Annotated in this window: 80 protein-coding genes and 2 riboswitches (1 of these 82 only partly in view); of the genes, 23 read left to right on the forward strand and 57 right to left on the reverse strand. The window is 27.0% G+C overall.

Annotation, left to right across the window (positions count from 1 at the left end):
- A protein-coding gene (locus tag J2Z53_RS02990; protein WP_209795735.1) for a YhgE/Pip domain-containing protein crosses the window boundary here: on the reverse strand, positions 1–603 show its 5' portion. Its footprint begins 1,557 nt before the window's first position; 603 of the gene's 2,160 nt are visible here — the first part of the coding sequence; the start codon lies at positions 601–603; the stop codon falls past the left edge of the window.
- Positions 604–834: 231 nt separating this feature from the next.
- On the opposite strand from J2Z53_RS02990, the gene yjeM reads away from it, so the two are divergent.
- The gene (gene yjeM, locus J2Z53_RS02995) at positions 835–2,331 is read left to right on the forward strand and encodes a glutamate/gamma-aminobutyrate family transporter YjeM (RefSeq protein ID WP_209795736.1); all 1,497 of its coding nucleotides are present in this window, start codon (positions 835–837) and stop codon (positions 2,329–2,331) included.
- Positions 2,332–2,460: 129 nt separating this feature from the next.
- Here yjeM and J2Z53_RS03000 read toward each other — a convergent pair whose 3' ends face one another.
- The 13 genes from J2Z53_RS03000 to rpsD form a co-directional block, all read right to left on the reverse strand.
- On the reverse strand, positions 2,461–2,889 hold the full coding sequence (locus J2Z53_RS03000) for an MOSC domain-containing protein (RefSeq protein ID WP_209795737.1): 429 nt from the start codon (positions 2,887–2,889) through the stop codon (positions 2,461–2,463).
- A gap of 2 nt (positions 2,890–2,891) precedes the next feature.
- The gene (gene moaA / locus J2Z53_RS03005; RefSeq protein WP_209795830.1) at positions 2,892–3,863 is read right to left on the reverse strand and encodes a GTP 3',8-cyclase MoaA; all 972 of its coding nucleotides are present in this window, start codon (positions 3,861–3,863) and stop codon (positions 2,892–2,894) included.
- A gap of 62 nt (positions 3,864–3,925) precedes the next feature.
- Positions 3,926–4,402: a cyclic pyranopterin monophosphate synthase MoaC gene (gene moaC / locus J2Z53_RS03010; protein ID WP_209795738.1), complete on the reverse strand. Its 477-nt coding sequence runs from the start codon at positions 4,400–4,402 to the stop codon at positions 3,926–3,928.
- 5 nt (positions 4,403–4,407) lie between these two features.
- Positions 4,408–5,427 carry a molybdopterin-binding protein gene (locus J2Z53_RS03015; RefSeq protein WP_209795739.1) on the reverse strand — a complete coding sequence of 340 codons (1,020 nt, stop codon included), beginning with the start codon at positions 5,425–5,427 and terminating at the stop codon, positions 4,408–4,410.
- Positions 5,428–5,439: 12 nt separating this feature from the next.
- A complete protein-coding gene (gene modB, locus J2Z53_RS03020) occupies positions 5,440–6,096 on the reverse strand; it encodes a molybdate ABC transporter permease subunit (RefSeq protein WP_209795740.1) in 657 nt (218 codons plus the stop codon).
- 4 nt (positions 6,097–6,100) lie between these two features.
- Complete coding sequence (gene modA / locus J2Z53_RS03025) at positions 6,101–6,880, reverse strand: molybdate ABC transporter substrate-binding protein (RefSeq protein ID WP_209795741.1); 780 nt, start codon at positions 6,878–6,880, stop codon at positions 6,101–6,103.
- Positions 6,865–7,356 carry a MogA/MoaB family molybdenum cofactor biosynthesis protein gene (locus tag J2Z53_RS03030; RefSeq protein WP_209795742.1) on the reverse strand — a complete coding sequence of 164 codons (492 nt, stop codon included), beginning with the start codon at positions 7,354–7,356 and terminating at the stop codon, positions 6,865–6,867. Before J2Z53_RS03030 ends, modA begins: the two co-directional genes overlap by 16 nt.
- A gap of 22 nt (positions 7,357–7,378) precedes the next feature.
- Complete coding sequence (gene mobB / locus J2Z53_RS03035; RefSeq protein ID WP_209795743.1) at positions 7,379–7,870, reverse strand: molybdopterin-guanine dinucleotide biosynthesis protein B; 492 nt, start codon at positions 7,868–7,870, stop codon at positions 7,379–7,381.
- A 1-nt stretch (position 7,871) separates the two neighbouring features.
- Complete coding sequence (locus tag J2Z53_RS03040; RefSeq protein WP_209795744.1) at positions 7,872–8,447, reverse strand: molybdenum cofactor guanylyltransferase; 576 nt, start codon at positions 8,445–8,447, stop codon at positions 7,872–7,874.
- Positions 8,444–9,637 carry a molybdopterin molybdotransferase MoeA gene (locus tag J2Z53_RS03045; protein WP_209795745.1) on the reverse strand — a complete coding sequence of 398 codons (1,194 nt, stop codon included), beginning with the start codon at positions 9,635–9,637 and terminating at the stop codon, positions 8,444–8,446. Before J2Z53_RS03045 ends, J2Z53_RS03040 begins: the two co-directional genes overlap by 4 nt.
- Before the next feature lie 148 nt (positions 9,638–9,785).
- On the reverse strand, positions 9,786–11,858 hold the full coding sequence (locus tag J2Z53_RS03050; RefSeq protein WP_209795746.1) for a molybdopterin oxidoreductase family protein: 2,073 nt from the start codon (positions 11,856–11,858) through the stop codon (positions 9,786–9,788).
- Between the two features lie 185 nt (positions 11,859–12,043).
- Positions 12,044–12,763: a Bax inhibitor-1/YccA family protein gene (locus J2Z53_RS03055; RefSeq protein WP_209795747.1), complete on the reverse strand. Its 720-nt coding sequence runs from the start codon at positions 12,761–12,763 to the stop codon at positions 12,044–12,046.
- 178 nt (positions 12,764–12,941) lie between these two features.
- Positions 12,942–13,535 (reverse strand): 30S ribosomal protein S4, encoded by a 594-nt coding sequence (gene rpsD / locus J2Z53_RS03060; protein WP_209795748.1) that lies wholly within the window; start codon positions 13,533–13,535, stop codon positions 12,942–12,944.
- Between the two features lie 484 nt (positions 13,536–14,019).
- Here rpsD and rd point away from each other — a divergent pair, with 484 nt between their 5' ends.
- On the forward strand, positions 14,020–14,181 hold the full coding sequence (gene rd, locus J2Z53_RS03065) for a rubredoxin (RefSeq protein WP_209795749.1): 162 nt from the start codon (positions 14,020–14,022) through the stop codon (positions 14,179–14,181).
- A 75-nt stretch (positions 14,182–14,256) separates the two neighbouring features.
- On the opposite strand, the gene J2Z53_RS03070 is transcribed toward rd, so the two are convergent.
- From J2Z53_RS03070 to J2Z53_RS03115, 10 genes are all read right to left on the reverse strand, one after another.
- Positions 14,257–15,450, reverse strand: coding sequence for a cation:proton antiporter (locus tag J2Z53_RS03070; RefSeq protein ID WP_209795750.1), 1,194 nt, complete (start codon positions 15,448–15,450; stop codon positions 14,257–14,259).
- Positions 15,451–15,804: 354 nt separating this feature from the next.
- Positions 15,805–16,206, reverse strand: coding sequence for a hypothetical protein (locus J2Z53_RS03075; protein WP_209795751.1), 402 nt, complete (start codon positions 16,204–16,206; stop codon positions 15,805–15,807).
- 120 nt (positions 16,207–16,326) lie between these two features.
- Positions 16,327–18,930, reverse strand: a complete 2,604-nt coding sequence (gene clpB, locus J2Z53_RS03080) for an ATP-dependent chaperone ClpB (RefSeq protein ID WP_209795752.1) — start codon at positions 18,928–18,930, stop codon at positions 16,327–16,329.
- A 306-nt stretch (positions 18,931–19,236) separates the two neighbouring features.
- Positions 19,237–20,493: a helix-turn-helix transcriptional regulator gene (locus J2Z53_RS03085; RefSeq protein ID WP_209795753.1), complete on the reverse strand. Its 1,257-nt coding sequence runs from the start codon at positions 20,491–20,493 to the stop codon at positions 19,237–19,239.
- 17 nt (positions 20,494–20,510) lie between these two features.
- Positions 20,511–21,812: a helix-turn-helix domain-containing protein gene (locus J2Z53_RS03090; RefSeq protein WP_209795754.1), complete on the reverse strand. Its 1,302-nt coding sequence runs from the start codon at positions 21,810–21,812 to the stop codon at positions 20,511–20,513.
- 216 nt (positions 21,813–22,028) lie between these two features.
- Entirely contained in the window at positions 22,029–22,202 is a 174-nt protein-coding gene (locus J2Z53_RS03095) for a YtxH domain-containing protein (RefSeq protein ID WP_209795755.1), read from the reverse strand.
- Between the two features lie 93 nt (positions 22,203–22,295).
- Complete coding sequence (locus tag J2Z53_RS03100; RefSeq protein ID WP_209795756.1) at positions 22,296–22,955, reverse strand: ribonuclease H1 domain-containing protein; 660 nt, start codon at positions 22,953–22,955, stop codon at positions 22,296–22,298.
- 17 nt (positions 22,956–22,972) lie between these two features.
- Positions 22,973–24,085: a YkvA family protein gene (locus tag J2Z53_RS03105; protein WP_209795757.1), complete on the reverse strand. Its 1,113-nt coding sequence runs from the start codon at positions 24,083–24,085 to the stop codon at positions 22,973–22,975.
- Between the two features lie 481 nt (positions 24,086–24,566).
- A complete protein-coding gene (locus J2Z53_RS03110; RefSeq protein WP_209795758.1) occupies positions 24,567–24,854 on the reverse strand; it encodes a DUF503 domain-containing protein in 288 nt (95 codons plus the stop codon).
- 230 nt (positions 24,855–25,084) lie between these two features.
- Positions 25,085–25,462 carry a RidA family protein gene (locus J2Z53_RS03115; protein ID WP_209795759.1) on the reverse strand — a complete coding sequence of 126 codons (378 nt, stop codon included), beginning with the start codon at positions 25,460–25,462 and terminating at the stop codon, positions 25,085–25,087.
- A 150-nt stretch (positions 25,463–25,612) separates the two neighbouring features.
- On the opposite strand from J2Z53_RS03115, the gene ilvA reads away from it, so the two are divergent.
- Positions 25,613–26,812: a threonine ammonia-lyase gene (ilvA, locus tag J2Z53_RS03120; RefSeq protein ID WP_209795760.1), complete on the forward strand. Its 1,200-nt coding sequence runs from the start codon at positions 25,613–25,615 to the stop codon at positions 26,810–26,812.
- Positions 26,813–26,872: 60 nt separating this feature from the next.
- On the opposite strand, the gene J2Z53_RS03125 is transcribed toward ilvA, so the two are convergent.
- Positions 26,873–27,664 carry a hypothetical protein gene (locus tag J2Z53_RS03125; protein WP_209795761.1) on the reverse strand — a complete coding sequence of 264 codons (792 nt, stop codon included), beginning with the start codon at positions 27,662–27,664 and terminating at the stop codon, positions 26,873–26,875.
- A 192-nt stretch (positions 27,665–27,856) separates the two neighbouring features.
- Here J2Z53_RS03125 and J2Z53_RS03130 point away from each other — a divergent pair, with 192 nt between their 5' ends.
- The 3 genes from J2Z53_RS03130 (at position 27,857) to J2Z53_RS03140 (ending at position 29,641) form a co-directional block, all read left to right on the forward strand.
- Positions 27,857–28,474, forward strand: a complete 618-nt coding sequence (locus J2Z53_RS03130; RefSeq protein ID WP_209795762.1) for a hypothetical protein — start codon at positions 27,857–27,859, stop codon at positions 28,472–28,474.
- Between the two features lie 243 nt (positions 28,475–28,717).
- Positions 28,718–28,993, forward strand: a complete 276-nt coding sequence (locus J2Z53_RS03135) for a hypothetical protein (protein ID WP_209795763.1) — start codon at positions 28,718–28,720, stop codon at positions 28,991–28,993.
- 171 nt (positions 28,994–29,164) lie between these two features.
- Positions 29,165–29,641: a hypothetical protein gene (locus J2Z53_RS03140; RefSeq protein WP_209795764.1), complete on the forward strand. Its 477-nt coding sequence runs from the start codon at positions 29,165–29,167 to the stop codon at positions 29,639–29,641.
- Between the two features lie 12 nt (positions 29,642–29,653).
- Here J2Z53_RS03140 and J2Z53_RS03145 read toward each other — a convergent pair whose 3' ends face one another.
- Both J2Z53_RS03145 and J2Z53_RS03150 read right to left on the reverse strand, forming a co-directional pair.
- Positions 29,654–30,127, reverse strand: a complete 474-nt coding sequence (locus tag J2Z53_RS03145; RefSeq protein ID WP_209795831.1) for a methylated-DNA--[protein]-cysteine S-methyltransferase — start codon at positions 30,125–30,127, stop codon at positions 29,654–29,656.
- 12 nt (positions 30,128–30,139) lie between these two features.
- Positions 30,140–31,036, reverse strand: a complete 897-nt coding sequence (locus J2Z53_RS03150) for a patatin-like phospholipase family protein (protein ID WP_209795765.1) — start codon at positions 31,034–31,036, stop codon at positions 30,140–30,142.
- Positions 31,037–31,395: 359 nt separating this feature from the next.
- On the opposite strand from J2Z53_RS03150, the gene J2Z53_RS03155 reads away from it, so the two are divergent.
- The gene (locus tag J2Z53_RS03155) at positions 31,396–32,697 is read left to right on the forward strand and encodes an MFS transporter (protein WP_209795766.1); all 1,302 of its coding nucleotides are present in this window, start codon (positions 31,396–31,398) and stop codon (positions 32,695–32,697) included.
- 58 nt (positions 32,698–32,755) lie between these two features.
- Here the strand turns inward: J2Z53_RS03155 and ygjK are convergent, their stop codons facing one another.
- Entirely contained in the window at positions 32,756–35,458 is a 2,703-nt protein-coding gene (gene ygjK, locus J2Z53_RS03160; RefSeq protein ID WP_209795767.1) for an alpha-glucosidase, read from the reverse strand.
- Positions 35,459–36,134: 676 nt separating this feature from the next.
- On the opposite strand from ygjK, the gene J2Z53_RS03165 reads away from it, so the two are divergent.
- Positions 36,135–36,899: a sugar-binding transcriptional regulator gene (locus J2Z53_RS03165; RefSeq protein ID WP_234925754.1), complete on the forward strand. Its 765-nt coding sequence runs from the start codon at positions 36,135–36,137 to the stop codon at positions 36,897–36,899.
- Positions 36,900–36,957: 58 nt separating this feature from the next.
- On the opposite strand, the gene citG is transcribed toward J2Z53_RS03165, so the two are convergent.
- From citG to J2Z53_RS03240, 15 genes are all read right to left on the reverse strand, one after another.
- Complete coding sequence (gene citG / locus J2Z53_RS03170; protein ID WP_209795768.1) at positions 36,958–37,839, reverse strand: triphosphoribosyl-dephospho-CoA synthase CitG; 882 nt, start codon at positions 37,837–37,839, stop codon at positions 36,958–36,960.
- 23 nt (positions 37,840–37,862) lie between these two features.
- Positions 37,863–38,387: a citrate lyase holo-[acyl-carrier protein] synthase gene (gene citX / locus J2Z53_RS03175; RefSeq protein WP_209795769.1), complete on the reverse strand. Its 525-nt coding sequence runs from the start codon at positions 38,385–38,387 to the stop codon at positions 37,863–37,865.
- A gap of 15 nt (positions 38,388–38,402) precedes the next feature.
- Positions 38,403–39,941, reverse strand: coding sequence for a citrate lyase subunit alpha (citF, locus tag J2Z53_RS03180; protein ID WP_209795770.1), 1,539 nt, complete (start codon positions 39,939–39,941; stop codon positions 38,403–38,405).
- A complete protein-coding gene (gene citE / locus J2Z53_RS03185) occupies positions 39,934–40,839 on the reverse strand; it encodes a citrate (pro-3S)-lyase subunit beta (RefSeq protein ID WP_209795771.1) in 906 nt (301 codons plus the stop codon). Before citE ends, citF begins: the two co-directional genes overlap by 8 nt.
- Positions 40,839–41,132: a citrate lyase acyl carrier protein gene (citD, locus tag J2Z53_RS03190; RefSeq protein ID WP_209795772.1), complete on the reverse strand. Its 294-nt coding sequence runs from the start codon at positions 41,130–41,132 to the stop codon at positions 40,839–40,841. Before citD ends, citE begins: the two co-directional genes overlap by 1 nt.
- A 44-nt stretch (positions 41,133–41,176) precedes the next feature.
- On the reverse strand, positions 41,177–42,211 hold the full coding sequence (citC, locus tag J2Z53_RS03195; protein ID WP_209795773.1) for a [citrate (pro-3S)-lyase] ligase: 1,035 nt from the start codon (positions 42,209–42,211) through the stop codon (positions 41,177–41,179).
- A gap of 18 nt (positions 42,212–42,229) precedes the next feature.
- The gene (locus J2Z53_RS03200; RefSeq protein WP_209795774.1) at positions 42,230–43,390 is read right to left on the reverse strand and encodes an NAD(P)-dependent malic enzyme; all 1,161 of its coding nucleotides are present in this window, start codon (positions 43,388–43,390) and stop codon (positions 42,230–42,232) included.
- A 288-nt stretch (positions 43,391–43,678) separates the two neighbouring features.
- Positions 43,679–44,311 carry a pentapeptide repeat-containing protein gene (locus tag J2Z53_RS03205; RefSeq protein ID WP_209795775.1) on the reverse strand — a complete coding sequence of 211 codons (633 nt, stop codon included), beginning with the start codon at positions 44,309–44,311 and terminating at the stop codon, positions 43,679–43,681.
- Positions 44,312–44,458: 147 nt separating this feature from the next.
- On the reverse strand, positions 44,459–45,316 hold the full coding sequence (locus J2Z53_RS03210; RefSeq protein WP_209795776.1) for an ATP-binding cassette domain-containing protein: 858 nt from the start codon (positions 45,314–45,316) through the stop codon (positions 44,459–44,461).
- A 19-nt stretch (positions 45,317–45,335) separates the two neighbouring features.
- Positions 45,336–46,109, reverse strand: a complete 774-nt coding sequence (gene cbiQ / locus J2Z53_RS03215; RefSeq protein ID WP_209795777.1) for a cobalt ECF transporter T component CbiQ — start codon at positions 46,107–46,109, stop codon at positions 45,336–45,338.
- Positions 46,109–46,426 (reverse strand): energy-coupling factor ABC transporter substrate-binding protein, encoded by a 318-nt coding sequence (locus J2Z53_RS03220; RefSeq protein ID WP_209795778.1) that lies wholly within the window; start codon positions 46,424–46,426, stop codon positions 46,109–46,111. Before J2Z53_RS03220 ends, cbiQ begins: the two co-directional genes overlap by 1 nt.
- Positions 46,426–47,169 (reverse strand): energy-coupling factor ABC transporter permease, encoded by a 744-nt coding sequence (locus J2Z53_RS03225; protein WP_209795779.1) that lies wholly within the window; start codon positions 47,167–47,169, stop codon positions 46,426–46,428. Before J2Z53_RS03225 ends, J2Z53_RS03220 begins: the two co-directional genes overlap by 1 nt.
- A gap of 192 nt (positions 47,170–47,361) precedes the next feature.
- Positions 47,362–47,550, reverse strand: a riboswitch (cobalamin riboswitch).
- Positions 47,551–47,655: 105 nt separating this feature from the next.
- Positions 47,656–49,215 carry a ClC family H(+)/Cl(-) exchange transporter gene (locus J2Z53_RS03230; protein ID WP_209795780.1) on the reverse strand — a complete coding sequence of 520 codons (1,560 nt, stop codon included), beginning with the start codon at positions 49,213–49,215 and terminating at the stop codon, positions 47,656–47,658.
- A gap of 223 nt (positions 49,216–49,438) precedes the next feature.
- Positions 49,439–50,743 (reverse strand): hypothetical protein, encoded by a 1,305-nt coding sequence (locus J2Z53_RS03235; protein WP_209795781.1) that lies wholly within the window; start codon positions 50,741–50,743, stop codon positions 49,439–49,441.
- 168 nt (positions 50,744–50,911) lie between these two features.
- A complete protein-coding gene (locus J2Z53_RS03240; protein WP_209795782.1) occupies positions 50,912–52,270 on the reverse strand; it encodes an FAD-dependent oxidoreductase in 1,359 nt (452 codons plus the stop codon).
- 300 nt (positions 52,271–52,570) lie between these two features.
- Here J2Z53_RS03240 and mscL point away from each other — a divergent pair, with 300 nt between their 5' ends.
- Positions 52,571–53,029 (forward strand): large conductance mechanosensitive channel protein MscL, encoded by a 459-nt coding sequence (mscL, locus tag J2Z53_RS03245; RefSeq protein ID WP_209795783.1) that lies wholly within the window; start codon positions 52,571–52,573, stop codon positions 53,027–53,029.
- Between the two features lie 427 nt (positions 53,030–53,456).
- Positions 53,457–54,902 carry an anion permease gene (locus tag J2Z53_RS03250; RefSeq protein ID WP_209795784.1) on the forward strand — a complete coding sequence of 482 codons (1,446 nt, stop codon included), beginning with the start codon at positions 53,457–53,459 and terminating at the stop codon, positions 54,900–54,902.
- 230 nt (positions 54,903–55,132) lie between these two features.
- Here J2Z53_RS03250 and apgM read toward each other — a convergent pair whose 3' ends face one another.
- The 3 genes from apgM to J2Z53_RS03265 are packed head-to-tail and all read right to left on the reverse strand — an operon-like array spanning position 55,133 to position 58,653.
- On the reverse strand, positions 55,133–56,386 hold the full coding sequence (gene apgM, locus J2Z53_RS03255) for a 2,3-bisphosphoglycerate-independent phosphoglycerate mutase (RefSeq protein WP_209795785.1): 1,254 nt from the start codon (positions 56,384–56,386) through the stop codon (positions 55,133–55,135).
- A gap of 23 nt (positions 56,387–56,409) precedes the next feature.
- A complete protein-coding gene (locus J2Z53_RS03260; RefSeq protein WP_209795786.1) occupies positions 56,410–57,165 on the reverse strand; it encodes a hypothetical protein in 756 nt (251 codons plus the stop codon).
- A gap of 12 nt (positions 57,166–57,177) precedes the next feature.
- On the reverse strand, positions 57,178–58,653 hold the full coding sequence (locus J2Z53_RS03265; RefSeq protein WP_234925755.1) for an SLC13 family permease: 1,476 nt from the start codon (positions 58,651–58,653) through the stop codon (positions 57,178–57,180).
- A 219-nt stretch (positions 58,654–58,872) separates the two neighbouring features.
- Here J2Z53_RS03265 and J2Z53_RS03270 point away from each other — a divergent pair, with 219 nt between their 5' ends.
- Positions 58,873–59,769, forward strand: a complete 897-nt coding sequence (locus J2Z53_RS03270) for a LysR family transcriptional regulator (RefSeq protein WP_209795787.1) — start codon at positions 58,873–58,875, stop codon at positions 59,767–59,769.
- 429 nt (positions 59,770–60,198) lie between these two features.
- The gene (locus tag J2Z53_RS03275) at positions 60,199–60,447 is read left to right on the forward strand and encodes a hypothetical protein (RefSeq protein ID WP_209795788.1); all 249 of its coding nucleotides are present in this window, start codon (positions 60,199–60,201) and stop codon (positions 60,445–60,447) included.
- A 145-nt stretch (positions 60,448–60,592) separates the two neighbouring features.
- Here J2Z53_RS03275 and J2Z53_RS03280 read toward each other — a convergent pair whose 3' ends face one another.
- Positions 60,593–61,144: an LPXTG cell wall anchor domain-containing protein gene (locus J2Z53_RS03280; protein ID WP_209795789.1), complete on the reverse strand. Its 552-nt coding sequence runs from the start codon at positions 61,142–61,144 to the stop codon at positions 60,593–60,595.
- A 60-nt stretch (positions 61,145–61,204) separates the two neighbouring features.
- Positions 61,205–61,384 (reverse strand): hypothetical protein, encoded by a 180-nt coding sequence (locus J2Z53_RS03285; RefSeq protein WP_209795790.1) that lies wholly within the window; start codon positions 61,382–61,384, stop codon positions 61,205–61,207.
- Between the two features lie 719 nt (positions 61,385–62,103).
- A riboswitch (glycine riboswitch) is annotated at positions 62,104–62,214 on the forward strand.
- Positions 62,215–62,326: 112 nt separating this feature from the next.
- Here J2Z53_RS03285 and J2Z53_RS03290 point away from each other — a divergent pair.
- The 8 genes from J2Z53_RS03290 (at position 62,327) to grdD (ending at position 70,122) form a co-directional block, all read left to right on the forward strand.
- Positions 62,327–62,707 (forward strand): GrdX family protein, encoded by a 381-nt coding sequence (locus tag J2Z53_RS03290; protein ID WP_209795791.1) that lies wholly within the window; start codon positions 62,327–62,329, stop codon positions 62,705–62,707.
- 26 nt (positions 62,708–62,733) lie between these two features.
- On the forward strand, positions 62,734–63,651 hold the full coding sequence (trxB, locus tag J2Z53_RS03295) for a thioredoxin-disulfide reductase (protein ID WP_209795792.1): 918 nt from the start codon (positions 62,734–62,736) through the stop codon (positions 63,649–63,651).
- Between the two features lie 36 nt (positions 63,652–63,687).
- Positions 63,688–64,017, forward strand: a complete 330-nt coding sequence (gene trxA / locus J2Z53_RS03300) for a thioredoxin TrxA (protein WP_209795793.1) — start codon at positions 63,688–63,690, stop codon at positions 64,015–64,017.
- A 73-nt stretch (positions 64,018–64,090) separates the two neighbouring features.
- Positions 64,091–65,377, forward strand: coding sequence for a glycine/sarcosine/betaine reductase component B subunit (locus J2Z53_RS03305; RefSeq protein WP_209795794.1), 1,287 nt, complete (start codon positions 64,091–64,093; stop codon positions 65,375–65,377).
- Between the two features lie 36 nt (positions 65,378–65,413).
- Positions 65,414–65,887: a glycine/sarcosine/betaine reductase complex selenoprotein A gene (gene grdA / locus J2Z53_RS03310; protein ID WP_209795795.1), complete on the forward strand. Its 474-nt coding sequence runs from the start codon at positions 65,414–65,416 to the stop codon at positions 65,885–65,887.
- A 106-nt stretch (positions 65,888–65,993) separates the two neighbouring features.
- Positions 65,994–67,295, forward strand: a complete 1,302-nt coding sequence (gene grdB, locus J2Z53_RS03315; RefSeq protein WP_209795796.1) for a glycine reductase complex selenoprotein B — start codon at positions 65,994–65,996, stop codon at positions 67,293–67,295.
- Between the two features lie 120 nt (positions 67,296–67,415).
- A complete protein-coding gene (gene grdC / locus J2Z53_RS03320) occupies positions 67,416–68,954 on the forward strand; it encodes a glycine/sarcosine/betaine reductase complex component C subunit beta (protein ID WP_209795797.1) in 1,539 nt (512 codons plus the stop codon).
- Positions 68,955–68,967: 13 nt separating this feature from the next.
- Positions 68,968–70,122 (forward strand): glycine/sarcosine/betaine reductase complex component C subunit alpha, encoded by a 1,155-nt coding sequence (gene grdD / locus J2Z53_RS03325; RefSeq protein WP_209795798.1) that lies wholly within the window; start codon positions 68,968–68,970, stop codon positions 70,120–70,122.
- A gap of 134 nt (positions 70,123–70,256) precedes the next feature.
- Here the strand turns inward: grdD and codA are convergent, their stop codons facing one another.
- A complete protein-coding gene (codA, locus tag J2Z53_RS03330; protein WP_209795799.1) occupies positions 70,257–71,519 on the reverse strand; it encodes a cytosine deaminase in 1,263 nt (420 codons plus the stop codon).
- A gap of 430 nt (positions 71,520–71,949) precedes the next feature.
- Between codA and J2Z53_RS03335 the strand changes: the two genes are divergently transcribed.
- On the forward strand, positions 71,950–72,705 hold the full coding sequence (locus J2Z53_RS03335; protein ID WP_209795800.1) for a creatininase: 756 nt from the start codon (positions 71,950–71,952) through the stop codon (positions 72,703–72,705).
- A 54-nt stretch (positions 72,706–72,759) separates the two neighbouring features.
- A complete protein-coding gene (locus tag J2Z53_RS03340; RefSeq protein ID WP_209795801.1) occupies positions 72,760–73,689 on the forward strand; it encodes a DMT family transporter in 930 nt (309 codons plus the stop codon).
- A 50-nt stretch (positions 73,690–73,739) separates the two neighbouring features.
- Here J2Z53_RS03340 and J2Z53_RS03345 read toward each other — a convergent pair whose 3' ends face one another.
- The 3 genes from J2Z53_RS03345 to mutT all read right to left on the reverse strand — a co-directional run bounded on the left by J2Z53_RS03345 (position 73,740) and on the right by mutT (position 76,649).
- On the reverse strand, positions 73,740–74,948 hold the full coding sequence (locus tag J2Z53_RS03345; RefSeq protein WP_209795802.1) for a PucR family transcriptional regulator: 1,209 nt from the start codon (positions 74,946–74,948) through the stop codon (positions 73,740–73,742).
- 293 nt (positions 74,949–75,241) lie between these two features.
- Complete coding sequence (locus tag J2Z53_RS03350) at positions 75,242–76,003, reverse strand: SDR family NAD(P)-dependent oxidoreductase (protein WP_209795803.1); 762 nt, start codon at positions 76,001–76,003, stop codon at positions 75,242–75,244.
- Between the two features lie 259 nt (positions 76,004–76,262).
- Entirely contained in the window at positions 76,263–76,649 is a 387-nt protein-coding gene (mutT, locus tag J2Z53_RS03355) for an 8-oxo-dGTP diphosphatase MutT (protein WP_209795804.1), read from the reverse strand.
- A 126-nt stretch (positions 76,650–76,775) separates the two neighbouring features.
- Here mutT and J2Z53_RS03360 point away from each other — a divergent pair, with 126 nt between their 5' ends.
- The gene (locus tag J2Z53_RS03360) at positions 76,776–77,177 is read left to right on the forward strand and encodes a hypothetical protein (RefSeq protein WP_209795805.1); all 402 of its coding nucleotides are present in this window, start codon (positions 76,776–76,778) and stop codon (positions 77,175–77,177) included.
- 57 nt (positions 77,178–77,234) lie between these two features.
- Here the strand turns inward: J2Z53_RS03360 and J2Z53_RS03365 are convergent, their stop codons facing one another.
- The 5 genes from J2Z53_RS03365 to J2Z53_RS03385 form a co-directional block, all read right to left on the reverse strand.
- Positions 77,235–78,650 (reverse strand): restriction endonuclease FokI C-terminal domain-containing protein, encoded by a 1,416-nt coding sequence (locus J2Z53_RS03365; RefSeq protein ID WP_234925756.1) that lies wholly within the window; start codon positions 78,648–78,650, stop codon positions 77,235–77,237.
- A gap of 149 nt (positions 78,651–78,799) precedes the next feature.
- Positions 78,800–79,852 (reverse strand): DNA cytosine methyltransferase, encoded by a 1,053-nt coding sequence (locus tag J2Z53_RS03370; RefSeq protein WP_209795807.1) that lies wholly within the window; start codon positions 79,850–79,852, stop codon positions 78,800–78,802.
- A 205-nt stretch (positions 79,853–80,057) separates the two neighbouring features.
- Complete coding sequence (gene rlmD, locus J2Z53_RS03375) at positions 80,058–81,425, reverse strand: 23S rRNA (uracil(1939)-C(5))-methyltransferase RlmD (RefSeq protein WP_209795808.1); 1,368 nt, start codon at positions 81,423–81,425, stop codon at positions 80,058–80,060.
- 22 nt (positions 81,426–81,447) lie between these two features.
- Positions 81,448–81,882, reverse strand: coding sequence for an RDD family protein (locus J2Z53_RS03380; protein WP_209795809.1), 435 nt, complete (start codon positions 81,880–81,882; stop codon positions 81,448–81,450).
- Positions 81,883–81,896: 14 nt separating this feature from the next.
- Positions 81,897–82,598 (reverse strand): hypothetical protein, encoded by a 702-nt coding sequence (locus J2Z53_RS03385; protein ID WP_209795810.1) that lies wholly within the window; start codon positions 82,596–82,598, stop codon positions 81,897–81,899.
- Between the last annotated feature and the right edge of the window lie 314 nt (positions 82,599–82,912).

Genomic DNA, 82,912 nt, shown 5'->3' on the forward strand with positions numbered 1-82,912 from the left:
ATCAATCCTAATTATTGCATTTTTTAATTGTATTATATCCCCTTTATTTTTTTGAAGTTTTTCTCCAACTTTATTTAAAGAAGAGAATATTATTCTATTAACTGTTGACACAAAATTAGATTTAATTTGATCAACAAGTTGCTCCTTTGCAATACCAGTTATTTTACCTGATACTGGATTCGCTTTAGTATCTACCTTATAAATAATTTCTGGCTTAACTGGATTATCTGTTGCTAAACTAGTTAAATCTTTTGAAAAATTTTCTGGAATTTCTATCATGGCATAGTATTTTCCATCTATTATTCCTAAATTTGCTTCATTTACATCAACAAATCTCCATCCTATAGCCTTGTTATTTTTAAGTTCTGAAACTACATCATTTCCCATATTAATCTCTTTATTATCAATAATAGTTCCCTTATCATTATTAACCACAGCTATTGGAACTGTACTTGTATTTTCATAAGGATTCCAACAAGCCTTTATATTTACCCAAGCATAAAGTGAAGGAATTACACATACTCCAACTATTATTAACATCGCAACTGGATTTTTAATAATAGCTTTCATATCCCTTTTAAATACTGAAATAACTTTATTCATATTTCACCTCCAAAAGTTTTAAATAATGACAATATCATAATTTTATCAATTTTAAATGTATTGTTAATAAATTTTTTATGAACATTCTATGTCTAACATAAAATTAATTTAATATTATGATCATTTTTTAATGTATATTTAGTAATATTAATGAAATATTTATAATTGCTTAATCATTTTATAACTTTACTGTGATAAAGTTATAAATATTATACTTAAAGGAGGCACTTTATGAGTACAGACACTAAAAAACTTACATTAATATCACTAATTTTGATGATATTTACCTCTGTTTTTGGATTTACAAACATTGCTAGAGCTTTTTACCTTATGGGATATTCAGCAATACCTTGGTATATAATCTCAGCAATCACTTTTTTTATACCTTATGCATTTATGATGGCTGAATATGGAGCTACTTTTAAAAATGAAAAAGGTGGTATATATTCTTGGATGAATTTATCTGTTGGACCTAAGTATGCATTTATAGTTACATTTATGTGGTATGCTTCAAATGTTATATGGATGGTTTCTGTATCATCATCTATATGGATACCATTATCAAATGTTTTTTCTGGTAAAGACACTACATCTACTTGGTCTTTATTTGGTTTAAGCACTCCACATACAATGGCTATTCTTGGATCAATATTAGTTATAGTTATAACAATTTTTGCTACTAAAGGACTAAATAGTATAAAAAAGATTACTTCAATTGGTGGAACATTTGTTGCCCTTTCAAATATTATATTATTTGTTCTTGCAATTTTAGTTTTAGTTTTAAATCATTTTAAATTAGCAGAACCAATTACAGCTTCTGCTCTTATAACTTCTCCAAATCCATCTTATCAATCTCCTATAGGACTTTTAGGTTTTATGGTTTTTGCTATATTTGCTTATGGAGGATTAGAAGTTATAGGTGGACTAGTTGACCAAACTGAAAATCCTGAGAAAACATTCCCTAAAGGAATAAAAATTGCAGCAATAGTTATAGCTGTTGCATATGCAATTGAAATACTTTGTGTAGGATTTTTCACTAATTGGAGTGGTGCATTAAATAGTAGTGATATAAATATGGCAAATGTAGCTTATGTTGTAATGGGTAACTTAGGATATTCTTTAGGAATGGCTTTACATCTTGGAGTACATACTTCTCAAATTTTATATAGTATATTTGCAAGATTTATAGGTCTTTCAATGTTTCTAGCTTTACTTGGAGCTTTCTTTACAATGGTATATGCTCCTATAAAACAATTAATAGAAGGAACTCCAAAAGAAGTATGGCCTAAATCATGGGTTAAACTTGATAAAAATAACATGCCAAAAAATGCAATGATAATACAATGTATAGTTGTTGTTGCCATTATTTTAATTTCATCATTCGGTGGAGATACAGCTTCTAAATTTTTCAATTACTTAATATTAATGAGTAATGTTGCAATGACTATACCATATATATTTATTGCGTTAGCATTTATTTCTTTCAAAAAGAAAGAAAATATAGTAAAACCTTTCGTTGTATTTAAAACTCATTTATCAACTAAAGTTTGGACTATAATTGTTATTATAACTGTTACATTTGCAAATATATTTACAATTATACAACCAGTTTTAACTACTGGTGATTATACAGCTATGATCTTCCAAATTGCAGGTCCAATAGTATTTACTATTATAGCCTTAATTCTTTATGATAGATACGAAAAAAAATCTAAAACTTTAAATTAATATATTTAAACTTAAGAATTTAAATAATAAAATTTAAATTCTTAAGTAAACTACCTTATTTATAAAAAAGTAAAAATAAAAGCTATACTTAAAGTAATATTTTAATTGCTTTAAGTATAGCTATTTTTATTAAATTAATTCTATTTCATCATTTAATTTAATATTTCCACCCTTTAAAACTTTACTAAATACTCCATGAATAGGCATTATACACTTTCCTACTCTATGAAATATTTCACATTCACTATGACACTTCTTACCTATTTGAGTTATTTCTAAAATAGCATCTCCTATTTTAAGCTTTTGTCCAATATCTAATTTATCAACTTCTATTCCATCTACTACAATGTTTTCTCCAAAATCTCCAAATTTAACATTTCCACCTTCAGAATTAAAATCTTCTATTTTTTTTAATTCTAATAAACTTACTTGTCTGTGCCACTTTCCTGCATGAGCATCATCTTTTATTCCAAAATCTTCAATTAAAAGTGCCTCTTTAACTTCATATTTTGCAGTTCCTTTTTTAGGACTTGTGCAAATTGCTGCTACCTTGCCCATAATTAGCCTCCTATTTCATTCATAAACTTTTCTTCTTTATTTTTATCTTCTATCTTAAAGAGATATTTTTCTGGCTTATTGTATATCTCTTCTTTAAGTACTTCTTTAAGATCGTCATCACTAATACCTTTATCTAATAGCTCCTTTAAATTTACTTTTCCTCTCCAATTTAAACATTGCTTAAGGAGCCCATCATTTGTAATTCTAATTCTATTACATTCTTTGCAAAAGCAATTACTCATGGCACTAATAAATCCAATCTTACCTATTCCATCTTCTAATTTTATATATTCTGCTGGTCCATCATGGGAATTTCTTTTTATATAAGAAAATTTAATCTTTTTATTTTTTAAAAACTCAATTAACTTTTCATTTGAAATTCCGCTATAATTTTTCCCTTCTCCAATAGGCATTAATTCTATAAATCTAACATCCAAAGGTTTCTTTGTTGTTAATTTCATTAAATCAATTATTTCATCATCATTAATTCCTTTAACGATAACTACATTTAATTTAACTTTAATTCCTTTATCTAAGCATTTATTAATTGCAGATGTAACCTTTGAAAGATCTCCACCTCTAGTAATTTTAAAGTACCTGTCACTTTTAAGCGTATCTAAACTTATATTAACCTTTTTAAGTCCAGCTTCTACTAATTCATTAACTTTATCGTCTAATAATATTCCATTTGTTGTTATAGCAATATCCTCTATCCCATCTATAGAATTTATATCTTTTATTAAGTTAACTATTTTATCTCTAACTAAAGGCTCTCCTCCAGTAAGTCTTATTTTTCTAATTCCAAGCTTTGCAGCTTCCTTTGAAATTCTATAAATATATTCATTAGAAAGTTTATTATCTTCTGAACAAAAAATATTTCCTTTCTCTGGCATACAATATATACATCTTAAGTTGCATTTATCAGTAATAGAAATTCTAAGGTAATCTATATTTCTTCCATATTTATCTTTTATCGTACTCACCTCAAAACTTTAATAATTGGCTATCTAAAAAACACATAACTAAAATCTCTGCCCTAGTAATTAAATTCGCCACTCTTTCCACCAGTTTTTTTAACTAAATGTATATCTTCTATTACCATTTTTTTATCTACGGCTTTACACATATCATATATTGTAAGTGCTGCAACAGAAACACCTGTTAATGCTTCCATTTCAACTCCTGTTTTTTCAAAAATCTTAACTTTTGATGTTATTATTATTTCTGAATTTTCTTCATCTATTTCAAAATTAATACTACATCCACTTATCATTAATGGATGACACATAGGAATAAGATCTGATGTTTTCTTAATAGCCATAATACCAGCAACTCTAGCAACACCTAAAACATCACCTTTTCCTATTTCTCCTTTTTTTATAAGAGCAATTGTTTCTTTACTTGCTTTTACTTTTCCAGTTGCAATTGCTACTCTCTCTGTTTTATTCTTTTCAGTTACATCCACCATAACTGCATTTCCTTCTTTATCAAAATGATTGAATTTTTTATCCATTTTTACTATTCTCCCTTTCCAAAAGAACAATGTGGGAATGTACAAACATCACAATTTAAACAGAATCCTCCATGTCCATATAAAGCTATATCTCTAAAGCTTAATCTTTCATCACTTAATATTCTTGGAAGAACTAAATCAAATATTGTTCTTTTGCAATACATTACACATCCTGGAAGTCCAACTATAGGAATATCTCCACTATAAGCTAATAAAAACATAGCTCCTGGAAGTACTGGTGCTCCATAAGTAATAAGTTCTGCTCCACATTCTTTTATTGCAGTTGGAGTTACATCATCTGGATCAACAGACATTCCTCCTGTGCATAGTATCATTTCTGCTCCACTCTCTATTGCCTTCTTTATTTCACATACTATTTTTTCCTTATCATCTGGAAGTATAACTTGATTTTCTAAAGTACAACCATAATATTCTACCTTTTTCCTTACAGCTGGTCCAAAAGCATCCTTTATTCTTCCATGATAAACTTCACTTCCAGTTGTTATCATATGAACTTTTTTAGGCTTTATATCTATAACTTTAATTATACTCTCTTTAATTAGCTTTTCTGCTTCTATTATTTTTTCTTCATCAATTGCAAGTGGAATTATTCTTGTAGCTCCAATAACTTCTCCCTTTTTTACAGGGGTATTATTTTGTATAGTTGAAACTATTATATCCCCAAGCATATTTATTTCCAATAATTTTTCTTTATCTATTTTTAAAAGTCCATCCTTTGCAGCTTTAAAATTAATTTTACCTTCCTTTATCTCTCCAAATTCTAGACCTTCTCCACACACTAAATCCTTAAGTCTTACAGCAGCATCATTTTCATGAAGAATTCCTTCTTTATTTTCCCAAACATATATATGTTCCTTACCTATTGAAAGAAGTTCCTTTATATCTTCCTCTTGTATTATATGTCCTTTTTTAAATGCTCTTCCTTTAAATTCTCCTGGAACTATTTTAGTTAAATCGTGACATAATATCATTCCTACTGCATCTTCAACTCTAACGCTCTTCATACCTTTCTCTCCTTATACTACTTTTTTTAATATTTTGTTATATGATATGGTTAATATAATTGAAATAATCACAATTAAAATAAGTATAGTCTTTGCAGTTGTATCATCATTATTTTCTATAGCATAATACATTGCCATTGGAACTGTTTGCGTTTTTCCTGGAATATTACCTGCAACTAATATAGTAGCCCCAAACTCTCCAAAAACTCTAGCAATGCTAAGTATTAACCCTGTTAAAATGCCTTTTTTGCATAAGGGTAAACTTATCTTTCTAAAAACTTGATTATCCCTTGCACCCATTTCTCTTGCTGCATTTTTTATATCTTCATTTACTCCTAAAAGTGCCGCCTTAATACTTTGATACATAACAGGAAGAGATACTATAACTCCTGAAATTACAGCTGCAAACCATGTAAATATAATAGTTAAATTAAAATTATTAGAAAGAAATTCTCCTATAACTCCCCTGTTTCCTAAATTAATTAATATTAAATATCCCACTGCAGATGGTGGCAAAAACATAGGAAAAATCATTATTGTCTCTATTATACTTTTTCCTTTTATGTTTTTTTCAATTAAGAAAAAACTTCCTATTAAAGCTAATATTAAACTTAATATAACTGAAACAGTTACTACCTTAAAAGATATAAAAAATGCATTAAAAATCATATTACTATTCTACTCCAAATCCATATTCCTTAAATATCTTCTTACTTTTATCACCTTTTAAAAAGTCAACAAACTTTTCACTTTCTTCTTTGTTTTTAGTGTTCTTTAGTAAACATAAAACATATTCTATCTTTTTATGATATTTATTCGGTACTTCATATACTATTTTGCTATCTTTTGCTTTCATGGCATCTGTTTTATAAACAAATCCATAAGATGCATCTCCACTATCAACATAATTTACTACATTATTAACACTTTTTGCATAAACAAACTTACCCTTTAAATCATCCCAAAGCTTTAATTTATCTAAAGTTTGTTTTGCATATTGTCCAGCTGGTACAGTTGAAATTTCTCCAATAGCAATTTTCTTTGAAACATTTTTTAAATCATCTAATGAATTTATGTTTTTGTTTTCATCTTTTCCACCAATTAAAACAAGAGAATTTGTTAAAAAGTTATAAGTATTATCTTTATTCACTAACCCCTCTTTTACCAATTCATTTGCATATTTTGTATTTGCTGAAAAGAATATATCAACATCTGCACCTTGAGAAATCTGTTTCTTTAAAGTACCAGAACCACCTATGTTATAGTTAACATCAATTCCTGTTTCCTTTTTAAATTCTTCCTTTATTTTGTCCATAGGCTTCTGAAGACTCGCTGCTATACTAACGGTTATTTGTTTGCTTTCTTTTTTATCATTTTTATCACAACCTGATAAAACAACTAGTGAAATAAGCATAGTTCCAAATAAAACTAAAGACATTATTTTCTTGCGCATTCAAAGGCACTCCCCTTCATTATATCTAATCCATGCTTTAAATCATTTAATAAATAATCTAATATTTCTTTACAAGCCTTTGGACTACCTGGCATGTTAACTATTAATGTTTTATTTCTAATTCCTGATGTTCCTCTTGAAAGCATAGCCCTCTTTGTTATTGTAAAACTATAATTTCTTATAGCCTCTGATATTCCTGGAGCTTCTTTATGTATTACAGCCTTTGTAGCCTCTGGAGTAACATCCCTTTCACTAAAACCAGTTCCTCCTGTTGTAAGAACTAAATCCACCTTTAATTCATCACTCATATATTTCATTTCTTCTATTAATTCTTCTTTTTCATCTGGGATAACTACATATCTTTTTACTAAAAAATCTTCCTTCTCTGCAATTTCCTTTATTATTTTTCCACTTTTATCTTCTCTCTCTCCCTTTGATCCCTTATCACTACTTGTTATTATTCCTAAGGTATACACTATACACCATCTCCTATATTTTTTAATTATATTCTAGTTTAATTAAACATTCTACCATCTTCTTATAATCGTCTATATTAACTTCTTTTACACTTGGAATATTTTTAGTAACATTTGTTGCTAGAAAAATTAGTTTATCCTTTGGAGTTATAATATTTTTACTTATTCCTTCTCTAAACACTTCTATCTTTCTTAATGAACTCTTTTTATATCCTTCAACTATAATAAAGTCTTTATCTTCCATCATAGCTATAAGTTTTTCCAAAGGAATTTCATATTCTAGTTCTTTTATCATAGCCATTCTTTTTTTAGATGATATTATTATTGTATCTGCTCCAGCCATTCTATGCCTATAAGTATCTTTACCTTTTTTATCTATTTCAAATTCATGAGCATCATGTTTTATTGTTCCTACTGAATATCCTTTTAATTTAAGTTCTTTTATAAGTCCTTCAATTAAAGTTGTCTTTCCAACATTTGAACATTCACTTACTACATTTATAACTTTTGACATACTACTCACCTTCTTTTTTAATTAATTCACTATATTCTTCTGGATTATTTATATTTAAAAAGTTATCATTATCTTTTATATCTAAATATTTTGTATTTAAATTTTTTAATAAATTCATAAGCTTATAATCTTTATCTTTAATCATACTTTCAATAATTTTTACAGAAGATTTTTTATATATTCCACATAAAGGCTCTATTTTACCATTAACAATTGGAATTAAGGCATCTTCTTTAAAATCATAATTTCCTAAATAATTTAATATATCTTTATTTAAAAATGGCATATCACAAGCAACTATTAATGCATGTGAAAAACTACTTGTTTTTAATGAAGAATAAATCCCTCCAATTGGACCTATTTCTTTAAAAGAATCTGATACAAGTAAAGCCTCATTCTTAAAATCTTTATAAGCTTTAAAATTATTACAGGAAATTATTTTTTCTTCATAATCTGCAATAGCTAATAAAATTCTATGGATAAAAGTATCTCCATTAAACTTTAAAAATGCCTTTGTCTTATAATTCATTCTACTATTTTTCCCACCAGATAATATTATTGCAGTCTTTTTTATCATATTATAACCTTCACTACATCACCTTTTTTTAGGTGTTTATTAGGTTTAACTTCTAAAATGGCATTACTATTAATCATAGTGTGAACTTGACCTGGTGTTTGGTATACATTATTTATAGTGACTTCATTATTATCATTTAAATTAACTCTCAAAAATCTTCTTTTTTTAGTTACCTTATTATAATCTTCCATTAATAGGGCTTTTTTTTCTTTTAGAGAAATTTTATTTGAAGATAACATTTTTGCAATTATATCTCTACAAGTAAGCTCAAAACTTGTTGCTGCTGCAACTGGTGTTCCTGATAAACCTATATATATTTTATCTCCTTTAAAAGCACCAAACATTGGTGAACCTGGTTTCATATCTATTTTCCAAAATAATATTTCATAACCTGCTTCTTTTGCACTTAACCTAACTATATCTTTCTCACCAACAGAAACTCCACCCGTAGAAATTATAATATCACAGTATTTTTCCATATCCTTTATTGCATTTATAATATCTTCATCTTTATCTAAAATAATATTATATAATATAGGTTCACATCCTAGTTCCTTAAGTCTACTTTTCAAAAAATATCCATTACTGTTATAAACCTTTCCGTATTTTAATGGATATCCTGGATTTTGTATTTCATCTCCAGTATTTAATATTCCAACAACAGGTTTTTTATAAACTTTTATCTTATCTAATCCTAATGAAGCAATAGTCATAATTTCTGCTGAAGTAATAAAGGTATCCTTTTTTAAAAGCTTTGTTCCTTTTTTAAAATCCTCACCTTTATAGCAATAATTATCATATGGAGCTAATTCACTTTTTATTTTAACTACTCCATCACTCTCTTCTGTATCTTCTTGCCTTATAACACAGTCTGCTCCTTTTGGAATTGGAGCACCTGTCATTATTCTAACTGCTTCTTTTTCATTAACTGTCTTTTCTGACACTTCTCCAGCATATATTTTATCTATAACTTTAAGGTATATAGGATTATCCTTTGATGCACCCTTTGTATCATCTCCCCTTATAGCATATCCATCTAAAGGAGAACGGGGAAAGGGTGGGTTATCTATTTTAGAATGTATATCTTCATATAATACTCTTCCTAAAGCATCTTCTATATTAACCTCTTCTTCTTTAATTTTTTTTACTTTACTTAACAATAAATTTCTAGCTTCTTCTAAACTTACCATAAATAACTCTCCTTTAAAGTTAATAATGCCCACTCCTTTTAAAGAATGAGCATTATATTTAATAAATTAATTTATCTTACATATTATACTTCTAATAATCTTAATTAAATAATAAATAAAGATACTGTTAAATCTTACATAAGTTAAACTATAATTTATTTATATTTATTGTTACAAATTTATAAGATGGTTCTCTTGAATAAGCATCAAAATCACCTTTAGTTAATGTATTTATTTCTATATAATGCATTGGTCCATATGCTTGATTTTTCTTAAGTCCACTATTTATTTTAGCCTTAACTTTAACCTTTTTACCATTAGATGATAAAACTTCTATAAGCTCTCCATCTTCTATATTTTTATCCTTAGCTATTTCTTCACTTATTTCTATATAAGGATCAGCTGGTGTAATTTTATTAACTATAGGAATTTCTCTTGTTCTAGTTTGAGTATGCCACTGACCAACTGTTCCTCTACCTGTATTTAAAATATAAGGATATTCCTCTGTTTGCTTTTCTTTATTATCCTTTATATCTTCATACATAAATTTCATTTTTCCATTTGGTCTAAAGAATTTTCCATCTTCATAAAGTCTTCTTTCATCTTCTACAAGCTTATCGCCTTTTCTAAATGGCCATTGAACTCCTCTTCCATCTCTTAACATTTCATATTCTACCCCTGTTATATCACAAGGCATACCTTCTGAAGATTTCTTAAGAAGTTCAAAAACATCTCTTGGTGTTTTCCACATTTCTAATTCTTTTTCTTTTCCAAGAGCCATTCCTATTCCTCTTAAAATTTCAAAATCTGTTAATTCATTTTCCTCTTTAGGAACCATTGGTACTAAGGCAGATAATCTACGCTCTGTATTTATATAAGTACCACTCTTTTTAATTCCAGGAATTGCTGGTAAGAAAAGATCACAAATCTTAGCAGTGTCTGTATCACTATATAAATCTTGAACTACTAGAAAATCAACTTTTTCAGCTGCTTCATTAAACTTTTTGTTATCAATCCATGAATTTGCAGGATTTGTTGAAACTATCCAAAGGCCTTTAATCTTTCCATCTAAAGCTCCTTGTATTATTTCTGGATATGCAATTGTTGGTCTTTTTGGAATATATTCATCTTTTATTCCCATAACCTTAGTTATAAATTTTCTATCTTCCTCATTTGCATAATCTCTTCCAGCATAAATTCCTGTAGTATTACTATATAATCTTGAACCCATTGCATTACATTGACCTGTAATTGAATTAGGACCTGTTCCTTCTCTTCCAATATTTCCTGTCATTACAGCAATATTTATTATTGCTTGAGCTGTTCTTACTGCTTCATACCCTTGATTTACTCCCATTGTCCACCAGAAAGAAACTTTTTTACCATTATGTATTATTTCAGCAATTTCACAAATTTCTTCTTTAGTTAATCCTGTCTTTTCAAAAACATCCTCTAATGTATACTTCTTTACAAATTCTTTAAACCCTTCAAAATCCTCTGTATGTTTTTCAATATAATCTTCATTTATATAGCCTTTTTCAATAAGTAAATTAGCTAATGTATATAAAAATATTAAATCTGCCTTTGGCTTTATTCCATACCACAAATCACAACCCTTTGCAGTTTCTGAATTTCTTGGATCAATTACTATTTTCTTAGCATCTTTATTTTTTCTTATTCTTCCCCATAAAACTGGATGGGCAATTGCTGGATTTGCTCCAATAAATATCATAGTATCTGAAAGTTCTAAATCCTTTAATGTATACCCTGGAGCATCAAAACCAAAGCTTTGCTTATATGCTACAACAGATGTTGCCATACAAAGTCTTGTATTTCCATCTCCCTCCATTTTCATAAATCCTCTTCCTATTAAGCCAAGTAAAGCCATTTCTTCCATTGGTAATTGTCCTGTACTTATGAAAGCTGAACTTCCGTCTCCATATTTTTCATTAATATTTGTCATTCTTTCTGCAAATACTTTAAAGGCTTCATCCCATGATATTTCATGCATTTTACCATCTTTTCCTCTAAGTAGAGGTAATCTTTGTTTTCCATATATAGTGCATTGTTTATCTAAATTTAATCCTTTAATACAAGCTGTTCCTGAATTTACCGGATAATTTTTTGTTCCTATTATTTTAACTATCTTTCCATTTTCAATATTGAAATCAAGATTACATCCTGTAGAACAATAATTACAAACAGATTGTTTAACTTCCATTATGGTCATCTCCTCTTTTTAAGCCAATATTTCACTAAAATCATAGTTAGTTATAATTTTAACATTATTTTTTTTTAATTAATGTGATAATAATCACATACATTTAAAATTAATTATATTTTATCCATTTTTTGTTACTAATATCACATATAAATAAAAAAGCTACTAATAAAAGTAGCTTTTTACTAATCATTATTTGAAACAATTTTAACTAACAATTGTAATATCTCCATGTACAACCATATAAGTGTTACCATTAACCCAAAGGCAGCATACCATTCCATGTATTTTGGTGCTCCATATTGTGCTCCTCTTAAAATAAAGTCATAATCTTGCATTAAACTTATTGTTGCAACTATTACAACTGCCAAACTAAATATTATTCCTATTGGCCCGTTATTATATATTGGCAATGTTATATTGAAAAAACTTAATACAATTCCAATTAATGATGTAACAACAATTGTTCCCATTGCAATCATTATACCTTTTCTTGTTCTACCTGCTAAACTTGGCTTTTTCCCATAAACAGCAAGTGTTATTAAAACAGCTACTATTGTAAGAATTATAGCAGGAAGGACTACTCCTGGATAAAAGTTATTAAATAACTTTGATATACTTCCTAATAATAAGCCTTCAAAAGCTGCATAAATAACACCTGAAAATTGAGCTATCTTTGGCATAAAAGTTGTAATCATCGCACAAATAAATGTAAGAAGTGCAACTCCTGTTAATATTCCTGTACTATATGGAATACGAAACCAACTATAAGTAAATGAAACTGAAACTATTGCAAGAAAAATTATTATTTTACTTATAGTCCCACTTATAGACATTGTAGTATTATTAGATATAATATTTTCAAAACCTTTTTCTAATGCTGGATTTGTTTCTCCTATACGCATATTATTCTAATCCCCTTTCTCTTTTTATTCTATCATAACACTATTATACATTTAAATTATACTAATTCATCATATTTTAATAAAAAAATAAGTATTAAATTCCTGCACGAATTTAATACTTATCCTATGGCAAAATATACTGTATTTTATAAGAAGATTATGTTATATAAAATTAGATTTACTTAGAATAGAATTCAACTATTAATTGTTCATCAATTTCTATTGGTAATTCACTTCTCTCTGGCTCTCTAGTAAATATCCCAGTGAAATTGTCCACATCTTTTTCTATATATGGTAATGTATTTAATTCATTATCTCTAAATGTATTAACGAAAAATTCTGTCTTACGAGATTTTTCTCTAAGCATTACCTTATCACCTGGCTTAAGCTTATATGATGGAATATCAACCTTTTCTCCATTAACAAGAAAATGTCCATGATTAACCATTTGTCTACTAGCTCTTATTGAATTTGCAAAACCCATTCTATAAACCATATTATCAAGTCTTGATTCAAGTCTTAATAATAAAGCCTCACCTGGTTGCATTTTTGATTTAAAAGCTTCATTTATGTATCTTTCAAATTGTTTTTCTAATACACCATAATAAGCTCTTAATCTTTGTTTTTCTAATAGTCTTACACCATAGTCAGATAATTTTTTATCTGCTCTACTTGTGCCTCTGCCTGCACGTTTCATTGCATTAGGATGACCTATAACATTAAGTCCTAATCTTCTGCACATTTTAAAACGTGGTCCTCTCATCTTTGCCATCTTGGCTTACCTCCTATAAAATACTTTATGAAGGTATATTATCACAATTATCACTTATTTGAAAATGATTATCATTATTAAATATTCTCATTTTTAGAAATTATCTTTATTTTTTTAATAAATACTACAAATATATAATAAATACTATAAATTATAAAATAATCTAATTATATTATTTCATAATAATTAATATGTTTTTTTCAAATACTAATTAAAAATTAATCATTAAATACTAAAAACTAAACTAAAAATATTATCTTAATTTCATTATCTTTATTACCTAATATAAAAAATAACTTAATTAAAGAATATTTAACAAAAATTGTTATGAAAATTTTAGTTATATAGTATATAATTAAAATAATAGATAATAATTGTAATAAATTATCTATATGAAAAATATTAAAAGGTTAGATAATTTTTTGCTAAAATGCAAATTTATTAATCTTACCTAATATTTATTATATATTTAGGAGGAATTACTATGAAAAAATATATTTGTGATGTATGTGGTTATATTTATGATCCAGAGGTAGGAGATCCAGATAACGGAGTTAATCCTGGAACTACCTTCCAAGATGTACCTGAAGATTGGGTTTGTCCATTATGTGGAGTTGGTAAAGATCAATTCTCAGAAGTAGAATAATAAAAAAATTTCTAATACAAAATAGGATATGAAATTTCATATCCTATTTTGTATTTTTACTTATTATATAAATATTTAAGAAACTGTATTTAAATTTTTATTTTTTGAATATGCAAATTCTAAAAGTACTGGAGTTATTATAGTAGTTATTACAACAACTATAACTATTGGTGCTAAAAAAGTTGAACTTAATAGCCCTATTGCTATTCCCTTATTTGCTACAATTAATGCTACTTCTCCCCTTGATACCATGCCTGTACCTATTTGAATTGCTTCTCTATTTGTATATTTAAATATTTTTGCTCCAATTGAACATCCTAGTATTTTAGAAAGTATGGAAATTATTAATAAAATTATTGTAAAAACTAATATGCTCATAGTCATACTACTTATCTCAACCTTTATTCCAATACTTGCAAAAAATATTGGAGATAAAATCATGTAAGATAAGGTTTCAAATCTACTATTAATATATTTTGTTTTTTCAGTATTAGATATTATAAGCCCTGCAATAAAAGCTCCTGTTATATCTGCTACTCCAAAGAATTCTTCAGCTATATAGGATAAAATTAAACATAATGCAAAAGCAACTATTATGAATCTTCTAAGATCTTTATCATATTTTGAAAACCAAAGTTTAAATAGTTTATTAAATATAACACCAATTACTCCTGAGAAGATAAAGAAAGCAATTATCTTAAAGAATACTATTGATAAACTTACAGAAGAATCTGAAAGACTTGTTATTAAAGTTAATAGTATTACTCCTAATACATCATCAATTAATGCAGCTCCAAGAATAGTATTTCCTGACTTAGAATTTAATTTTCCAAGTTCTTTTAAAGTTTCAACTGTTATACTTACTGAAGTGGCAGTTAATATTACTCCTATGAATACATTTTGAAGCAATGTTTTGTTATCGATTACACCAGTTCCATTATTATATAAATATGCAACTGCAAATCCTCCTACTAAAGGAATTACAACTCCTAAAACTGCAATAACAAAAGCTGCTTTTCCTGTTTTCTTTAATTCTTTTATGTCTGCTTCTAATCCTGCTGTAAACATAAGAACTATAACTCCAAGCTCAGCCATTTTATGAATAAAATCTGTTTCATGTAATATATCCAACAATGCTGGTCCTAATATAATACCTGCAAGTAATGCTCCAACTACTTGTGGCATTTTAAACTTTCTTGATATTAGCCCAAATATTTTTGTACTTAATAGTATCATGGCTATATCAAGTAAATACTTATATGATAACATTTACTACGATAACCTCCTGTTGTCTTAATTCCTCAAGAATTATATCATATATGTTTTTATTTTAAAATGTTAAAAATTTGTATATATATTAATTAACATTTTATATTTAAATTTTTTAAAAACTTTAAGATAATTTTTTGTAAATAAAATTTTTCTATAATATTAAATTATCAATTTATATTGCATTATTTTATTAATATATTACATAAAGCAGGAATATCTATACCTATTTTATAGTTTTTTCCTTATTAACCTATTTATTTAAGTTTTTTAATATAAATTTTAAATTTATCTATTTTATATAAATCAAAATTAATTGATATTTGAAAATATAAATTATAAATTTTTTGATAATTAGTATCTTCCCTCTATTACATCTACTACAACATTTAATAATATTTTATCTAATCCATAATCAGTTGTATCTATTTTTGAATTTCTTTTCATAAGTTTTCCTATTACATCTTCCTGCTCATCTAAAAATGCTCCTGAATTTTGTATAGCTTCAAATACATCATCTAGATAATATATTTTTGCATCTCCTTCCTCAGCTCCTATTATTGTAGATATTCTATGTCTTGAATCCTCTTTTGTTAAATCATAATTTTCATAAACTTCATCCATTGCATGTAATCTTATTCTTTCTTCATAATATCTATTTATATAACTATGACATCCCTCTAAATCCTTAAATGTAACACCTCTACCATCAGGAAATACAACTAAATAATTATCTTCTGAATTTAAATATTCCATTAAAATTCCTCCTGTGCAAATTATAAATCTAATAAAAAGGTAGGATTAAAAGATTCTCTCTTTCATCCTACCTTATTTTATTTATATTTATTTTTTGTAGTTTTAGTAACTTATATACTTTTAATTAATAGGATTAATTGTTAAATTATCTCCTTCACCCTCAATTTTTACAATTGAACCATATCCTATTGTTCCTTTAATTATCATTCTAGCTAATCTATTTTCTAAAGTGTTTTGGATATATCTCTTAAGTGGTCTTGCTCCATATACTGGATCATATCCTTCTCTTGCTAATATATCTTTTGCACCATCTGTTACTTCTAATTTTATATTCTTTTCAACTAATCTTCTTTCTACATCCCTTAAGAATATATCAATTATCTTTTTAATTCCACTTTGAGTTAATGGTTTGAACATTATAATATCATCAACTCTATTTAAGAATTCTGGTTTAAATTTTGATTTCATTTCATTCATTACTAAATTTCTAGCATCTTCTGAAATCTTTCCTTCTATATGATTATCTAGTAGATATTGAGAACCTATATTTGATGTCATAATTATTATTGTATTTTTAAAGTCTACTGTCTTACCTTTATTATCTGTAAGTCTACCATCATCTAATATTTGTAAAAATATATTAAATACATCTGGATGAGCTTTTTCAATTTCATCAAATAATATTACTGAATATGGATGTCTTCTAACAGCTTCTGTTAATTGACCTCCCTCTTCATATCCAACATATCCTGGAGGTGGTCCAACTAATCTAGATACTGATTGTTTCTCCATATATTCTGACATATCTATTCTTATCATACTTTCTTCTGTATCAAATAATGTTCTTGCAAGTGTTTTTGCAAGTTCTGTTTTACCTACACCAGTTGGTCCTAAGAATATAAATGATCCTATTGGTTTATTTTCATCCTTAAGCCCTGCTCTTGCTCTAAGTATTGCATTTGATACTGATTCTACAGCTTCCTCTTGATCAATTACTCTATTTTGTAATTCTTCATCTAATCTAAGTAATTTCTCACGTTCTCCCTCCATAAGTCTTGAAACTGGAATTCCAGTCCATTTTGAAAGAACTTCTGAAACTTCCTCTTCTGTTACTTCTTCTTTTAATAAAGCGCCATCAGAATTTTCTTTAACTTCTTCTTCTTTTTCTTTAATCTTTTCTTCTAGTTTTGGAATTGTACTATATCTAATTTCTGCAACTTTGTTATAGTCATAATTTCTTTCATATCTTTCAAGTTCACCTTTTGCTTCATCTAACTTTTCTTTTAGATCTCTAAGGTCTACAATGTGTTCTTTTTCTTTCTCATACTTTGCAGTCATTCCATCATTTTCTTCTCTAAGTTCTGCAAGTTCTTTTTCAATTATACTTAATCTCTTTTTAGAATTATCATCTTTTTCTTTTGATAATGCTTCTTTTTCAGTTTCTAATTGGAATATCTTTCTTCTTACAGCATCAAGTTCTGTTGGAAGTGAATCTACTTCTGATCTAATCATTGCACCAGCTTCATCTATTAAGTCAATAGCTTTATCTGGTAAGTATCTATCTTGAATATATCTATCTGAAAGTTTTGCAGCTGCAACTATAGCAGAATCATGAATTCTAACTCCATGATGAATTTCAAATCTTTCTTTTAATCCTCTTAATATTGAAATAGCATCTTCAACTGATGGTTCATTTACAATTACAGGTTGGAATCTTCTCTCTAATGCTTTATCTTTTTCAATATATTGTCTATATTCATCAAAAGTTGTAGCACCAATGCAGTGTAATTCTCCTCTTGCAAGTAATGGCTTAATTAAGTTACCTGCATCCATTGCACCATCTGTTTTACCAGCGCCTACAATTGTGTGAATTTCATCAATAAATAATATTATTCTTCCTTCACTATTTTGAACTTCTTTAAGAACAGCTTTTAATCTTTCTTCAAATTCTCCTCTATATTTAGCACCAGCTATTAATGATCCCATATCTAAAGAGAAAATTATTTTTTCTTTTAATCCTTCTGGTACATCTCCATTAACTATTCTTTGAGCTAAGCCTTCAACTATTGCAGTCTTACCAACACCAGGTTCACCAATTAAAACTGGATTATTTTTTGTTCTTCTTGAAAGAATTCTAACTGCTCTTCTTATTTCTTCATCTCTTCCTATAACTGGATCTAATTTATGACTTTTAACTAAATCATTTAAATTTGTTCCATATTTAGCTAATGCATCATAAGTTCCTTCTGGGTCTTGAGTATCAACTCTTTGACTTCCACGAACTTCTTTTAAAACTTCCATGAATTTTTCTTTTGTTATATCATAAGTTCTAAGAATCTTTCCAGTTTCCCCATCTTTATCTATATTCATTATTGCAAGCATTAAATGTTCAACACTTATATATGAATCTTCAAATTTCTTTGAAATATCTTCTGCATCTATTAATACTTGTTGTATTTTCTTAGTTATATAAACATTTGAATCTGAATTTGATGATGATGTTACCTTAGGTAATAATGATATTGCTTGATTAATAGTATTTTCTAAACTTTTTATTGGCACACCCATCTTTGTAAATATATTTGGAATTAGTCCATCTTGTTGTTCTACTAAACTTGCAAAAAGATGAATTACATCCATTTGTTGATTGTTATTTTTTACTGCTATTAAATTAGCATCATTTAGAGCTTGTTGCACTCTTAAAGTCATTTTTTCTACATCCATCTTTATTTCACCTCTTACAATTTTCCTTTATTTATTTTTATAATATTATATTAGTCAAAGAAAGTCAAAGATTATTTTTTGAATAATTTTTAAAGTTTTAATTAATTATTTCCTTTTCATATAATTTAAACTTTATATTGCTTTAATTTTCTTTATTTATCTTTAATTTATTCAAAAATATTTTTTCTTATATAAAATAACTATATTCATGAAAAAAATTTTTTAATTAAACAAAAAAACCATTAAGAAATTTTTTAATATTTCCTAACAGTTTTTGAATTGAAAATTTATTATAATTAAGTAATTTTATATTTTCTCTTGAATTTTCATTGCAAGTGTAAAATATTTTATTGAGTCTCTTATTTCATTAGTTTTATGATACATATTTCCCATTTCTATATATCTATTATATAAATCTTTCTTAGTTCCAAACTTTACAAGGGAATCTAAAGACAAGTTCATATACAATTCTGCCTCTCTATATCTCCCTTGATTTTGAAGCAATTTTCCTTTTAAATAATAGGCTTTTTCAATTAATTCTATATTATTTATTTCTATTGAAATGTTTAATGCTTTATCTGCAAATTTTTCTGCAAGTTCTATTTTATTGTTTCTTTTAAGTAAAGTTGCACCCTTTACATACAACATTCCAACTTTATAAGTATTATCATTTGGTAGCATTTCCATAGCTTCATTTATTTCTTTTAATGCTTTCTCTTCCTCTCCAACAATAAAATAGGCACCTGAAAAATCTATTTTAGATTCTATGATTCTTATATTATCATCTAAAAACTCATATGATTTTTTTAAATTTTCTTCTTCTACTTCTTTATTAAGTATTCCTATAATTGAATGAGCATAATATATTCTTCCTTTAATTTTCCTTGAACATAGATTTTTTACTGATTCTTTTGCTTTTTCTAAAGTTTTTTTTGCCTCTTCATATTCTCCACATTTTAAAAGACACATACATTCTCTATACATTAAATAAGAATAAAGATCTAAGTCTTTATTATCATCTTCTCTTAATATTTCTAAAATTCTATTATAATATGATCTAGCTTCACTATATTCTTTATTTATATAAAAATAATTTGCCATATCTTTAAAATATATTATAGTAGTTTCATTTGAATTATTTCTTCTGTATAAATCATAATATTTAGAAACTATATCTAATATTTCATTAAATTTATTTTCATTTAAATAGTAATTAAATAACTTATGAATTAATTCAAAAGCTAACTTATAATATTCATAATCAATAGCATATTCTAAATTTAAAAGTATATATTTTTCTTTATCTTTTTTAGAAATATCCTCAGTTTCTAAAAATTTTATATTATCTATGATTTGCTCATAAACATCCTTTGATATATATTCATAATCTAATTGAAGAATATCCGCAACATACCTTAAAATTTCTTCATCTGCCTTTACTTTTCCATTTTCAATACAGCTCATCTTTGATATTGATATCTTTTTTCCACATAATTCTTTTAATGTAATCCCTTTATATATTCTAGCTCTTTTTATTTTTTCTCCAGTTGAATATATCTCCATTTCAGCCTCCCACTTATTTAATTATTTAGTATCCCTATGTCTTTGAAAATACTAACCCCTTCATTTAAATATTTATTAGCTTGTTCATCATTTTTATTATCTATATAAAATTTGCCTAACATAATTGCAATTTCTCCAGCCTTTTTTAGCATATTATTTTCTTTTGAGTATCTATAACTATCTAGTAATATATTTTCTGCTTCTATATTCTTTTCATTTATTATATACATTCTATATTTTATTAAATTACAATCTATTCTTTCTTCTATATCTTCATCAGTAATTTTTCCAAAAATTTCATCTAAAACTTTTTGACACTTAACTAAATCTTTTATTTTTAAATAATTCTCACATATATTTATTAAAGTTTTAATTAATTTTTTGTCATCATTTGAAGTTTTTATATCCTTTGCAAATTCATAGTGCTTAAATGACTCATCTATATTTTCAAAATTATAAAATAATCTTCCAAGTTCATTTTCTATTATATATACATGGTCAGATTTTTCTATTTCCTTATATATTTTTAAACTTTTCTTAGAATATATTATTGCTTTTTCTAAATCCCCTTTTTTATTATGTTCCTCTGACAAAAGTAATAAGCTTTTAGCATATGCTTCTTTATTATTTATTCTCTCAAATTGTTCATTTGCTAAAGATGCATATTCTATTGATTTACTTAAATTATTCATTGCAAAATATGTTTTTGATAAGTAAAAATAAATTTCTCCTAAAAGATAATCATTGCAAATATCATTATCTATAAATACTTTTTCAGCTTGTTTTAAATGGCTGTTAGCAGAATAATATGATTTAAGCTCTAATGTTATCTTGGCAAGATTTAAAAAAGTTTTTATAATTTCTTTATGATTATTATTTTTTATAAAAATTATATTTGCTGATAAGAAACACTGTTCTGCTAAAATTAAATTTCCTTCTCTAACATTTATACTTCCTCTTAAATAAAGCATCTTAGCTTTTTTATTTTCAAGTTTATATTTTTCTGAATAAGTTAAAGCCTCTTCTATATACTTTTCTGCAATAGAGTATTCTTTATTTAGTATATACGCCTCTGCTATTTGTTCATAATACGTACATATTTTTTTTGCTTGGCTCTCTTCAGATTCCATTAAATACTCTACTGTAGTATCTAAGTTTTCTACTAGATACTCTAATAAATCCATTGATGGATTTGACCTTCCTGATTCAACTAAACTTATCTGTCCTGGCGTTATTCTGTCTTTAGCTAAATCCTTTAATGTCATATTAAGTTCTTTTCTTTTTCTTTTAATTTTTTCTCCTAAAGATAGAATTTTCATAATAATCTCTTCCCTTTGTTATTTCTTATTTTATTAACCATTTATTAATTTTATTTACATTTTGTATAAATTTAGATTTATTATAACATGTGTTTATAAATATATACAATATTCTTGTTAAACTTTGTGTGTTTTTTTAACACTAAAATTTAAATTAATTTTAATATATAAAGAAAATAAAAAAGTACTTACTTAGAAAGTAAGTACTTTTTTAGATTATTTCATCATTGACATCATATTTTCTACTGTATCAGTAGCTACATTTGCTAATTTTCTTCCAGCCCTTTTCATTGTTCTCTTAGTTCTTCTGTCTAACTGTGGTAACATAGCCATTCCAACTGCAGTCCCTATTAAGGCACCAGCAGCCATTCCTTTAATTAATTTACTCATAAGATAACACCTCTTTAATAAAAAATTATTTTTGATGCTATCTTTATAGTATGTAATTATATTGTTTTTAAACTAAGAAATTTTTAGGTAATTTTATTTTATTCCTAAAGCTTCCTTAGCTAAAGAATCTACCCTATCATTAAATTTATCTCCAGAATGTCCTTTAACCTTTTTAAAGCTTATTTTTATCTCTTTCATCTTTTCTTGCATAAATTTATTATAATTTGAAGTAATTTCATTATTTCTTTTCCAAGTTCCAAGTGCCCAAGATTCTATTCCTTGATAATCAAATACTATAGTTACTTTTTCATATCCTTTTTCTATAGCATATTCTACTGCCTTCATTGCTCCAAGAACTTCACCTGACACATTTCTAAGTGGAACTGCCTTTTCATCAAAGCCAATTCCTTTATCTTCATAAATAACTTTTCCATTATCTATTGCTACAAGTCCATAAGAAAAATTCTTTTTTTCTAAAGAAAAACTTCCATCTACATAAACAGTTAAACCTTCATCTGCCAAAAAGCTTTCAGATGTTTTTTCATTTAATTTTGTAGAAATATTACTACTATTATTATTTTGCTCTTTATTATCTAAATTTAAAAGAATAAACTCTTTAGCTTTCTCCATAGTTTTAAAACTTTTATATATAGCTCCCTTACATCCTATAACTTCTTTTTTACATTCTTCCCAAGAATTTAAGATTTTAGGAACTCCTGATTTTCCTTTAAATACTGAATAAAATTTTGCCATATAATTCTCCTTATAAATTATAATGTTGATAATTGTTCCACAATATTATAAACTTTCTCCACATTTCTTGCACCTGTAAAGTTAGTAACATATTCAAGCCCAGTTTTTAAAACTAAAATTAGTTCATTTTTGCCTGACCAATTTTCTACTATTACTTTTAAAGGAACATCCTTTGCTATTCTATCTAATGCAAAAAATAATACAGCTAAGTCATCTACTTTCCCAATAAAAGGAATATTATTTGGTATCATATCTGTTGGACAAATTATATAAGCTACTGATGCTGATACTGTAAGTTTTGTTTTCATAGGAACTCTTTCATCCTTTAATAGTCTAAAAATAAGTGCTACTAAATCTGGTACTAAAAATAAATAATCTGAATATTTCTTTGCATTATTAGGTAATTTTTTTTCTATCTTCTCCTTAGTATTTTCTCTCCCCTTAGAATAATAATCATCACATTTCTTTGAATCTTTAATTACTTCTTCAAACTCTTCTTCTTCATTTTGTTCTTCTTCATTTTCTTCACACTTTTGAACTTCAATACAATTTTCATCTAAAGCATTATTTATATATTCTTCATCTCCATCTTTATAAATATTATTACTTTCTAAAGAAGAGCTAGATTCATTACATTTAACTTTTTCTACTTCAGGTTTCTTTTGCATTATTGTTTTTATATCGGAAATATTTACATTAACATTTTGAACATCTGCAAAAATTAAATCATCTTTTATATATACCTCTTGAATTGATAGATTTACAAAAGGTACTTTTTCTAAAATCTTGTCCATATTAATTGTTAATTTATCTTTTGTTGCTTCTATTCCAATATCTCCAGCTTTATTTAATCCAAACTTTAAAGCTAAGCTTCTAAAAATTCTAAATATACCTAATTTATATAACTTTAATTTAGAAAATCTTCCAACAATTTTTCCATCTATAACATTTATATCATCTATTGTTGCCTCAAATTTTATTTTTAATCCTTTAGTAAAAGTTCCTTTCACTAAAATACTGTTATCTATTATCACTTCATCTAAAAACAAACCTTTTACATGAACAAAATCATTTATAATAGTTAAAATATCATTTCCAGTAAGATTTACACAAACCTTTGATATATTCATAAAAACTCTCCTCCAAAATACTTTATTCTCTTTATTTTAACCTTTTATAGTAATAATGTAAATTGTATAATATTTATTAAAAATGAGTTTATGTTGTAATGCTTTTTAAATTTTTACTTTATAATTATTAAATAAAAAATAAAACTGCACAATGTATTGTGCAGTAAATTTACTCTATTAATTTAGTAATAATCCATAAGTAAAATATTTAAATAAAATTCATTAAATATTTTTAATGTGAGAAATTTATCATTTTGTTCTTTAATATTTTATTAAACGATAATTTAAATATAATTATTTTTATCTTATAATTTAACAACAATAATGTATTAATATTTTTATTTAAAGTATCTTAACAACCTTTTATATAATATTTTTTAATTTATGACTTTATGTTTAATTATGTATTAAACAATAGTTTCTTTAAATCAGTATAATAAATTTTTATTGTTATTTTCTAAATTATATTTATTTAATAAATTTAGAAAATTTCAGTTTCCTCATCTATATTAATGATTTCACCTTCTATATTATCTTCTATAAAATCTAATATTTTTTCTTTAGTTGAATGTGCTATCTTAACATCTCCACATACTGCTGAAATACCTATTACCATAATTTTATGATTATCCTGCTTATCCACTTCTCCAACTGAAATATTAAATTTATTTTTTAACTTTTGGATAAGGCTTTTAACTATCATTCGCTTTTCCTTTAATGATTTTACCCAAGAATTTCTTATTGTTATTTTAATAAGTAAGATATCCATAAAAATTATCCTCCAAATTTATAATTAATTTTATACTATTATAATAGTATATATCTAAAATATAATAAATTGTTTAACCAATAATTTCACAAAAAGTAATTAAGTTATTCATTAATTATATTATTTATAAATAAATTAATGAATATTCTTATAAAAATATATTTAAATAAAATAAAAGTCTTGGTAATAAGTTATCAAGACTTTTATTAAAGATTTTTAATTTTATTTTATTATGCTAAAGCGATTACTTCTATTTCAACTGGTGCATCTAATGGTAGCTTAGCTACTTGCACACAGCTTCTTGCAGGTGGTTCTCCTTCAAAGAAAGTTGCATAAACTTCATTAACTGCAGCAAAGTCATTTAAATCCTTTACAAAAACTGTAGTTTTTATAACTTTGTCCATGCTTGATCCTGCTTCTTCAAGTATTCCCTTAATATTTGTTAAACTTTGTTTTGTAGCAGCTTTTATTTCTGTTACCAATTCTTTTGTTTCTGGGTTTAGTGGAATTTGACCTGATGTATAAATCATATCTCCTACCTTAACACCTTGTGAATATGGTCCTATTGCTTGAGGTGCATTATTTGTTTTAATTATTGTTTTATTCATAAAACTCCCTCCTTTGTTTTCTACACTTCCATTATAGGAAATTTTTCATAAAAAGTCTAAATATTTTAAAATTTTTATTTTTATAGTTTTTAATATTTTTTTGTAAATGTTATAATACAAATATAAGTATATCAAAAAGAGGTGTTGTTTATGCATTTAGATAATATTAAAGCTGCAAGGGAAAATATTAAGGATGTAGTAGTAAAAACTCCTTTATTACATAGTAAATTTTTTTCCAAGGCAAGTAACAATAATGTTTATATGAAATGTGAGAACTTACAATTAACCGGAGCATACAAGCTAAGAGGTGCTCTTAATAAAATGATGACTTTAACAAATGATGAAAAAGCTAAAGGAGTTGTTTGTTCATCTGCTGGTAATCATGCTCAAGGGGTTGCTTATGCCGCTAACTTAATGGGAATTAATGCAACAATAGTAATGCCAAATACTACTCCATATCTAAAGGTTCAATCAACAAAAGAATTAGGTGGAAACGTGATTTTACATGGTAACGTTTACGATGATGCCTATAGTTATGCAAAAAAAATCGAAGAAGAACAAGGAGCTACATTTATACATCCTTTTAATGATATAAATGTTATTTATGGTCAAGGTACTATAGCTCTTGAAATATTTGAAGATTTAAAAGATGTTGATGCAATAGTTTGTCCAATTGGGGGTGGAGGATTAATTAGTGGTATTTCATTAGCTGCTAAGGAAATTAATCCTAATATCAAAATAATAGGGGTGCAAGCATCTGGTGCTAATGCAATGGAAAAAAGCTTTCATTGTGGAGAATTATCTTATCTACAATCTGTATGCACAATAGCTGATGGTATAGCTGTAAAGTGTCCAGGTGAACTTACATTCTCAATAATTCAAAAACATGTTGATGAAATTGTAACTGTAACAGATAATGAAATCGTTGATGCATTTTTAGCTCTTAGTGAAAAACAAAAACTTGTAGCTGAAGCTTCTGGTGTAGCATCTTTAGCTGCTTTATCAAAATTAAACTTTGAAGGTAAAAATGTTGTTTCTGTAATAAGTGGTGGTAATATTGATATGCTAACAATAACTGCACTTATTAATAGTGGTTTAGTATCTAGAGGAAGACTTTTCTGCTTTACTTTAGAACTTCCAAATATTCCAGGAGAACTTAATAGAATAACTGAAATACTTGGAGAAGTTAATGCTAATGTAGTTAAACTTGAACATAATCAATTTAAAGCAGTTAATAAGTATAGAAATACTTTACTTGAAGTAACTGTTGAAACAAATGGATATGAACACATTGAAAGAATAAAAGATAAATTTAAAAATGAAGGCTATTTAATAGAACAATTGTATTAAAATAAATAGTGAAGCACTTAATTTTTTAAGTGCTTCACTATTGTAAAATAAAATTTTAAATTAATTTTTATTCTTTTCATTTATACATTTTAGTCCACAGTTTTCTAACTTATCTTTTATATCTCTTTTATCAAATGGATTGTGAAGCATAGCTTTTATAAACAACTGAGGATATTCACTTTTTAAATGTTTCATATATCTTCCCCATATTCTTCCTAATTGTTCATAAGAGTCATTTATATCCTTCTCTATATGAGCTTTTTCATCACAACATTGGCATATTATATTGTAATATCTATCATCAAACTCTTCCAAAAGATGAAATAAAGATATAAGTAAATCTGAAAAAACTTCATGTTCCATTAAAATTGGATTTCCTATAAATGAGATTATCATATCTTTCTTGCTTTCTAAAATATTTATAACCTTTTCTAAATCTATTTTAGAAATATCAACAGAGAATTTATGTTCATCTATAACTCTTTCTAACTCTTTAAAATCATCTTTTCCCCATTCTTTATTAACTATAGCAACCTTTGTAATATTTTCAATATCCCTATCACCCTTTGAAAATTCCTCTAAAAGGTCAGTTCCAAACTCTGAGAAAAATATTCCTTTAATCATATTTAATTTTTCCATCTTATGTGCCTTTTCACGATCTTCTAATAATCTTTCAATTACAAATGCTGTGAAAAAAACTTCCATAGGAATAAATGCTATATCAGCAAATAAAAAAATTAAAGTATGATGCAAATCCTTAAAAATTAAGAAATGTACATAATGAAGAAAAAGGGATAATGCTATGAGCCCTATGCCAATAAGTATAGTTTCTCTCTTATGTTTATTATTCATAATAATTTTTCTCCTTGTATAATTTATGCTAAATTTTATGTCTATTTTTATTTATTATACAAAATTTTTCTATTAAAATCATTATATTTTGTAAGACTAATTTATAAATAATAATTATTTATAAATTATAATTCCAAAGAATTTTTTCAAATTTAATGTTATAATATTTTTAATGAAAGGGAGGGATATATCTTGAATAAAGAACTTAAGATAAAGAAAATTGATGAGCTTATTAAAGAATTAAATGAATATAAAACTGCTATTCAAGAAAATACTACTTACTCTGAAGCAAAAAAATTAGATAAGCTTCTTGCTGATAAAGACAGTAATATTTCAGAATTATTTAATTGGAAATCTGAAAAAATAAAAATTGAATATGCAGAATTTAAAGAAGATACTAAAGAAACTATATTAATGAGTAGAGATAAAAATTTCTTTGCTAAGGAAACCATTGATGGATATGAAATTTTAGACGCGGATGGAGATTTAATAATAAAACCTATAATTATTTTAAGTTCCTTTATTATTGAAATAGAAAAAAAATTTATAATTGAAAATAAGTATATATTAGAACTTTGTAAGCTAAATTCAAATAGAGATATTATTATAAACTTTATGAAGGATTATGATTATAATTCAATTGATGAATCACCTGGAGATATAAGATTTGATTTTGATTGCAATTATATATCCTTTAAATATGATAATGAAGAAATTGAAGTAATAGATCCTTCATTTGAACTATTTGATAAATTTAAAACGGTATGTCCCCAAGCTGTACTTAGCAGTATACAGCCATTATTTTTTTAATAATATATTAAAAACTTATCTATAAAAAAGATACATTAATATATTTTTCTTTTATAATACTCTCTTAGTTAACAATTATAGTTTATATTGTAATTTGAGGGGTATTTTTGAAATATGGTATTTTTTAAAATTTATATTATCATAGATATCCTATTAAAGTAAATTATAATTAAAAGAAAAAATATTAAATTTCTTAAAATTATAAAAATTTATATTAAAAACAAATAAAAAAGGGGGGCTTTTATGTTTAATAGAAAAGTTTTGTTGGAACTTACTGACGTATATTATAATATGGATACTCTATTAAAAGCAGTAAAAGAATACTATAGAGATCAAGGTACATTATGCAAAGTTATAGGAAAAGATAATCTTGGTAATCCATTGCTTTTAATAAACCTAAGAACTTATGAACTTAGAGTAAAAAATATTACTCCTGGAGGGGTTCAACGTTCTCTTTCGCCAAATGAAACATGGCCTCAGGTAATGGGTATGCAACAAATTATATTAAAAGAAATATAACTTAAAAAATTAAAAGCTGTTTTGCAAAATTAAAATATTTCGTAAAATAGCTTTTCTTTTTCATTTTTATTTTATAATTATAAATAAAATACTATTCCTAAAAAGGGACAAACAATAATATTTTTACATATATTAAATCAAAGCATTACTTAATATTTGGAATAACTTTTTATGAATGAAAGTAATACAATATTTGAATCTTATATTAAAAATAACACTTATTTTAATTCAAATTCTAATATAAACATTAATAATTTATCAGAGGAAGAAAAAAAATATTATTTTTTAAAAATAGATTTAGAAATATCAAATCTTGAAATTTTGGCATCTTTAATTTCATTTACATCTTCTATATATTATTTAAAAGCATCTTTTATAGGGAATGAAATAATAAGAATTAGACTTAGTGGAGAAGAAACTCCTTTAGATGCAACTCCTTATGTAGATGTTGGTGAAACTCTTGGATTTATTTCTTTATTTATATTTACTTTAGCAGCTTTTAAACGCTCTGAAGAAAAAACTGAAGAAAATTATAACCATTCTTTACCTTACAAAAAAATTTCACTAAGCTATATCCCAACCCTTATTGCTTATATGAACAGAATAAATGCAAGAAAAGATATACTTAATGATCTCCCTAATATTTAAAAATTACTTTTGCTATATATAGTTATTTCCTTTTTCATGATTAAGCAACTTTACTTTTAAATTAATCCCACCACGATATCCAGTAAGATTACCATTACTTCCAACTACTCTATGACAAGGAATAAATATAGGAATAGGATTTTTGTTACAAGCAAGACCAATTGCCCTAGCACCTTTAGGGTTTCCTATTCTTTTTCCAAGTTCTTTATAAGATAAAGTTTCTCCATAAGGAATATTTTCTAATTCATTCCAAACTTTGATCATAAAATCTGTTCCTTTAACAACTAAAGGAAGTGAAAATTCTTTTAAATCTCCATTTAAATATTTATTAAGTTGAATTGAGGCTTCCTTTAATATTGGTACTTCTCTAATTTCATCATCTATATTAAACTCATTCTCTTTAAAGTAAAGATTAGATATCTTTCCATCTATTTCTTTTATTCCTATATTGCCTATTTTCGTTTCATAAAAAAATATCGCCAAAATAACACCTCTTTTTTACTTTTTATTTTTCCCCTTTAAAAAATTATATATTCTAAAAAGTTTTGGATGATTTTTTCTTTCTTCCCTTTCCCTTTTTAGGTTAGCTATCATAAGTATTGGCTCTAATAAAGTAATTGTATCATTATACCCTTCATTTATTCTCATTTTCTTAGCTTTCATATCTAAATTCAGTGTTCCATTTAATGTATTTTCATTTAAATTTTTTGGAATTAACTCTAATATTTTAGTATTTGGATAAAGCGATTTATCAATTCTAACATCCTTTGATAGAAGAACAACAATAATTACATCACAATTTTCTCTATAAACAGGAAAAATAGGCGTATTGTCTACAACTCCACCATCTATATATTTCCCATTTAAAATATCTGTACAATCATATATCATTGGAAGAGATGCTGAGGCAACTATTATTTCTTTGGCTAAATCATCTTCATAATCATTAATTTTAAAATATTTTGGCGTAAAATCTGGAAGTTCAGTACATGCAGCATAACATATCTTCCCCCTTCTTTTAACCTTTTCTATATTTAAATATTTATTTATAATTTCTCTTGCTCCATCCTTTGGCACTCCACCTTCTTCTAACTTTTTCATCATATATTTTTTCACGAAATTTGGATGCCTACCACCAATTACAAGTTCTACTCCTCTTTTTATAAGTTCGAATTTACTTATAGGAACTAATTTATCCATAGTAACTTCATCCCATAAATTCTCAGCAGATTGCATATCATCTTGTGCAAATAAAATTGCATTAAAAGCTCCAATTGAAGCTCCTGAAAAAACATCTATGTACTTATCTAAATCTAACTCTTTAAGAGCTTTCCATACTCCAAGTTCATAGGCTCCTTTTCCGCCTCCACCTGATAGCACTAGTCCTATCTTCATACAAATCTCCTTTTTTTAATTAAACTACATTAATTTAAATTATTTCCAAAATCTATATCAAATAATTATAAGTTCTATAAAATATTTTATAATAATCTATTTTTAAGTATAACACACATATTTTTTTTAATAAAAATATATAAATATTAGTTTTTTAATTTTTATTATAATATTTATTAATTTCTAAAATTTATTATAAATTACTAATATTAATATTTTTATCCAAATATTTTATTTATTTTTCATATAAAAATAAAATATTTATATTTTTGTGATATTAATCACGGAAATGTTCATTATTTTATGTTATTTTGTTAAAGAATTAACAATTATTACTTAAAATTACGGAGGCATTATTTATGAATAACTTAACATTAAAAGGTAATTCTAATCGTGGTTTAATAGGAGCGACTATTGGTTTCTTTATAGGATTTGCTGCAGTTTCTCTTTATGGACCTACAGTCGCAATATTTAAACATGTATTTGTAGATCTTAATCCAATTTTATTAGCATTATTAATATCAGCACCATCCTTATCTGGATCTTTATTAAGAATTCCATTTTCAGCTTGGGTTGATACAACTGGTGGAAGAAAGCCATTTATAGTTTTATTAATATTATCAATTATAGGTATGGCTGGATTATACATAGTAATGGCATTTTTTAGAGAAAATCTAAGTCAATATTACTGGCTATTATTTTTACTTGGAATATTATCTGGTTGTGGTATCGCTACATTCTCTGTTGGTATTAGTCAAACTTCTTATTGGTTCCCTCAAAAGAAACAAGGTGTAGCTTTAGGAGTTTATGCTGGAGTAGGTAATTTAGCACCTGGAATATTTGCATTATTAATACCAAACTTAGCTCTTCCTTTCTTAGGATTATCAGGTTCTTATTTAGCATGGCTAGTATTTTTAATAGTCGGAACAATAATTTACATAAAAATAGGTCAAAATGCTTGGTACTTCCAATTACTTGATAATGGTGTATCTAAAACTGAAGCTAAGGAAATTGCTTCATCAGAGTATGGACAAGAATTATTCCCTAAAGATAAAGTAAGTGAAAGCTTAATTGCTTCTGCAAAAACATGGAAAACATGGGCTTTAGTACTTATATACTTTACAACTTTTGGTGGTTTCTTAGCTCTTACAAGTTGGCTACCAAATTACTGGATGAGTTTCTTCTCATTAAATATAAAAACAGCTGGTTTATTAACTGCTATGTATTCTATTGTTACATCAGTAACTAGAATTTATGGTGGAAAAATAGCTGATAAAAATGGCGGAGAATCTACTGCTACAATCTCATTAATAATAGCTCTTGTAGGTGCTATATTTATGACTTTTGCAGGTTCAATAACTATAGCAGTTATAGGTGTTTTACTTTTAGGTATTGGAATGGGAGTTGCTAATGCTGCTGTATTTAAAATAGTTCCAAATGTAGTTCCTGATGCAATAGGTGGAGCTTCTGGATGGATTGGTGGAATTGGAGCCTTTGGTGGATTTGTTATTCCTCCTTTAATGGCCTCATTTATAGATAAAAGTGGAAAAGACTTAAGTGGTTTCCCTAAAGGTTTTGTAATCTTCATAGCATTAATTGCAATTTCTTTATTAATTATGTGGTTATTTAAAATCTTTTCAAATAAAAAAGCATTAGCTTAAAAAAAATAATTAAAGAAAAAGAGATGAATTAATAAAATTCATCTCTTTTTCTTTTTATTTAATTTTCAGTTTTTCTATTATTTCTCTTTAAAATAAATACTCCTGCTATAATTGATATGGCTGCTATTATAGTAGCTAATAGTCCTATTTCATAACCTGTTTTAGGAATATTATTTTTTGAATTATTGATATTATCTTTTTCATCTGTTTTTGTAATTTTATTATTTACTTTAGTGCTTGAATTTGTTTTAGATTTATTATTACTATTTGTTCTATTATCTAATTTTGAATTATTCTCACTACCACTTTTTCCAGTATTTTTTTCTTTACTACTATTTTTAGTATCATTTGCTTTATTATTATCTGCATTTATTTTATTTTCTTTATTGTCATCCTTATTAGAAGGCTGCTTATTTTCTTCTATTGCAAAGGCAGTTTGAGATGTTGTATGTGGTTTTTCTGCTGCAAGTAAGTTTTTATACAATAAATAATATACAGCTGATGACCAACTAAAGTTTTTAGAGTTTAATCCAGCACCATTTTCAGGATCATAATTTTCTCTTATAGGTCCATCTGATGTTAGGCCTTCTGCCTTATCAAATAATTTTTCTGCCATAGTTGTTGCATCTTTATTATAGCCATAGTTTTGAAGTGCTTCTACTCCAAATAAAGCTTGATCAAGCCATACTGGTCCTCTCCAATATTGAGTAGGAGCATATTTAGGATTATCCTTTGATGCTGTTGGAAATGGCATATAAGTATTAAACTTGTTTGGGCTCATAATATTCTTTTCTACTGCTGAAGCTTGTTCTTTAGTTGCCATTTTAGCCCATAGTGGTATCCAACCTTCAGTTCCTTTTCCTCTATTAACTAATAATTTTTTCTCTTTTCCATCATTATTAATTTGAAGATCATAGAAAAATCCAGTTTTCTTATCAAACATTTTATCATCAACATATTTCTTTACATATTCAGCCTGCTTCTCAAACTTTTTAGCATCCTCTGTTTTTCCTAGAACTTCTGCCATTGATTTTAAAAATCCTTTTTCAGCATAAAGATAAGCATTTAAGTCTACTGATTCTTGATTTATAGAATATCCAATAACCTTTCCTTTTTTATTTTTGTTTTGGAATACTTTAACTCCTACATCATCTTTTCCCATTCCTTTAACATCAAATCTTGTTGCATTATCCATTCCACTTTCCCATGCAGCTGCTTCAATTATTGCATTAGGATCAATTTCAGGATTTCCATCCTTATCTAATATAACTTTACCATTTTTATCATGTAAATCATGGGCATCATGTACCATTGCTCCATATTCAGCTATACCATTTTTATCATGGTCTCTATTTTTATACCACCATTCATGGTAAGCTACTAGTTTAGGATACATCTCTTCTAAGAAACTTTTATCTCCAGTTTCTTTATACACATTCCATACTGCCCAAGCAGATAGTGGTGGTTTTGAGTTTCTCTCATTCCAGTTTCCACCTATTCCTCCTCTTTCTGAATCCTTATTATAAAATATTGCATCTATTACTGCACCAGCATCTTGTGGTCTTACTTTATCATTTGGTTTAATTTGATAATCAAACATAGCTCTTATATTGTTTTCTGCTAAATTTCCATCAAAATTAGCTGTAGCAACTGCATGCTTCCATGAGTCCCAAGCCCATAATCCTAAAAACCATTTATAAGACATTGATGGTACAATTCCATCATGCTTAATAGCACCTGCTGGACTTCTCCAATTAGTTGTTAAAGTTTCCATAGCTTTAACTGCTACATTATTATATTTAGAATTTGTTTCTTTAGTTCCTTTAAAAGTTTTATCTAAATAACTTTGCCAACGATTATTATTTTCCTTAAAATATGTATCTCCATTAGATAATAAATTATCTATCTTTTCATTTTCACTACTTAATTCTTTATTGGTAAAAGTATAACTTTCTGTAGTATAAGTTTTAAAATCTTCTTTTGGTGCTATCTTAACTTCTTTATTTAATTCAGTTACATAATTATTTCCATCTATTTTAGTTTCAGTATCACCTTTATAATTAATTGTGAATTTAGTTTCTTTACTTGAAAAGAAGTTCCAAACATACTGTATATCACTAAATGTAAATTCTACTCCTTTTTTTGTTTTAATAACCTTTTGATTAAGTGGTACTGTATATCCATCTTCTTTAAACTCATTAAAAATATGTCCTTTCCACTTTATCTTAAGGTTTAAATTTTTATTACTTTTATTTGTTATTGATGTTTGTATTAATGCTGTTCTATTTGTTGGAAATATTAATTTTAAGTTTAAAGTAAAATCCTTTAAATCATATTTTTGAACTAAACTTCCTGGATAATATATAAAAGAAGCTTTACTATCTTTACCTAAATCATATACTTTTCCATTGTCTGCATTTGTTATTACTATTTTACTTAAAGAATCTGATAAATTAACTGGATATTCCTCTCCTATTATTACTGGTCCTAAAAAATCTCCATAATAATTTTTATCCCCTTCTTTAGGTAAATAATATCCATGCCAAGCTCCCTTATCTGAAAAATTATTATATTTATTGTTAGAATTCTCTCCATACAGACTACTACTTGGCTCTCCGTTTATATTTAATACATTTTTGTAATCCGTTACTTCATTTCTTTTTTCCTTTGCAAAAGCATTTACTCCTGTCAAATTTACTATCATCATTGATGATATTCCAAGTGATGCAATAAATAACTTTTTTCTTTTGTTTAAAAACATCTAAAATCCTCCTTTTAATTATAATTTATTAATATAGTAAATTAATTCCAACTTTAAAAACGTTTTCAAAAAATTAAAAATAAAAACTTCTAAATAGTCCTCGTTTAGAAGTTTTTATTTTATGTAATTGTTTATAAAAGATGATTTATTTTAATTAAACTATCTATATCTAGAGGTCTATTACATAAATATAATATCAACTTGAAATTTTTTAGTCAACATTTGTTTAAATTTTTAACAAAAGATAATATTATTTTTAACATTTTATTCATCAATATTTTAAATTCATAAAATTTATGCGATATATTAATTGAACATTTATTCTTTATGCCATTAACTATTTAACGCTACTAAACATTAGTTATTTTTCAAAACATTTGTTAAAAGATTTCTTTCCTTATAAATCTTGAAGAATTATATAAATAATATTATAATAAAATTTAGATAACTTTATAATTTGAAAGGATTTATTATGATTGGTGACTACGAAAAAATGAATGAAACCGAAAAGCTAACTTTTTTAGCTGAGCTATCAACAATGTATTATGACTTAGGCATGACACAAAGTGAAATAGCTGCGAAACTTTCAATTACACGTTTTAAAATATAAAAATACCTACAAGAAGCTCGTAATAATCATGTTGTTGAAATATCAATAAATTATCCAAGAGAGAGAATGTTTGAAATAGAAAAATCACTAAAAGAAAAATTCAACTTAAAAAATGCTATAGTCTTAAATACTAGTTCTCTTCCAATAGATGAAACACTTCATTCCATAGGAAAAACTGGAGCTGAATATTTACAAGGAATTATCAAAGAAAATACTATCTTAGGTATGACATGGGGAAAAACTATTTCTAGCGTTATAAAACAACTTAATCCTAAAAGTAAACCACCAATAACTGTTGTTCCAGTAGTTGGTGCAGCTGCAAAGGATGACCCTTTAGTTGATACTCCAGACTTAATAAGAATGGTTGCTAAAGCATACAATGGAAAATATAAATATTTATATGCTCCTTTATATATTGATAACGATTATGCAAGAAAATCACTTCTTCAAGAACCTGTAATAAATGATACTTTATTTTTAGCTAATAAAGCAAATATAGTTCTTACAGGAATAGGTACCACAGATGCAGTTTTTGCTTCAAGTTTATGGTCTAATTATTTAATACATGACTTAAAAGTTAAAAACGCAGTAGGATGTGTCTATGGTTACGTTTTTGACATAAATGGTAATCTTATAGATAATAACATAAATAACAAAGTTGTAGGTATAGATTTAAATACTTTATTACATGTAGAATATAGAATCGGTATAACCTCTAGCAAATTTAAGGCAAAAGCTATATTAGGAGCTTTAAGAGGTAAATTTATAAATGTATTAATAACTGATGAAGATACAGCTACTAAAGTTTTAGCAATGGATAAAGAATCATAAGTAAAAAAAGTAAGAGAAACTTTTAAGTTTCTCTTACTTTTTTGCTTATATATATTTTCTAACAATTATTTATTGTTTTCATATAATTTGTAACTAAACTCATAAAAACAGTTACTCCTAAAAGATCTGCACTTCCTCCAGGACTTATATTTTTTTCAATAAAAATTCTGCACAAATCTTTTATTTTATTTTTTCCTAATTCTGTTTTCATTCCTCCCAATTCCATTATGTCTTTAGAAATATCTTTAACATAATTTAATACATCTAAGGAATGTCTATTTATTATAGTTGAATCTTCGCAAAATTGCATTATACCAATTAAAGTGTGTACAAGCCTGTCATTTTTCTTTAGAAAAGATGTATTTTCATATAAATCTAAAGCATAATTAAAAACTAAAGGAATACCTCTTTCAGCTTCTCCTCTAACACCTTTAATATTGTATTTTAAATATAATTTTTCACCATTTGACAGATTTTCTTTATATCTTAAATTAACAAAATCATTTTCTGTAAGTCCTTCACACATCTCTTTAATAATTGTTTGTATTGATGAAGAACTTTTGTTGTCATATATGGCTTTTCCAACAGCTCCGCAACATATTCCTATTAAAAATATCATTCCTTTATGGGTATTCACACCATTGGTTTTTAAAAACATATCTTTTTCAGCTTCTATACCAACTTTTCTTATTTCATTAAATATTTCTTTGGAAGACTTATCTTGATATCCTTTTTGAGTGAAAAGTATCAAATATTTTAAAATAGATGATGTACTATCAATAAAAGTATAGAAATTCATATCTTTGTGGGCACCATTAGATACAGGAGAGACCAGTCCAGGTGATGGGAAACAGGATACTTCATAAAGCATTGCCTGAACTGCTAGGGAACCTATATCTAGAGAAATTTCATTTATATTATATTTTAAATTTTTATCCATAGTAATCTCCTATTTTAGCTATTTTAAAACTCTTTATATTCTCTTATTAATGAATCTATTTTATTTAATATTTCTTGAAGTGAATGATTTCCTTCTCTTCTACAAACATTTGCATTCTCATCGCAAATTAAGCATTTTCTTTTGCTTACATTAAATTCCGTTCTACTTACTTGTCTATATTTATTATCAAAGACATCTAAATCAAATAACCTTCCTAATTTATGGTTTTCCTCAATGGAAATAGTCATTTTTTTAACTATTTCCATTGGAGCATCAACACAAATAAATGTTTCAAAACCAGCAGGTGTAACATTTTCTTCTAAATGAATGATTTCCAAATTCCGTTTTTTAATTTCTTCTTTTAAAGCACTAACACCTGCATTATGGGCTATTTTATATTCGTCTTTAATTTTATAAAAACCTGGTATATTTAAAGTAAATGATATTAAAGTTGTATTATATTTTTCAATAAGTTTTCGTTGAATTTCAACTCTTTTTTCTTTTCCTTTAAGTATTTCTTGTAATAGAGTAACCTCATCATGGGTCATAAAATCACACCATTTCTATTTTACTTGTCTTATTACGTCTATTATACTACCATCTCTATATTCTACAACACCAACAACTTTATCTGTATATTCTATTGGTTCTGGTGTTCCAGTAATTTTTTCTGCTTTTTCTTGTAATTCTTCTATTGTAAATAGTGGAAGTTTTGTCTTTGATAATTTTTCTATTAAATCTTTTCTAGCTGGGTTTACAGCAACTCCTCTATCAGTAACTACAACATCTATAGTTTCTCCTGGAGTTATAACTGTATTTACTTTCTTAACAACAGTTGGTATTCTTCCTCTCATCAATGGACAAACAATCATTGCTAATTTAGCACCTGCTGCTGTATCACAGTGTCCACCTGATGCTCCTCTTATAACACCATCTGAACCAGTTATTACATTAACATTGAAGTCTGTATCAACTTCTAGTGCACTAAGTACAACAAAGTCTAAAAGATTTGCAATACATCCTTTGTTAAATGGATTTGCATAAAGAGATGCATCTATTTCACAATGTCCTTTATTTTCTCCTATTGATTTTGCAGCCTTTAAATCGAAACATTGAACATCAAATAATTTGTTTATTAATCCTTCTTCAAAAAGTTCTACAAATTGTCCAGTTATTCCACCAAGACCAAAACTTGCTACAATATTATCTTTAATCATTTTTTCCTTTAAGAATCTAGCAACTGCAAGAGATGCTCCACCTGTACCACATTGCATTGAAAAACCTGGTTTTAAATATCCTGAAGCTTCCATAACTTGTGCTGCATAATTTGCTATTAAAAGTTCTCTTGGATCTTTAGTATATCTTGTAGCTCCTGAAACTATACCCTTAGGATCACCAATTGAATCAACAACAACTACATAATCAACATCTGTTTGTGATATGCTTGCTGGAGTATTTGGATATGGTACTAAGTTATCTGTAATTAGTACAACTCTATCTGCATACTTACTATCAATTATTCCATAACCTAATGAACCACAGAATGATTTACCATCATATCCATTAGCATTACCATATTGATCGCAACTTGGTGCTCCTAAAAATGCTACATCAATTTTAATATCTCCCATTTCTATTGCACGAGCTCTTCCACCGTGTGAACGTATTATTACTGGTTTTTCCATTAATCCATGAGAAATTTCATCTGCTAATTTTCCTCTTAATCCACTAGTTATTAATTGTGTTACTACACCATTTTTAATATGCTTTATAAGTGGTTCATGAACTTTATTTAAAGAACTTGATGCTATTGTTAAGTCCTTTATTCCCATTTCAGCAATTACGTCCATAACCATGTTTAATACATAGTCTCCTTCTCTGAAATGATGGTGAAAAGATATTGTCATTCCATCTTTTAATCCACTTTTAATTATTGCTTCTTTTATGCTATCTACTATTTTACTATTTCCTTTTGGTGCACCTGTAACTTCACTTCCAACCTTTCTTCCTGTTGGCTTTATAGCAAATGCTCCTTCAAATGGTTTTACTTCTTTTATTCCTGCTATCTTTTCAGGTATTTCTCTTCCTAACTTATTAAGCATTTTCTTCACCTCCGAATTTTTCTAAATCCACACCAGCAGCTTCTGCTAACATTAATGCTCTTTGTGCTCTTTCTATAATAGGCTTATCTACCATTTTTCCGTTTAATGATACAACACCTGATCCTCTCTTCTTAGCTTCTTCACTTGCATTTATAATTCTGATTGATTTTTTAATTTCCTTTTCAGAAGGAGTATATATTTTATTTACTGGAGCTATTTGTCTTGGATTTATTACTGATTTTCCATCAAATCCTAATTGTTTTATTAACTCTACTTCTTTAATAAATCCTTCTTCATTATTTACATCTGAGAATACAGTATCAAATGCACAAATTCCAGCAGCTCTTGTAGCTAATAAAATTTGACTTCTAGCAGCTAAAAGTTCTACACCTTCTGGTGATCTTGTTGTCTTCATATTAGTTACAAAATCTTCTGCTCCTAATGCAATTCCCATTAATCTATCACTAGATTTAGCTATTGAATAAGCGTTTAGAACTCCTAAAGCACTTTCTATAGCAGCCATCATCTTAGTTTTTCCAACTGGTATTCCAGCTTCTTTTTCTATTCTTGCAATTTCTCTTTCAACTTCAATTACATCTTCTGCTTTTTCTGTTTTTGGAAGTCTAATTACATCTGGTTGTGCTCTAACTATAGCCTCTAAATCTTCTAGTCCAAATTCGCTATCTAAAGCATTTATTCTAACAACAGTTTCTGTTCCTTCATAATCTATACTTTTTAAAGCATTAAAAACTATTAATCTTGCAGCATCTTTTTCCATTAATGATACTGAATCTTCTAAGTCAAACATTATAGAATCTGATCCATAAATGTGAGCATCTTTAACCATACCAGGATTGCTACCTGGAACAAACATCATAGTTCTTCTAAGCTTGTACATTATTTCATACCTCCCCAATTAACTTTTGTAACTTCTGCTCCTCTAAATGCAGCAGCTTCTACTCTAGCTTTTATAATGCAATCTAAAGCACCCTTATCATTTGCTCTAACATTTGCATTTTTAACTCCAAGTTCTTCTAGTGTTTCAATTATTACCTTCTTTATTTGTTTTCCAAATTGCTTTTCAACTGTACTAGTTAGTTCTAAATTTATTCCATTTTCATTTGGTTCAATTACTATAGAAATATCACTAGATTCTAAAGTTCCAGCCATAGCTATTTTCTTAATTTCCATTAACTTATCCTCCTCTTATGTTAATATTTATAATTAAATATTATTTACTTATTTTTTATTAACTTTTCCCCTTCTTTTGATACTAAAAAATCATATGTACTTTCAGGAACAAAGCCTTTAAGTTTAGAAAACTCTCTATTTTCAAATAATTTTCTAACTTTTGAAGCACTTATTATTTCATTATTATTTTCCAATCTTGGCACTTCTATAACTTGTATTCCATTTTTATCTAGTATCTCTTTCATAGCTAGATTATATTCATTAGTTACGAAATCTAAAGGTTCCTCTCCAACATATCTTCTTTTTATATTTAAAGCTTTCACTATATAATTTAGAAATATTTTTATATCCAAATTAGCATGTATTTTTACTACATTATCTTTCTTCTTTAAAAAATATGATGGAAAAGTTGCATCTGATATGATGTAGTCTTCAGCTTTGTGTAAAACTATATTATCTAAATCCTTTAGTCCTTCCTTTACTAACTTATATCTAACTTCTGGAGAAAACATAGATTCATCTTCCCAAACTACAAAAACATGAACTAAATCATTTTCTTTTGATGCTTTTTCTATAAGATATCTATGTCCTAATGTAAATGGGTTGCAATTAACAACTATTGAAGCTATTTTATCCCCATTTATGTTAGGAGTTTCTTTTTTTAGCTTTTCACAATACTTATTTATTCCATTAGGCAGATTTTCTAGTAAGGTAACTTTATTCTCTACTGTTTCTATTTCATAAAAACCTAACCCTTTAAATATATCTATATTTTTAGGCTTTGTATAAACAAATAAATGAGAATATCCTCTCCTAAACTCTTCATTTATGAGCTCTGAAACTATCTTACTAGAAACTCCGCTTCCTTTATATTTATTATTTACAGCAATACATTTTAGAATATTCTTTTTAAAAGAACCTGTTGCAACTACTTCGTCTTCATCATCATAAAAGACTATTGTATAATCTAAATTAGAATCTAACTTTAATTCTTGATCTTCTAAAAACTTTTTTATTTTTTTTAATTGAACACTATCATTGTCTTCAATAATAACTTTTTCAAAATCTAAATATTCCAAAACTGTACTCCTTCTTTATTATTTATTTTTATTTGCTATCTTCATAACTGATGATGCAACAACATCAACAACTTCTTTATTAAATACACTAGGAACTACTTTTTCTTCACTAACTTCATTTCTTGGAATTAAATTAGCAATTCCTTTAGCAGCTTCTATTTTCATTTCATCAGTTATATCCTTTATTCTTGAATCTAATGCCCCTCTAAATATTCCAGGGAATACTAATAGATTATTTATTTGATTTGGAAAATCTCCTCTACCAGTAGCTATTATTCTAGCTCCACCTTTTTTAGCATCTTCTGGCATTATTTCTGGAACTGGATTTGCTAAAGCAAATACCATACAATCTTTATTCATAGTTTTTATCATTTCAGTTGTTACTATTCCACCAACAGAAACTCCTATAAATAAATCTTTTTCTTTAATAATATCTTCAAGATTTCCCTTTTCTAACTTTCTATTTGTTACTTTTGCAATTTCCTTTTGTGCTACATTAAGACTTTCATCGCCTTCAACTAAAGCTCCATTTATATCACAAAGTACAATATCTTCTGCACCTGCTGCAAGTAATAATTTTGCAATTGCTATTCCTGATGCACCTGCACCATTAATTACAATTTTAAGATCTTTTAATTCTTTATTTAATAGTTCTAAAGAATTATAAATACCTGCAAGAACTGCAATAGCAGTACCATGTTGATCATCATGATAAACAGGTATATCTAATTCTTCTTTTAATTTATCTTCTATATAAAAACATTCTGGTGCTTTTATATCTTCAAGATGTATACCACCAAATCCAGGTGATATTGCTTTTATTGTTTTAACAATCTCTTCTTGGTCTGTAAGATCCAAAGCTATTGGATAAGCATCTATATTAGCAAATGCTTTGTGAAGTAAAGCTTTTCCTTCAACTACTGGCATTCCTGCTTCAGGTCCTATATTTCCAAGTCCTAAAACTGCTGTACCATTTGTTATAACAGCTACACTTTTGCCTTTTATTGTGTAATCATAAGCTTTTTCCTTATCTTCTGCTATTGCTCTACAAGGTTCTGCAACCCCTGGAGTATATGCTACTGATAACTCTTCTTTATTTGAAACTGGCATTGTTCCTTCTACTTTTATAGCTCCATGCATTTTCTTGTGCATTATTAAAGATTCTTCTTTTACATTCATAAAACGCTCATTAAACCTTAAGGTTTATTTCCTCCTATTTTATTACTTGCCACCTAAGTAGCTACCTCTTGTTTATATAATATCAAATTAGAAAAAGGTAGTCAATACATTTGTTAATTTATATAACATTTGTTGAGATATTTATTTATCTTTTTACTTTTTATCTTATTTTATTATATTCATTTTTAACATTTGTTTGTATTTTGTAACATTTGTTGTTTGTGAAAACATTTAAATAAAAAAAGGAACAGATATATTTATCTATTCCCTTTGTTAATATATTATTTTTTATTTTTTTAAATACTTAATTATGTAACTTAATGTATGAAAATCTTTATCTAATTCACTTTGAATATTATTTAATCCATCTATTAAATCTTTTTCATCAAAATTTTCTAATAGAATCATTAATGTTATTAAATTAAGTTTGCCTTCTTTTGTATCGAATATTCTTGCCTTCTTTACATATTCGTTTTTCATTACATTTAAAGTAGCTTCTCTTAACTCTTCACTAATTTCTATTTCAGGCATTTTTTCAAATACTCTTATTTCCGTATCATTAACATTTAAGTTTTTTGTAGACTTTAAATCGCATCCTACAAATATAGTATTTTTAAACTTTGCATCTTTAAAGTTAACTCCATCTAATTTTACACCTTCAAATATTGTATCTTCAAAATGTGCTTCTTTAAATTTACTTCCTTTAAGATTTGCACCAACAAATTCTGCTCCTTTAAAACTACAGTTTAAAAAACTACAATTTTTAAAATGAGCTCCTCTAAAACTTACATAATCAAAATTAGAACCTGCAAAATTACAGTTATAACAATTGCTTCTTTTTAAATTTGAATACATAAAGTTTTTATCTTTTTTCTCTGTATTATTATAATGAAAGCCTTCTTCTCTTGAATTTCTAGCCATACCTTTTCATCCCCTTAATTTTATTCATAAAAAAATAACCCACAAAACTTCCAATTAATTATAGTTTATTGTGGGTTATGTTAATTTTATTATATCACATTTTAACTTTGACAATTCATTAATACTTACATATTAATATTTGTAGAATTATTTATTTTTAAATTCATCTCTCCATTTTTTAAGAGCTTTTCTTGCCTCTCCAATAGTTACTGGTATTTCTTTAAATGAAAAGCCATCTCTATCCTTTAATATTTCCATAAGATGCATAACTCTTGGTAATCTAAGATTTACACTTCTAATAGCTTTCTTTTCATTAAAGACTTCTTTTGGAGTACCCTCTAAAACAACCTTTCCTTTATCCATAACAAAAACTTTATCACAATAAAGAGGAACTATATCTATATCATGAGTTGAAATAATAATTGATATTCCAAGTTCCTTTTGAGTTTCCATTAATAATTTCATTATTTCACTTACACCAATTGGATCAAGTCCTGCTGTTGGTTCGTCTAATATAAGTACCTCAGGTTCCATAACTAAAATTCCTGCAATAGATACCCTTTTCTTTTGTCCAAAGCTTAAACAGTGAGTAGGTTTATCTTTTAAATGACTAATTCCAGTTCTTTCAATGGCCTTATCTACTCTCTTTCTTATTTCTTCTTCAGACAATTTCATATTTACTGCACCAAAGGAAACATCTTGATATACACTTGCAGAGAATAATTGACTATCTGGATCTTGAAATACAATCCCAACAGATTCTCTAAGTTTTATAAGTCCCTTTCTTGAATAATCTAAAGGACTACCATTAAATAAGATTTTTCCAGATGAAGGTTTCACAATTCCATTTAAATGTTGAAATAAAGTTGACTTTCCAGCTCCATTACCACCAAGAATTGCAGTTATTTCCCCTTTTTTTATTTCCATATTAATCCCATTTAATGCATGAGTTCCATCAGGATATTTATAATGTATATCCTCTAGTTTTATTATATTATCCTTCATTAATTTATCCTCCTGCTTCCTATTTAATTAATAGGACTTTAGCTATTATAAAAACTATATTAATAATTATAGTTATTATATATATTTTTGTACATTTTTTATATGGTTCTAAAAGAACATTTAATTCTCCATCATATCCTCTTGATTCTAATGAAGTATAAAGATCATTTGCCCTTTTAAAGGACCGAATAAAAAGTGTTGATGCAAGATATCCTAAAGACTTATAGCCTCTTTTTAAATCCCTATATCCAAGTCTTGAATTTTGAGCTACAAACATAGTATCTGCTGTATCTAAAAGTATAAATATAAATCTATATACAAGCCCCATCATTTCAATCATAAGCTTTGGAACTTTAAATCTTGAAAGAACAGCCAAAATATCTACCATAGGTGTATTTAAAGATAAAAAATATAAACATGAAACAGATCCTAAAACCTTAAAAAATAATTCTACCGCCTTATACATTCCAACCATTGATACTCCTATGAATCCATTCATTATAGGAAGTGAAAACAAAAATATATTTCTACTGTCTGAATAATTAATAGTTATAGTAAGTACTCCTATTATCAAAAAAGCCATAGGAATCAACATAAGTTTTAAAAAAACCTTTATTGGTGTTCCTCCAATTTTAATAGTAGAATACCCCATAATAAAAAGTACAGCAATAGAAATTATTAAGTTATTTGCCCAAAGGCACACTCCTAAAGTAATTATTGAAAATAAAAACTTTCCCATAGGATCTATCTTTTTAAGTTTTGAAGCATAAGCATACTTGTCAATGTTAAGCATTAGTTTTCCTCGCTACTTTTATTTTTACGTCCTTTAAAATATCCAAGTCCAAAACCTATTACCCCTGCACCAATTGCTGCTTGAAGAGCAAATAGTAAACTTTCAATTTCTCCACTAGCTGGTTCAAATACAGGTGAAAACCATGGCTCATAATCTTTATCTATCTTTGTTATTTGTTGCTCTGCTGCATCATCAGATCCACCAAACTCTGATCCTCCTGCTACAAAGAAAGGAACAATTGCAAGGGCTACTACAATTAATATTAATATAATATTTGTTTTAACCATACTTTTATTATTCTTTTTATTATCAGCCATTATTTTCCCTCCCTTGATAATATATTAAGATCCATTAAATCTTCTTTATCATAAGCTGCAATTGCATTAAATATAACTACAGTTAAAATTCCTTCACTAATTGCTAAAGGTATTTGAGTTACTGCAAATATTCCCATAAACTTCATAATTGAAGCCATAGCTCCTCCAGTTTCTGCTGGGAATGCTATACCTAATTGTATTGAAGTTGTAATATAAGTTGCAAGATCTCCAAGTGCTGCTGCAAGGAAAATTCCAAGCCATCTTGGTCCATTTAATTTTTTAACTAATTTATAAATCCCATAAGAAACAAATGGTCCTACTACTGCCATTGAAAATGTATTTGCTCCAAGAGTTGTAAGACCTCCATGAGCTAAAAGTATAGCTTGGAATAAAAGAACTATAAGTCCTAAAACAGTCATAGCTGTTGGTCCAAAAAGTATTGCTCCAAGACCTACACCAGTTGGATGTGAACAACTTCCTGTTACTGATGGAAGTTTTAAAGCTGAAAGAACAAAAGCAAAAGCTCCTGCCATAGCTAATAATATTTTAAGTCTTGGATTTTTTTGAATTGTTTTTTTAATTGAAAATATTCCAAAAATAACAAATGGAATAGTAAATGCTCCCCATTCTATACACCATCTTGGCTGAAGAAATCCTTCCATAATATGCATAGCTGAAGCTTTAGTTGGTATAAATAATAACATTAATAAAATACCTATAAAAAGTTGTATTCTTTTTGACATAATAATTCGCCCCTTAATATAAATTTAACTCCGTGGATTATGAGTTTTACTATATTGATAAGATTTTTCATAAATTTAACTCATTATAATTCCATAACAATAAAAAACACCCCTTGACTAAACGTCAAGAGGCTCTATGAATCAAAATAGTTTAACTCATCCATAAAAACACCTCCCTATCTTCCGTAGAGCTTTGATGTATAAAAATAGGCAGGTCTTCTGGCTTAAGTATCATAATTTTTACAGCCTTCCCAAAATAAAATTTCAGTGGCATATTGCAAAAACTCCTCTTTTACAGCGGCGGGACCGCGTAGGATTTTCACCTACTTCCCTTTTAATCAGTATATAATATATAACTAAACCTATTTTTTAATATTTCATTTTACAGAGTACATTGTACATTATTTAACAATACTAATCAAGAAATATTGAAAATTTCTGCTATTAATTAAATATAATTATTATATTTAATACTCATTAACCATTTTATGACAAATCACAAAGTTGTTCTAATTTTTTTCTCAAAATAATTTCTTTACTCTCATTTACTAAAGCATTTATACAATCTCCTGCCATTATGACTGTATCACCATTTGGAATTATAGTATCACCTTCTCTTTCAATAGATACAACAAGTGCATTTTCAGGTAAATTAATTTCTCTTAATTTTCTTCCTGCTATTTTTGAACCCATTGAAACAGTATAAGCAACCATTATCTCGCTATTATCTTCATATTTTAATTCACCATTTTGTGACTCCAATCTTAATTTAAATAAAGATTCATATACTGGATCACTTTTTAATAACTCTGCAACTAAATAAGATATTCCACAAACTAAAACAATAGATCCAAATTCAGTAAATGAACCACTCATTTCACAAACCAAAACTAATCCAGTTATTGGTGCTCTAACTATTGAAGCAAACATTCCTGCCATAGCTAAAAGAATAAAATTAATTAAATATATTTCATCTACTCCTAAAAACTGTATTGAACACTCTCCAAATATAATCCCAATTAAAGCCCCTAAAGTTAATAAAGGAAATAATATTCCTCCAGGTGTTCCTGAAGCAAAACTTATCATTGAAAATACAAATTTACCTATTAATAGTATTATTGCAAACTTCAATATTACTCCATTTACTAATATTTGATTTATTAATTCATTTCCTCCACCTAAAACTTCTGGAAGAAACAACCCAAAAAACATTGCAACAACAAAAGGAATCATCATTCTTATAGGAAGTGAAACCTTTATTTTTTCATAAAGATTTATTGTTTTTATTAAAACGTAATTATAAAATGCACCTGCAACCCCGACAACAATTCCAAGAGCTATAAGAAACAAATAATATTTAAATGGAATCGCAATAATACCTTCAACCTCTAAAATAGGTTTTCTACCAAAAAATGCCCAGGTAACAACATCTGAAGTTACAGATGCTGCTATTGCTGAAACAAATAATATAGGGGTAAATTTTTTATGTACTTCTTCTAAAACAAACATAACTCCTGCAAATGGTGCATTAAAAGCTGCTGCAAGTCCTGCTCCAGCTCCACTTGATATTAAAAATCTTTTTTCTAGTTTTAATCTTTTAGTTATATCCCCAAAAAAATTAGCAAAACTTGCACCTAATTGAATTGAAGGACCTTCTATACCCAAAGATAATCCTGACCCAATTGCTAAAACTCCACCAATAAATTTATTTATTAGAATTTTAAGAGGGGAAGTACTTTTAAAATAACCTGTAAGTATTCCCTCAATTTGAGGAATACCACTACCACTTATCATAGAATCTTTCTTAACCATATATCCTACAATATATCCTATTCCCATTAATATAACCAACCCTAAAATTATATAAAACCAGTGCACTCTCATGAAATCATATGCTAAAGTAGTATATACATTTATATATTTTAATGTAAGCCTATAAATAGATACTATAAGTCCTGCAATACCTCCAACTAAAATACTTTCTAATACTACTCTTAAATTTGAACTATTTATCATTTTATACATTTTAGATATTTTATTATTCATAATTATCCTCCTATCCGTCACTTTTTTTACCTTAAGCTGTCTATTACTAATTTTTCATCTATATTTAAATTATATATCTTATAAAAGTTCTTACTCAAAGACTATATTATTAACTTAACCTTAATATTTGATGAATAAATAAAAATTTTATATTATTTGCACAAAAAAACTTCTATAAAAATAGTCTCATAAAACTAATTTTATAGAAGTATCTTTTATATATTTATATTTCATTACAATTATTTATTGATATTGATTTAACATTTTTATCTTTTCCAAATGTACGATAAATTACGGAATAACACTCTATCATCTCATTAACAGGAGATGATTGTTCAAATACACAATTCGAAATATCACATATAGTTTCATCACTTATATTATCTATATTAGTAACTATTAGTTTATCATTTGAATTTTTCATATGAATACCTTTAAATTCACATTTATAAATCTTATATGAACAACCTTTTTCAAAGGAGCTCAATTCAATCATTGAATTTTTTTGCAAATAAGAAAATTTATAATCATCAATATCCTTTAATTTACAATCTTTAAATTCACAAAATTCTATATTAGCTTTTATACAACTAAGTCCATATATTATTTTTCCAACACACTCTATAAATTTACACTTACTAAGTTCTAATGTATTTTTATAATCAATTATTTTTTCACATCTCTTAAATGTACATCCACTAATATTTTTAACTCCAGCAATAACATTTTTACAATTTTCAAAATAACAATCTCTAACGTTAACTTTATCCTTCATTAAAAAATTACCACTAATACAATTTATATAATTTATAAAATAACATTTACTTATTAATGATTCAGTTATAAAAACTTTAGCTGATGATATTTTATCTTTATCTTCTATTTTATTATTTTCAAATATACACTTTCTTATAATTGATGATTTATCAGAAAATAAGTCCATTTCAATTATTATACAATTTATAAAATTATTAAATTTACAATTTTCAATTTCAAAAGATAATAATTCTAAGAAGTTCTCATCTAAATTATTTTTATCTTGATCTTCTTTAGCTAAAAATGTACTATTTTTAATTTTAAGTATTCCTCCAGAATAACTTTGCTTTATAAACCCAAAATCTAATTCTATTCCATGACAATTTAAAATAGTTATATTAGAATTATTATCTTTAATAAAACTGTTACACCCCTCAAAAATAGTATTTTCAAAGGTTATATTAGATTTTTCAGATTTAACAAAAAAATTATCTTTCTTTCCTGTAAATTTAATTTTAGAATTTTTTATAAATACAGTAGCTTCCTTTAAGTTAACTGTATAGTTATTATAATTTTCTTTAACTAATATATCACAATTTTCAATTATTATATTTCCGCTACATTTAATGTTAGCATCTATTATTATTGCTTTATTAGAAATTACTTTTTTTTCAATAAAATCAATCTTTAAATTATCACTAATACATATAGTTTTTTTCTTTTTATCTAAACATTTTTCTAATTTTTTCCCTTTAACATCTTCAATTGACATTAAAATTCATCTCCTATTTTATTGCTATAAATAAATGTTTATATAAGTATTGTATCACAACCTAGAAAACATTTTCTATAAACAAGTAGGAACTATATCAAATAAAAATTAGATACAGTTCCTAATACAAATTATATAATTGCTTTTAAATAATATATTATCCTTACATTACTTTTCAGATTTTATCACTTGAGGAAATTTAAATATATTATAAGGATCATATTTTAATTTTATTTTTCTTAGTTCATTAATATTCTCACCATAATATTCTCTTTCATAATCTTTAAGTTCTGCAAAAGGGAAATTAACAAAAGATCCATTTGTAATTTTCTTTATATAAAGAAATTTTTCTCTTACCCATTCTTTATTTACTTCAGCAAATTCATCTTCTTCCCAAACAGATTGTAATCCCATAATAAATTTTGCATCCCTATAATAAAAAGCTGTACTATCTTTTTCTTTATCACAGACTGCACCACCTAACCCATAGAAAGAAATAGCTGAATATACTGAACCTTCTGCTCTATTCCCTACCAAGTTTATAATATTTCTTATTTCTTCTTTATTATAATCTCTAAAAACAAATCTTCCTGTTGATTTATACTTCTCATAAGGAGGATGACTATCTTGTATTTCTCTATTTATTTCAACTACTCTTCTATAATCTAAGTTAAAATTAAATTTACTTACACAATTTTTAAAAGGTTTTAAAATCTCATGAGCCTCTTTTTTATCTCCATAAAAAATTCCTGTAATTTTAACCCCTCTTCCATTTTCTTTTGAATTATAAATAGCTACTTTTAAATTAATGCGTCTATCTAATGTTTTAAATTCTCTTTGAATAACTTCTATTAACTCAATATTTTCTTCAATATCAATATCTCTATAATCAATACTTATTAATGTTGCCATGTCAATTTTCTTTGGAATATTAAAGGTCATAGAAGTAACTACACCAAAGTTGCCATTTCCGCCTCCTCTACATGCCCAAAATAAATCCTTATTAATGTTTTCATTAGCAACTATTGTTTTACCACAATAATCCACAAGTTCTAATTCTACTAGGCTATCACAAGCTAATCCAAATATTCTACTAGAATATCCCCAGCCTCCACCTAAAGCTAATCCAACCACTCCAACAGTAGGACATCCTCCTCCTGGAAATGGATAGCCTAAAGCACCTAAAGCTTCATATAACTCCCTATTTCTAATTCCACCTTCTATTGTAACTTTATTATTTTTTTCATCTATGTAAATATTATTCATTCTGCTAATATCAATGACTAATACATCATTTCCAGTTGAATAACCTTCATAATTATGACATCCTGACCTTATTCTAAAAGGTATGTTATTTTCTTTAGAAAATAATATTGCATTTATAACATCTTCTTTTTTCTTACAATATATAAAAGCTAATGGATATTTTTGAATTGCTCTATTCCAAGCTCTTCTTGCATCTTCATATTTAAAATCACCTCTTTTTATTAATTCTCCAGTTAATTTACCATAATTAAACTTTTCCATTTTTTCACCTTCTATAAGCTATTTATTAATATGATAATATCATATATTGATCTATATTGATAAAATTAAATAATATAAAACACTATAAATAATTTTTTTAATTAAATTTCTTAAAAATATCAAAATATAAATAAAAATTTTTAAAATCATTCAACATAATACTAATTTTGATGTTATAATATTAATAAATATTTACTTTTTATAAATATTTAATTTTATATAATATAAATTAAAAACATTACTTTAGAAAGCAGCAGTATAATGATTTAATATTTAATTTATGTTGAAAGGAGAGTTTTTATGTGGAATGAATTTAAAAAATTTGCTATGAAGGGAAACGTTGTAGATTTAGCAATAGGTGTAGTTATAGGTGGTGCTTTTGGTAAAATAGTAACTTCTTTAGTAAATGACATAATAATGCCTTTAATTGGTGTTGTTGTAGGAAAAGTTGATTTTTCTAATCTTTACATTAATCTAAGTGGGAAACATTTTAATTCACTTCAAGAAGCTAAAGCTGCAGGTGCTGCAACTATAAATTACGGATTATTTTTAAACAATATAATTAATTTTTTAATAATAGCTTTTTCTATATTCTTAGTTATAAGACAAATTAATAAAGTAAAAAAACTTGCTATAAAAAAAGAAGCAGAAGCAAAACCAACTACAAAAACTTGTTCTTATTGCTTTACAGAAATTCCTATAGAAGCAGTAAGATGTCCTCATTGCACATCTAAACTATCAGAAGAACCTTTAGAATAAACTCTTAACTTGTTTAATTAATAGTTTTTATTATAACTATAAAACTTTATTTAAATTCCATAGGCAATATAGGTAATTTTAAATTACCTATATTGCCTAATTTTTTTATATTTTCCTATAAGTTTTCTCGACATATGTTAAGTTATTTTAACATTTGATAAAAAATTTTTATAAATTATATTATTTTAATATGTTAAATTCTAAACAAATTTAATAAAAGTCATTGATTTTCTTATAAAACGTGGTAATATATAATTGTTAATTTCAACAAATGTTATCTTTTTTAACAAATGTTAAATATTTTGAAGTATACTTGTAATTATTTATTGAAATTAATTTTTAAATTATTAAAGTATTTAATGTAAAATTTATTAAGTTTTATATTAAATAAAAGGACATTATTATTTAACTTAATAGGAGGAAATTTATGAAAACTAATGACAGTGATACTACTGCAAAGAAAAAAAAGATTTTAAAACCAATTCCATTTATAATCAGTATTTTAGTCGGAATTATTTTATGGTTTGTTCCTGCACCTTTAAAGGTTGATATAATTGGATGGCATACCCTTGCTGTTTTCTTATCAATTATAGTTGGTTGTATATTAGATGCAGCACCTATGGGGTTATATGCATTAATTGGAATAGCAGTTTTATCAGTTACACAAACTTTACCTGTAAAAGAAGTATTTTCAGGTTATGCCAGTAAAACAGTTTGGCTTATTGTAATAGCATACTGTGTTTCAATCGGTTTTAGAAAAACTGGATTAGGAGAAAGAATTGCCTATAAAATGGTTGAAATATTCGGTAAAAATTCTTTAACACTAGGTTACTCATTATTGTTATGTGATTTAGTTGTTGCACCTTTAATACCAAGTAATACAGCTAGAGGAGCTGGTGTTGTATTTCCTATAGCTACATCTCTTTCTGAATCATTAGGTTCTAAACCTAATGATGGTACAGCTAGAAAAATTGGAGCATTTTTATTACTTGTAAGTTTCCACGCTAACTTAATAACTGGTGCAATGTTTTTAACAGGTATGGGTACTAACCCAATTGCAATAGCATTAGCTAAAAATGTTGCAAATGTTGATATTACTTGGGGTGGATGGTTCTTAGCCGCATTAATTCCAGGATTAATTTCATTGATAGTTATACCTTTATTACTTTACGCATTATATCGTCCTGAAATGACTCAAATGCCTGAAGCTAAAGAAATGGTTAAACAAGAATTAAAAAGAATGGGTCCTGTAAAAAAATCAGAAAAACAAATGATCGTTTCATTTATATTAATGATTATATTATGGGTATTTGGAAAACAACTACATGTAAATACTACAATTACAGCTATTATAGGTTTATGTATTTTACTTATTTTAAATGTAGTAGAATGGAAAGATGTTACTTCTGAAAGAAGTGCTTGGAATATTTTATTATGGCTTGGACCTCTAATGATGATGGCATCTCAATTAAGTAAATATGGTGTAATCGCTTGGTTTAGTAAAATAGTTCAAGAAAATGTTCATGGACTTTCTTGGCAAATTGCAACAATTATATTAGCCATAGTTTACTATTATTCTCATTACCTATTCACAAGTACAATTGTTCATATGCAAGCAATGTATGCTCCATTTTTATCAATACTAATAGGCCTTGGAGCTCCAGCAATGCCAATAGCATTACTTTTTGCATTTTTAACTTGTATGTGTGCTGCTACAACTCATTATGGAACAGGAACTGCTCCAGTTTATTTTGGTGCTGGTTATGTTAAACAAAGTAAATGGTGGGAATTAGGTTTTATAGTTTCTGTATTTGAGCTTGTTGTTTGGATTGGTATAGGATTCTTATGGTGGAAAATACTAGGATTATACTAATAAACAATTAAAATAAATTAAAGAAAATCTCAAAAACTTAGTATCATAAACACAAAAAGACTTTTAGAATTTCAGTTCCAAGAATTCTAAAAGTTTTTTTTGTATAAATGTCCTTACATTATTTTATAATTTCTTAATAAGATATTTTAAATAACAACTTTAGCCCATTTTTGTTATAATTTTAAATTTTATCAAGTATTATATTAAATAAATTAATATGTAAGCTTTTTTTATGCACCTCTTTTTTTAGTAAAGCCCATAAAATCCATTTGAAGCATAAATATATCTGATGCTGTAAGATTGTTTAAAGAACCACTCATAAAATACTTTTCCCCAGCTTCTTTAACATTATCTTTTCTTACATCTTCTCCCCATATTATAGTTGGAACTCCATCACCTGTATGATCTCTTGCTTCACATGGAGTTGAATGATCTGCTGTAAAACTTATATAACATTTTGATTTATCAATATTCTCTAATATATATCCAACCATCTTATCAATATTTTCTATAACTTCAATTTTCTTTAATGGTAAATTATCATGTCCTGCAAGATCAGTTGCCTTAACATGAACTACAACCCAATCATAACCTTTATTTATAAATTCTACTGTCTTTTCTCCCTTTTTCTTGAAGTTTGTATCAAAGTTTGCAGTAAAATCTTCTTCAGTATATTCTTCCATCCCTGCTAAATTAGCTATACCATAAACTGTTTTATCCCCTGCTATACAAACACCTTTAATTCCAAACTTATCTGTAATTTTAGGCATGAATTTCTTTTGTCCAACACCTCTAGTTAAAATTACATTTGCAGGTTCTTTTCCTTCTTTAATTCTATCTAAATTAACTTTATGATTTTTTAATATTTCCTGTGCCTTTAATGTAAATTCAAGAAGATTTTTTGCAGTTTTCTTACTCTTTAAATCATTTTCATCAATTGCCTTTGGAGTTACTAATTTTTCTCCTTCACAAGCTGTTCCAGGGTCTGTACAAATTATATCTTTTCCAAGTCCTTCTCCTCTTAAAACAACAGCTACTCTATGATCAGTTAATTCCTTAACTAAAACTTTTGTTCCATCTTCTAATACCATTCCATTTAATGATTGTGCTAATAAATCTGTACCTTTTCTAATACGTCCAGCTCTTCTATCAATTACAATATTTTCTTCATCTACAGTTCCAAAGTTACCTCTAAATGCTACATCACCATATTTAATTTCTATTCCAGCACTCATAGCTTCAAGAGGTCCTCTTCCTGGGTAAACTTCATTACTATCATATCCAAATATTTGTAAATGTCCTACATCTGTACCAACTCTTATACCTGCTGATATTGGATATACATTTCCACACATACCTTCTGATACTAATTTATCTAAATTTGGTGTATTTGCCTTTTCAAGTGGAGTTAATCCATTTAATTCTTTGTTTGGTCTATCTCCAAGACCATCTGCTATTATTAATATACCTTGTCTTTTTCTCAAATTCATTCACCTACTTAAAACATCTATTTGACTTTTAAATTTTTCTTCTTTAATTTTTCTTCTTTTGCTTTTTTTAATAAATCTTTGTTTTTAATCATAAATAATATTGAAATTACTATTGCAAATCCCCAAACTACATAATTAAATACTTTATTTTTCTTATATACATTAATTGAAAATTTAATTTCACTTCCACTTTTAATTTTTCCAAATACAAAACTTCCAAAACTTTTTCCATCTTTTTCAAAAACTTTATATGGCTTTTCTGCATCAAAGTCTACTATATTTAAAAGTTCATATCCTTTAGGAGCTGCTAAACTAACTGTGTAATTATCAATATTTAAAGGTGAATCATTCTTACCTTTAAATTGAATTAACTTTACTCCACCAGGTACTGTGTTACCTATTTTTGCTTTTTCTTCTACATAAGTTTTTTCTTGTGTTATATCAAGATTAAATATAACTTCTTCATTTTTTTCTTTAAAATTTAATGAATTATATTTTATATCTCCATTTTTTATAACTTTAACATCTCCGTTTTTTGTGCCTTTTTCTATTGTAATTTCATTTATTTTGCTATTTTTGTAGCATGGAAAATATATATTTCCATTTGAATCTGTTATAGCCTTTATATTTTCTTTTATATTTGCATTTTCAGAATCTTTAGTAATAACATCATCTATTGATATAATCTTTCCTACTTTATCTGCTGCAAAAACCGGCATTGATGATGGTACTAATACCATTAATGCTATTAATATAGTCAGTAGCTTTTTCATATAATTTTCCTCCTAAACTATTCCTAATACTTTAAACCAAGTAAATGAAGCTAATATTAAAATTCCCCATTTTACTACTAGTACAAGTAATCCATAAAGTAATTCCTGTAATACTGTAAAATATCCAGTGTTATAGTATATAAGGTTAACCTTACTACTTGGTGGTAATGTAATTGTATCTGCAATAGTTAATGCTGCTGGAAGTGCCAGTGCAACTGGATTGTAACCTGTTGTTTTTGCTATTGCTATTATTGTTGGTATAAGTATTATTGTTCTTACTGTTTTTGATGTAAATACTAAGTGACTGAAACTTGAAATAAACATTATTACTGCAAATAAAGCATAGAAACTTAAGTTTTCAATTCCTAATGAAGAGAAAATACTATTAAGAACCCAAGATGCTACTCCAGTATCATTTAAAGCAACTCCACCTGCATATGCACCACAAGCAAATATTAATAAATTCCATGATATTTTAGCTTCTTTCCATTTTAATATTCCTATGTAAGGCATAAAGAATAATGCAGCTGATAATATTGCAACCATAACTAAACTTAATCTAAATCCAAATATTTTAAGTTGTCCTTTATCTAATGCCCACATAACAACTGTAAAAGCAAATATAATAAGTGCTTTCTTTTCTGTTATAGACATTTTTCCAAGACTATTGTATTGGTCTTTAAGTTTTTTCATATCATCTTCAGTAACTTTTTTATTATGTACTTTAAATAATGATTTACCTATAAAGAATGAAGCAATAAGTGTAAGTATAGTTATTGGGGCTGATGCCATAAACCATTCTCCCCAAGAAATTTCATGACCTGAAAGATCTCTTATAAAACTAACTGCAAGTATTTGAGATGATGTAGCTGTTAGTATTGCAGCAGTTGATAAGTTATTTGATTGAATTCCTTGTAGTGCTAGTAATCTACCAAAATTATTTTTAGGATCATCTAAATTAACATGGAATGCTTCTATTACAAGCATTACTATTGGGAACATCATTGCAGCACGAGCTGTTGTTGATGGTACTACAAAGGCAATTAAAAAGTTTGTTGCCATAAGAAGTGCTAATATACTGTTAGTGCTTTTTCCAAACTTAGTTATAAGAAATAGTGCTAGTCTTTTTGCAAGTCCACTCTTTTCCATACCAGAAGCTATTATAAAGGCTGCAAAAGTTAACCAAATAACTTCATACCCTAAAACTCCCATAACGTGAGTTTCATCCCAAGCTCCTGTTAAAGGTAATAAAACTATTGTAATAAGTGCTGTTACATAATTTGGAATACTATTTGTTATCCATAAAGTTAATGCAAATACAAATACCCCCATAGCCATCTTTCCTGAATAAGAAAGACCATTTGGTGTTGGCATTGTAAAAATTATTGCAAATAATATAAGTGCAATTGGTAATCCAAAAAACTCCATTTTTATTTCAAAAGGACTTTTTTGTTTTTTTATTTTTACCTCTTTTTCTGAATTACTCAAAATACATTTCTCCTCTCAATTTTTGTATTCGTTTTCCCAAGACCTATTGTAAAATAATTTAAATTTTCTATCCAATTATAAATACTTATTAAAAAAAATCCTTTTCATTTTATCATAAAAAATTTTTATAGTTATATATTTCTAACTTACTAATTTATTAACTTATTATTTAATATGTAGTATAATCTTATTAAAATAAAAATATTAAGAGGTATTGCAATGAATATTGAAACTTTGAAAACATTCCTTATTCTTGCTGAAAATAATAACTTTACAAAAACTTCTGAAGCTTTGTTTTGCACTCAGGCTGCTGTATCCCTTAGAATCAAAAATTTAGAATCCTATTATGGTGCAAAGTTATTTTCGCGAGATAATAAAGATGTAAAATTAACTGAGGCAGGAAAAGAATTATTACCCTATGCCAAAAAGATAATTGACATATCAAATGAAGCTAAACTTAAAATTTCATTATTAAATGATTTAAAAGAGCAAAAGATACACCTTTTATGTTCTAGCACACCAGGTACATATATACTTCCAGAAATAATATATAAATTTAATCAAAAATTTCCATATATATCAATCTTAAATGACGTTAAGTATACTAAAGATGTAATAGAAAATATAAAGAATAATACATCATCTTTTGCATTAATAAGTCAGCCTGAATTTTTTGATACAGAGGATTTAACCTGTGAAGCAATTGGTGAAGATCCAGTAGTTTTATTTGTAGGTAAAAATCACCCTTGGAAAGATAGAAAATCTATAGGTATAGCTGAACTAAAAAATAGTAAATTCTTAATATCAAACCCTAAAACTTCTATTATAAAATACATTGAAAATTTAGGAAATTTTAAATTCAACAAAGAAAACATTTTCACAATAGGCAATATTGAAGCTATTAAACAGGGTGTTATTTCAAATATTGGAGTATCTGTTCTATCTTATCATTCTATTAAAAATGAGGTTAATTATGGATTAGTTAAGATTATTCCTTTCAAAGAAAATATAGAAATGAATAGAAAAATCTATCTTATAAAAAATAAAGATTATAAATATTCTACATCAGAAGAAGTTTTTATTGATTTTTTAAAGGACTCATTAAGAAAACTATAATAAGAATTTTTTATACTAATATAATTTTACAAAAAAATAAAGGGGCATATATTCCCCTTTATTTTTTTAATTTATATATTTCTAGCTACTTCAAAAGAAGAAAATTTAAAACTTAAAGAAGAACTTGATCTATTAAAAAAATACCAAGCCTTCTTAAAGGAAAAGAATATTTAAGATTCCAATATATCAAAGAAAATACCAATAATCTTAACATTATTATAATAATAATAACTTATTTTTTATTATTGTCTACTTTTTAGGGGGTAGTTAATTATATAAAATTTATATCTTTTAATACTATTTTATTTGCATACTGATTTAATTTATATATTTTTATTAAGAATATAATTATATAAATGTATTATTTAAAGGTTTTAAACTTATAATATAGAATATATAATTAACAATAATTATTTAGGAGGTATTATTATGTTCTCAATTATGCTAATAAAACTATCACCAAGAAATGAAATAGCACCAAATGTACAAAAGTTATTAACTGAATATGGATGTATAATTAAAACAAGATTAGGACTTCACGAAGCAACAATAGATAATTGCTCAAGATCCGGATTAATAATATTAGATCTTTTAAATGAAGATACTGATAAAATATTAGAATTAGAAAGTAAGTTAAATGAATTAAAAGGAGTATCTGCTAAAATAGTTGAGGTATAAATTTAAAATTTTATACTATACATATAATCATTAACAAAAAAATAGTAGGTAAATTAGATTTCAACCAATCTACCTACTATTTTTCTAATTTACTATAATAAGTACATTTATAATAGTAAATAAAAATTATATTATAAATTTAATATTATCTTCTCTTTTTAACTGCTGCAAATATTCCAGCTGAAACCATTGATAATCCACCTAAAATACTAGCTATTGCATCAACACCTGTTTTAGGAAGATTTCCTTTTGTTTCTTCTTTAGCATTTTCTACTTTTTTTGCATCTTCCTTAGCATTATCTGATTTTTTTGCTTCTTCTTTAGTATTTTCTACTTTTTTATCTTCTTTCTTTTGATTATCTTTCTTATTATTTGCTTCATTTGCTGCTTTTTCCCATGCATCTTGACCCTTCTTTTCTTGGTCCTTTATCATATTGTTTTCTGCTTCTCCAGCATCTTTCATATCTTTTATTGCTTTGTTCTTTGCATTTGCTTTATTTGCCGCCTTTTCCCATGCATCTTGACCTTTCTTTTCTTGGTCTTTTATCATATTGTTTTCTGCTTCTCCAGCATCTTTCATATCTTTTATTGCTTTGTTCTCTGCATTTGCTTTATTTGCTGCCTTTTCCCATGCATCTTGACCCTTCTTTTCTTGGTCTTTTATCATATTGTTTTCTGCTTTTCCAGCATCTTTCATATCTTTTATTGCTTTGTTCTCTGCATTTGCTTTATTTGCTGCTTTTTCCCATGCATCTTCTTAATCCTTTATCATATTGTCTTCCGCTTCTCTTGAAGGTATCATTTCCTTCTCTGCAATTTGTTTTGCACTTGGTTCAGCAGCATTAGCTAATCCTGTATTCACTGCTACTCCTGTACCAACAATAGCTGTACATACTAATCCCTTTGCTATTATTTTATTAATTGATTTCTTATTCAAATTATTCCTCCTATGTTATATTAAATTTAATATTATGTAATGTTTATTTTAACAAATTTAGCATAATTTGTTATCAAATAAGAAATGTCATCCCAAAATAAAAATAGGAAAAGCAACCCTAATATTATAAATATTAAAATAAAAACTTCTTTTTAATATCAAAATATGCAATTTGTGTATTAATTCACTAAAAATATATCATTTATCTCATTTTCTTAAATATTTTCTAATTAAGGAAAATATATATATTATTATGGATTTTTATTTAATTTTCTTAAAGTTTATTACAAAAATTAGATATTTAATTAATTTTATTTGCTAATTTTGTTAAATTATTAATTATATTAAATAGTTACGATTGCTAATTATACTAAATTATTACATCACATACATAAAAATTATTTAAATACTTTTAAATCCTTTATAGTTATTATTTTTAAGTTGATAGATCAAAATATATTTTTGATTTAATTCATAATATTCCTTTGAAATTAAATCTTAATTTAACTAAAAAATATATTATATTTAAAATAATTATTTTAAATATTTTTAATTCAAATAAAATATATTTAATAATAAATAACTAATTATTTTTTTATTTAATTAATTTACCTACCCTTTATGTAAAATATTAAATTAATGAAATTTAAAATTTTTCATAAATATATATATTTTTCCACAATAACTTGCTATAATTAAATAAAAGGTAATATATGTGGTTGATTTAACAGGGAGACTATTATAATGATTTATTATAATGGCCGAAGGTACAAGCAATGAAAAATACCTTTCGTTGTGAATTTCTCAGGCAAAAGAACCTGTTAATGACACGTTTCTGGAAAGCGAAAGCACCGAAGGAGTAAATCTCTCAGGTCCTAAGACAGGATAAATGGTTATAGCATTTGTTCTGTCTTTTTTTAGTATCTTAAAGGAGGATGTAAAATGCTAACTAATACTAAAGTAATAACAAATAATCCTATGGTAAAAGAAAATATTCCAGAATATCTTAAATTAGATTATATTGATGGTACTGTGGAAAATGTATTTAAAAAAGTCCGTGATTATATTCATAATGGACACATTTTACTAACTCATCCTTTAATGAGCAGTGTAAAACCTAATGAGACTCCTTATAGAACAGTACTAATCTCTAATTCAAAAAAAGATAGTATAGATATGGATTCTCTACAAATAATTGAAGATTCTATAATGTCTTTAGATAAATTTATGAAGATGTTTAAATGTCCAAACTGGAATGAAAAAATCAAAAAGGATTTTATGATTATCGACTATGACCTTATAAATAATGTCATAAATAAATAAAAAAATACCTTAAGGAGGGATTATATATGAGTCATGTATACGATACCATAATAATTGGTGGTGGTCCTGCTGGTCTTTCAGCTGCATTATATGCTGCAAGAGGCAAATTAGATACATTACTTATTGAAAGAGCAAAATTTGGTGGCCAAGCTGCTACAACAGCAGATCTTGAAAATTATCCAGGATCTATAACTGATTGTACAGGTCCATCCTTAATTGCAAGAATGAAAGAACAAGCAGAAGGATTTGGTACTAAGTTTGAAAAAGATGAAATTACAGAAGTTCAATTAGAAGGAGAAATTAAAACTCTATATGGTAAAAAAGATACTTATCAAGGTAAAACAATAATAATAGCTACTGGTGCTTTCCCAAGATTAGCTGGATTTAAAAATGAATGTGAATTAAGAGGTAGAGGTATCTCCTACTGTGCAACTTGTGATGCTGATTTCTTTACTGATTTAGATATTGCCGTAGTAGGTGGTGGAGATTCTGCATTAACTGAAGCTTTATATTTAACTAAATTCGGTGAAAGTGTAACTATAATTCATAGAAGAGATCAATTTAGAGGAGCTAAATCTTTAGTTGATAGAGTTAAAAATAATCCTAAAATTAAACTAATATTAGATTCTGTAGTTGAAGAAGCTATAGGAGATGAAATATTAGAAAAATTAATTTTAAGAAATGTCAAAACAAATGAATTATCAGAATTAGAAGTAAATGGATGTTTCGTCTTTGTTGGATTCCTTCCAATTTCACAATTATTTAAAGGAAAAATAAATATGAATGAACGTGGAGATATAATAACTGATGAAGATATGAGAACTAATATTCCTGGAGTATTTGCTGCTGGAGATGTTAGACAAAAAGCATTACGTCAAGTAGTTACTGCAGCATCTGATGGTGCACAAGCTGCTACATCTGCTGAAGCTTATTTAAATGAATAAATTAAATTAATTACAGAATTGAAAGGAGATTTAAAAATGATAGAACTAAATAAGGAAAATTTTGAAAATGAGGTATTAAAATCAGAAAAACCTGTATTTGTTGATTTCTGGGGTGACAAATGTGAAATTTGTAAAGAATTAATGCCGGGAGTACATGGATTAGAAGAAAAATATGGTGATAAAATCAAATTTTCAAGTCTAAATATATCATCAGCTAGAAGACTTGCTATAGGACAAAAAGTTTTAGGTTTACCTACAATGGCTATTTATAAAGATGGAGAAAAGGCTCAAACTATTACTCCAGATAAAATAAGTTCATTAGATGATGTAGAAAACTTTATAAAAGGATTCTATGAAACTTTATAATTCCCTATTTAATTTAGCTAGCAATTTAATATTTAAATAAATTGTAATTTAAAATTTATATGGAGGTGAAAACATGCGTCTAGAATTAGGTAATATTTTCATTAAGGACATACAGTTTGGTGAAAAAACAGAAGTTAAAGAAGGTGTTCTTTATGTAAATAAAAAAGAATTACTAGAAGAGGTCAATGTGGATGAAAGAATTAAATCCCTTGACTATGATATTGTTAGACCAGGAGATGAAACAAGAATTATACCTGTAAAAGACGTACTAGAACCAAGAGTTAAAGTTAATGGAAACGGAGGAATATTCCCAGGATTCATTAACAAAGTTGATACTGTAGGTTCTGGAAGAACTAATGTATTAAAAGGTGCTGCTGTTGTTACAACAGGAAGTGTAGTTGGATTCCAAGAAGGTATAATTGATATGTCAGGAGAAGGTGCAAAATATACACCATTTTCCAAGACAGTAAACTTAGTTGCAATTTGTGAAGTTGCTGAAGGTTTAGAAAAACATCATCACGAAGAAACTTTAAGAATGATAGGTTTAAGAACTGCAACATATTTAGGAAAATGTGCTAAAGATCTAGAACCTGATGAAATTAAAACTTTTGAAACTAAACCATTATTAAAGCAAATTGCAGAGTATCCTGACTTACCAAAGGTAGTCTATGTATACATGCTACAAACTCAAGGCTTACTTCATGATACCTACGTATATGGAGTAGATGCTAAAAAAATAATTCCAACATTTATTTATCCAACAGAAGTTTTTGATGGAGCGATAATAAGTGGTAACTGTGTTTCAGCTTGTGATAAAAACCCAACTTATGTTCACTTAAATCATCCAGTTATAGAAGATTTATATGAACGACATGGAAAAGATATAAACTTCTTAGGTTGTGTTATTACAAATGAAAATGTATATTTGGCAGACAAACAACGAAGTTCAAACATGACTGCTAAACTAGTTGAATTTTTAGGAGCTGATGCAGTTATAATTTCAGAAGAAGGTTTTGGTAACCCTGATGCTGATTTAGTTATGAACTGTAATAAGATTACTGATAAGGGAATTAAAACTGTATTAGTTACAGATGAATACGCAGGACAAGATGGTTCATCTCAATCATTAGCAGATTCAACTCAAAAAGCTGATGCTGTTGTAACTGCTGGAAATGCAAATCAAGTTATAACATTACCTCCTATGAAGAAGGTAATAGGACATCCTGAAGCTGCTAATATTATAGCCGGTGGTTATATGGGAAGTTTAAAAGAAGATGGATCAATTAATGCAGAAATTCAAGTTATTACAGGAGCTACTTCTGAAGTTGGCTTTAATTACTTATCTGCAAAAGGATATTAATAAAATATTTTATTTATTTTGAAAGGAGCATAAAAAATGCTAGAAGGAAAAAAAGTTATAGTTATTGGAGACAGAGATGGTATTCCAGGTCCAGCTATAGAACAATGTGTTAAAAGTGCTGGAGCTGAAGTAGTTTTCGCATCAACAGAATGCTTTGTTTGAACAGCCGCAGGAGCTATGGATCTGGAGATCCAACAAAGAGTAAAAGATTTAACTGAAAAATATGGTGCAGAAAATGTAGTTGTTATATTAGGTGGAGCTGAAGCTGAAGCTGCTGGTCTTTCTGCTGAAACAGTTTGTGCTGGTGACCCAACATTTGCAGGACCTTTAGCTGGAATTGCATTAGGATTAGGAGTTTATCATATAGTAGAACCAGAAATAAAAGAAGAATGTGATGCTACTATTTATGATGAACAATGTGGCATGATGGAAATGGTTTTAGATGTAGATGAAATTTGTAATGAAGTTAAATCAGTAAGAGATGAATATTCAAAGTTTAATAAACTATAATTTTCAAATTAAACTATTTCTATAAAAATTATAAATAGTAATTTATCTAGGTTTATAAAAAATACTAGAATCCTTAAATAAAATAAAAACTAAGGAGGGAGAAAGAATGATTAGAGTTGTTCACTATATAAACCAATTCTATGCTGGTATAGGTGGCGAAGAAAAAGCTGATTATAAACCAGAACTTAGAGAAGGTTTTGTAGGTCCAGGAATGGGATTAAATGGCCTATTTAAAGGAGAAGCACAAATAGTAAACACTATTATTTGTGGTGATTCATATTTTAATGAAAATATGGATGATGCAAAAGCTGAAATCATTGAAATGGTTAAAAAATGTAATGCAGATTTATTTATTGCAGGACCTGCTTTTAATGCTGGTAGATATGGAGTTGCCTGTGGTAGCATATGTAAAAAAGTTGAAGATGTACTAGGCATTAAAACTCTTACAGCAATGTATCCTGAAAATCCTGGTGTTGATTTATTTAAAAAATATTTATACATTGTTGAAACAAAAAATAGTGCAGTTGGTATGAGAAAAGCTCTTCCAGTTATAGCTAAACTTGCATTAAAAATAGCTAAGGGAGAGAAAATAGGAAGTCCAGCTGAAGAAGGCTATATTGAAAGAGGAATAAGAGAAAATTATTTTGCAGAAGAAAGAGGCTCAAAAAGAGCTGTTAATATGCTTGTTAAAAAACTTAAAGGTGAGGAATTCCAAACAGAATTTAAAATGCCAAACTTTGATAGAGTTACTCCAAGTAAACCTATCTTAGATATAACTAAAGCAAAAATTGCAATAGTTACATCTGGTGGTATAGTTCCAAAAGGAAATCCAGATCATATTGAATCATCATCAGCTTCAAAATATGGTGAATATGACATTGAAGGTATTGATGATTTAACAGCAGAAACTTTTGAAACAGCACATGGTGGATATGATCCAACTTATGCAAATGAAGATGCTGACCGAGTTATCCCTGTTGATGTTTTAAGAAGTATGGAAAAAGAAGGAAAAATAGGTTCTCTTTATAGATACTTCTATTCAACAGTTGGAAATGGTACAGCAGTTGCATCTGCTAAAAAATTCGGACAAGAAATAGGAAAGAAATTATTAGATGCTGGAGTGGACGCCATTATACTTACTTCCACTTGAGGAACTTGTACACGTTGCGGTGCAACTCTTGTTAAAGAAATTGAAAGAACAGGTTTACCTGTAGTTCATATGTGTACAGTAACACCTATTTCTCTTACAGTTGGTGCTAACAGAATAGTTCCAACAATAGCAATACCACATCCTTTAGGTAACCCAGCACTATCTAAAGAAGATGAGTATGAATTGAGATATAGATTAACTGAAAAAGCTTTAGAAGCTCTTCAAACTGAAATTGAAGACCAAACATTATTTGAATAAAAATTTTTGAATATTAATTAAGGTTTTTAACCTATAAAAATCAAATATTTTTTTAAATAAAAATTTGAAGGCACTAGGCTAAAAAGTTCCTGGTGCCTTTTAAATATAGGAGGTATAAATATGGATTTTCCAGTAATCAAAAAAAGTTCTTATGTTTTAATTAATACACCAGATATGGTTATCCATAATGGTACAACTCAAACTATGGAAAGATTATCAAATCCTGATTCAGAATATTTAAAGGAAATAAAAAATCATTTGAGATCTTTTAAAGATGTTGTTGAGTATGCTCCAAATCAAACTTATATAGGTAACATGGATCCAGTTGAATTATCTGAAAGAAAAAGACCTTGGTATAATGAAAATGTAGAAGGCGCTTCTCGATATGGTAAATTTGGAGAAATAATGCCAGAGGATGAATTTTATATATTACTAAAATTATCTGACTCTTTTGATTTAGTTAAATTAGAAAAAGATTTTGTACAATTAACAAAGGAAAAACTTTTAAATCATCCTATTTTAAAAGATAAATTATCCTCTATTAAAGAGGGAGAAGATATTAGTGAAATAAATAAATTAGTAGAAAATCATATTGCAGAAGGTTTATATATAAATGATAAGTTAGTAGGATGTGTTAAGAGAGCCCATGAATTTGATGTAAACCTTAACTCTCATACTTTAATTGAAAATTTAGTAGTTAAAGCATCAGGTGCACTATCTTTAATGCATTTATGTGATGGAAATAATGTAAAACCTGAAGATATAGATTATATAATAGAATGTTCTGAGGAAGCTATTGGAGATATGAACCAAAGAGGTGGAGGTAACGTTGCTAAAGCTGTTGGTGAAGTAGCTGGATGTAAAAATGCTACTGGTGTTGATATGAGAGGATTCTGTGCAGGTCCTAGCCATGCATTAATAACTGCTTCTGCCCTTGTAAAATCAGGAATATATAAAAATGTAGTTATAGTTGGTGGTGGATGTACTGCAAAACTTGGAATGAATGGACGAGATCACGTTAAAAAAGGTCTTAAAATACTAGAAGATTGTATTGGTGGATTTGCAATTTTAGTAAGTGAAAATGATGGTGTAAACCCAGTTCTTAGAACTGATATTGTAGGAAGACATACAATAGGTCATGGTGCTTCTCCACAAGCTGTATTAGAAGCTCTTGTTTTAGATCCATTAGAAAAAGCAAATCTTAAAATAACTGATATAGATAAGTTTGCTCCAGAAATGCAAACTCCAGATATAACAGAACCTGCTGGTGCTGGTGATGTTCCAACTCAAAACTATAAGATGATAGGTGCTCTAGCAGTTAAAAAAGGCCAATTAGACAGAAAACAATTACCAAACTTTGTTAAAGAAAAAGGATATCCAGGCTTTGCTCCAACTCAAGGTCATATTCCATCAGGAGTACCAATAGTTGGACATGGTGTAGATAAAATATTAAATGGTGAATTAAATAACTTCATGATTATAGGTAAAGGTAGCCTATTCCTAGGTAGAATGACAAATCTTTTTGATGGTGTATCTATTGTTGTAGAAAAAAATGAAGGACTACAAAAAGAAGAAAATCAAGTTACTAAGGAAGAAGTTAAGACCATGGTAGCAGAAGCTATGAAAGATTTTGCTGCTTACTTAATGCAAAATAATTAAGGAGCGTGATATCATGGAAAATAATAATGCAAAAAAACTTATTGGTGAAATATTTAATGAAATAGCCGATGGAATATCTACTGGTAGTTTTGGTCCTAAAGTAAAAATTGGTTTAACTGTTTTAGGTAGTGAACATGGAATAGATGAAATGATTTCTGCAGCTAAACTTGCAAAAAGCAAATATAAAGATTTCGATATAGTTTTAATTGGTGGAAATAAAATTCCTGATTTTGAAGTAATTGAAGCTACTACTCCAGAAGAAAGTCACCATAAAATGCTTGAACTTTTAGAAAGTGGTTATATAGATGGTTGCGTAACTCAACATTTTGATTTTCCAATAGGTGTTTCAACTGTTGGAAAAGTTTTAACTCCTGGAAAAGGAAAAGAAATGATAATTGCAACAACAACTGGAACAACATCTACTAATAGAATTGAAGGAATGATTTTAAATACTATTGGTGGAATAAGTGTTGCTAAAGCTTTAGGAATAAATGAGCCTAAAATTGGAATTTTAAATATTGAAGGTGCTAGAAAGGTTGAGAATCTTTTAAAGGAATTAAAAGAAAATGGTTATAATATAGAATTTGCAAAATCAGGTAGAGCTGATGGTGGTGCTGTTATGAGAGGTAACGATTTATTAGCTGGAACACCTGATGTTATGATATGTGATTCTTTAACTGGAAATTTATTAATTAAAATGTTCTCCTCCTTTACAACTGGCGGCTATTATGAAACTTTAGGTGCAGGTTATGGACCAGGAATTGGAGAAGATTATAATTATCTTGTAAACATAGTTTCAAGAGCATCTGGTGCTCCACTTATATGTGAAGCTTTAAAATATTGTGCAACTTGTGCTCAAAATAAAGTTTTAGAAAAGGCTAATTTAGAATTTAAAAATGCTAAAAATGCTAAATTAGATGAAATAATTGCAAAAGGAACTACTGAAAAGAAAATAGAATCTAAAGAAATTAAAATGCCACCTAAAAAGGTAGTAACAGAAGCTATTGCTGGAATAGATATATTAGAACTTGATAATGCTTGTAAAGTTCTTTGGAGTAATTCTATTTATTCAGAAAGTGGTATGGGATGTACAGGCCCTGTAGTTTTAGTAGCAAAAGAAGATATTGATAATGCTCTAAAAATATTAACTTCTGAAGGATATAAATAATTATAAATTTTAAAAATATATAAAAAACCCATAGAGACATATAAAAAATATACTCTATGGGCTTTTTGTATTATTTTTTCATTAAGATAAAATTAAGGATATATTTTAAAATATACCCTTAATTTATATGATAGCTATTTTAATAAAGTTATTTTTGTATCAATTACTTCAGGTTCTCTCTTAAATAGGAATTCTCCCTTTCTAACTGAACAGTTAACTCCTACTCTTTCAAGTATTGCATCAAATTCATTTTTTGCATTTAAAACTATAAAGTTAGCATCCTTTCCTACTTCTATACCATATTTATCTTGTATATGAAGAGTTTTTGCACCATTTGTTGTAATTAAATCTAAAGCATTATTAATTTCATCAAAAGACATCATATGACATATATGAATTCCTGCATCTAATATATTCATTAAATTACCATTTCCTAACGGATACCATGGATCTGAAATTGAATCCTGTGCAAAACAAACATTAATTCCTGCATCATTTAATTCTTTAACTCTTGTAAGTCCTCTTCTCTTTGGATATGTATCATATCTTCCTTGTAAATGAATATTTTCTGTTGGACATGATATGAAATTCATCTTTGATAATTTTAAAAGTTTAAATAATTTAAATGCATAAGCATTATTATATGAACCCATAGCACAAGTATGACTTGCTGTTGTAAGCTCTCCAATTCCATTCATATAAGATTCTGCTGCTAAAAGTTCAACAAATCTTGATTGATCATCATCAGTTTCATCGCAGTGAACATCAATTAATTTATTATACTTCATTGCAAGCTCTACAGTTTTCTTAACTGACTTCTCTCCCATTTCTCTTGTAAATTCAAAATGAGGAATAGCTCCAACTACATCAGCACCCATTTTTAATGCTTCCTCTACTAATTCATCTCCACCTTTATATGAATACATTCCTTCTTGTGGGAATGCTATAATTTGTATATCAACAATATCCTTTACTTCTTCTTTTAATTCCATAATTGCTTTTAAACAAGTAAAATTTGGATCTGTTACATCTACGTGAGTTCTAAGATATTGAGTTCCATATAAGATTTCCTTTTTTAAAGCAATTCTAGCACGCTCTTTTACTTCTTCTACTGTCATATTTCCTTTTGTTTCAGACCATCTTTGAATTCCTTCAAAAAGAGTACCTGTTCCATTACTTGCACCTGGCATACGAGCTGTATATACGTAGTCTAAGTGAATATGTGGATCAACATATGGTGGTACAACTAAGTCTCCCTTTAAATCATAACTTTCTACATCTTTATATTTTGCAGAAAGATTTGGACCTATTTCTTTATAAACACCATTTTCAACAAGTAAATCAACTAATGTTTCATTTCCTTTTAATCTAGCATTTTTAAATAGAATAACTTTCATTATAAATAATCTCCCTTCAGTTTTGGCAATTTACTTTTATTAATAATTTACATTATTTTTAGTAGTAGCCTTTCAATAAGGGAAGTTTATCACGAAAATATTACCCAGTCATTGTATCAAATATACAATAATATTTTAATATTACTGTGCACATAAAGAACATATTTTTATAGATAGATTTGTATTTTTAGTACATTGTCACTAATATTCCATAACTGTATACTGGGAACATAATAAAAATTACAAAAAAAAATTTCAAATAAGGCTATATTTAATTCAGTTTTGATTTTTAGCTAGCTCTTTAGAAATATTTAAATTTTAAAATTACTATTTATTAAAATGTTCTTATAGTCCTAGCTAAAAACCAACATTCAATTAAAATATACGCTTTAGTAAAAATAATATTAAGACAAGAAAAGGGGACTTTATTATGTACGAAAACGTAAAAATGGAAAACATGACATGGAAAGAATTCGCAAAGAAAAAAGATGACGTAATTATATTACCAATAGGATCTACAGAACAACATGGACCTCATCTTCCAACTTGCGTAGATACTGTACTTGCTAATGGATTTGCTTATAGAATTGCTGAAAAAATAAATGGTGTTGTAGCACCTGCTCTTTCATATGGATACAAATCAAAACCATTAAGTGGTGGTGGTCCATTATTCCCAGGAACTATTGATTTAAATGGAGCTACATTACAAGCCTTAGTAATGGATATAATTGATGAATTTGTTCGTGATGGATTTAAAAAGATATTTATATTAAGTGCTCACTTTGAAAATGAAGTATTTATTGTAGAAGCTATGGATTTATGTTCTGCAAAATATGGAGATAAAGTTCAATTACTTCTTACTAACTGGTGGGATCCAATGTCACCTGATGTAATTGACAAAGTTTTTGATGAAGTACCATTCCCAGGTTGGGCTTTAGAACATGCAGCTGTTACAGAAACATCATTAATGATGTATTTTGCACCAGAACTTGTTAGAGAAGATAAAATATTAGATACAGAAAATGAAAGTCCTGCAACTTACTACAGATACCCAATAGAAAAGGATATTGTTCCTGAAACTGGAATACTTGCATCAGCTAAATCTTCATCAGCTGAAAGAGGAAAAATAATCGTTGATGATGTTATTCCAAACATTATTAAAATTATTGATAAAGCTTTTAAATAATATATAATAAGTTAATAATATTTAATAAATTTATGTAGAAAAAGTAGGTATATTATGAAAACAAAAGGAATTATTTTAACTATGCTATCTTCAATTACCTTTGGTTTTGCCTTTACCCTTGGCCCTATGACCTATGGTCTTGAAGGAAGCAACCCTGTAACACTAACCTTTTTGAGAAACTTTTTAAGTTTACCATTTTTATTAGTAATTATTTTGCTTTTAAAAATAAACTTAAAGGTTACAAAAAAACAACTTAGAGATTTAATAATACTTGGCTTTGTTGGAAATGCAATAACAACATTAATGTTAAATATGGCTTTTGCTTATATAGATGTTGGAATAGTTACACCAATTCACTTTACTTACCCAATATTTGTAACACTTGGTTGTGTAATATTCTTCCATGAAAAATTAAGTAAGCAAAAAGTATTAGCACTAATTATAGCTATGTCTGGTATAGGATGTTTCTTCATTACTGCACTTACTTCAGCATCTCTTGGAGCTAGTACACTACTTGGCTTAATTTTATCCATAGCATCTGGAATGTTTTATGCATTCTATATTATATTTATGGATAAAAGTGGTTTAAAAAGTGAACCACCTTTTAAAATAACATTCTATGTGGCAATATCTTCATCAATAGGTATGTTTATATATGGAATGATTACAAATCAACTTGTTTTATCTTCACTAACACCTAAAGCTTGGGGATTATCAGCAATATTTGCATTCCTATGCACAGTTGTTGCCCTATCATTACTACAAGTTGGTATTAAACATATTGGTGCTAGTGAAGCTGCTGTTATAAGTACTTTTGAACCTATAACAAGTGTTATATTTGGAGCAATACTTTTAGGTGAAGAAATAACATTAATCAAAGTTCTTGCATGTGCATTAATATTTGCAGGAGTTTTAATACTATCCTTTGCAAAAGAAAAAACACAAAATAATTCAAAAATAAATGAATCACTCACAAATCAATAATACAAAAAATAGACTATACCAAAATATATTTTGGTATAGTCTATTTTTATCTATATTTTATTTTGTAAATTAAGAAATTCATAAATCAATATGCTGTTAAAAAGTTCTAAATCAGTCATAGCATCATCTAAATCCCTTTGCAGAAGATTTTTAATTGTTGATAATCTATAAAGTAAAGTATTTCTATGAATAAAGAGTTCCTGAGATGTCTTTAATAAATGCCTATTGTTTTTAAAATAGCATTTTAAAGTTCCTATTAAATCCATACCATGATTTTTATCATATTCTAAAATAGGTCCTAAATTTTCATAACAATATTGATTAATATCCTTAACATCAGATAATTCAATAAGTAATCTTACAATACCTAAATCACTATATTTAATAACCTTTGAATCATTTTTATACATATCAATCATAGATAAAGCTTTAAAAGCTTCCTTATAACTTGTTTTTATATCAGAATTATTCTCTCTTATACGACTAAAACTTAAGCTCATTTCAATATACTCTGAATATCTAGAACTTATAAGTTTAAATATATCCTCAATATATTCTAAAGATTTTTTTGCATCTTCATAATCATTAGCAAATATTAAACTCATTAAATGATTTGCATATTCCATATGTATTAGGGTGTAATTTTTTTCATTTAAAACTTCACCTAAAGAATTTATTATATACTTACTGACATCTTCTATATCGTAAGAAATAGTTGACAACTTTGTAATTTTAAACATACAAATATAATGACAAGGTCTTAATTTTATATTATAAAATTCTGCTAAACTATTAATATCTTCATGTAATTTATCCTGTGAAAAAATAAGTGATTCAAGAAAATGCTTTCCATTTTTTGATTCTTCTCTTTTTTGTTCTATCTTTAAGAAAATTTCTTGTATAATGTCAATTAATTTAATATCCCAAGGCATTATAAATAATGGCAAACTCCTTTCATTTGCTCTATCTATCATACTATTTGATATACTATTTAAATGTTTATCATCAATCAAAATAACAATCCCAGATAGTCTTTTATTAATGCATTCATCAAGTAAAAGTAAAAGGTTTTCATCCTCTTCTTTATTATCTTTATAAATAACAAAAAGTAATTCTCCTCCATAAAGCCATTCTGAAATAGATTCTGTTGTCCTTACATATGGCAAAGAAATTTGATTATCTAATCCACTTTCTCCAGCTAACAGCTTTGCTTTTGAAAAGTATTTAAGTTGAAATAAAGCTTTGCAACAAAAACTCATAAGTCAATCCTCCTTATTCCATTTCATTCCACTTTATTATTTTACCATTTTTTATAAGTATATTAAACTTAATATTCTATCTTTATACATTTGCTTACTATATTTATTTTTAATGTATATCTTTTGAAAAATTGTTAATTTAATTGTATTATAATTGATAAACCCTAACCTTTAAAATATTATTTGAATTATTTGAAAATTTCGATTATAATAAAAATACATTAATTTAATTTTTTCTTTTTAAGGCAAGTTATACCTCTTTTAATTCTAACTTGCCTTTTATTCTACAAAATTTAGATTACTACTGCTCCGTCTACAGATAATATTTCACCGCTTATATAACTTGCCATATCAGATGCCAAAAATAAAAAAGCATTTGCTATATCCTCAGCTTCTCCTATTCTTCCAATAGGAATATTTCTAGCTATTCCATCTATTATATTTTTGTCAAGAGCTGCAACCATATCTGTTGCTATTACACCAGGTGCTACTGCATTGACTCTTATTCCATCTTTTCCAAGCTCCCTTGCTAAAGATTTAGTAAGTCCATTTACAGCAAATTTAGATGTTGGATATCCTACGCCTGTTTTTTGTCCATATAAGCTTACTACTGAACTTGTATTTAAAATAACTCCTGATTTTTCTTCTTTCATTATCTCTGAAAATATTTTAGAACAATTAAATATAGCTTGAACGTTAATGTCCATTATTTTGGAAAAGTTTTCTTGTGTTTGATCATATATTGTTTTATTATCACTTATTCCAGCATTGTTTATAAGAATATCTACTCTTCCCCATTTTTCTAAAATTAAATCTGCCATATGGTCTATTTCTTTTATGTTTAATAAGTCAGGATAAAAACCCATTACATCATAATTAGAGTTAATATTACGTATTTCATTTATAGCTTTATCAACTGTATCTTTTTTTGAACCACAAAGTGCAACCTTTGCGCCATTTAAAAGAAACTTTTTTACTGTAGCTAATCCTATCCCTCTAGTTCCACCAGTTACAACAACAACTTTATTTTTTAAACTTTTTGATAAACTATCCATTTCATACACCCCTACTTTTTAATAAGTTATTTTATACTTATATACTAATATAATGAAATAAAAATTTATTTTATACCTTTAAAAATTATATATATTTTTCTCTTTATAATATATTTATTAGCAAGATAATTTATAATAATCACTTATTTGAATAATAATTTATATTGTTAACTACAAAAGTTGTATTTCTTAAATATTTTTTGTCTATATAAAATAGAAAATGCTAATTACTAATAATTTTATTAGCAATTAGCATTTTCTATTTTAATTTCTTTAAGGCATTAACAACTAAAATATCTGCTGGTATCCATTCTTGATTTTCTAATTCATTAAATTTAATCCATTTAACATCATTATGAGCATTTAGCACTAACTCCCCACCTGTTATTTCACATATAAAAGAATGCATTGTTAGATGGAAATTTGGATAATCATACTCTATTGTATTTAAAAACTCTAATATATTTATGTCTAATTCTAATTCTTCTTTTATTTCTCTTTTTAAGGCTTCTTCTCTAGTTTCACCTTTTTCTATTTTTCCACCTGGAAACTCCCATATGTTTATAAATTCTCCATATCCTCTACGAGTTATAAATATTTTATCTTCTTTTCTTATTATAGCTGCTACTACTTCTATATTCTTCATATGTTAAACTCCTTACCTCTTGTAATTTTTAAATTTATAATATTATTTATTATAACAAACTTTCTAGTATTTTGACCTTATAAATGTTATACTATAATATATAATTATATGAAGGAGTTGGTATTAATGGCTAATACTGGAGATACTTACACAGTAAATTTACAACAGTCTCATCTTGGATGGGGAAATTATAGACATTCAAACACTAGATCTATTATTAATGGAGAAGGCTATATTCCTTTACCTATAAGATTTGCTAGAGAATTTAATATATTTAATTCAAATAATACTACTACAGGATTAGGATATAACTTATTTCACGCTTCATCAGCTGATAATTTTTTAAATAACGTGACACTTCTAGCACAAGGTTCTAGTTCTTCTGGAGATATATATGCAAAGCAATTTTCTGTTCAAGGTAATCTACAATTAATTGGCTCATGGTATGAATATCAAAATGCAACAACAGATAATTCAGTAAGAGTTACTTGGACATCACCAACTGATATTCTCCTTGAAATAATTTAAAAAATAATAACATAATAAAAAGCTAGCTTTTTATTATGTTATTATTTTTTAAATTTATTATAAATCAGATAACAGTATCTGCCTATTTACAGAAAATATATCTTTAATATTTTTATGAGTATAATTTTTAGATTCATATAATTCAACAAGTTTAATCATATTAGAAACACTCATTGCTGATCCTGCTATATTAGTAGCATTAACAATATCCATAATTTGAGAATTAATATTATTTCCAAAACCCCCAGCAATATATGAAAAAAATGAAAGTGGAACACTAAAATTGCTATAATTCTTCAAATTTTTTATATAATTATAAATCATTCTATTACGATGATCATTACTTACAGTATATTTACTATAAGCTTTATTATCTATAATAGCTTGATAGCCATCTGAATTAGATAAAATTAACACATCAGGTGTAAGACCTATAGGTCCTACATGTTTAGTTTCAAAGCCAAACACATTTTTAAATAACTCAACTGTTGCTTTTTCAAAATCTGTAGCCTTATCCCTTCCCTTAAATGCCATTTCAAAATACGCTGTCATAAACCCACCAATAGATCCACTTGGATATAACTTCAACAGCACTTCTTCTACCAATTTATCATTAAATCCTGTTTGCTCAACAATTTTATCTACAAGATTAGTAGTTATTTTAGTTATTGGATGTTTTAATGATTCTGCAATATAGGCTTGTTTAATTTTTTGTTCCGCAATTATTTTTACTGTAATAACTCTAGCCTCAGTAAGATTTCTTGTATCCTTTTTGTGCTTCGGATCAAGACCATACTTTCTTTGAAAATATTCATATTCTTCAGGGCGATCAATAAAAGGTAAAGATTTAGATAAAATTTTTTGAACTTCCAACCGCTTATCATCAAGAATACGAACTTGTCCACTGTGTCTTTTTACAAGTTGAGTATACTCTAACCAGTTTACAATAGTATTAGCTAAATCCATCAAATGACTAAATGGATGACTTGGATTAACTTCTCCTTTTGATGGTTTATATTTATCAAAATAATCCTCCTCATAAATAATATCTCCTCTTTGCCTAAACTCCAAAATTTCATTTACTATATATTTATAACATTTATCAGTTTCATTTTCTGCTTTAGTAACTATAATTTTAGCAATTTCTTCTTCTGTTAAATATTCTATTTCTTTATCATTTAATAATTTTAGAAGAAATCTAAAAGGCCTAATTTTAAATCTTGGAGCAACTTTAACCCCACGCCCTAAAGAAAAAGCAGATGGAAATTGATATTTTAAAATCTGATTCTTAAGTACTTCAACAGGCGAATCCCCAGACATTATAGCTTCACCTGCTAATGTTAACTTTATCTTTCCTGTAGATTTTTGTGTAAATATTAATCCTAAACTACTAACCCAAGCCTTATATGTTCTAGCGCCACCACCAGTATGATCTCTTCTTTCACCTTTACGCTTTATCCCAGCTTGTTCCAATGCTTCTTCAAAAGATAAATGAGATTCCCTTTGCCCTTTCCACTCTTGATCTAATGCAATTTCTGAAAAAGTTGCTAGTACATCCGGAATTGAATTTAATTTTCGTTTTGGCCTTGTTACCCACCAATAATTTAACAAATAACTCACTCCTATTGCTTAATATTACATGGAACATATTCATAGTCAATACCAGCAAATGTTCTTAATACAGCTTCAAATATAATTTTTGCTCCTTTTGCTGGAACTGCCATCCCAATCTGTTTTCTTACACTTTCTTTTGAACCTTTAAAAACATAATCATCTGGGAAAGTCTGTAACCTAGCTCTTTCTCTATTAGTTAAAGCTCTTGGTTCTGAATAGTGATATATATGTGTTCCTCCTCCACCTGATCCTGTTACTGTATAGGCAGGTTTAGTAGGATCCAATCTCTTATATATTTGACTTATCTTTGCTCCTTTTACATTTAATTGTAATCTATCAGGTAAATTTGCTGTAAATGCATTTTCTCCTGGTTTTATATGAGATAGTCTCTCAGTTACTATTGATGATTGCCTTGTTAACTCATTATTTGATGCATTCTCAGGTATTGGTGGTATTTCTAATGCGCTTTTAGAAGTATTATCCACTCTAGAATATGGTGCTGGAGAAGGTACTCTAAATACAAAAGGTAGATCTTCCCGAATTCCTACAATGATTATTCTATGCCTTGCTTGTGGTATTCCATATTGTTCGAATTTATATAAATGAGGATATAATTTATATCCTGATTTTTCTAAATCTCTCAATATCTTGTTAAAAGCTTTACCTGCATTTGCTGATCTTAAGCCACCTACATTTTCAGCTAAAAACCATTTTGGCTTATACTTTTTTAGTATTTTTACACCATATGTATATAAAGGACCATAATCTCCGTCAAATCCTTTTTGTTCACCTACAACAGAAAAGTCATTACATGGAAAACCAAATGCTAATGCATCTATAGGATCAAGATAATTTATATCAAGCTTTCTTACATCCTGACAAATAACAGATTCTGGATTATTAGGACATATATTATGTATATATGTATCACATGTATCTCGATCATAATCATTTGCCCATTTATGAATTATCCTATATTCATTATTTTCAATTTCAGCTGATATAGCTCCATAAGCTAATCCTCCTGGACCACAAAATAACTCTCCTAATTTAAATATCATTTTAACATTCCTTTCCACATATGTTTTTATCAATTAATTACTATAAAATTTTTTATATTATACTTCTACTATTTCACCGTTTTTTTACAACTCTATTTTTTATTATTAAACTATATCAATTTATCTACAAACTTCTCAACAAAGTTTATATCAAATCATTTCATTATATCTTGCTACTTGAAAACTTTAACTAATATTGAAAAACTTACTTCATTATTTCATTCTTTGTAAGCTTAACTACAACCTCACCATGTGGTGTATTAGGGAACATATCTTTAATTCTAGTTCTTTCAATTCTATATCCAGCTTCAACTAATCCCTTAAGATCATTAACTAAAGTTTTAGGATTACAAGAAACATAAACAATTTCCTTAGCATCAAAATCAATTACATATTCTAAAGCCTTTGGACTAACTCCACTTCTTGGAGGATCCAAAATTATAATATCAGGTTTATCTTTAACCTCTTTAATAGTTTTAGCTACATCACCAGCTATAAATGTACAGTTATCAAGTCCATTAAGCTTAGCATTCTCCTTTGCAGCTTCTACTGCTTCCTCTATAAGCTCAAGTCCAATAACCTTCTTAGCTTTTGGTGCAACTATTTGACCTATTGTTCCTGTTCCGCAATAAAGGTCAAAAACAACCTTATTTTCTGAATCACCCATAAATTCTCTAACTATACTATAAAGACTTTCTGCTCCTTTAGTATTAGTTTGGAAAAATGAAAATGGTGAAATCTTAAATTTTAATCCTAAAAGTTCTTCCATAATATAATCTTTTCCATAAAGAAGATTAACCTTCTCTGGATAAACTACATCAGAAAATGAATTATTTTCTGTATGAAGAAGTGAAACTAATTCTCCATCAAAATCTAATCCTTTTATAATATTAGCCCACTCTGTTAAATCAAAATCTACCTGTGTTGTTGTAACAAGATTTACTAAAAGTTCTCCTGTATTTTTAGCTTTTCTTATAACTAAATGTCTAAGGAAGCCTTCCCTTTTCATTACTCTATAATAAGGAAGTCCTGTTTCTTTAAAGTATTCAACTGTAGCTTTAATTACTTTTCTAAAATCTTCGTCTACAAGCTTACACTTATCAACAGTTATAATTCCAAAACTTGCATTTTTCATATGCATTCCAAGAGAAAGTTCTGCACCTTTATATTCATCTCCAAAGGTAAACTCCATCTTATTTCTATATTCCCATTGTTCTACACTTCCAGTTACCCCTTCATATTCTCCAGTTGTAACCTCAGCATTTTTAAATAATTCTAAAACCTCATTGCCTAAAAACTCTAATTGTTTTTCATAAGTAAGATTTTGTGATGAACATCCTCCACAAATTCCAAAACAAGGACACTTTGATTCTATTTCATAAGGTGCCTTTTCTAAAACTTCCAAAAGCTTAACGTCTGTATATTCAGCTCTATTTTTTTTAACTCTTCCTTTTATTGTTTGCCCAGGAAATACATTTTTAACACGTACTTCTTTATCATTTAAAGTTGATATACCCACTGATGGGAATTCAGTTCTTTCTATTTTAACTGTTACTTCGCTTCCTCTTCTCACTTTTTTTCTCCTATCAATTAAATTATACTATTGATAATATTCTCTTACCAATAGTTCTTTTGTTCTTTATTTCAAATAAAGGTAAGTAAAATACATTAACTATTACATAAATTATAAGTAATATTGATGTTGGTTCAATTATCATATAACCAAGTAATCCTATTACTAAATCAAATATTAATAAAATTATTGCTGATATACCAAGTATAACTGCTTGATCCAAAACACTTGCAAATAACTTCTTTAAAAATGATGGATTTGAATCTAATCCGTCTATTTCATATTTATTATCATCTTCATCTAATTTATTTTCAATAGTATTAATATCATCATTTTCTTTTACTTCTATTTTTTCTTCAAGTTCTTTTTCATTTTTTTCTATTTTTTCTTCAATTTTTATATCTTCATCTATGTTAAGATCTTTTTTATTTTTAATGTCCATATCATCCTTACTCATAATAATCCTCCTGTTTATTTTATTCCTTCATTATCTTTAACAAATTTATAGACTTTAGTTGATAATGTATATACTATATATTCTTTGCTTACTGCAAATTCTTCTGATAATCCATTTATATTATCTTTCATAACCCCTTCACCATTGCCATTTTTTATTATGTCTAATATTTTTTTATTTATATCTTTATAATTTCTATCTGAAACTCCAGTCATTATTGATGCATATTTAGCTATTGATGTATCTCCTAAATTAAATTTATTATCTTTTATTGCATTTTTACCATCAAATTTAAGTGAAAGTTTTAATTGTATTCTTCCAGAATTTTGATTATCTCCAAAAAGTTGTGATTCAAATTGCATACTTTCAAGTTTATTAGGTTCTGGGTCTTTATTATCTAAATATATAGACTTTACATTTGCTGTTGCACCATTAATTTGCTTAACTTTATCATCTTTTTTATAATCTAAATCAAATTCTTTTGTTTGATCTTCAATTTTACCCATTAATTCATTGCTCTTATCAACAAAACCATTATGTGTAAAATCTTTTATCCAATCACCTTTTAAATTCTTGAAATCATCTTGATTATCTATATTAACTTCAGCCTGCTTTTTATTTTCTTCTGCATTTTTATGTTCTTTATTATTTCCACATCCTGCTAATGAAACCATTAAAACAGTTGCTATTGCTAAACCTATAATTTTTTTAGACATATTTTTACCTCCTAAATATGCTCATCATTTATTAAAATTCATCATATTTTTTAATTATATCATTCATTCTATTATTTTTACAATATTGCTATATTATTTTACAATATTTTTCTTATGTTAGTATTTATATTCACCATAAAAAAGAGAGGGCAATTTTTTTCATACTTTAAACATTTATGCACTCTCTAAATAATTACTTAATACAATATGTATTGTTATAACTATACTTAATTTACTTTAAAATTAAATTATAAAAATTTATAATGAATCTCTATTATTAATTATACATTAAAGATTAATGCTAATTATAATAT

Source organism: Clostridium moniliforme (assembly GCF_017873235.1).
Taxonomy (GTDB): domain Bacteria; phylum Bacillota; class Clostridia; order Clostridiales; family Clostridiaceae; genus Clostridium; species Clostridium moniliforme.

Coding starts and splice junctions, on each gene's coding strand:
- J2Z53_RS03230 (WP_209795780.1), bottom strand. CDS start 49,215: ATGAATAATAAAATATCTAAAATGTATAAAATGATAAATAGTTCAAAT.
- J2Z53_RS03165 (WP_234925754.1), top strand. CDS start 36,135: ATGTTTGAAATAGAAAAATCACTAAAAGAAAAATTCAACTTAAAAAAT.
- moaC (WP_209795738.1), bottom strand. CDS start 4,402: ATGGATAAAAAATTCAATCATTTTGATAAAGAAGGAAATGCAGTTATG.
- J2Z53_RS03110 (WP_209795758.1), bottom strand. CDS start 24,854: ATGGATATCTTACTTATTAAAATAACAATAAGAAATTCTTGGGTAAAA.
- ygjK (WP_209795767.1), bottom strand. CDS start 35,458: ATGTTTTTAAACAAAAGAAAAAAGTTATTTATTGCATCACTTGGAATA.
- citE (WP_209795771.1), bottom strand. CDS start 40,839: ATGTACAAGCTTAGAAGAACTATGATGTTTGTTCCAGGTAGCAATCCT.
- J2Z53_RS03135 (WP_209795763.1), top strand. CDS start 28,718: ATGTTTAATAGAAAAGTTTTGTTGGAACTTACTGACGTATATTATAAT.
- J2Z53_RS03275 (WP_209795788.1), top strand. CDS start 60,199: ATGTTCTCAATTATGCTAATAAAACTATCACCAAGAAATGAAATAGCA.
- rd (WP_209795749.1), top strand. CDS start 14,020: ATGAAAAAATATATTTGTGATGTATGTGGTTATATTTATGATCCAGAG.
- J2Z53_RS03340 (WP_209795801.1), top strand. CDS start 72,760: ATGAAAACAAAAGGAATTATTTTAACTATGCTATCTTCAATTACCTTT.
- J2Z53_RS03115 (WP_209795759.1), bottom strand. CDS start 25,462: ATGAATAAAACAATAATTAAAACAAATAATGCACCTCAAGCAATAGGA.
- J2Z53_RS03090 (WP_209795754.1), bottom strand. CDS start 21,812: ATGAAAATTCTATCTTTAGGAGAAAAAATTAAAAGAAAAAGAAAAGAA.
- J2Z53_RS03070 (WP_209795750.1), bottom strand. CDS start 15,450: ATGTTATCATATAAGTATTTACTTGATATAGCCATGATACTATTAAGT.
- J2Z53_RS03140 (WP_209795764.1), top strand. CDS start 29,165: ATGAATGAAAGTAATACAATATTTGAATCTTATATTAAAAATAACACT.
- J2Z53_RS03270 (WP_209795787.1), top strand. CDS start 58,873: ATGAATATTGAAACTTTGAAAACATTCCTTATTCTTGCTGAAAATAAT.
- J2Z53_RS03125 (WP_209795761.1), bottom strand. CDS start 27,664: ATGAATAATAAACATAAGAGAGAAACTATACTTATTGGCATAGGGCTC.
- ilvA (WP_209795760.1), top strand. CDS start 25,613: ATGCATTTAGATAATATTAAAGCTGCAAGGGAAAATATTAAGGATGTA.
- J2Z53_RS03380 (WP_209795809.1), bottom strand. CDS start 81,882: ATGAGTAAGGATGATATGGACATTAAAAATAAAAAAGATCTTAACATA.
- J2Z53_RS03370 (WP_209795807.1), bottom strand. CDS start 79,852: ATGATATTTAAATTAGGAGAGTTATTTTGTGGTCCAGGAGGATTAGCT.
- J2Z53_RS03050 (WP_209795746.1), bottom strand. CDS start 11,858: ATGGAAGTTAAACAATCTGTTTGTAATTATTGTTCTACAGGATGTAAT.
- grdC (WP_209795797.1), top strand. CDS start 67,416: ATGGATTTTCCAGTAATCAAAAAAAGTTCTTATGTTTTAATTAATACA.
- J2Z53_RS03000 (WP_209795737.1), bottom strand. CDS start 2,889: ATGGGCAAGGTAGCAGCAATTTGCACAAGTCCTAAAAAAGGAACTGCA.
- J2Z53_RS03075 (WP_209795751.1), bottom strand. CDS start 16,206: ATGGAATATTTAAATTCAGAAGATAATTATTTAGTTGTATTTCCTGAT.
- modA (WP_209795741.1), bottom strand. CDS start 6,880: ATGCGCAAGAAAATAATGTCTTTAGTTTTATTTGGAACTATGCTTATT.
- cbiQ (WP_209795777.1), bottom strand. CDS start 46,109: ATGCTTAACATTGACAAGTATGCTTATGCTTCAAAACTTAAAAAGATA.
- mscL (WP_209795783.1), top strand. CDS start 52,571: ATGTGGAATGAATTTAAAAAATTTGCTATGAAGGGAAACGTTGTAGAT.
- J2Z53_RS03280 (WP_209795789.1), bottom strand. CDS start 61,144: ATGAAAGATGCTGGAAAAGCAGAAAACAATATGATAAAAGACCAAGAA.
- J2Z53_RS03055 (WP_209795747.1), bottom strand. CDS start 12,763: ATGCGTATAGGAGAAACAAATCCAGCATTAGAAAAAGGTTTTGAAAAT.
- J2Z53_RS03250 (WP_209795784.1), top strand. CDS start 53,457: ATGAAAACTAATGACAGTGATACTACTGCAAAGAAAAAAAAGATTTTA.
- citF (WP_209795770.1), bottom strand. CDS start 39,941: ATGCTTAATAAGTTAGGAAGAGAAATACCTGAAAAGATAGCAGGAATA.
- J2Z53_RS03095 (WP_209795755.1), bottom strand. CDS start 22,202: ATGAGTAAATTAATTAAAGGAATGGCTGCTGGTGCCTTAATAGGGACT.
- J2Z53_RS03100 (WP_209795756.1), bottom strand. CDS start 22,955: ATGGCAAAATTTTATTCAGTATTTAAAGGAAAATCAGGAGTTCCTAAA.
- mobB (WP_209795743.1), bottom strand. CDS start 7,870: ATGTCAAAAGTTATAAATGTAGTAAGTGAATGTTCAAATGTTGGAAAG.
- J2Z53_RS03260 (WP_209795786.1), bottom strand. CDS start 57,165: ATGAAAAAGCTACTGACTATATTAATAGCATTAATGGTATTAGTACCA.
- trxA (WP_209795793.1), top strand. CDS start 63,688: ATGATAGAACTAAATAAGGAAAATTTTGAAAATGAGGTATTAAAATCA.
- J2Z53_RS03085 (WP_209795753.1), bottom strand. CDS start 20,493: ATGGAGATATATTCAACTGGAGAAAAAATAAAAAGAGCTAGAATATAT.
- J2Z53_RS03225 (WP_209795779.1), bottom strand. CDS start 47,169: ATGTCAAAAAGAATACAACTTTTTATAGGTATTTTATTAATGTTATTA.
- citX (WP_209795769.1), bottom strand. CDS start 38,387: ATGACCCATGATGAGGTTACTCTATTACAAGAAATACTTAAAGGAAAA.
- J2Z53_RS03290 (WP_209795791.1), top strand. CDS start 62,327: ATGCTAACTAATACTAAAGTAATAACAAATAATCCTATGGTAAAAGAA.
- J2Z53_RS03155 (WP_209795766.1), top strand. CDS start 31,396: ATGAATAACTTAACATTAAAAGGTAATTCTAATCGTGGTTTAATAGGA.
- J2Z53_RS03040 (WP_209795744.1), bottom strand. CDS start 8,447: ATGATAAAAAAGACTGCAATAATATTATCTGGTGGGAAAAATAGTAGA.
- J2Z53_RS03200 (WP_209795774.1), bottom strand. CDS start 43,390: ATGAATGTAAAAGAAGAATCTTTAATAATGCACAAGAAAATGCATGGA.
- trxB (WP_209795792.1), top strand. CDS start 62,734: ATGAGTCATGTATACGATACCATAATAATTGGTGGTGGTCCTGCTGGT.
- J2Z53_RS03345 (WP_209795802.1), bottom strand. CDS start 74,948: ATGAGTTTTTGTTGCAAAGCTTTATTTCAACTTAAATACTTTTCAAAA.
- J2Z53_RS03045 (WP_209795745.1), bottom strand. CDS start 9,637: ATGGTAAGTTTAGAAGAAGCTAGAAATTTATTGTTAAGTAAAGTAAAA.
- J2Z53_RS03235 (WP_209795781.1), bottom strand. CDS start 50,743: ATGTCAATTGAAGATGTTAAAGGGAAAAAATTAGAAAAATGTTTAGAT.
- yjeM (WP_209795736.1), top strand. CDS start 835: ATGAGTACAGACACTAAAAAACTTACATTAATATCACTAATTTTGATG.
- modB (WP_209795740.1), bottom strand. CDS start 6,096: ATGATTTTTAATGCATTTTTTATATCTTTTAAGGTAGTAACTGTTTCA.
- J2Z53_RS03220 (WP_209795778.1), bottom strand. CDS start 46,426: ATGGCTGATAATAAAAAGAATAATAAAAGTATGGTTAAAACAAATATT.
- J2Z53_RS03305 (WP_209795794.1), top strand. CDS start 64,091: ATGCGTCTAGAATTAGGTAATATTTTCATTAAGGACATACAGTTTGGT.
- citG (WP_209795768.1), bottom strand. CDS start 37,839: ATGGATAAAAATTTAAAATATAATATAAATGAAATTTCTCTAGATATA.
- J2Z53_RS03205 (WP_209795775.1), bottom strand. CDS start 44,311: ATGGCTAGAAATTCAAGAGAAGAAGGCTTTCATTATAATAATACAGAG.
- grdD (WP_209795798.1), top strand. CDS start 68,968: ATGGAAAATAATAATGCAAAAAAACTTATTGGTGAAATATTTAATGAA.
- mutT (WP_209795804.1), bottom strand. CDS start 76,649: ATGAAGAATATAGAAGTAGTAGCAGCTATAATAAGAAAAGAAGATAAA.
- J2Z53_RS03240 (WP_209795782.1), bottom strand. CDS start 52,270: ATGGAAAAGTTTAATTATGGTAAATTAACTGGAGAATTAATAAAAAGA.
- citD (WP_209795772.1), bottom strand. CDS start 41,132: ATGGAAATTAAGAAAATAGCTATGGCTGGAACTTTAGAATCTAGTGAT.
- J2Z53_RS03385 (WP_209795810.1), bottom strand. CDS start 82,598: ATGTCTAAAAAAATTATAGGTTTAGCAATAGCAACTGTTTTAATGGTT.
- J2Z53_RS03360 (WP_209795805.1), top strand. CDS start 76,776: ATGGCTAATACTGGAGATACTTACACAGTAAATTTACAACAGTCTCAT.
- rpsD (WP_209795748.1), bottom strand. CDS start 13,535: ATGGCAAAGATGAGAGGACCACGTTTTAAAATGTGCAGAAGATTAGGA.
- J2Z53_RS03210 (WP_209795776.1), bottom strand. CDS start 45,316: ATGAAGGATAATATAATAAAACTAGAGGATATACATTATAAATATCCT.
- J2Z53_RS03015 (WP_209795739.1), bottom strand. CDS start 5,427: ATGAAGAGCGTTAGAGTTGAAGATGCAGTAGGAATGATATTATGTCAC.
- J2Z53_RS03105 (WP_209795757.1), bottom strand. CDS start 24,085: ATGAATATATCAAAGGTTTGTGTAAATCTTACTGGAAATGATATTTTA.
- J2Z53_RS03335 (WP_209795800.1), top strand. CDS start 71,950: ATGTACGAAAACGTAAAAATGGAAAACATGACATGGAAAGAATTCGCA.
- codA (WP_209795799.1), bottom strand. CDS start 71,519: ATGAAAGTTATTCTATTTAAAAATGCTAGATTAAAAGGAAATGAAACA.
- J2Z53_RS03150 (WP_209795765.1), bottom strand. CDS start 31,036: ATGAAGATAGGACTAGTGCTATCAGGTGGAGGCGGAAAAGGAGCCTAT.
- J2Z53_RS03350 (WP_209795803.1), bottom strand. CDS start 76,003: ATGGATAGTTTATCAAAAAGTTTAAAAAATAAAGTTGTTGTTGTAACT.
- clpB (WP_209795752.1), bottom strand. CDS start 18,930: ATGGATGTAGAAAAAATGACTTTAAGAGTGCAACAAGCTCTAAATGAT.